Annotated in this window: 84 protein-coding genes and 2 rRNA genes (1 of these 86 only partly in view); 59 read left to right on the top strand and 27 right to left on the bottom strand. The window is 54.0% G+C overall.

Annotated elements, in window-relative coordinates; all coding sequences use genetic code 11:
- From J4614_RS18515 to J4614_RS18500, 4 genes are all read left to right on the top strand, one after another.
- Positions 1 to 103 (top strand): 23S ribosomal RNA (locus J4614_RS18515); the annotation flags it as partial.
- Between the two features lie 201 nt (positions 104 to 304).
- A 5S ribosomal RNA gene (gene rrf / locus J4614_RS18510) occupies positions 305 to 420 on the top strand.
- 423 nt (positions 421 to 843) lie between these two features.
- Positions 844 to 1299 (top strand): DUF4385 domain-containing protein, encoded by a 456-nt coding sequence (locus J4614_RS18505; RefSeq protein ID WP_000985653.1) that lies wholly within the window; start codon positions 844 to 846, stop codon positions 1297 to 1299.
- Between the two features lie 103 nt (positions 1300 to 1402).
- The gene (locus tag J4614_RS18500; RefSeq protein WP_000807818.1) at positions 1403 to 2704 is read left to right on the top strand and encodes an MFS transporter; all 1302 of its coding nucleotides are present in this window, start codon (positions 1403 to 1405) and stop codon (positions 2702 to 2704) included.
- Here J4614_RS18500 and J4614_RS18495 read toward each other — a convergent pair.
- The 5 genes from J4614_RS18495 to trxC all read right to left on the bottom strand — a co-directional run bounded on the left by J4614_RS18495 (position 2701) and on the right by trxC (position 8425).
- Positions 2701 to 3024: a YfiM family lipoprotein gene (locus J4614_RS18495; protein WP_208293281.1), complete on the bottom strand. Its 324-nt coding sequence runs from the start codon at positions 3022 to 3024 to the stop codon at positions 2701 to 2703. The two genes, J4614_RS18500 and J4614_RS18495, sit on opposite strands and share 4 nt — an antisense overlap.
- A 44-nt stretch (positions 3025 to 3068) precedes the next feature.
- Positions 3069 to 4424 (bottom strand): CDP-diacylglycerol--serine O-phosphatidyltransferase, encoded by a 1356-nt coding sequence (pssA, locus tag J4614_RS18490; RefSeq protein ID WP_000949286.1) that lies wholly within the window; start codon positions 4422 to 4424, stop codon positions 3069 to 3071.
- 114 nt (positions 4425 to 4538) lie between these two features.
- The gene (pat, locus tag J4614_RS18485) at positions 4539 to 7199 is read right to left on the bottom strand and encodes a protein lysine acetyltransferase (protein WP_024155020.1); all 2661 of its coding nucleotides are present in this window, start codon (positions 7197 to 7199) and stop codon (positions 4539 to 4541) included.
- A gap of 53 nt (positions 7200 to 7252) precedes the next feature.
- Positions 7253 to 7933 (bottom strand): tRNA-uridine aminocarboxypropyltransferase, encoded by a 681-nt coding sequence (gene tapT / locus J4614_RS18480; protein WP_208293280.1) that lies wholly within the window; start codon positions 7931 to 7933, stop codon positions 7253 to 7255.
- A gap of 72 nt (positions 7934 to 8005) precedes the next feature.
- Positions 8006 to 8425 carry a thioredoxin TrxC gene (gene trxC, locus J4614_RS18475; RefSeq protein WP_001098732.1) on the bottom strand — a complete coding sequence of 140 codons (420 nt, stop codon included), beginning with the start codon at positions 8423 to 8425 and terminating at the stop codon, positions 8006 to 8008.
- 203 nt (positions 8426 to 8628) lie between these two features.
- Between trxC and J4614_RS18470 the strand changes: the two genes are divergently transcribed.
- On the top strand, positions 8629 to 9666 hold the full coding sequence (locus tag J4614_RS18470; protein ID WP_000997366.1) for a tRNA/rRNA methyltransferase: 1038 nt from the start codon (positions 8629 to 8631) through the stop codon (positions 9664 to 9666).
- A 115-nt stretch (positions 9667 to 9781) separates the two neighbouring features.
- Here J4614_RS18470 and ung read toward each other — a convergent pair whose 3' ends face one another.
- A complete protein-coding gene (ung, locus tag J4614_RS18465) occupies positions 9782 to 10471 on the bottom strand; it encodes a uracil-DNA glycosylase (RefSeq protein WP_000179978.1) in 690 nt (229 codons plus the stop codon).
- Between the two features lie 318 nt (positions 10472 to 10789).
- Here ung and grcA point away from each other — a divergent pair, with 318 nt between their 5' ends.
- Positions 10790 to 11173 (top strand): autonomous glycyl radical cofactor GrcA, encoded by a 384-nt coding sequence (gene grcA / locus J4614_RS18460; protein WP_000627811.1) that lies wholly within the window; start codon positions 10790 to 10792, stop codon positions 11171 to 11173.
- Positions 11174 to 11234: 61 nt separating this feature from the next.
- Here the strand turns inward: grcA and eamB are convergent, their stop codons facing one another.
- Entirely contained in the window at positions 11235 to 11822 is a 588-nt protein-coding gene (gene eamB, locus J4614_RS18455) for a cysteine/O-acetylserine transporter (protein ID WP_000188414.1), read from the bottom strand.
- Positions 11823 to 11924: 102 nt separating this feature from the next.
- Here eamB and J4614_RS18450 point away from each other — a divergent pair, with 102 nt between their 5' ends.
- Positions 11925 to 12824: a LysR family transcriptional regulator gene (locus J4614_RS18450; RefSeq protein WP_208293279.1), complete on the top strand. Its 900-nt coding sequence runs from the start codon at positions 11925 to 11927 to the stop codon at positions 12822 to 12824.
- Positions 12825 to 12841: 17 nt separating this feature from the next.
- On the opposite strand, the gene srmB is transcribed toward J4614_RS18450, so the two are convergent.
- Positions 12842 to 14176, bottom strand: a complete 1335-nt coding sequence (gene srmB / locus J4614_RS18445) for an ATP-dependent RNA helicase SrmB (protein ID WP_208293278.1) — start codon at positions 14174 to 14176, stop codon at positions 12842 to 12844.
- Positions 14177 to 14305: 129 nt separating this feature from the next.
- Between srmB and trmN the strand changes: the two genes are divergently transcribed.
- The gene (trmN, locus tag J4614_RS18440; RefSeq protein ID WP_000083343.1) at positions 14306 to 15043 is read left to right on the top strand and encodes a tRNA(1)(Val) (adenine(37)-N(6))-methyltransferase TrmN; all 738 of its coding nucleotides are present in this window, start codon (positions 14306 to 14308) and stop codon (positions 15041 to 15043) included.
- On the opposite strand, the gene nadB is transcribed toward trmN, so the two are convergent.
- A complete protein-coding gene (gene nadB, locus J4614_RS18435; RefSeq protein WP_000989186.1) occupies positions 15028 to 16650 on the bottom strand; it encodes an L-aspartate oxidase in 1623 nt (540 codons plus the stop codon). The genes trmN and nadB overlap by 16 nt on opposite strands.
- Positions 16651 to 16913: 263 nt before the next feature.
- Here nadB and rseD point away from each other — a divergent pair, with 263 nt between their 5' ends.
- The 12 genes from rseD to acpS all read left to right on the top strand — a co-directional run bounded on the left by rseD (position 16914) and on the right by acpS (position 26524).
- Complete coding sequence (gene rseD, locus J4614_RS18430; protein WP_014344135.1) at positions 16914 to 17078, top strand: rpoE leader peptide RseD; 165 nt, start codon at positions 16914 to 16916, stop codon at positions 17076 to 17078.
- The gene (rpoE, locus tag J4614_RS18425; RefSeq protein ID WP_000003307.1) at positions 17075 to 17650 is read left to right on the top strand and encodes an RNA polymerase sigma factor RpoE; all 576 of its coding nucleotides are present in this window, start codon (positions 17075 to 17077) and stop codon (positions 17648 to 17650) included. Before rseD ends, rpoE begins: the two co-directional genes overlap by 4 nt.
- A gap of 31 nt (positions 17651 to 17681) precedes the next feature.
- Positions 17682 to 18332: an anti-sigma-E factor RseA gene (rseA, locus tag J4614_RS18420; protein WP_001168374.1), complete on the top strand. Its 651-nt coding sequence runs from the start codon at positions 17682 to 17684 to the stop codon at positions 18330 to 18332.
- Positions 18332 to 19288: a sigma-E factor regulatory protein RseB gene (rseB, locus tag J4614_RS18415; protein WP_000812019.1), complete on the top strand. Its 957-nt coding sequence runs from the start codon at positions 18332 to 18334 to the stop codon at positions 19286 to 19288. Before rseA ends, rseB begins: the two co-directional genes overlap by 1 nt.
- The gene (gene rseC, locus J4614_RS18410; protein ID WP_000589087.1) at positions 19285 to 19764 is read left to right on the top strand and encodes a SoxR-reducing system protein RseC; all 480 of its coding nucleotides are present in this window, start codon (positions 19285 to 19287) and stop codon (positions 19762 to 19764) included. Before rseB ends, rseC begins: the two co-directional genes overlap by 4 nt.
- A gap of 250 nt (positions 19765 to 20014) precedes the next feature.
- Positions 20015 to 21814, top strand: coding sequence for a translation elongation factor 4 (gene lepA, locus J4614_RS18405; RefSeq protein WP_000790154.1), 1800 nt, complete (start codon positions 20015 to 20017; stop codon positions 21812 to 21814).
- Positions 21815 to 21830: 16 nt separating this feature from the next.
- On the top strand, positions 21831 to 22805 hold the full coding sequence (lepB, locus tag J4614_RS18400; RefSeq protein WP_000002559.1) for a signal peptidase I: 975 nt from the start codon (positions 21831 to 21833) through the stop codon (positions 22803 to 22805).
- Between the two features lie 273 nt (positions 22806 to 23078).
- A complete protein-coding gene (gene rnc, locus J4614_RS18395; protein ID WP_001068341.1) occupies positions 23079 to 23759 on the top strand; it encodes a ribonuclease III in 681 nt (226 codons plus the stop codon).
- Positions 23756 to 24661 carry a GTPase Era gene (era, locus tag J4614_RS18390; protein ID WP_000102230.1) on the top strand — a complete coding sequence of 302 codons (906 nt, stop codon included), beginning with the start codon at positions 23756 to 23758 and terminating at the stop codon, positions 24659 to 24661. Before rnc ends, era begins: the two co-directional genes overlap by 4 nt.
- Positions 24662 to 24672: 11 nt before the next feature.
- A complete protein-coding gene (gene recO, locus J4614_RS18385) occupies positions 24673 to 25401 on the top strand; it encodes a DNA repair protein RecO (RefSeq protein ID WP_000399380.1) in 729 nt (242 codons plus the stop codon).
- A gap of 11 nt (positions 25402 to 25412) precedes the next feature.
- On the top strand, positions 25413 to 26144 hold the full coding sequence (gene pdxJ, locus J4614_RS18380; protein ID WP_000818972.1) for a pyridoxine 5'-phosphate synthase: 732 nt from the start codon (positions 25413 to 25415) through the stop codon (positions 26142 to 26144).
- A complete protein-coding gene (acpS, locus tag J4614_RS18375; protein WP_000986043.1) occupies positions 26144 to 26524 on the top strand; it encodes a holo-ACP synthase in 381 nt (126 codons plus the stop codon). Before pdxJ ends, acpS begins: the two co-directional genes overlap by 1 nt.
- A gap of 111 nt (positions 26525 to 26635) precedes the next feature.
- On the opposite strand, the gene J4614_RS18370 is transcribed toward acpS, so the two are convergent.
- Positions 26636 to 26896, bottom strand: a complete 261-nt coding sequence (locus J4614_RS18370; protein WP_001196290.1) for a YfhL family 4Fe-4S dicluster ferredoxin — start codon at positions 26894 to 26896, stop codon at positions 26636 to 26638.
- Positions 26897 to 26933: 37 nt separating this feature from the next.
- Complete coding sequence (locus tag J4614_RS18365) at positions 26934 to 27860, bottom strand: LysR family transcriptional regulator (protein WP_001022476.1); 927 nt, start codon at positions 27858 to 27860, stop codon at positions 26934 to 26936.
- A gap of 115 nt (positions 27861 to 27975) precedes the next feature.
- Between J4614_RS18365 and J4614_RS18360 the strand changes: the two genes are divergently transcribed.
- Positions 27976 to 29172, top strand: a complete 1197-nt coding sequence (locus tag J4614_RS18360) for an OFA family MFS transporter (RefSeq protein ID WP_208293277.1) — start codon at positions 27976 to 27978, stop codon at positions 29170 to 29172.
- A gap of 21 nt (positions 29173 to 29193) precedes the next feature.
- On the top strand, positions 29194 to 30111 hold the full coding sequence (locus J4614_RS18355; protein WP_058331988.1) for an oxidoreductase: 918 nt from the start codon (positions 29194 to 29196) through the stop codon (positions 30109 to 30111).
- Positions 30112 to 30149: 38 nt separating this feature from the next.
- Here the strand turns inward: J4614_RS18355 and J4614_RS18350 are convergent, their stop codons facing one another.
- A complete protein-coding gene (locus J4614_RS18350; RefSeq protein WP_000995694.1) occupies positions 30150 to 30998 on the bottom strand; it encodes a MurR/RpiR family transcriptional regulator in 849 nt (282 codons plus the stop codon).
- Positions 30999 to 31113: 115 nt separating this feature from the next.
- Here J4614_RS18350 and murQ point away from each other — a divergent pair, with 115 nt between their 5' ends.
- Genes murQ through tadA form a run of 4 tightly spaced genes read left to right on the top strand, consistent with a single transcriptional unit; the run spans position 31114 to position 34594 of the window.
- Positions 31114 to 32007: an N-acetylmuramic acid 6-phosphate etherase gene (murQ, locus tag J4614_RS18345; protein ID WP_131046807.1), complete on the top strand. Its 894-nt coding sequence runs from the start codon at positions 31114 to 31116 to the stop codon at positions 32005 to 32007.
- A gap of 10 nt (positions 32008 to 32017) precedes the next feature.
- Entirely contained in the window at positions 32018 to 33379 is a 1362-nt protein-coding gene (locus J4614_RS18340) for a PTS transporter subunit EIIC (RefSeq protein WP_208293276.1), read from the top strand.
- A gap of 3 nt (positions 33380 to 33382) precedes the next feature.
- Positions 33383 to 34018, top strand: a complete 636-nt coding sequence (yfhb, locus tag J4614_RS18335) for a phosphatidylglycerophosphatase C (RefSeq protein WP_000253554.1) — start codon at positions 33383 to 33385, stop codon at positions 34016 to 34018.
- 24 nt (positions 34019 to 34042) lie between these two features.
- Positions 34043 to 34594 carry a tRNA adenosine(34) deaminase TadA gene (gene tadA, locus J4614_RS18330; RefSeq protein ID WP_001134556.1) on the top strand — a complete coding sequence of 184 codons (552 nt, stop codon included), beginning with the start codon at positions 34043 to 34045 and terminating at the stop codon, positions 34592 to 34594.
- Between the two features lie 50 nt (positions 34595 to 34644).
- Here the strand turns inward: tadA and mltF are convergent, their stop codons facing one another.
- Together mltF and J4614_RS18320 are read right to left on the bottom strand one after the other, a co-directional pair.
- Positions 34645 to 36189 carry a membrane-bound lytic murein transglycosylase MltF gene (gene mltF / locus J4614_RS18325; RefSeq protein ID WP_000734249.1) on the bottom strand — a complete coding sequence of 515 codons (1545 nt, stop codon included), beginning with the start codon at positions 36187 to 36189 and terminating at the stop codon, positions 34645 to 34647.
- Complete coding sequence (locus tag J4614_RS18320; RefSeq protein ID WP_001543559.1) at positions 36190 to 36423, bottom strand: hypothetical protein; 234 nt, start codon at positions 36421 to 36423, stop codon at positions 36190 to 36192.
- 21 nt (positions 36424 to 36444) lie between these two features.
- On the opposite strand from J4614_RS18320, the gene purL reads away from it, so the two are divergent.
- The 5 genes from purL to glnB all read left to right on the top strand — a co-directional run bounded on the left by purL (position 36445) and on the right by glnB (position 44925).
- Positions 36445 to 40332 carry a phosphoribosylformylglycinamidine synthase gene (gene purL, locus J4614_RS18315; RefSeq protein ID WP_208293275.1) on the top strand — a complete coding sequence of 1296 codons (3888 nt, stop codon included), beginning with the start codon at positions 36445 to 36447 and terminating at the stop codon, positions 40330 to 40332.
- Positions 40333 to 40979: 647 nt separating this feature from the next.
- The gene (gene qseE / locus J4614_RS18310; protein ID WP_023136414.1) at positions 40980 to 42410 is read left to right on the top strand and encodes a two component system sensor histidine kinase QseE/GlrK; all 1431 of its coding nucleotides are present in this window, start codon (positions 40980 to 40982) and stop codon (positions 42408 to 42410) included.
- A 1-nt stretch (position 42411) separates the two neighbouring features.
- Positions 42412 to 43176, top strand: coding sequence for a two-component system QseEF-associated lipoprotein QseG (gene qseG / locus J4614_RS18305; RefSeq protein ID WP_001054246.1), 765 nt, complete (start codon positions 42412 to 42414; stop codon positions 43174 to 43176).
- The gene (gene glrR, locus J4614_RS18300; RefSeq protein WP_024131115.1) at positions 43176 to 44510 is read left to right on the top strand and encodes a two-component system response regulator GlrR; all 1335 of its coding nucleotides are present in this window, start codon (positions 43176 to 43178) and stop codon (positions 44508 to 44510) included. Before qseG ends, glrR begins: the two co-directional genes overlap by 1 nt.
- A 76-nt stretch (positions 44511 to 44586) precedes the next feature.
- On the top strand, positions 44587 to 44925 hold the full coding sequence (gene glnB, locus J4614_RS18295) for a nitrogen regulatory protein P-II (protein WP_000717694.1): 339 nt from the start codon (positions 44587 to 44589) through the stop codon (positions 44923 to 44925).
- 48 nt (positions 44926 to 44973) lie between these two features.
- On the opposite strand, the gene dtpD is transcribed toward glnB, so the two are convergent.
- From dtpD to hmpA, 5 genes are all read right to left on the bottom strand, one after another.
- Positions 44974 to 46434, bottom strand: coding sequence for a dipeptide permease DtpD (gene dtpD, locus J4614_RS18290; protein WP_023136413.1), 1461 nt, complete (start codon positions 46432 to 46434; stop codon positions 44974 to 44976).
- Between the two features lie 55 nt (positions 46435 to 46489).
- Positions 46490 to 48634 (bottom strand): lysine decarboxylase CadA, encoded by a 2145-nt coding sequence (gene cadA / locus J4614_RS18285; protein WP_001100652.1) that lies wholly within the window; start codon positions 48632 to 48634, stop codon positions 46490 to 46492.
- 82 nt (positions 48635 to 48716) lie between these two features.
- The gene (gene cadB / locus J4614_RS18280) at positions 48717 to 50048 is read right to left on the bottom strand and encodes a cadaverine/lysine antiporter (RefSeq protein WP_000100008.1); all 1332 of its coding nucleotides are present in this window, start codon (positions 50046 to 50048) and stop codon (positions 48717 to 48719) included.
- A gap of 360 nt (positions 50049 to 50408) precedes the next feature.
- Positions 50409 to 51956 carry a lysine decarboxylation/transport transcriptional activator CadC gene (gene cadC / locus J4614_RS18275; RefSeq protein ID WP_001187155.1) on the bottom strand — a complete coding sequence of 516 codons (1548 nt, stop codon included), beginning with the start codon at positions 51954 to 51956 and terminating at the stop codon, positions 50409 to 50411.
- 180 nt (positions 51957 to 52136) lie between these two features.
- Positions 52137 to 53327: an NO-inducible flavohemoprotein gene (hmpA, locus tag J4614_RS18270; RefSeq protein ID WP_079974718.1), complete on the bottom strand. Its 1191-nt coding sequence runs from the start codon at positions 53325 to 53327 to the stop codon at positions 52137 to 52139.
- Between the two features lie 324 nt (positions 53328 to 53651).
- Here hmpA and glyA point away from each other — a divergent pair, with 324 nt between their 5' ends.
- Both glyA and J4614_RS18260 read left to right on the top strand, forming a co-directional pair.
- Positions 53652 to 54905: a serine hydroxymethyltransferase gene (gene glyA, locus J4614_RS18265; RefSeq protein WP_000919173.1), complete on the top strand. Its 1254-nt coding sequence runs from the start codon at positions 53652 to 53654 to the stop codon at positions 54903 to 54905.
- 195 nt (positions 54906 to 55100) lie between these two features.
- Positions 55101 to 56240, top strand: coding sequence for a 3-phenylpropionate MFS transporter (locus tag J4614_RS18260; RefSeq protein WP_001173729.1), 1140 nt, complete (start codon positions 55101 to 55103; stop codon positions 56238 to 56240).
- On the opposite strand, the gene csiE is transcribed toward J4614_RS18260, so the two are convergent.
- Positions 56235 to 57512 (bottom strand): stationary phase inducible protein CsiE, encoded by a 1278-nt coding sequence (csiE, locus tag J4614_RS18255; RefSeq protein ID WP_000982966.1) that lies wholly within the window; start codon positions 57510 to 57512, stop codon positions 56235 to 56237. The genes J4614_RS18260 and csiE overlap by 6 nt on opposite strands.
- A gap of 125 nt (positions 57513 to 57637) precedes the next feature.
- Here csiE and J4614_RS18250 point away from each other — a divergent pair, with 125 nt between their 5' ends.
- Both J4614_RS18250 and J4614_RS18245 read left to right on the top strand, forming a co-directional pair.
- Positions 57638 to 58276: a DUF1007 family protein gene (locus J4614_RS18250; protein WP_000843761.1), complete on the top strand. Its 639-nt coding sequence runs from the start codon at positions 57638 to 57640 to the stop codon at positions 58274 to 58276.
- The gene (locus tag J4614_RS18245; RefSeq protein ID WP_024155026.1) at positions 58267 to 59253 is read left to right on the top strand and encodes a nickel/cobalt transporter; all 987 of its coding nucleotides are present in this window, start codon (positions 58267 to 58269) and stop codon (positions 59251 to 59253) included. Before J4614_RS18250 ends, J4614_RS18245 begins: the two co-directional genes overlap by 10 nt.
- Here J4614_RS18245 and asrC read toward each other — a convergent pair whose 3' ends face one another.
- The 5 genes from asrC to suhB all read right to left on the bottom strand — a co-directional run bounded on the left by asrC (position 59254) and on the right by suhB (position 64151).
- Positions 59254 to 60267 (bottom strand): sulfite reductase subunit C, encoded by a 1014-nt coding sequence (gene asrC / locus J4614_RS18240; RefSeq protein ID WP_000020685.1) that lies wholly within the window; start codon positions 60265 to 60267, stop codon positions 59254 to 59256.
- Positions 60268 to 60277: 10 nt separating this feature from the next.
- Positions 60278 to 61096, bottom strand: a complete 819-nt coding sequence (gene asrB, locus J4614_RS18235; protein ID WP_000017587.1) for an anaerobic sulfite reductase subunit AsrB — start codon at positions 61094 to 61096, stop codon at positions 60278 to 60280.
- Positions 61097 to 61099: 3 nt separating this feature from the next.
- Positions 61100 to 62143: an anaerobic sulfite reductase subunit AsrA gene (gene asrA, locus J4614_RS18230; RefSeq protein ID WP_000985214.1), complete on the bottom strand. Its 1044-nt coding sequence runs from the start codon at positions 62141 to 62143 to the stop codon at positions 61100 to 61102.
- 181 nt (positions 62144 to 62324) lie between these two features.
- Entirely contained in the window at positions 62325 to 63203 is an 879-nt protein-coding gene (locus J4614_RS18225; protein WP_024155027.1) for an alpha/beta hydrolase, read from the bottom strand.
- Positions 63204 to 63347: 144 nt separating this feature from the next.
- Positions 63348 to 64151, bottom strand: a complete 804-nt coding sequence (gene suhB, locus J4614_RS18220) for an inositol-1-monophosphatase (protein WP_000553473.1) — start codon at positions 64149 to 64151, stop codon at positions 63348 to 63350.
- A gap of 118 nt (positions 64152 to 64269) precedes the next feature.
- Between suhB and trmJ the strand changes: the two genes are divergently transcribed.
- The 11 genes from trmJ to sseB all read left to right on the top strand — a co-directional run bounded on the left by trmJ (position 64270) and on the right by sseB (position 73162).
- Positions 64270 to 65001 carry a tRNA (cytosine(32)/uridine(32)-2'-O)-methyltransferase TrmJ gene (gene trmJ, locus J4614_RS18215; protein WP_000940033.1) on the top strand — a complete coding sequence of 244 codons (732 nt, stop codon included), beginning with the start codon at positions 64270 to 64272 and terminating at the stop codon, positions 64999 to 65001.
- Between the two features lie 159 nt (positions 65002 to 65160).
- A complete protein-coding gene (gene iscR / locus J4614_RS18210) occupies positions 65161 to 65655 on the top strand; it encodes a Fe-S cluster assembly transcriptional regulator IscR (RefSeq protein ID WP_001241346.1) in 495 nt (164 codons plus the stop codon).
- 180 nt (positions 65656 to 65835) lie between these two features.
- Positions 65836 to 67050: a cysteine desulfurase gene (gene iscS, locus J4614_RS18205; RefSeq protein WP_000775263.1), complete on the top strand. Its 1215-nt coding sequence runs from the start codon at positions 65836 to 65838 to the stop codon at positions 67048 to 67050.
- Positions 67051 to 67077: 27 nt separating this feature from the next.
- Entirely contained in the window at positions 67078 to 67464 is a 387-nt protein-coding gene (gene iscU, locus J4614_RS18200; RefSeq protein WP_000331704.1) for a Fe-S cluster assembly scaffold IscU, read from the top strand.
- Between the two features lie 28 nt (positions 67465 to 67492).
- Complete coding sequence (gene iscA / locus J4614_RS18195) at positions 67493 to 67816, top strand: iron-sulfur cluster assembly protein IscA (protein WP_000028952.1); 324 nt, start codon at positions 67493 to 67495, stop codon at positions 67814 to 67816.
- Positions 67817 to 68011: 195 nt separating this feature from the next.
- Positions 68012 to 68527, top strand: a complete 516-nt coding sequence (gene hscB / locus J4614_RS18190) for a co-chaperone HscB (protein ID WP_000384398.1) — start codon at positions 68012 to 68014, stop codon at positions 68525 to 68527.
- A gap of 12 nt (positions 68528 to 68539) precedes the next feature.
- Positions 68540 to 70390: a Fe-S protein assembly chaperone HscA gene (hscA, locus tag J4614_RS18185; protein ID WP_001196651.1), complete on the top strand. Its 1851-nt coding sequence runs from the start codon at positions 68540 to 68542 to the stop codon at positions 70388 to 70390.
- Between the two features lies 1 nt (position 70391).
- Positions 70392 to 70727, top strand: a complete 336-nt coding sequence (gene fdx, locus J4614_RS18180; protein ID WP_001124466.1) for an ISC system 2Fe-2S type ferredoxin — start codon at positions 70392 to 70394, stop codon at positions 70725 to 70727.
- 11 nt (positions 70728 to 70738) lie between these two features.
- Entirely contained in the window at positions 70739 to 70939 is a 201-nt protein-coding gene (gene iscX / locus J4614_RS18175) for a Fe-S cluster assembly protein IscX (RefSeq protein ID WP_000523621.1), read from the top strand.
- Positions 70940 to 70992: 53 nt separating this feature from the next.
- Positions 70993 to 72276, top strand: a complete 1284-nt coding sequence (gene pepB, locus J4614_RS18170) for an aminopeptidase PepB (protein ID WP_000133546.1) — start codon at positions 70993 to 70995, stop codon at positions 72274 to 72276.
- A 109-nt stretch (positions 72277 to 72385) separates the two neighbouring features.
- A complete protein-coding gene (sseB, locus tag J4614_RS18165; RefSeq protein WP_001522413.1) occupies positions 72386 to 73162 on the top strand; it encodes an enhanced serine sensitivity protein SseB in 777 nt (258 codons plus the stop codon).
- 36 nt (positions 73163 to 73198) lie between these two features.
- On the opposite strand, the gene timP is transcribed toward sseB, so the two are convergent.
- Together timP and sseA are read right to left on the bottom strand one after the other, a co-directional pair.
- Complete coding sequence (gene timP, locus J4614_RS22190) at positions 73199 to 73315, bottom strand: small toxic inner membrane protein TimP (RefSeq protein ID WP_242617172.1); 117 nt, start codon at positions 73313 to 73315, stop codon at positions 73199 to 73201.
- A gap of 415 nt (positions 73316 to 73730) precedes the next feature.
- Entirely contained in the window at positions 73731 to 74573 is an 843-nt protein-coding gene (gene sseA / locus J4614_RS18160; RefSeq protein WP_000205242.1) for a 3-mercaptopyruvate sulfurtransferase, read from the bottom strand.
- Between the two features lie 208 nt (positions 74574 to 74781).
- Here sseA and J4614_RS18155 point away from each other — a divergent pair, with 208 nt between their 5' ends.
- The 13 genes from J4614_RS18155 to bamB all read left to right on the top strand — a co-directional run.
- Positions 74782 to 79716: an alpha-2-macroglobulin gene (locus J4614_RS18155; RefSeq protein WP_208293274.1), complete on the top strand. Its 4935-nt coding sequence runs from the start codon at positions 74782 to 74784 to the stop codon at positions 79714 to 79716.
- The gene (pbpC, locus tag J4614_RS18150; protein ID WP_023201541.1) at positions 79717 to 82032 is read left to right on the top strand and encodes a peptidoglycan glycosyltransferase PbpC; all 2316 of its coding nucleotides are present in this window, start codon (positions 79717 to 79719) and stop codon (positions 82030 to 82032) included.
- 154 nt (positions 82033 to 82186) lie between these two features.
- Positions 82187 to 84565: a DMSO/selenate family reductase complex A subunit gene (locus J4614_RS18145; RefSeq protein WP_023214301.1), complete on the top strand. Its 2379-nt coding sequence runs from the start codon at positions 82187 to 82189 to the stop codon at positions 84563 to 84565.
- Positions 84562 to 85191 carry a DMSO/selenate family reductase complex B subunit gene (locus J4614_RS18140; RefSeq protein ID WP_023207703.1) on the top strand — a complete coding sequence of 210 codons (630 nt, stop codon included), beginning with the start codon at positions 84562 to 84564 and terminating at the stop codon, positions 85189 to 85191. Before J4614_RS18145 ends, J4614_RS18140 begins: the two co-directional genes overlap by 4 nt.
- Complete coding sequence (locus J4614_RS18135) at positions 85184 to 85993, top strand: dimethyl sulfoxide reductase anchor subunit family protein (RefSeq protein ID WP_208293273.1); 810 nt, start codon at positions 85184 to 85186, stop codon at positions 85991 to 85993. The genes J4614_RS18140 and J4614_RS18135 overlap by 8 nt, the downstream gene beginning before the upstream one ends.
- Positions 85993 to 86856: a 4Fe-4S binding protein gene (locus J4614_RS18130; protein ID WP_000247781.1), complete on the top strand. Its 864-nt coding sequence runs from the start codon at positions 85993 to 85995 to the stop codon at positions 86854 to 86856. Before J4614_RS18135 ends, J4614_RS18130 begins: the two co-directional genes overlap by 1 nt.
- A gap of 120 nt (positions 86857 to 86976) precedes the next feature.
- A complete protein-coding gene (gene ndk, locus J4614_RS18125; protein WP_000963846.1) occupies positions 86977 to 87408 on the top strand; it encodes a nucleoside-diphosphate kinase in 432 nt (143 codons plus the stop codon).
- Positions 87409 to 87614: 206 nt separating this feature from the next.
- Positions 87615 to 88781 carry a bifunctional tRNA (adenosine(37)-C2)-methyltransferase TrmG/ribosomal RNA large subunit methyltransferase RlmN gene (locus tag J4614_RS18120; RefSeq protein ID WP_000003206.1) on the top strand — a complete coding sequence of 389 codons (1167 nt, stop codon included), beginning with the start codon at positions 87615 to 87617 and terminating at the stop codon, positions 88779 to 88781.
- A 292-nt stretch (positions 88782 to 89073) separates the two neighbouring features.
- Entirely contained in the window at positions 89074 to 90078 is a 1005-nt protein-coding gene (gene rodZ / locus J4614_RS18115) for a cytoskeleton protein RodZ (protein WP_001090885.1), read from the top strand.
- 26 nt (positions 90079 to 90104) lie between these two features.
- Complete coding sequence (gene ispG, locus J4614_RS18110; RefSeq protein ID WP_000551832.1) at positions 90105 to 91223, top strand: flavodoxin-dependent (E)-4-hydroxy-3-methylbut-2-enyl-diphosphate synthase; 1119 nt, start codon at positions 90105 to 90107, stop codon at positions 91221 to 91223.
- 110 nt (positions 91224 to 91333) lie between these two features.
- The gene (gene hisS / locus J4614_RS18105) at positions 91334 to 92608 is read left to right on the top strand and encodes a histidine--tRNA ligase (protein WP_001107141.1); all 1275 of its coding nucleotides are present in this window, start codon (positions 91334 to 91336) and stop codon (positions 92606 to 92608) included.
- 13 nt (positions 92609 to 92621) lie between these two features.
- Entirely contained in the window at positions 92622 to 93242 is a 621-nt protein-coding gene (locus tag J4614_RS18100) for a YfgM family protein (RefSeq protein WP_000409190.1), read from the top strand.
- Positions 93243 to 93252: 10 nt separating this feature from the next.
- Positions 93253 to 93650, top strand: the start of a protein-coding gene (gene bamB, locus J4614_RS18095; RefSeq protein WP_001177071.1) for an outer membrane protein assembly factor BamB. Its footprint extends 781 nt past the window's final position; only the first 398 of its 1179 coding nucleotides appear in the window; the start codon lies at positions 93253 to 93255; the stop codon falls past the right edge of the window.

The following is a 93650-nucleotide window of genomic DNA, read 5'->3' as shown; positions in this document are numbered from 1 at the left end:
TCTCCTGAAGGAACGTTGAAGACGACGACGTTGATAGGCCGGGTGTGTAAGCGCAGCGATGCGTTGAGCTAACCGGTACTAATGAACCGTGAGGCTTAACCTTACAACGCCGAAGATGTTTTGGCGGATGAGAAGACGAACAATTTTCAGCACTGATTCCGGATTTTCGGGAACGAAAGATTTTACGCTGAGGCAAGGCGGCAAATGAAGGAAAGGAAGGAGCATACTGAAGTATGTGACTGACTTTGCGAATGCAGCCAACGCAGCATCGGTGTAAAAGATTCGTTTCTGGCAACAGAATTTGCCTGGCGGCCGTAGCGCGGTGGTCCCACCTGACCCCATGCCGAACTCAGAAGTGAAACGCCGTAGCGCCGATGGTAGTGTGGGGTCTCCCCATGCGAGAGTAGGGAACTGCCAGGCATCAAATAGAATGAAAGGCTCAGTCGAAAGACTGGGCCTTTTGTTTTATCTGTGGTCTGTCGGTGAGCACTCTCCTGAGGAGGACAAATCCGCCGGGAGCGGATTTGAACGTTGCGCAGCAACGGCCCGGAGGGTGGCGGGCAGGACGCCCGCCATAAACTGCCAGGCATCAGACAAGTGAAGAAGCCCGTTCTGACGGACGGGCTTTTTTGCGTGTGCGGTAACTGTAAAATCGTAGGCCTGATAAGCGCAGCGCCATCAGGCAACCTGCACCGCCGGATGGCGGCTTCGCCTATTCGGCCTACAGGAGTTATCCCGCCTACGAATCTGGTGCTATTGTAGAACCGATAAGAGCACAACCCACCCAATCGTTAACGATGAACTATCCTTTACACGTGCTTATATAAGCAGTGAGGATTTTCATTGGCTATCAAACCTTTTAACTACCAGCAAGACTTTTCCAGCATCGACTTCCGCCAGCAGCCTGAATTGTATCAGGTTGGACGAGGCGAGCAGGGGGTGCTACTGGTTGAACCCTACAAAAGCGAAATTCTTCCTTTCTGGCGCTATAAAGATGAAGCATCGGCGATGAAATCCGCAGAGCAGATCTACCAGTTGTTCGAAGCTTACCGGCAGCAGGATGATTTCGTTGGTATGGACATGGCGCGTAAATTTATTCAGATGGGATACACCCGCGCCAGGCGATACGCTAACTATAAAGGCGGTAAAAAGTATGCAGAAGACGGCAGCCTGAATACACGGGGTAATGATCCTATTAAGGCCGCGGCGGCAACGGTTTTCAAAGGTTGGTGGGATAAAATTCGTCAGGACGAAGACTATCTGAAACGGAAACGCCAGCATCAGGCACGGTGGGGATAAAAATTAGCAAACAAATAATTAACACTTTATTTACTTTTTGGTCTCGCGTAATCTGAATCTCCAAAATAAAAGGCCGATTAAGCCTGGCAACAAGGAGAACAGTATGGCAGAAATTATTCAGCGTATAGATAAAAACAACGCTGAGGCTCCGGAGATGCGGCGACGCATATGGGCTATCGTGGGGGCATCTTCCGGAAACTTAGTGGAATGGTTTGATTTCTACGTCTACTCTTTCTGCTCGCTCTATTTTGCACATATCTTCTTTCCTTCTGGTAATACCACCACTCAGCTTTTGCAAACGGCAGGCGTCTTTGCCGCCGGTTTTTTAATGCGACCTATCGGTGGTTGGCTGTTTGGACGCATTGCCGATCGACGCGGGCGCAAAGCCTCAATGTTGATTTCGGTGTGCATGATGTGCATGGGGTCGCTGGTGATTGCCTGCTTACCTGGTTACGATACCATCGGCACCTGGGCACCGGCGCTGCTACTTATTGCAAGGTTATTTCAGGGGCTCTCGGTAGGGGGAGAGTATGGGACCAGCGCGACATATATGAGTGAAGTTGCGCTTGAAGGTCGTAAGGGATTTTTCGCCTCGTTTCAGTACGTTACGCTTATCGGTGGCCAACTACTGGCATTGCTGGTCGTTGTGATTTTGCAGCAGGTTCTGGAGGATGCTGAGCTTCGTGCCTGGGGATGGCGTATTCCCTTTGCGCTGGGCGCCGTGCTGGCAGTTGTGGCGTTATGGCTACGTCGCCAGCTGGATGAAACCTCGAAGCATGAGACTCGCGCGTTAAAAGAAGCCGGTTCATTGAAAGGTTTGTGGCGTAATCGCAAAGCCTTTTTGATGGTGCTTGGTTTCACCGCGGCAGGCTCGCTGTGCTTTTATACCTTCACCACCTATATGCAGAAATATCTGGTAAATACAGCAGGTATGCATGCCAATGTCGCCAGCGGCATTATGACGGTCGCGCTGTGTGTTTTCATGTTGGTGCAGCCGTTATTCGGCGCGTTATCCGATAAGATTGGCAGGCGCACTTCTATGCTATGTTTTGGCGCGCTCGCGACGCTTTTCACCGTTCCAATTCTCTCCGCGTTGCAGAATGTGACGTCGCCTTATGCCGCATTTGCTTTAGTGATGTGCGCGCTATTGATTGTGAGTTTCTATACCTCGATTAGCGGGATCCTGAAAGCGGAGATGTTTCCGGCGCAGGTTCGCGCCCTGGGCGTCGGTTTATCCTATGCGGTAGCAAACGCGTTATTTGGCGGCTCTGCGGAATATGTCGCGCTGTCGCTAAAATCTGTCGGTATGGAGAGTTCGTTCTTCTGGTATGTTACCGCGATGGCCGTTCTGGCTTTCCTGGTTTCGCTGATGTTGCACCGTAAAGGAAAGGGCTTGCGCCTTTAGTATCGCGCCATTTGCCAGATAGCGTAACCGGTTGTCGCGCCAGCGACATCCCAGACAAAATCTTTCCAGCTCCAGCCGCTGCCTTCCGGGCGGCTGTCCCAGAGTTCTTTTGAGGCTCCGAGACTCAAAGAAAACATCAGCCCTATCGCTGCGCTGCGGTCAGGGCTTACTCCCTGGCGACGCGCATACTCATTACCGGCTGCCGATAGCATCGCTGATGCCATAAAATGCTGGGCTTTATCCTGACCGCTCCAGCGGTCGTTAGCCAGATGGCTGCACCCGGAGAGAAACAACACCGTAAAAGGAATCAACACGCGCACCAGTTCACTCCTAAGAGAAAACCCCGTACAGGACGGGGCTTCGATTACAGGATACGGCTAATTAATCTGTCGATGCGGATCCGGCGCAGACGGCGAATCAATTTACGCACTTTTATCGGATAGTCGGCAATGCTCTGCAGGTCACGATAATGTTTTACGATGGTTGTGTGCGTTCGGATAAGTTCCAGCTCTTTTTCCCGCTGAGGGGCAAGCTCTTGCTTAGGATCGTGGATCAGAATGGCGTTTTCCAGATCCAGACGCCAGGCGCGAGGATTCAGATTGTTGCCGGTGAGTAGCATCCATTTATCATCTACCCACATCCCTTTCAAATGATAGGTATTGTCGTCATCTTTCCACAGACGCACCACAAGCTGATCGGTATTGACGTAATACTGTAAACGGCTCAGGAAGCGGCGCAGGTTAATCTCATAGAGATAGGGTAACGCGCCAATGATCTTGAACGGTTCATCTTCCGGAATGTAAAAATCATTCGCGGTTTTATCGCCAACAATGATTTCGACTTTCTTTCCGTCGCGCAGTAGCTGAATAATATTCCGCACCAGTACCGCTGGTAGATTGAAATAAGGGGTACAAATGGTGAGCTTATGCTCCGCACAGGGCATGAGATGGAAAATGGTTTTGTTCAGCAGACTGGATTTTCCAAGCCCGACCAGCGGCGTAACGGAGAGTTGCTCGTCATTAGCGTCACCCTGAAAATGATATGACGCATCCCGCAGCTCCTGACGGTATAAGCGGATATCGTTTTTAATCTCCGGGCTTTTCGGACGCTGCGTATTATCCAGACGATTCACACCACGGCCATTCATCAGATTTTGCGTCACCCAGTCAAACATGATGTCTGCCATTTGCCGATTGCGAATCAGCTGGTAGCGATCGTAGCGATATTTGTCATGCTGATGGAGATAGACATCGTTCAGGCTGGCGCCGCTGTACAGGACGCTATCATCAATGATAAAGCCTTTAAAATGCAGTACGCCAAGCGCTTCTCGCGTATTAATCGGTACGCCGTAAACCGGGACATCAATGCCGGGGTTTTCCTGCGCCAGTCGGCAATACCAGTCTGCATTGGTATTCGAGGCTGCTGCGCCAATGCGCCCGCGTTGCGCGCGATGCCAGTCGACCAGCACCCTCACGTCCAGTTCAGGACGCTGCCGTTTAGCCGCATAGAGCGCGTCGAGTATACCTTTACCCCCATCGTCCTGTTCCAGATACAGGGCAACGATACAAATACGCTGCGTCGCGCTGGCGATTTTCTCCAGCAGTGTCTCCCGAAAAGTAGCAGGAGTATAAAAGAAATCTACATCATCAACTGACTGAGAAATCTTAGGGAGTTGGGCAAGGTGTTGTTGATGTTTATTACGCTTAAATTTTGACAACATCACAGTGCATTTCTTCTCTGTTCATTGAAGGGTCCTCTGTGCTATGCAGACGACATAAGCGAGCAATAATAACATCAGTACCCGTTAAAGTGGTCAACATTTCCAGTACATTACTCATGATTCATCACATTTGGCCAGATTCAGCGTCAATCCCACGATGCCCTCTTCGAGCTGGATATCGACCTGAAATCCCAGTTTTCTGGCCAACGCGACCATGCCGCGATTGTTCGGCATCGTAATACCGTTCAGCCGCTTCAATCCGTGATCGCGAGTATAGGCAATCAATTTCTCCATTAAACGGCGTCCTAAACCCAACCCTTTGAGATCTGAACGCACCAATACGGCAAATTCGGCATCTACGTTGTCAGGATCGGAGATCGCGCGCGTTACGCCGAGGATCTCTTCAGCGTTGTCCATCCGCCTCACGGCCACAAAGGCCATTTCTCGATCGTAGTCGATCTGCGTCATGTTGGCTAAATCTTCATGGGTGAATTCGTTGATCTCGCTGAAATAACGGTAGTAAAGATCCTCTTTGGTGACCTGGGCGATGAATTGTCGCAGTTGGGGCTCATCTTCCGGCAGGATCGGACGGAACAGGCAGCGATCGCCGTTTTTCATCTCCACCCACTCTTCGAGCTGGTGGGGATAGGGGCGTACCGCAAGTCGACTTTCGTTATCGCCATCAAACCGGGCAATATCCAGCGTCACATCCAGCGCGGTAAACTCACTGGCGGAAGCCAGCAGCGGATGGATATCCAGACGCTGAATTTCCGGGCAGTCGACAATCAGGTTTGAAACCTGGACCAGCAGCTGGCTTAAACCGACAATATCCAGCGGACGCAGCGCGCTACGGGCGCGAATTTTCCGCTGTTTAATGCCCTGAATCACCAGATAGCGCGCCAGATTCATGTTGAGCGGCGGCAGCGCGACGACCGCCTGCTCTTCCGGACGCCACTCTACACCGCCTTCACCCAACATAATCAAAGGACCAAACACCGGATCGTGCTCGACCACCACACGCAGCTCCTGCGCGCCGGCGCGGTTAGCCATACTTTGTACCAGCAAACCGTGAATCCGCGCCTGCGGCCAGGCCATCTTTACACGATCGAAAATGGCGTTTGCGGCCTGTTGTACCTCGCTTGCGGTCCGCAGGTAAAGCATGACCCCCTGAACTTCAGATTTATGCGGAATGTCGGGCGAGCGCAGCTTGAGAGCTACCGGATAACCTATCTGTTCGGCAATATGCACCGCTTCAGCGCTGTCGCTGGCAATCCAGGTTGGGAGCGTATGCAGCCCATAGGCGTGTAAAATCGGCTGTACTTCATGGGTATCCAGTGAGGTGGCGCCTTCCGCAATCGCCCGCTGTAACAGATTATGCGCCTCAGCGGTATTGGACGTCAGGTTACTCGGCAACGCTGGCGTTTCCCGCAGTTGCTTCTGGTTACGCCGGTATTCCACCATATGCATAAACGCGGTAATCGTGCCTTCCGGCGTGCGGTAGGTTGGTAATCCGGCTTCGCTGAATAGCCGTCTTGCTTCCTGAGACGAAAACTCGCCGCACCAGTTTGTCAGCAGCGTAACAAACTTGCCTCTGGGGTGGCGCTTAATCGTCTCGATCAGGGCATGGGCGCTTTCCGTACCCGGCGCGGCAGCGCTGGGAGAGTGGATAACCATAAGCGCGTCAAAATCCTGACTGGCGAGCAGGATATCCAGCGTTTTGACGTAATGTTCGCTGCTGGCGTCATCACACAGATCCAGCGGATTGGCAATATCAATGTGCGCGGGAAGCGCCTGCCGTAATTGCAGGCAGGTCTCTTCGCTCAACGTCGCCAGTTTGCCGTTACGCGACCACAACTCATCTAACGCCAGCGCGGCAGGCGCGGCGCCATTGCTGATGATCATCAGTCTGTCGCCGCGTAGCGGACGCATATGGCTTAGTGTTTCGACGGCGGAAAAAAGCTCGTGCGTATCCTGGACTCGCAGCAGGCCTGCGCGCTGGATGGCCGCATCCCACGCAGGGTCCATTCCCGCGCTGGTATTAAGTAAACGCTGGGCTGCCGGGCTTCGGCCGCTTTTAATCACCAGAATCGGTTTGTTACGTGAAGCGCTACGGGCGGCGGAAACAAAACGGCGGGCGTCGCTTAACTGTTCCAGATAGAGCAAAATTGCGCTGGTCTTGCTATCGCGCGCCAGATAGTCCAGTAGTTCATCGACATCAATATCCAGGCTATCGCCCAGCGCGATAAAGTAGGAAAAGCCCATTTCACGCTGTTGCGCCCAGTCAAGAATAGTATTGGAAACGGCGGCAGACTGGGAAATAAAAGCGAGCTTGCCCTGTTTAATCGGGACGGGAGAAAAGCTGGCATTCAGCCCTTGCCACGGCGCGAGGAGTCCAAGACTGTTTGGACCCAGCAGACGCATTTTATAATGCCGGGCACAGGCAAGAAGTTCTTCATGTTGCGACGTGGGAGCAGAAAGGATAATGCACGTTTTACACCCTTTCGCGCCAAGCGCGTCCAGTAACGCCAGGTTACGGCTGGCGTTAGTGCATAAAATAGCCAGATCGGGGGTGAAAGGAAGACTGGCGATATCCGGCCAGGCCATGACGCCTAAAACGGCTTTCCAGGCGGGCGTCACGGGAAGGACGGGGCCATTGAATCCGCCCGCCAACAAGTTACGCATCATCAGGTAACCCGCGCGGTGGGGCTTCATTGATGCGCCAATCACCGCGATCGATTTTGGTCGCAGTAGCGCTTCCAGTCCTTGCTGGCTCATACCGGTTTCCCTTACACAGAAGTGACCGGATAATTTTAAACGCTTTCGCTATTTTATGCTGTGACGTTTCCCGAATGTTGCGTTTTTCCTGCCAGATAGCGCGTTTTAAAACGGGTAAAATGTTCACCTAAACTGGTTGCCGCCTCGGTATCTCCCGCCAGATCTAACAACGCTATGGCGACTTCGGCGGTACAATATTGCCCTTCGGCATGGATTTCACGCAGACGATAAGCTGAAAGACGCGATAAATCGACGGAAATGATCGGCAGATGATCCAGATAAGGGCTTTTACGAAACATTTTACGTGCTTCGGGCCAGGTGCCGTCCAGCATAATAAACAGCGGCGGTTTCCCGGCGGGCGGGGTGGAAATGACCTCGCGCGCTTCGCCGGCGTAGGACGCAGGAAAGACCACTATCGGTTGATAATCCGGATGCTGTACCAGCTCCAGCAACGCCTGCGGCGGCTCGGTACGCGACCACTGAAACGCCGCGGTATCCGGCAAAATATCGGCTATCAGCCGGCCGGTATTGCTGGGTTTCATCGGTTCAGTGTCAAACATGACCAGACAAAAACGGCTTTTCGCCTGAGAAGGCGTTAACGTATCACACAGGCAAGATTTTAGCGGCAGCAGGCAGCGTTGACAGCGGCGAACCCGATTTCCTCTGGCAAGAAAAGGGCGTGTAGCGCGCGCAAGCCGTTCGGCGCGTAACTGAAGGACAGCGTTATTGGTCATAGAAAGCGTTTGCGGAGAAAAACGCTATTGTGGCAGAGGTGAAAACGGGGCACAAGATGCGCCCCGTGGCGTTTACAGCGCTTCGTTCAGCCAGCTGTCGAAAGGCGCTTTAGGCACTGCGCCATTAAGCATATCGACCACCTGTCCATGTTTAAAAATCATAATCGTCGGGATGCTGCGAATACCGAAACGGGCGCTGAGTTCCCGTTCCGCCTCGGTATTTACTTTGACGAAACGGACTTTACCGCTGCGCTCTTCTGCGACATCCTCGAAGATTGGCGCAAAGTTACGGCAAGGGCCGCACCAGGGTGCCCAAAAGTCGATCACCACTGGAAGATCGTCCTTCAACAGTTTGTCCAGCGTTTCGCCGGTCGCATTAATGACTTCTCCGTCAAACAACTCATGACCGCAGCGTCCACATTTTGCCGCGTCCTGAAGCCGATCGTCGGGGATGCGGTTAATGGCCTGACAATGGGTACAAACGGTGTTCATAGCTAACCTCTGAATACGTCGGAAGACGTCCCGCTACGCGCGGGATGTTTCTATAATGTTACATATTATCGAGGAGTCTGTGCTAAACAACAATGTGTTTTATTCAATGAGTACAATAGTCGCAAGCTTTTAAACGAAATCATGGCTAACCGGATGCACATCGGGTAATCTTCGCGCTTCGCGCAGCGCTGGTGGAGAAAAGCATGAACGATGAATTAAAAAACAAAAGCGGCAAAGTCAAAGTGATGTATGTCCGTAGTGATGATGACTCTGATAAACGCACCCATAACCCGCGTACCGGGAAAGGGGGAGGCCGCCCAGCAAAGTCTCGCACTGACGGTGGACGTCGCCCCGCCCGTGATGAGCGAAATAATCAGAGCCGTGACCGTAAACATGAAACTTCGCCGTGGCGCACCGTGTCCCGCGCGCCAGGCGATGAAACGCCTGAAAAAGTCGATCATGGTGGTATTAGCGGTAAAAGTTTTATCGACCCTGAAGTTTTGCGTCGCCAGCGTGCGGAAGAGACACGCGTCTACGGTGAAAACGCCTGCCAGGCGTTATTTCAGAGCCGCCCGGATGCTATCGTTCGCGCATGGTTTATCCAAAGCGTGACCCCGCGCTTTAAAGAAGCCCTGCGCTGGATGGCGGCGAATCGTAAAGCCTACCATGTGGTGGATGAAGCCGAACTGGCAAAAGCTTCCGGGACTGAGCACCACGGTGGCGTGTGTTTCCTGATTAAAAAGCGTAACGGTACGACCGTTAAGCAATGGGTAAAGCAGGCGGCGGATCAAGACTGCGTGCTGGCGTTGGAAGATGTCGCTAACCCGCATAATCTGGGCGGCATGATGCGTAGCTGCGCGCACTTCGGCGTGAAGGGCGTGGTGGTACAGGATGCGGCGTTGCTGGAGTCCGGCGCGGCGATTCGTACTGCGGAAGGCGGGGCGGAGCATGTCCAGCCGATCACTGGTGAAAGCATTGTTGACGTACTGGATGATTTTCGTCAGGCGGGGTACACCGTGGTGACGACGTCCAGCGATCGCGGTCAGGCGCTCTTTAGTACGACCCTGCCGGAAAAGATGGTGCTGGTCTTAGGCCGTGAATATGACTTCCTGCCGGAAGCGGCGCGCGAACCCGGCGATCTGTGCGTGAAAATTAACGGCACCGGGAACGTGGAAAGCCTGAATGTGTCGGTTGCGACAGGCGTACTCCTCGCCGAGTGGTGGCGACAGAATAAAGCGTAAGGGCTGCAGCCCGGTGACGCAACGCGCGCCGGGCCAATGATGTACTTCCTACCGCCCGGTCAGACAAGGCGCTTTCGCGCCGTTATCCGGGCGATAAAACGGCGAGTCGCCAACGTTATTCACTCTCAGCCGGTAATACTGGCGTCCAGTCGATAGTTTTCTCGCCGTGTTGTTCCAGCCATTGGTTCGTTAGCGCAAAATGGTTACAGCCAAAAAATCCGCGGTGCGCAGAGAGTGGCGAGGGATGCGGAGCTTTCAGAATATGGTGGCGCTGTGGATCAATAATCGCGCCTTTCTTCTGGGCGTGCGAGCCCCACAGCAAGAAGACGACCCCTTCGCGGTGTTGGTTAATCAGGCTTATCACTTTATCCGTAAAAGTTTCCCACCCCAGGCTGGCATGAGAATGCGCCTGGCCTGCCCGTACCGTGAGCACCGTATTCAGTAACAGTACGCCCTGGCGCGCCCAGCTTTCCAGATAACCGTGCGCGGGGCGAACAAAGCCGGGAATGGAGGCTTCCAGCTCTTTGTACATATTCACTAATGACGGCGGGGGAGCGATCCCAGGACGCACGGAAAACGCCAGACCATGTGCCTGGCCGGGGCCGTGGTAAGGATCTTGTCCCAGGATCACCACCTTAACGTCGCCCAGTTCCGTGAAGCGAAAGGCGTTAAACACATCTTTTTGCGGCGGGTAGACCGTGATACCCGACTGACGCTCGCCAGCAACAGTGTGAAGCGTATTGATAAAGTAAGGTTGCTGTTTCTCATCAGCCAGCACATCGTGCCAGGTTAACTCAGTCGCCATCTCGCTCTCCTGCGAATTTCCAGTTCCCTTAGCTTAACTGCTTCTTTCTGCAGTGCAAAATCCTGCGTGCTACAAAAACGGTTACCTACAAAAGATAGTTGAAAATTTATGTAAAAAGTTTATAGGTCTGAATGGTGTAAGTTGATGTAAAACAATAAATTCCCTTCATCACCCTTTTTATGGTGTGGTTTTTATTGATTTAAATCAAAGAATGAAGGGTGATCGAAGGGTATATATACACTCAAGCAACAATGGTTTTACCAATTGGCCGGGATTAGGCCGACCGAAATCAAATAATTTTGCCTGGGGAGGCATCACATGATTACAGGTATCCAGATTACTAAAGCCGCTAACGACGACCTGCTGAATTCCTTCTGGCTGCTGGACAGCGAAAAAGGCGAAGCGCGCTGCATCGTTGCAAAATCCGGCTTTGCTGAAGATGAAGTTGTGGCTGTCAGCAAACTGGGCGAGATTGAATACCGTGAAATTCCGATGGAAGTTAAACCGGAAGTACGCGTTGAAGGCGGTCAGCATCTGAACGTTAACGTTCTGCGTCGTGAAACTCTGGAAGACGCGGTTAAGCATCCGGAAAAATACCCGCAGCTGACTATTCGTGTTTCTGGTTATGCGGTGCGTTTTAACTCCCTGACGCCGGAACAGCAGCGCGACGTTATCGCTCGTACCTTTACCGAAAGCCTGTAAGGCTTATCCGGTAATAACAAGCGGAAGAGGCCGGGCCTTTTCCGCTTTTATTTTATTTGGGTCAGTAAAAAATCCGCACCGCGCAGTACACCAGCAGTAACGCCAGAATGATATTTAACTGGCGACCATAATGGCGAAACGCCCGCTGAAACAGATGTCCCGCCAGCGCCCAACACACATTACCGAACGTGCCGATCAATGCCAGCAATATACTGACGCCGATGACCCAATTCAGCGCCTGTGTTTGCGGTAAAACAAATGTAGACAGAGCGGTAATGCCGTACAGAATAATTTTGACGTTCACAAACTGCAGGCCAAAGCTTACCCAAAAGCCAACCGGTTTTGGTCTGGCGTTTTCATCCGCCGCTGGACTGGTGGCAATTTTCCACGCCAGCCACAGGATATACGCAGCCCCCACCCAACTGAGTAAATGAATGATTGCCGGATCGATAACCGCAAGGGAAAACGCGATCCCGGCGCACAGCAGCATGACGACCAAAAATCCCAGACTCATACCTGCCAGTACACGAATACTCTGCCGAAAACCATGTGCAGTTGCTGCGCTAAGCGCGAGAATATTGTTTGGGCCGGGGGTAAGGGCGGTGATTAATGTATAAGTCCAGAAAGCGCTTAAAAGCATCGGTGTCACTTGTCATCTCCTCTGTTTTAGCAGACAGTACCCGATATGAAATATTTAAAAAAATGAATGTTTTTTAATTCTGAATTCGAGATTTTCGATAGGTTGGTGGTTATGGATCTGCGTCGGTTTATTACGCTGAAAACGGTAGTGGAAGAGGGCTCGTTTCTGCGGGCTTCGCAAAAGCTGTGCTGTACTCAGTCGACGGTAACTTTTCATATTCAACAGCTTGAACGTGAGTTTTCCCTGCAACTGTTCGAGAAAATAGGGCGCCGAATGTGCCTGACCAATGAGGGGAAAAAGCTGATGCCGCATATCCATGAACTGACGCGTGTGATGGAGTCGATTCGTGAAGCCGCAAGACAGGATGCGGAACCCGGCGGAGAGCTGCGCGTGGCGACAGGTGAAACCTTACTGGCGTACAAAATGCCGCAGGTTTTACAACGTTTTAAGCTGCGAGCGCCGAATGTCAGATTGTCGCTACAGTCGCTGAATTGCTATGTAATACGTGATGCGTTGCTGAATGACGAGGTCGATCTGGGCGTTTTTTATCGCGTAGGTAATGATGATGCGCTCACGATGCAGCAACTGGAGGAGCAGTCGCTGGCGCTGGTGGCCTCTCCACTGCTACAGGATGCTGATTTTACGCAGCCAGATCAGCATATTCCCTGTAGCTTCATCATCAATGAACCGCAATGTGTCTTCCGCCAGCTGTTTGAAAGTACGCTACGGCAGAGGCGGATTACGCTGGAAAACACCATTGAACTGTGGAGTATTGAAAGCATTAAACAGTGTGTGGCTGCTAACCTGGGCATCAGCTTTTTACCACGTTTTACCGTTGAACGAGAACTTAGTACCGGTCAGTTGAAAGAGCTGCCGTTTGGCGCGCCGTCGCTATCGATCATGGCGCTGTGCGCCCATCATGCCGGGAAAGCGGTCAGCCCGGCAATGCAGATATTTATGCAGTGTATGGAGGCGTGTTTTACCGTGGAAGATAAAAAAATGCCGGGTTAACGAACCCGGCATTATCATCACTCTTCGCTGGATTGCTCCTGCATCTTCGTACCGCTTGGCTTGCGGCGCTTACCGATATTTTTTGTATCGCGGTGACGTTTCTTCACGCGCGGCTTCTCTTTTTCTCTCTCTTTTTTCTTCTCGGCGCGTTTCGCCAGCACTTTTTTCGACGGTTTGCCGGTCAGCTTTTCGCTGGGCGCACGCGTGGTCGGGCGAAGCTCATCAATGACGCGCGCTTTTAGCGGCTCTTCGATGTAGCGACCGATTTTCAGCAGCAACAGATGGTCGTGGGCTTCTACCAGCGAGATTGCAGTGCCTTTGCGGCCAGCACGGCCTGTACGACCAATGCGATGCAGATAGGTATCGCCACTGCGCGGCATGTCGAAGTTAATGACGTGGCTGACGTCAGGAATATCAATCCCGCGTGCCGCGACGTCGGTCGCGACCAGCACGTTAACGCGACCGTCGGTGAGACGCTTAATACCTTCGTTACGTTTGATCTGCGCCATCTCGCCTTCAAGATAGCAATTGTTGATCCCTGCCAGACGCAGCGTTTCAGCCAGTTCATGGACGCGTTCACGTTTACGTACAAACACGATAGAACGGGTTGCATCGTCTTGTTTTAGCAGGTGCTTCAACAGCGCAACTTTATGTTCGAAATTGTCGGCACGGTAGTACCACTGGTGAATTTTCTTACGCTCGCGGGTTGACGGATTGGCGGAAACCTCAACCGGGTCTTCCAGCAGGCGCTCGGCAAAATCTTTAATCGCATCGCCTTCCAGCGTGGCGGAGAACAGCATCGTCTGTTTACGCCAGCGGGTCTCACCAGCGATATGTTCAATGTCCTGAGCGAAGCCCATGTCGAGCATCCGGTCAGCTTCGTCAAGGATCAGTGTTTCAACCGCCCGGCAGTCAAAATTCTCTTCTTTTATATATTGCAGCAGACGGCCCGTCGTGGCGACCACGATATCCTGGTTTTCGCTAAACACTTCAGCATGGTTCATATAGGCCACGCCGCCGGTAATCGTGGCGATATCCAGATGAGTATGCTTAGCCAGTTCACGAGCGTGATCGGCAACCTGCATTGCCAGTTCGCGGGTTGGCGTCAGGATTAGAATACGCGGCGGCCCCGATTTTTTACGCGGAAAGTCGAGCAGGTGCTGCAACGCCGGCAGCAGATATGCCGCCGTTTTACCGGTGCCTGTCGGCGCAGAACCGAGTACATCACGGCCATCGAGCGCAGGCGGAATGGCGGCAGCCTGAATGGCGGTCGGGCGAGTGAAACCTTTATCCTGGAGGGCATCCAGCAGGCTTTCGTCGAGTTCAAGTTCGGAAAAAGTCGTTACAGTCATGTTCTACCTCTGTGTGGGGCGCTGATTATAGACGTTACGGCCACAATCTTCATCTGTTTGTATGGATATCCCTTCTCAGGTATTGTTTTCACCCGGCGCTGTCGCCGTTTTTTGCAAGGTTGTTTTTACATGTCTCAGTCTGGCTCCGTTCTTCGTCGTAACGGATTTACGTTTAAACAGTTTTTTGTCGCGCACGATCGGTGTGCGATGAAAGTGGGAACTGACGGTATTTTACTCGGGGCGTGGGCACCGGTCGCGGATGTAAAGCGAATTCTGGATATCGGTACTGGAAGCGGTCTACTGGCGTTAATGCTGGCGCAGCGGACGGATGACAATGTGCCTATTGACGCCGTGGAACTGGATGCCGGGGCTGCCATGCAAGCGCAGGAAAACGTTGCTCACTCTCCCTGGCCGCATCGAATAACGGTGCATACTGACGATATTCAGCGTTGGGCGCCTCGCCAGACGGTACGCTTTGATCTTATTATCAGCAACCCGCCTTATTACGAACCCGGTGTGGAATGCGCCACGCCGCAGCGGGAGCAGGCGCGTTACACCGCTACGCTGGATCACCAGACGTTATTGGCTATTGCGGCGGATTGTATTACCGAAGACGGCTTTTTTTGCGTAGTCTTGCCGGAACAAATAGGTAACGCTTTTACACAGCAAGCGCTCAACATGGGATGGCATTTGCGATTACGTACTGACGTTGCGGAAAACGAAGCGCGCTTGCCGCACCGGGTTTTGCTCGCATTCTCCCCGCAAGCCGGAGAGTGCTTTAGCGACAGATTAGTAATTCGCGGGTCAGACCAGCATTATTCTGAAAGTTATACGGCGCTGACCCAGGCATTTTATCTGTTTATGTGAGGCGTTAACGGCGAAAGGATCGATGGGCCTGATTCAGCCAGTTGTTGCGGATAATCCAGCGTAAAGTGCAGCCCCCGGCTCTCTTTACGCATCATCGCGCAACGCACAATCAGTTCGGCCACTTGCACCAGATTGCGCAGCTCCAGTAAATTATTCGAGACGCGAAAGTTGGCGTAATATTCGTCAATCTCTTGTTGCAACATAGTAATACGCCGTAGGGCGCGCTCCAGCCGTTTCGTCGTGCGCACAATGCCCACATAGTCCCACATCAGCAGGCGCAGTTCATGCCAGTTATGCTGAATCACCACCCGCTCATCGGCGTTCTCCACGCGACTTTCATCCCAGGCGGGAAGGGCGTCAACGCTGTGGACAGAAGGCATTCGCCTGTCGATATCCATTGCTGCGGACCAGCCGTACACTAAGCATTCCAGCAACGAGTTGGACGCCATACGGTTAGCGCCGTGCAGACCGGTGTAACTGACTTCGCCAATGGCATATAAGCCGTCTACATCGGTACGACCATAATCATCGACGACCACGCCGCCGCAGGTATAGTGCGCGGCAGGAACAACGGGAATCGGTTCTTTGGTTAAATCCATCCCCAAATCGAGCAGTTTCGCATAGATCATCGGGAAGTGCTGGCGGACAAAATCGTCAGGCTTGTGGCTGATATCGAGAAACATACAGTCTGCGCCGAGTCGTTTCATCTCATGATCAATAGCGCGGGCGACAATATCGCGCGGCGCCAGTTCGCCGCGTTCGTCAACGTCCGGCATAAACCGTGAACCGTCCGGACGTTTAAGGTATGCGCCTTCGCCGCGCAGCGCTTCGGTAAGGAGAAAATTACGCGCCTGCGGGTGATAAAGGGCGGTGGGATGAAACTGGTTAAATTCCAGATTAGCGACCCGACAGCCTGCGCGCCAGGCCATCGCGATACCGTCGCCGGAGGAAATATCCGGGTTAGTGGTGTATTGATAAACCTTTGAGGCGCCGCCGGTCGCCAGCACCACCGACTTCGCATGACAGGTTTCAACCCACTCTTTATTGCGATTCCAGATCCAGGCGCCGACGACCCGGCGAGGCCCCGGCAGACCCATTTTATCGGAGATAATTAAATCAACGGCGTTGCTGCGTTCCAGCACCTGAATATTAGGATGATTTTGCGCCCGACTGACCAACGTGGTTTCGACTTCCTTTCCGGTAGCGTCAGCGGCATGAAGGATACGGCGATGGCTATGGCCGCCTTCACGCGTGAGATGATAGCTCTCCTTGCCGTTTGGCTGGACATGCGTATCAAACAGCACGCCCTGATCGATAAGCCACTGCACGCAGGTACGAGCGTTGCTGGCGACAAACTCCACCGCGTGGCGATCGCAAATTCCGGCGCCGGCAATCAGCGTATCTTCGACATGCGACGCAATACTGTCGGTTTCATCAAACACGGCGGCAATACCGCCCTGCGCATAAAACGTGGAGCCCTCGCTCACCGGCCCTTTACTCAGGACGATAACCTTATGTTTTTCAGCCAGACGCAGCGCCAGCGAGAGTCCGGCCGCGCCGCTGCCGATAATTAACACATCACAGGACAGTTCAGGAGTTGTCATCATGGTTTTTGTTTAATTTACTAAACACGGTTGCGGCAGATTAGCACTATATGGCGCTAAAAAGCACGTGATGATTTCGCTGGTGTTGTGCTTATTAAACATAAAATAAAAATACGGCGAGAGATAAACGGCAAAAAATATTTTATAGGGCAGGGTGTTAGCGTCGGATTTTGTAGTGAAATAAAGATGCTGTTAGGTTACTCTGCAAACGACGAAATGGGCATTTCTGTACAGATAGTGCGTTGTTCAGCATCTGTAGACTTATAATGGAAGATAAGACCTGTCTACAACATGACAAACAAAAACAAATGCGTAACGGAACTTTACGAAACATAGACACTCTAACCTGTTGCTTGCTCATAGTGCGGCTTATGGAGTGGCGTTTCGAAAGCGCGTGGAAATTTGGTTTGGGGAGACATTACCTCGGATGAGCGAGCAGTTAACGGACCAGGTCCTGGTTGAACGGGTCCAGAAGGGAGATCAGAAAGCCTTTAACTTACTGGTAGTGCGCTACCAGCATAAAGTGGCGAGTCTGGTTTCCCGCTATGTGCCATCGGGCGACGTTCCCGATGTCGTACAGGAATCATTTATTAAGGCCTATCGCGCGCTGGATTCTTTCCGGGGGGATAGCGCTTTTTATACCTGGTTGTATCGCATTGCGGTCAATACCGCGAAGAACTACCTGGTTGCGCAGGGGCGTCGTCCGCCTTCCAGTGATGTAGACGCGATTGAAGCAGAAAACTTTGAAAGCGGCGGCGCGCTGAAAGAAATTTCGAACCCTGAGAACTTAATGTTGTCAGAAGAACTGAGACAGATAGTTTTCCGAACTATTGAGTCCCTCCCGGAAGATTTACGTATGGCAATCACCTTACGGGAGCTGGATGGCCTGAGCTATGAAGAGATAGCGGCTATCATGGATTGTCCGGTGGGAACGGTGCGTTCACGTATCTTCCGGGCGCGGGAAGCTATTGATAATAAAGTTCAACCGCTTATCAGGCGTTGACGATAGCGGGATACTGGAAAAGGTATTAGGCATGCAGAAAGAAAAACTTTCCGCTTTGATGGATGGCGAAACGTTGGATAGTGAGCTGCTCAAAGCGCTTACGCACGACCCGGAAATGCAGAAAACCTGGGAGAGTTATCACCTGATCCGCGATTCAATGCGGGGGGATACGCCTGACGTTCTCCATTTCGATATATCCGCTCGCGTGATGGCCGCTATTGAAAACGAGCCAGTACGTCAGGTGTCGCCATTAATCCCTGAGGCCCAACCCGCTCCGCAGCAATGGCAGAAAATGCCGTTCTGGAAAAAAGTGCGTCCGTGGGCGGCGCAGCTTACCCAAATGGGCGTGGCGGCGTGCGTTTCACTTGCAGTTATCGTCGGTGTCCAGCACTATAATGGGCAATCTGAAACATCCCAACAACCTGAAACGCCGGTTTTCAATACCCTGCCTATGATGGGGAAAGCCAGCCCGGTAAGTCTGGGAGTGCCTTCTGAAGCAGCGCCTGTCGGCAGTCAGCAACAGCAGGTACAGGAGCAGCGTCGTCGCATTAATGCCATGTTGCAGGACTATGAACTGCAGCGCCGACTGCACTCCGAACAGCTTCAGTTTGAGCAGGCGCAAACCCAGCAAGCCGCGGTACAGGTGCCAGGAATCCAAACTTTAGGAACGCAATCGCAGTAATGAAGCAACTTTGGTTTGCCATGTCCCTTGTGGCGGCTAGCCTGTTCTTCTCAGCAAACGCCTCGGCCGACCCTGCGTCCGGGGCGTTATTGCAGCAGATGAACATCGCCAGTCAGTCACTGAATTACGAGCTGTCATTCGTCAGCATCACGAAACAAGGCGTTGAATCTCTACGTTATCGACACGCACGCCTGGATAGTCGCCCGCTTGCGCAATTGCTACAGTTGGACGGTCCCCGCCGGGAGGTCGTACAGCGTGGTAATGAAATCAGTTATTTTGAACCGGGCCTTGAGCCGTTCACCCTGAACGGTGATTATATTGTCGATTCTCTGCCTTCCCTGATTTACACCGACTTCAAGCGCCTGGCGCCTTACTACGACTTTATTTCTGTCGGACGCACCCGTATCGCAGACCGATTGTGCGAAGTTATCCGCGTTGTGGCGCGCGATGGTACGCGTTACAGCTATATCGTCTGGATGGACATGGACACCAAACTACCGATGCGCGTTGATCTTCTGGATCGCGATGGCGAGACGCTGGAGCAGTTCCGCGTTATTGCGTTCACGGTGAGTCAGGATATCGGCAGCAACATGCAGGCGCTGGCGAAGGCGAATCTGCCGCCGCTGCTTTCTGTTCCCGGTGGCGAAAAAACGAAATTTAACTGGAGTCCATCCTGGGTGCCGCAAGGCTTTAGCGAAGTTTCCAGCAGCCGTCGTCCGTTGCCGACGATGGATAACCTGCCTATCGAATCGCGGCTTTATTCTGACGGTCTGTTTAGCTTTTCCGTCAATGTGAACCGGGCGACGCAAAACAGCAGCGATCAGATGCTGCGCACCGGGCGCCGAACGGTTTATAGCAGCGTTCGCGACAACGCGGAAATCACCATTGTCGGCGAGCTTCCGCCGCAAACGGCGAAGCGCATTGCCGACAGTATCAAATTCAGGGCAGTACAATGATTAAAGAGTGGGCAACCGTTGTCTCCTGGCAGAATGGTCAGGCGGTGGTGAGCTGCGACGTTAAAGCGTCATGCAGCAGCTGCGCCTCCCGTGCGGGATGCGGCAGTCGCGTGCTGAATAAATTAGGGCCGCAAACCACGCATACCATTGTTGTGCCAAGCGCGGAGCCGCTGGCGCCGGGGCAGAAAGTCGAGTTGGGCATCGCCGAAAAAAGCCTTTTAGGTTCGGCGTTGCTGGTCTATATGTCGCCTTTAGCGGGGCTATTTCTTTGTGCGGCGCTTTTTCAGATGCTGTTTGGATCTGACCTTGCCGCATTAAGCGGGGCCGTGTTGGGCGGCGTGGGCGGTTTTCTGGTGGCCCGCGGCTATTCCCGAAAACTGGCGGAGCGCGACGCCTGGCAGCCGGTGATTTTAAACGTTGCCCTCCCGCCGGACCTTGTTCGCGTCGAAACTACCTCAATCGAAACGCGCCAGTAAACGTTTTGCCCAACGGTACACCTGCCGCGTTGGGTTGTTGTCCCGATAAGCATGCGCTTTTCCTGCGTTGCGGTGTTTTACAGGAAAAAAGCGAGGCGTTTTCCAGTTCCCGTTCTCCTTACACTATGAACATTTCCTCGCCTTAGCGTTGTAGTGTAGAATGCGGCGTTTCAGTTAAAACAGACGTTAAGCTCAGAACAGCGACCTCTAAAGTCTGGTCAACCAGGCGTAAGGCATAATATTTATCTCTATGAAGAACATACGTAACTTTTCGATCATTGCTCACATTGACCACGGTAAATCGACGCTGTCTGACCGTATTATCCAAATCTGCGGTGGCCTGTCTGACCGTGAAATGGAAGCTCAGGTACTTGATTCGATGGATCTTGAGCGTGAGCGCGGTATTACTATTAAAGCCCAGAGTGTGACGCTGGATTTTAAAGCGTCTGATGGTGAAACTTATCAACTGAACTTTATCGACACGCCGGGACACGTTGACTTTTCCTATGAAGTTTCCCGTTCGTTAGCCGCCTGCGAGGGCGCGCTGCTGGTGGTGGATGCCGGCCAGGGCGTAGAAGCGCAAACGTTGGCGAACTGCTACACCGCGATGGAAATGGATCTTGAAGTGGTGCCGGTGCTTAACAAGATTGACCTGCCGGCCGCCGATCCGGAGCGTGTGGCGGAAGAAATCGAAGACATTGTCGGTATCGATGCGACGGACGCGGTACGCTGCTCCGCCAAAACGGGTGTCGGCGTGACGGATGTTCTGGAACGCCTGGTGCGCGATATCCCGCCGCCGCAAGGCGATCCGGACGGCCCGCTGCAGGCGCTGATTATTGACTCCTGGTTCGATAACTACCTGGGCGTGGTATCGCTGGTGCGTATTAAAAACGGCACCATGCGTAAAGGCGACAAAATTAAAGTGATGAGCACCGGGCAGACCTACAACGCTGACCGCCTGGGGATCTTCACGCCGAAACAGGTTGATCGTACCGAGCTGAAGTGCGGCGAAGTAGGCTGGCTGGTCTGCGCCATTAAAGATATCCTCGGCGCGCCGGTTGGCGATACCTTAACCTCAGCGCGTAACCCAGCGGAAAAAGCGTTGCCGGGCTTTAAGAAGGTGAAACCGCAGGTCTATGCAGGTCTGTTCCCGGTCAGCTCCGACGATTATGAAAGTTTCCGCGATGCGCTCGGCAAGCTAAGCCTGAACGACGCCTCACTGTTTTATGAACCGGAAAGCTCCTCGGCGCTGGGCTTTGGTTTCCGCTGCGGCTTCCTCGGCCTGTTGCACATGGAGATCATTCAGGAGCGTCTGGAACGCGAATACGATCTGGATCTGATCACCACTGCGCCGACCGTGGTTTATGAAGTAGAAACAACGGCGAAAGAGACTATCTATGTTGATAGCCCCTCCAAGCTGCCGCCGTTGAATAACATTTATGAACTGCGCGAGCCTATCGCCGAATGTCATATGCTGTTACCACAAGCCTATTTAGGTAACGTTATTACGCTGTGTATTGAGAAACGCGGCGTACAAACTAACATGGTGTATCACGGTAACCAGGTCGCGTTGACCTATGAAATCCCGATGGCGGAAGTGGTGCTCGACTTCTTTGACCGTCTGAAATCGACGTCGCGCGGCTATGCGTCTCTGGATTATAACTTCAAGCGCTTCCAGGCTTCCGATATGGTGCGTGTTGATGTGTTAATCAACAACGAGCGTGTCGATGCGCTGGCGCTGATCACGCACCGCGATAACTCGCAAAGCCGTGGTCGCGAGCTGGTGGAGAAGATGAAAGATTTGATCCCACGCCAGCAGTTTGATATCGCGATTCAGGCGGCGATTGGTACGCATATTATTGCCCGTTCGACGGTAAAACAGTTACGTAAAAACGTGCTGGCGAAGTGCTACGGCGGTGATATCAGTCGTAAGAAAAAACTGCTGCAGAAACAGAAAGAAGGTAAGAAACGCATGAAGCAGATCGGTAACGTCGAGCTGCCTCAGGAGGCGTTCCTCGCCATTCTGCATGTCGGTAAAGACAATAAATAATCCCTAAGGAGTTGGCATGGCGAACATGTTTGCCCTGATTCTGGTGATAGCCACACTGGTGACGGGCATTTTATGGTGCGTTGATAAGTTTGTTTTCGCGCCAAAACGTCGGGCGCGCCAGGCTGCCGCGCAAACGGCGTCGGGAGATGCGCTGGATAACGCTACGCTCAATAAAGTGGCGCCTAAGCCGGGCTGGCTGGAGACCGGGGCGTCGGTTTTCCCGGTTCTGGCGATCGTTCTGATCGTTCGTTCATTTCTTTATGAACCCTTTCAGATCCCGTCAGGCTCAATGATGCCGACACTGCTTATCGGCGATTTTATTCTGGTGGAAAAGTTTGCCTACGGCATTAAAGATCCGATCTACCAGAAAACCCTGATTGAAACCGGTCATCCAAAGCGCGGGGATATTGTGGTATTTAAATATCCGGAAGATCCTAAGTTAGATTACATCAAACGCGCCGTCGGTTTGCCGGGCGATAAAATCACTTATGATCCGGTTGCAAAAGAGGTGACGATTCAGCCTGGCTGTAGCTCCGGTCAGGCGTGCGAAAATGCGCTGCCGGTTACCTACTCTAACGTTGAGCCGAGCGATTTTGTACAGACCTTTGCCCGCCGTAACGGCGGAGAAGCGACCAGCGGTTTCTTTGAGGTTCCGCTAAACGAGACAAAAGAAAACGGCATTCGCCTGACCGAACGTAAAGAGACGTTAGGCGATGTAACCCACCGCATCCTGATGGTGCCGATAGCCCAGGATCAGTTGGGCATGTATTACCAACAGCCAGGACAACCGCTGGCGACCTGGGTTGTACCACCGGGACAATATTTCATGATGGGCGACAACCGCGATAACAGCGCGGATAGCCGTTACTGGGGATTTGTTCCGGAAGCGAATCTGGTCGGTAAAGCGGTCGCTATCTGGATGAGCTTTGACAAGCAGGAAGGGGAGTGGCCGACAGGCGTACGCCTGAGTCGTATCGGCGGTATTCACTAACTGTGACGAAATGATCGTTCACGCTGCCGTCTTTTTAGCGGCAGCGTGAATTATTTCCTGGATAAATTCCCTCAGACTAACGACATCCCCTGTCGTTGTGTATAGAATATTCCCCCGAAGTTTTAGGTTGGCGCCGTTTGGTCGCCACGGCACACGAAACAGCGTTGGTTATAGACAACCTTCTTTCCGCTGCAGCGATGCGGCAGGACAGATGACGTGTATCAGGTCTGTTTCGTGTGCTGGATTGTTGACGCATTCATTTATTGGTATCGCATGAACCCCATCGTAATTAATCGGCTTCAACGGAAGCTGGGCTACACTTTTAATCATCAGGAGCTGTTGCAGCAGGCATTAACTCACCGCAGCGCCAGCAGTAAACATAACGAACGCCTGGAGTTTTTAGGCGATTCAATCCTGAGCTTCGTTATCGCTAACGCGCTTTATCACCGTTTTCCACGGGTGGATGAGGGAGATATGAGCCGTATGCGCGCCACGTTGGTACGTGGTAATACGCTGGCGGAATTAGCCCGTGAGTTTGATTTAGGCGAGTGCCTGCGTTTAGGGCCGGGCGAATTAAAAAGCGGCGGATTCCGTCGGGAGTCCATTCTGGCGGACACCGTGGAAGCGTTAATCGGCGGAGTATTTCTCGATAGCAATATCCAGACCGTCGAGCAGTTAATCCTTAACTGGTATAAAACCCGTCTGGATGAGATAAGTCCGGGCGATAAACAAAAAGATCCTAAAACGCGCTTGCAGGAGTATTTGCAGGGCCGCCATCTGCCGCTGCCATCTTACCTGGTTGTGCAGGTACGCGGCGAGGCGCACGATCAGGAATTTACTATCCACTGCCAGGTCAGCGGCCTGAGCGAACCGGTGGTTGGCACGGGTTCCAGCCGTCGTAAGGCGGAGCAGGCTGCCGCCGAACAGGCGCTGAAAAAACTGGAGTTGGAATGAGCACTGACAAAACTTACTGCGGATTTATTGCCATCGTCGGGCGTCCGAACGTTGGCAAATCCACCTTGCTGAACAAACTGCTTGGGCAGAAGATTTCGATCACTTCCCGTAAAGCGCAGACCACGCGCCACCGCATTGTCGGTATTCATACCGAAGGCCCGTATCAGGCAATCTATGTAGATACCCCGGGTCTGCATATGGAAGAAAAGCGCGCCATTAACCGTTTGATGAATAAGGCGGCGAGCAGTTCGATTGGCGACGTTGAGCTGGTGATTTTCGTTGTGGAAGGCACCCGTTGGACGCCGGACGACGAAATGGTCCTGAACAAACTGCGCGATGGCAAAGCGCCGGTTATTCTCGCCGTTAACAAGGTGGATAACGTGCAAGAAAAAGCCGATTTGCTGCCGCACCTCCAGTTCCTGGCAAGCCAGATGAACTTTCTTGATATCGTACCCATCTCTGCTGAAACGGGTATGAACGTCGATACCATTGCCGGTATCGTGCGTAAACATTTACCGGAAGCGATTCACCACTTCCCGGAAGATTACATCACCGATCGCTCTCAGCGCTTTATGGCGTCTGAAATCATTCGTGAAAAGCTGATGCGTTTTCTCGGCGCCGAGCTGCCGTATTCCGTTACCGTTGAGATTGAACGTTTTGTTACCAACGAACGCGGCGGCTATGATATCAACGGGCTGATCCTCGTCGAGCGCGAAGGGCAGAAGAAGATGGTGATTGGCAACAAAGGCGCCAAAATCAAAACCATTGGTATTGAAGCGCGTAAAGACATGCAGGAGATGTTCGAAGCGCCGGTACACCTGGAACTGTGGGTGAAAGTGAAATCCGGCTGGGCCGATGACGAACGCGCTCTGCGCAGTCTCGGTTACGTAGACGATCTGTGAGTTAACACAGCGTGGAAGGGTGGCAGCGCGCATTTGTCCTGCACAGTCGCCCCTGGAGCGAAACCAGCCTGATGCTGGACGTCTTCACGGAAGAATCGGGGCGCGTGCGCCTTGTCGCCAAAGGCGCGCGATCTAAACGTTCCAATCTGAAAGGCGCGTTACAGCCTTTTACGCCGTTATTGCTACGCTACAGCGGACGCGGCGAGGTGAAAACCCTGCGCAGCGCCGAGGCAGTTTCTCTGGCGCTGCCGTTAAGCGGTATTACGCTCTATAGCGGCCTGTATATCAACGAACTCCTCTCTCGCGTACTGGAATATGAAACGCGCTTCTCCGAACTCTTTTTTGATTATCTGAACTGTATTCAGGCGCTGGCGGGAACCACCGGCTCGCCTGAACCGGCGTTGCGACGTTTCGAACTGGCGTTGCTGGGTCATCTGGGGTATGGCGTCAATTTCACCCACTGTGCAGGCAGCGGCGAACGGGTGGATGACACCATGACCTACCGTTACCGCGAAGAAAAAGGCTTTTTCGCCAGCGTCGTCATCGATAACAACACCTTTACCGGACGGCACCTGAAAGCGCTGGAGGCGCGGGAATTTCCGGATGTAGATACCCTGCGTGCCGCTAAACGCTTTACCCGTATGGCATTAAAGCCGTATCTTGGGGGAAAACCGTTAAAAAGCCGGGAGCTGTTCCGGCAATTTATGCCCAAACGCACAGTAAAAACGAAGAAAGATTAACGAGGATTGTCATGGCTGAATTACTGTTAGGCGTCAATATTGACCACATTGCCACGTTACGTAATGCGCGCGGCACCGACTATCCGGATCCGGTACAGGCGGCGTTTATTGCTGAACAGGCAGGCGCGGACGGCATTACCGTACACCTGCGCGAAGATCGTCGCCACATTACCGATCGCGATGTGCGCATTCTGCGTCAGACGCTGCATACGCGTATGAATCTGGAGATGGCGGTGACCGAAGAGATGCTGGCGATCGCCGTAGAAACCAGGCCGCATTTCTGTTGTCTGGTGCCGGAAAAACGCCAGGAAGTCACCACCGAAGGCGGCCTGGATGTGGCCGGACAGCGCGATAAAATGCGTGATGCCTGTGCGCGCCTGGCGGCGGCTGGCATCCAGGTTTCGCTCTTTATCGATGCCGATGAAACGCAAATCAACGCGGCGGCGGAAGTCGGCGCGCCGTTTATCGAAATCCATACCGGCTGCTACGCCAACGCAGAAACCGATGCGGAACAGGCAAAAGAGCTGGCGCGTATTGCCAGCGCCGCGACCCTGGCGGCCCGTCTGGGGCTAAAAGTAAATGCGGGTCATGGCCTGACCTACCATAACGTCAAAGCTATTGCCGCGCTGCCGGAAATGCACGAGCTCAATATCGGTCATGCCATTATTGGTCGGGCGGTGATGACGGGCCTGAAAGAGGCGGTGGCTGAAATGAAACGTTTGATGCTGGAAGCGCGCGGCTAATGGCGATTCTCGGCCTGGGAACGGATATTGTAGAGATTGCCCGCATTGAGGCAGTGATCTCCCGTTCCGGCGAACGTCTGGCAAGGCGTGTGCTCAGTGACAACGAGTGGGCTATCTGGGAGACGCATCAGCAGCCGGTGCGTTTTCTCGCCAAGCGTTTTGCGGTCAAAGAGGCGGCAGCGAAAGCTTTTGGCACCGGCATCCGCAACGGTCTGGCGTTTAATCAGTTCGAAGTGTTTAACGATGAGCTGGGAAAACCACGTTTGCGGCTGTGGGGCGAGGCGTTAACGCTGGCGGAAAAACTCGGTGTGGCGCACATGCATGTCACGTTGGCCGATGAACGCCATTACGCCTGCGCTACGGTCATTCTGGAAAGCTAGATTTGCCAGATGACGGCGTAAACACGTTATCTGACCTACAGGCCGATATATTGTCGGCCTGATAAGCATAGCGCCATCAGGCATTGTTGCGTTGGAAGTGCGTTAACCCGCTTACAGTTTATCTGCGTGATGCATCAGAACAAACTTATCCCACAACTGTTCTTCGCTTTCGACATGGGCGGGATCCTGCAAAATCGTATTGGGGATTGGGCAGACTTTCTGACAGGTCGGCGTTTCGTAATGGCCTACACACTCGGTGCATTTGTCGCTGTTAATCTCATAAATGCTGTCGCCCATTGAAATCGCCTCATTCGGGCACTCCGGCTCGCACATATCGCAATTGATACATTTTTTGGTGATTAACAGCGCCATCAGGAAATTCTCAGAAACAACACAAATCGGGCGGGCATTATACGCCTATTTTCTGCTCGGGCCAGCTCTTTTCTGGCGCTGATTTGTTATCTACAGTGTAAAAATTTTTGATCTGCTTGAGCAGGCAGATGGTTGCGTTATCCAGTGAAAGGTCATTACTGTGCACCAGCATGACAGGAATAAAGAATGCGGGGATGCCCAGTGAAACCAGGCGAACATTTTTGGGTGTCGATAAATGGGTTAGCGAGCGGGTAATAAATGCGATGCCAATCTGCGCTTCGGCATACTCAAGGCATGAGTAGTGGTTATCCAGTTCGCAGATGACGTTAGGAACGACTTTGCGGTTATTAAATTCAGTGGTGATGATCCCTCTTAATAGCAGAGAGTCATTAAGCACGATAATGGGCTGGTCGTTTAAATCTTTTAGCTGCAGACGTTCGCGTGTCGCCAGAGGATGAGAAAGTGGGATTGCAGCGATAATTTCATCTTCAAACAGCATGGTCGAGCTTAGCTGGGCAGGGAGCGCTGTTCGATAAACAATGCCAATATCAACGGCGCTATCCGTCAGCTTTTTAATGGTTTGCTCAGTTGAGAACTCTTTAACATTTAAAGATATTTCCGGATGGTGTGCCATAAAGTTGCGAAAAGCGGGCAGGACCAGGTAGCTGCCTGACACCCCGATTGAAATAGTATCGCGCTGTTGATCCTGGTAGGGAAGAAGTTCATTTTCGGCATTTTTTAAATCCAGCATTATTTTGTTAGCATGTCGTTGCAAAATAATGCCTGCTTTTGTTAATTTAATTCCTCTACCTTTTCGCTTAAATAATATTGTTTTAAGTGATGACTCAAGTTGTTTGATTTGCTGACTTAATGATGGCTGAGTGATAAACAGGCGACTGGCTGCCCGACTATAATGTAATTCATCACACAATATCAGGAAGGAATGTAGTTGTTTGATATTCATTAAAATTTAATGCCAATCGATTGGGTTTTGTTATAACGATTATAAAAAATACCAAATTGTTTGCCTATTTTGCTTTTTTTAAACTGTGATCAGTGCATTTTAAAAAGGGAAAATTATGTCGGCATCAATCAACCGCTGGGGAATGCTTGCCGCTCACGTGTGCATCAATTTTGTGCTCGGGGGCGTCTACGCATTTAGCTATTTCAAAACACCACTCATGGCGCAATATCACTGGGATCCGGCTACGCTGGCGTTAGCATTCTCTATCAACATGGGGATCATTCCTTTACCGATGATTTGGGGCGGGAGAATGATCGACAATGGTAAAGGAAAGCAGGCGATAGTTATCGGCGGTATCCTGTTTTCTTTAGGTTTTATCTTGTCCGGGTTTGTGGATAATTTGCCCATGCTGTTTTTAACCTACGGCGTCATTGCCGGGTTGGGATCGGGCCTGGCTTTTACGGGTAATCTGAATAATATTCTGAAATTTTTCCCTGACCGTCGCGGTCTTGCCAGCGGTATCGTACTGGCGGGTGTTGGCGTCGGGACGCTACTTTGCACCCGCCTGGCCGAATATTTTATGGCGCAAACTCACGATGTTAGTCGGGCGTTGTTATATCTGGGCATTGTTTATCTGGTGGTTATTTTTATCGTCCAGTTCTTTATTCGTAGCGCGCCAGCAAAAGATAGCGGAGGAATTAAAGCATCGCCAATGGATAAAGACTATCGGCACATGCTGAAAGATCTGCGCTTCTGGCTGCTGTTTATGATTCTGGCGCTGGGCGTGTTCTCTGGGATGGTAATTAGCTCAAGCTCTGCGCAAATTGGTATGACGCAGTACGGTTTACTGTCCGGTGCATTAGTCGTTAGCCTGGTATCGATATTTAACTCAATTGGTCGCCTGTTCTGGGGAGGGTTAACCGATAAATTAGGCGTCTACAATACTCTGGTTATCGTTTATCTTTTTACCTGCGTCTGTATGCTGCTATTGTTGTTCTTCAACGGCAATACTTCGGTATTCTATTTCAGCGCTCTGGGCGTGGGCTTTGCTTATGCCGGTATATTAGTTATCTTCCCTGGCTTGACCAGCCAGAATTTTGGTATGCGTAACCAGGGACTAAACTACGGCTTTATGTATTTTGGTTTTGCCGTCGGTGCGGTTATTGCTCCTTACGTCACGTCCGCTATTGCAAAATATACCGGAAGCTACAATACGGTATTTATTTTGACCACGGTGCTATTGCTTATTGGAGTCGTGTTGACCCTGATAACGAAAAAATATGTCGCAACGGTTTTAGCCAAAATTTATTAATCAGATAATAAGGAAATAAAAATGAAAATTGCAATCGCAGGTGCAGGCGCTATGGGATGTCGTTTTGGCTATATGCTGCTGGAGGCCGGGCACGACGTGACGCTTATCGATAGCTGGCAGGAGCATGTTGACGCTATTCGTAGCAAGGGGTTGTTTGTCGAAACGGAAACGACTCAGAAGTATTACCCCATCCCTGCTATGTTGGCTGATGAATCCCAGGGGGAGTTTGAGCTGGTTATTCTGTTTACCAAAGCCATGCAGCTGGATAGCATGTTACAGCGTATCAAGCCATTACTGCCAGCCGCGAAAGTGGTGATGATTTTATCTAACGGCCTGGGAAATATCGAAACCCTGGAGAAATATGTCGATCGGCAGAAAATCTATGCGGGTGTGACGTTATGGTCCAGCGAACTGGAGGGGGCTGGGCATATTATGGCCACCGGTACCGGAACGATTGAACTGCAGCCGATTGCCAGCCAGGATTCGGCTCAAGAGACTAAGGTCATTGCCACCCTTAATAGCGCTGGATTGAATGCTGAAATAAGCCCTGACGTATTATTATCGATCTGGAAGAAAGCAGCCTTTAATAGCGTAATGAACACCTATTGCGCGCTACTGGATTGTAATGTCGGCGGATTTGGTCAGCGGCCTGGTGCTTTAGATTTAGCGCAAGCGGTAGTTGATGAGTTTGTATTGGTTGCTGCCAGCCAGAATATTCCGTTGACTGAGCAAATGGTGATGAATACGGTGAAGAAAGTGTTCGATCCGCGTGAGAGCGGCCACCACTATCCTTCTATGCATCAGGATTTACATAAAGGCCGACTGACTGAAATCGACTATTTAAATGGTGCGATTGCGCGAATCGGCGCTCAGAACAATATTGCCGTACCGGTTAACACACTCCTGACGCAATTGATTCACGCTAAAGAAGCGCAATAAACTTGATGGCTCTTCTGCATGAGGCGGAAGAGCCATTTTCAAACCAGTTTTTTTACCAGCGCCTCGCTATGGCGAATACGCTCCGGCGCCCGCTCTAAATCCTGTTGTACCAGCGCCATAAACAGTAAGTCGGTCAACATCATTTGCGCATGTGTCGAGGAGATAGCGGCGCTACGCGTCGCTTGCTCTTCGGCAATCGTATACAGACAGCGGGTGGCGCGCTGCTGCAAGGCGTTGGGAGAAAAACCGGTAATGGCCAGGATCTTCGCGCCTGCGCGTAATGTTTCGTCCGCCGCCAGGTTCAGCTCGCGCCGCTCCCCGGAATAAGAGATCGCCAGCAGCAGATCCTCCGGCGCCAGCGCCTGCACCGTCGCCAGCAGGGCGTGCATATCGCGCTCAACCACCGCGTTAATGCCAATCTTCAGTAGCTTCCAGGCAAAATTTTGCGCCACCAGCCCAGAGGCGCCAATCCCGGTGATCACAATACGTCGGGCGTGGCGCAGCATCGTGACGCTTTCTAACAGCTTTTCTTCACTGTTAACGTCCAGCGTGGCGTGCATCGCCGCCACATTCTCTTTAATTAATTTTTCCCCGACCAGGCGCATCGGATCGTCGCCGCGAATCTGGTTATGAACGGGAACGGAATGCGGATTAGGATTGCTGGCCAACGCTTCGCTGATAGCCAGTTTCAATGCAGGAAACCCTTTAAACCCCAGTTTTTGCGCGAATTTGACTACGCTGGATTGGCTGACGCCCGCTTCGGCCGCCAGTTGCTGCGAGCTCAGATGCCGCGCCGTATCCGGTTGCGCGAGCAGATAATCCGCCAGTTTCCTGTCGCTTTGCGCGAGATCCGGATAACGCTGGCGAATACGAATCAAACAGTTCATGAGCAGCTCCTGCGAAACGTGATGGCGACGACAAAACGAAATTTCACTCGCCTGGGGGAATATTCTATTCCATCATGGACGCTTATTATGAATTAAAAATTCCAGAGGGACAAAAATGAATCTTGGTACCTTAGTGTCTGAAACCCGTAACCTGCAAACGATGGATCTGGATGCGTTGCCTACCCCTGAATTAGTTAAGCGTTTTAATGAACAGGATACGCTGGTAGCGGAAGCAGTAAAAGCCACTCTGCCTGACGTTGCGCGTGCGGTGGATGCCGCTGCGGCGGCGCTGAAGTCTGGCGGACGTATCATCTATATGGGCGCGGGCACCAGTGGTCGGCTTGGCGTACTGGATGCCTCAGAATGCCCCCCGACGTTTGGCGTTCCGCACGGTCTGGTCGTCGGGCTGATTGCCGGCGGGCCGGGCGCGTTGCTGAAAGCGGTCGAAGGCGCGGAAGACAGCCAACAGGCAGGCGAAGACGATCTTGTCGCGCTAAATCTGCAAGAACAGGATCTGGTCGTGGGGCTCGCGGCGTCGGGTCGTACACCCTATGTGATTGGCGGCCTGCGCTATGCGCGACAGTCCGGTTGTACCACTGTTGCCGTCTCCTGTAATCCAGATTCGCCTATTGCGCGGGAGGCTAATATCGCTATTTCGCCCGTTGTCGGGCCGGAAGCGCTTACCGGCTCCACGCGGCTGAAATCCGGCACCGCGCAGAAAATGGTGCTCAATATGATTTCTACCGGCGCGATGGTGAAGTTCGGCAAGGTCTATCAAAACCTGATGGTGGATATGAAAGCCACCAACGTCAAACTGGTCGATCGCGCGTGTCGGATGGTCGTTGAAGCGACCGGGATAGGTCGTGAAGAGGCGGAAACGTTGCTGAAACAGACCGATTTTGAGGTTAAGCCCGCTATTTTGATGGCGCTTACGGGGCTGGATGCTGCAGCCGCCAGGGAAAAACTCGCCGCTCATCAGGGCTTTTTAAGGGCGGCGTTAGAACACTAAAGAGGTGTGTATGGATAAGACGGCAGCGCTCGCCAGCGACATTTTACGTGGTATCGGCGGAGAGCAAAATATTCTGCGCCTGGAAAACTGTATGACGCGAGTCAGGGTGGAGGTACAGGACGACAGCCAACTGGATATTCCGCGCTTAAAAGCGTTGCCTGCCGTCAGTGGATACGTAAAGCAAGGGGAGCAACATCAGCTGATCGTTGGGCCGGGGAAGGCTGCACAGGTGGTTGATGCGATGCGCGTGCAGATTGCCGCAGGTGGTGTAAAGCCGGATGACGCTATGGCGCGTACCAAATCCGAGGCGAAAGCGAAGTATAAAGCGCCGATGAGCGATGCGTTGCGTAAGCTGGCGAATGTTTTTATTCCGCTTATCCCTGCCTTTATCGCATCCGGCTTGATTACCGGCATTATCAATATTCTTAAACGTCCGGATATCGTTGGCGATGTTGCCGTCCACTATCCTAACCTGCTGGGCCTGATGGGGATATTTGGTAGCGCGGTGTTCGCTATCATGAACATTCTGGTTGGCGTCAATACCGCGAAAGTCTTTGGCGGATCGCAGGCGTTAGGCGGCGTGATGGCGGGGATCCTTTCCAGCCCGCAACTGGCGCAGATTACGCTCTTTGGCGAGGCGCTTCAGCCGGGACGGGGCGGCGTCATCGCCGTCCTGCTGGTGGTGGCGTTAATGTGCTGGATTGAGCGCCAGTTCCGTAAGCTGCTGCCGGGGTCGCTGGAGTTAATTCTTAACCCTTTATTGACGACTGTTATCACCGGCGCGGTAGCGATTGTCGCTCTGCAACCGCTTGGCGGCTGGATTTCAGACGCTATCGCTCACGGCGCGTCCTGGGCTATCGATCGCGGCGGTTTTCTGGTGGGCGCGGTGTTAGCCGGAACCTTCCTGCCGTTGGTACTGACCGGGCTACATCAGGGGCTGGTGCCTATTCATGTGGAGCTGGTGCAAGCGCACGGCTATAACGCGTTGTTTCCCATCCTGGCGATGGCGGGCGTTGGTCAGATAGGCGCGGCCATTGCCGTACTGATGAAAACCCGCAATGCGCGACTCAAAAAGGTGATTAAAGGCGCGCTTCCGGTCGGACTGCTGGGAATTGGCGAGCCGCTGATTTTTGGCGTCACGCTGCCATTGGGTAAGCCATTTATTGGCGCTTGCCTTGGCGGCGCGGTAGGCGGGGCGTTGATCAGCTACTGGAAAGTGGCGACGGTAATTACCTTTGGTATTTCCGGTTTGCCGCTGGCATTAACAATTGTTGCCGGAAAAGTCCTGTTCTATCTGTTAGGCTATTTAATAGCGGTAATTGCCGGGTTTATTTTTACCTGGCTGCTGGGGTTCAATGATCCAGAGGAGTAAGATTTGGTCAGCCACGAGCGTCGTGTCGTCTTTTTTGATTTGGATGGAACGTTACATCAACAGGATATGTTCGGCAGTTTTCTGCGTTATTTGCTGTGCCGTCAGCCGCTAAATGCGCTGCTCGTACTGCCGCTGTTGCCCATTATCGGTATCGGTTTACTGGTAAAAGGGCGTGCGGCCCGCTGGCCGATGAGTCTGTTATTGTGGGGCTGTACTTTTGGCCATAGCGAAACGCGTTTGCAGGCGCATCAGGCGGATTTTGTCCGTTGGTTTCGCGCTAACGTCACGGCGTTTCCGGTTGTACAGGAGCGTCTGACCACCTATCTATTGAGCTCTGACGCGGATATCTGGCTTATTACCGGTTCTCCGCAATCATTGGTAGAGCAAGTCTATTTTGATACGCCGTGGTTGCCGCGCGTTAACCTCATCGCCAGCCAGATGGCGCGACGGTATGGCGGCTGGGTATTAACCGTGCGCTGTCTGGGCCATGAAAAAGTCGCGCAACTGGAACGTAAAATCGGTACGCCGCTGCGTCTTTATAGCGGCTACAGCGACAGCAAACAGGATAACCCGCTGCTTTATTTTTGCCAGCATCGCTGGCGGGTGACGCCGCACGGCGAGTTGCAGCAGCTCGAATAGTGAAACGCATAGCGTCTGTGTATAATGCCGCCCGCTTTCATTACCGGAGTTATCTCTTTGTCTGATGTCGAATTAGATCACGAATACTGGATGCGCCACGCGCTGACGCTGGCGAAACGCGCCTGGGACGAACGCGAGGTTCCGGTTGGCGCGGTATTGGTGCATAACCATCGTGTCATTGGCGAAGGCTGGAACCGACCCATTGGCCGCCACGATCCTACTGCGCATGCTGAAATAATGGCGCTGCGTCAGGGAGGTCTGGTATTGCAGAATTACCGGTTACTGGATACCACGCTGTATGTCACGCTGGAACCCTGTGTGATGTGCGCAGGCGCTATAGTGCATAGCCGCATTGGACGCGTTGTCTTTGGCGCGCGCGATGCAAAAACCGGCGCGGCCGGATCGCTAATTGATGTGCTGCACCATCCGGGAATGAATCACCGGGTCGACATTATTGAAGGGGTGCTGCGCGATGAATGTGCGACGCTGCTCAGTGATTTTTTCCGTATGCGTCGTCAGGAAATTAAAGCCCTGAAGAAAGCCGACCGTGCGGAAGGCGCGGGGCCGGCAGTATAGCGCAATGCCGGATAAGACGTTGCGCGTCGCCATCCGATAAGACCATCGCACTATTTTTCTTCTTTCTTCTGCGGCGTAAACAGTAAAGACGGCGAATGCGTCAGGTAGCCTGATGACTGCGATAAAAACGACAGGAGGGGGAAGGGCGCTTTATTCAGCTCCTCCGGCGACACCGCCGGGTAATCCTGCGCCAGTTTCATGGCTTCCGCTTCCTGCTTTTCTTTTTCCTGCAAATACCCCACTAAACTTATCTGGTATTTACGGATATTTTCCACATAAGCATAAGCCTCATGTCCACGCGCGTAACCGTAGGTTAGCTTACTGTAATACGGTTTTTGGCTTAACAGAGGCAAACGCTGCTTCACATCGGTCCAGCTATCCGGATTGCCTTTGGTTTTTACCGTCAGCGATCTGGCATCGAGCATGTGCGCATAACCCATATTGTAGGCGGCTAAGGCAAACCAGATACGCTCGTCTTCCGGAACGGTTTCGGGAACTTTAGCCATCATATCTTCAAGATAGCGAGCGCCGCCGCTGATGCTTTGCTCCGCATCGGTACGGTCGGTCAGCCCCAGACTTTGGGCGGTATTTTTAGTCAGCATCATCAGGCCGCGCACGCCGGTTGGCGAGGTCGCCAGCGGATCCCAGTGCGATTCCTGATAAGAAATCGCCGCCAGCAGGCGCCAGTCTATCTCTTTGGCATATTTTTTAAATAACGGTTCCAGCTCCGGCAGGACGTTATCCACCGCTCGCAGGAAAGAGCGGGTATCAACGTAGTCGAAATCATCGCCATGTCCCAGATATTTCTCTTCGATCCGCGCCAGAGAACCGTCTTCATTGATCGAATTGAAAAAATCGAGCAGCGCGGCGGAGAGCGTATTATCGTCGTCCAGTCGGCTAAACCAGGTCACGGGCTGTTCATCCGTGACATCCAGCGCCACGGCCAGCTCGGGATGAACGCGCTGAAACAGACTGATCGCCACTGAATCGGCAATGGTGTAATCCAGTTTGCCGCTGATGACCTCTTCCAGCAGCGTCGTCGAGCCTTTTTTATCATCCACTTTCCAGCTCAGGTCGGGAAACTTTGTCTCTTTTAAACGCTGTAAATCATTGACCACGACGTGCCCTGGCGCAATGGTAAGCTGATTCTCGTTAACGGTCGCCAGCGAGCGTGGGCGATATTGTCCGACCCGGTAGACGAGCTGTTGCGAAACTGAATAATACATGGGGCCGGGCTGATAGTTTTTAACGCGTGCGCTGTCGTAGACCAGCCCAGCCGCGAGCAGGTCGGCATTGCCGTTATCCAGATCGTCAAACAACTGGCTGATATTCTGGCGCACCGTCACTTTCAGCTTCACGCCGAGATAGTTGGCGAACTGCTGCGCCAGTTCATAGTCCAGACCATATTTTTTACCGTTGATAACGGAATAGGTTAATGGCGAGTCGATCGTACTGACGCGCAGTACCCCCCGGGCTTGAATCGCGGCGATATGGTTTTCGGTTTTACCGAACCAGGGGATTGAGGGCCAAAGGGCTGCTGCCAGCAGCAGCGTCAATATGCCGATGAACAGATAATTAATCTTTAATTTTTTCAATTAGTTAATTCTCTGGATCGTGCGTTGCCTCGGGCTGAAAAAGATGTTTTGCTGCAATAGATAAGTCATTAATGAGCGGCATTTTGCGTAACAATGCGCCAGTTGGCAACTTATTCGCAACGATAGCCGCACCGTATGACAAGAAAAAGCGGTGATTTTATTTATACGCAAACGGTTTCGTCGGCGCGTCAGATTCTTTATAATGACGGCCGTTTCCCCCCTTGCGCACACCAAAGCTTAGAAGACGAGAGACTTATGATGGAAATTCTGCGTGGTTCGCCTGCACTGTCTGCATTCCGTATCAATAAACTGCTGGCGCGCTTTCAGGCTGCCAACCTCCAGGTCCACAATATATACGCTGAGTATGTCCATTTTGCTGACCTGAACGCCCCGTTAAATGATAGCGAGCAGGCGCAGCTTACCCGTCTGCTGCAATACGGCCCGGCGCTTAGCAGCCATACGCCGGCGGGTAAACTCCTGTTGGTCACACCGCGTCCTGGTACCATCTCCCCCTGGTCTTCAAAAGCAACGGATATCGCCCACAACTGCGGCCTGCAACAGGTTGATCGGCTGGAGCGCGGCGTAGCGTACTATATCGAGGCTTCGACGTTGACGGCGGAACAGTGGCGACAAGTGGCCGCAGAGCTGCACGACCGTATGATGGAGACGGTGTTCTCTTCTTTAACCGATGCGGAAAAACTGTTTATCCACCATCAGCCTGCGCCGGTTTCCAGTGTCGATCTGCTGGGAGAAGGCCGTCAGGCGTTAATTGACGCCAACCTGCGTCTCGGTCTGGCGCTGGCGGAAGATGAAATCGACTATTTGCAGGAGGCGTTTACCAAACTGGGGCGCAACCCGAACGATATCGAATTGTACATGTTCGCCCAGGCGAACTCCGAGCACTGCCGCCACAAGATTTTTAACGCCGACTGGATTATCGACGGTAAACCGCAGCCGAAGTCGCTGTTTAAAATGATTAAAAACACCTTCGAAACCACGCCGGACTATGTGCTCTCTGCCTATAAAGACAATGCCGCGGTGATGGAAGGATCTGCGGTGGGGCGCTACTTCGCCGACCACAATACCGGCCGTTACGATTTTCATCAGGAGCCCGCGCACATTTTGATGAAGGTCGAAACGCATAACCACCCAACCGCCATCTCTCCGTGGCCGGGGGCGGCGACCGGTTCCGGCGGCGAAATTCGTGATGAAGGCGCCACCGGGCGTGGCGCGAAACCAAAAGCCGGGCTGGTGGGCTTCTCCGTTTCCAACCTGCGTATTCCGGGCTTTGAACAGCCGTGGGAAGAGGATTTTGGCAAGCCGGAACGTATTGTCACCGCGCTGGATATCATGACCGAAGGTCCGCTGGGCGGCGCGGCGTTTAACAACGAATTTGGTCGCCCGGCGCTGACCGGTTACTTCCGTACTTATGAAGAGAAAGTGAACAGCCACAACGGCGAAGAGCTGCGCGGCTACCATAAGCCGATCATGCTGGCGGGCGGGATCGGTAATATCCGCGCCGATCACGTGCAGAAAGGCGAGATCGTCGTCGGCGCGAAGCTGATCGTCCTTGGCGGCCCGGCGATGAATATCGGCCTCGGCGGCGGCGCGGCATCGTCAATGGCTTCCGGCCAATCTGACGCTGACCTCGACTTTGCTTCCGTACAGCGCGACAACCCGGAAATGGAACGCCGCTGCCAGGAGGTGATCGACCGCTGCTGGCAGTTGGGCGACGCCAACCCAATCCTGTTTATCCATGATGTGGGCGCGGGCGGTCTCTCCAATGCGATGCCGGAGCTGGTGAGCGACGGCGGGCGCGGCGGGAAGTTCGAACTGCGCGACATTCTTAGCGACGAGCCGGGCATGAGCCCGCTTGAAATCTGGTGTAACGAATCCCAGGAGCGCTATGTGCTGGCGGTCGCGGCTGACCAGTTGCCGCTGTTCGACGAACTGTGTAAGCGCGAACGCGCGCCGTATGCGGTCATTGGCGACGCTACCGAAGAACAGCATCTCTCGTTGCATGATAACCATTTCGACAATCAGCCGATCGACCTACCGCTGGATGTCCTGCTGGGCAAAACGCCGAAAATGACCCGCGATGTGCAAACATTGAAGGCGAAAGGCGATGCGCTGAACCGCGCGGATATCACGATTACCGACGCGGTAAAGCGTGTTCTGCATCTGCCGACCGTGGCGGAAAAAACCTTCCTTGTCACTATTGGCGACCGTACCGTCACCGGTATGGTGGCGCGTGACCAGATGGTTGGCCCGTGGCAGGTCCCGGTGGCTGACTGCGCGGTCACTACCGCCAGCCTCGACAGCTACTACGGCGAAGCGATGTCGATTGGCGAGCGCGCGCCGGTGGCGCTGCTGGACTTTGCCGCCTCCGCCCGTCTGGCCGTCGGTGAAGCGTTGACTAACATTGCCGCGACGCAGATTGGCGATATCAAGCGCATCAAACTTTCCGCTAACTGGATGGCGGCAGCCGGTCATCCTGGCGAAGATGCCGGTTTGTATGACGCGGTTAAAGCGGTGGGAGAGGAACTCTGTCCGCAGCTTGGCCTGACGATTCCGGTGGGCAAAGATTCGATGTCGATGAAAACCCGCTGGCAGGAAGGCAACGAACAGCGCGAAATGACCTCGCCGCTGTCGCTGGTGATTTCCGCGTTTGCCCGCGTGGAAGACGTGCGTCACACCCTTACGCCGCAGCTGTCAACGGAATATAACGCCTTGTTGCTGATCGATCTTGGCAAGGGCCACAACGCGCTGGGTGCAACGGCGCTGGCGCAGGTCTATCGTCAGCTTGGCGACAAACCCGCGGACGTGCGTGACGTCGCGCAACTGAAAGGCTTCTATGACGCCATGCAGGCGCTGGTCGCTGCGCGTAAATTACTGGCCTGGCACGACCGTTCCGACGGCGGTCTGCTGGTGACGCTGGCCGAGATGGCCTTTGCCGGCCACTGCGGCGTGCAGGTCGATATCGCCGCGCTGGGCGATGACCATCTGGCCGCACTGTTCAACGAGGAGCTGGGCGGCGTGATTCAGGTACGCGCTGAAGACAGAGACGCGGTCGAAGCGCTGTTGGCGCAGTACGGCCTTGCTGACTGCGTCCACTACCTTGGTCAGGCTCTGGCTGGCGATCGCTTTGTAATTACCGCTAATGATCGGACGGTATTCAGCGAAAGCCGTACTACGCTGCGTGTCTGGTGGGCGGAAACCACCTGGCAGATGCAGCGTCTGCGCGACAATCCGCAATGTGCCGACCAGGAACACGAGGCGAAAGCGAATGATGCCGATCCGGGCCTCAACGTGAAGCTGTCGTTTGATATTAATGAAGATATCGCCGCGCCGTACATTGCGACAGGCGCACGACCGAAAGTCGCTGTCCTGCGCGAGCAGGGGGTGAACTCTCACGTGGAGATGGCGGCGGCGTTCCATCGTGCGGGCTTTGACGCGATTGACGTCCATATGAGCGACCTGCTGGGCGGTCGTATCGGTCTGGGTAACTTCCACGCTCTGGTGGCTTGCGGCGGCTTTTCCTACGGCGACGTGCTGGGGGCGGGCGAAGGCTGGGCGAAATCCATTCTGTTTAACCATCGGGTGCGCGACGAATTCGAAACCTTCTTCCATCGTCCGCAGACGCTGGCGCTTGGGGTGTGCAACGGTTGTCAGATGATGTCGAATCTGCGCGAGCTGATCCCGGGCAGCGAACTGTGGCCGCGTTTTGTACGTAACCATTCTGACCGCTTCGAAGCCCGCTTCAGCCTGGTGGAAGTGACGCAAAGCCCATCGCTGCTGCTGCAAGGAATGGTAGGCTCACAGATGCCGATTGCGGTTTCCCATGGGGAAGGGCGCGTTGAGGTGTGTGACGATGCGCATCTTGCCGCGCTTGAGAGCAAAGGCCTGGTCGCCCTGCGCTATGTAGACAATTTCGGCCACGTGACCGAAACCTATCCGGCTAACCCGAACGGTTCGCCGAACGGCATCACGGCGGTGACGACCGAAAACGGTCGGGTGACGATTATGATGCCGCATCCGGAACGCGTATTCCGCACCGTCGCCAACTCCTGGCACCCGGAAAACTGGGGCGAGGATAGCCCGTGGATGCGTATCTTCCGTAATGCGCGTAAGCAGCTTGGTTAATTAGCCCGATAGCCATTAAGCCCCTCTTCACGAGGGGCTTTTTGTAGACGACGCTTATCAGGCCCACGGAGAAGCGCGGTTGTAGCTACCGTCTTGAACGTCAAGCGGTAGGCCGGATAAGGCGTTTACGCCGCCATCCGGCAATAAACTAGTGCTTATGCCGCAAGATTAAAGTGTCGGGAAATCCCGACATGAGTGGAGGTAGGTTGTCGCCAAAAAGAGACACTTAACCATTTGATTTAAAATGATTTTGTTTTTAGGTGTTGCGAGTGTTGCTGATTGGCGACAGAAAGGGCAAAAAACAGGCAGAGCCATTTTTAGCATGAATAACGATATTTTTCATATCTATCATTGTGTTAACAAAGTCTTTTGAATGTTGGCACAATTACTGCATAATAGTAACCAGTGGCTCATTCACCTTCTTATGTCAGCCCCTTAGGGACGCGCTACATAAACTTCGAATGACGCACAACAAGGTGCCTGCCGTCCAACTTCTGATAATAGCGTAGCTTTATCAACCTCCGGGCGAAACGTCGAGTTAGGCACCGCCTTATTCCATAACAAAGCCGGGTTTAGCCCGGCTTTGTTGTATCTGGCGCTCCCCTCGGTTAGCATCTTTTTTATTCTTCTTTTATGTGAGCGACACGTTGAAGCGCTGGTCTGTTTTCCCCCGTTCTTTACGACAATTGGTCATGCTGGCCTTTTTGCTGATCCTGCTGCCGTTGCTGGTTCTGGCCTGGCAGGCGTGGCAAAGCCTTAACGCGTTAAGCGATCAGGCTGCGGTGACTAACCGCAGCACGCTTATTGACGCCCGGCGCAGCGAGGCGATGACCAACGTCGCGCTGGAGATGGAGCGAAGCTACCGACAGTATTGCGTGCTTGACGATCCGACGCTGGCAAAAGTGTATCAAAGCCAGCGTAAGCGCTATAGCGATATGCTGGACGCCCATGCCGGCGTCTTGCCGGATGATAAGTTGTATCAGGCGTTACGCCAGGATTTAAACGCGCTGGCGCAATTGCAGTGTAAAGATAGCGGCCCGGAAGCGGCAGCGGCCGCGCGTCTGGAGGCCTTTGCCAACGCTAATACGGAAATGGTGCAGGCGACGCGTACTGTGGTTTACTCGCGCGGGCAGCAGTTACAACAAGAAATCGCCGAGCGCGGACAATTTTTCGGCTGGCAGGCGCTGGTGCTATTTCTGGTGAGCCTGGCGATGGTGCTACTTTTTACCCGCATGATTATCGGGCCGGTGAAAGGAATTGAACGGATGATTAATCGCCTGGGCGAAGGCCGTTCTTTGGGGAATACCGTCACCTTTACCGGTCCGCGTGAATTACGATCGGTGGGGCAGCGCATTATCTGGCTGAGTGAGCGTCTGGCGTGGCTGGAATCCCAGCGCCATCAGTTTCTACGTCACTTGTCCCATGAGCTGAAAACTCCGCTGGCTAGTATGCGCGAGGGGACAGAGCTGCTGGCCGATCAGGTGGTTGGGCCGCTGACGCCGGAGCAAAAAGAGGTGGTCGATATTCTGGATGACAGCAGTCGTAATTTACAAAAATTGATTGAGCAATTGCTTGATTACAACCGGAAACTGGTAGACAGTGCCACAGAGCTGGAAGCGGTCGATATCGCGCCGCTTGTGGATATGGTGGTTTCCGCCCACAGTTTGCCTGCCCGCGCTAAAATGATGCATACCGATGTCGACCTGAAGGCCGAACGCTGCATAGCAGAGCCCATGTTGCTGATGAGCGTGCTGGATAATCTCTATTCCAACGCGGTGCACTATGGCGCTGAATCCGGTAACATTTGCATCCGTAGTCGTTCTCAGGGCTCCACGGTTTATATCGATGTGGTTAATAGCGGCGAGCCGATTCCGCAAACCGAAAGAGAAATGATTTTTGAGCCTTTTTTCCAGGGAAGCCACCAGCGAAAAGGGGCGGTAAAAGGCAGTGGGTTAGGGCTGAGTATCGCCAGAGATTGTATTCGTCGAATGCAGGGAGAGATCCAACTGGTGGATGACAAAGCGCAGGAAGTCTGTTTTCGCATCTCGCTGCCATTGCCTGCATCTGACAAACACTAATATGAATTTAAGCCTGGTGCGTATGTCACACGTTTTAGTCCAAACTATTAAACGATGCCTTTTGCGGTGGGGAATACCGGTGGGCATATCGTGTCTGGCGCTGACCGCATGTGTTCCCCATGCTTCACAGCAACTGCCCGATAGCGCAGCGCAGGACACGCTCCCCCATTATCAACTGGCGGATTATCTCCCGACGGCGTGCGCGGATATCTGGTCGCTACGCGGGCAGGCGGTAGAGACGAATCCGCTGTACTGGCTACGCACGATTGACTGCGCCGATCGTCTGATGCCGGTTCAGTCGCGCGCAGAGGCGCGCGCGTTGACGGATGATAACTGGCAGAATGCCTTCAGGCGCGGGATCTTACTGGCGGATGCAAAAATTACGCCGCCGGAGCGGCGCGCCATAGTGACCCGTCTGGAGGCGTTAAGCGCGCAAATACCGGCTCAGGTACGGCCCGTCTACCAAATCTGGCATGACGGTCAGGCGCTGCAATTAGCGCTTTCTGCCGAACGTCAGCGTTATAGCAAACTCCAGCAAACGTCAGATAGTGAGCTGGATGCGCTGCGCCAGCAGCAACAGGCCTTGCAAACGCAGCTCGATCTTACCACCCGTAAGCTGGAGAGTTTAACCGATATTGAGCGCCAGCTTTCGACACGAAAACCGGCAGGTAATTACAACGCCGATACGCCGCATACCAATGACAAACCCGCGACGTCTGAAGATGGCGCGGCGCCGTCGCCGTCACAAGATGAGGTAACGCCATGATAAGCCGTAAACCGGCGCACCTGTTGCTGGTCGATGACGATCCCGGATTACTGAAATTGCTCGGTATGCGCCTGACCAGTGAAGGATACAGTGTCGTGACCGCAGAGAGCGGTCAGGAAGGACTGCGGGTACTGCATCGGGAAAAAGTGGATCTGGTAATAAGCGACCTGCGCATGGATGAAATGGATGGTATGCAACTGTTCACAGAAATTCAGAAAGTACAGCCGGGAATGCCGGTTATCATTCTGACGGCGCATGGTTCCATTCCGGATGCGGTGGCCGCTACCCAGAAGGGCGTATTCAGCTTTTTGACAAAGCCGATCGACAGAGACGCGTTATATAAAGCGATAGATGAAGCGCTGGAGCAGTCCGCTCCCGCGACGGACGATAGCTGGCGCAACGCTATCGTTACCCGTAGCCCGCTGATGCTGCGACTGCTTGAACAGGCGCGCATGGTCGCGCAGTCGGATGTCAGCGTATTGATTAACGGACAAAGCGGCACCGGGAAAGAGATTTTCGCACAGGCGATTCATAATGCCAGCCCGCGCAGTAACAAGCCGTTTGTCGCCATCAACTGCGGCGCGTTGCCGGAACAGTTGCTGGAGTCCGAATTATTCGGCCATGCGCGCGGCGCCTTTACCGGCGCAGTGAGCAATCGTGAAGGGTTGTTCCAGGCGGCGGAAGGCGGCACGCTGTTTCTGGATGAAATTGGCGATATGCCCGCGCCGTTACAGGTGAAGCTGCTGCGGGTGTTACAGGAGCGCAAAGTCAGACCGCTGGGCAGCAATCGCGATATTGATATCGACGTGCGAATTATTTCCGCGACGCACCGCGATCTGCCGAAGGCGATGGCGCGGGGCGAATTTCGTGAAGATTTGTACTACCGGCTGAATGTCGTGAGCCTGAAAATTCCGGCGCTGGCGGAGCGTACCGAAGATATTCCGCTGCTGGCTAATCATCTGCTCAGACAGTCGGCACAGCGGCATAAACCGTTTGTTCGCGCCTTTTCTACTGATGCAATGAAACGGCTGATGACGGCAAGCTGGCCGGGCAACGTGCGCCAACTGGTCAACGTCATTGAACAATGCGTGGCGTTAACCTCTTCGCCGGTGATCAGCGATGCGTTGGTCGAGCAGGCGCTGGAAGGCGAAAACACCGCGCTGCCCACCTTTGCCGAAGCGCGAAACCAATTTGAACTGAACTATCTGCGCAAGTTACTGCAAATTACCAAAGGTAACGTGACGCACGCGGCAAGGATGGCGGGGCGCAACCGCACGGAATTCTATAAGCTACTCTCCCGCCACGAACTGGATGCGAATGATTTCAAAGAGTAGTTTTCATGCCGTAAAGTAGCGCGAAATATGTTACGTTTAACCGATCAAAACACAGGCGACCTTTTCAAGGAATAGCATGAAAAAGATTGATGCGATTATTAAACCCTTCAAGCTGGACGATGTCCGTGAAGCGCTGGCCGAGGTAGGTATTACCGGCATGACGGTCACCGAAGTCAAAGGCTTTGGCCGTCAAAAAGGCCACACCGAGCTGTATCGCGGCGCGGAATATATGGTGGATTTTCTGCCGAAGGTAAAAATTGAAATCGTTGTGCCTGACGATATCGTGGATACCTGTGTTGACACCATCATTCGTACCGCGCAGACGGGGAAAATCGGCGACGGTAAGATCTTTGTCTTTGATGTCGCCCGCGTTATTCGTATCCGTACTGGCGAAGAAGACGACGCGGCTATCTGATGTGCCGATTCGCTGCCCGTCTCCTCCTTGTGGGCAGCGAACCACCGTTTAATCGCCCTGCGGTAGCGCCGATGTAGTCCGGGTGCAAACCCATCTCAGGCCGACAATGGCGACGATCAGCGCCACGCAACTTAGCGTCCACTCGCCCATTTGCGAGAAAAAGTGTCCGTAGGCGGCTACCGCCGTATCACTAATTTGCGATTCCGTGGTTTGTTGCGCGACGACGCCAGCCAGCCAGTTAGCGACCGCGCCGGTCGCCAGCATATAAATACCGGTCAGTACGCCCGTGACGCCAGGCAGGTTGAGGCGGGTAATTTGCGCCATCGCGACTGGATCAATAAACAGCTCCGCAAAGCCCATCAGCGCCAGCCCTGCGATCATCATTCCCATTGATGCCTGCCCGTCTAACCGGGCCTGATGCGCGTTTAGCGCCAGCAGCATAAAACCGCCGCCCATTAATACCAGCCCCACGGCAAATTTAAGCCAGACGCGCAGCACCGAGCGGGCGCTCTCTTTCGGGCGGCTCAGCCACGCCAGCACCACGCCCGCCGCCATCACCGCAATCGCATTGACCGACTGGAACAATGCGGTGGGGACGGTCATATTCAGCCAGTGGCGGTTGACAAAACGGTCGATGAATAAACTGATCGAACTTCCGCCCTGCTGCGCCAGAACCCAGAAGAGAGTGCCGGTGATCATTAACAGAACGATTTGCCACAAGGCGCGACGGTGTTCGGGAAATTTAACCATAATACGGGCGATAAGTTGCGCCGCGAAGACGCAGACAATGGCCAGCACATAGCCAGACCAGTTATTTTCCAGCAGGAGGGTGAAGAATACCGGCGCGATACACAGCATTAATACCAGCCAACCCCAGGTTGGAAGGGCGAATTTAACCGCCCGCAACGCGGGGCGATTAACACCGCGCGTCTGCTGAAAGTGGCGATGACCGCTTAAAAAGATGAGCAGGCCGATGAACATTCCCACGCCCGCCAGCGCAAAGCCGACATGCCAGCCATACCACTGCGCCGCCAGACCACAGGCGATCGGCGCGGCTATCGATCCAATATTCCCGGCGGCGTAGAGCAGCGAGAATCCCCCGTCGCGGCGGTTGTCATCAGGGGCGTAAAGTTCGCCCAGCAGACAGCTAATATTGGATTTAAACAAGCCGTAGCCGCAGATAATAATGGCCAGCGCCGCATATAAACTCAGCGTTGAATCAGATTCTAAGCCCAATACCACATGACCCAGCGTCATCAATAAGGCGCCGGTGATAACCGCCACGCGGTTGCCAAGCAGGCGGTCGGCAAGCCAGCCGCCAAGAATAGGGGTAACGTAAACTAAAGAGGCGTAGGCGCTGAAGAGGTTGATCGCGTGGCTGTCATTAAAACCAAGCTGGTGGGTAAGATAAAGGATGAGTAAGGCACGCATGCCGTAAAAGCTGAAGTATTCCCAAATTTGAATCGCCACGATGTAAAAAATCGCGCGCGGTTGTGAGGGTGTTTTCATAAAGTCTCCTTGCTGCGTGAAAAAAGGGAAGTGGCAAGCCACTTCCCTTTGGTACTTATTTCGTATTTTCTTTCAGCACCTTAACGGTGTAACGTCCGTCTGCCTGACGATAGGCGCCGTGGATATCGGTTTCGAAGCCCGGATAGTGGGCGCCGATTTCGCACAGCATTTGCAGGAATTCCAGTACCGGACGGCTTTCCTCGGTGATCATTTCACCAGGCATCACCAGCGGCACTCCCGGAGGGTAAGGAAGGATCATGTTGGCGTTGACGCGACCAACCATCTCTTCAAGATACACCTCTTCCGTTTCGCCATGCAGCTCTTTCTGGAACGCAGTATACGGCGTCATCACCATTTTCGGCAGCACTTCAAACGCACGGTACATTAAGTCCGGCAGATTATGGTGTTCGACCAGTTTATGAATATTCTGCGCCAGTTCCTGGATGCGCATATTTTCATAAAACTCAGGCGCTTCGCGGTACAGTGCTGGCAGAATGTTTTTGACGCGCAGGTTCAGGTCAAAGGCGCGTTTAAATTCAGTGAGCGCGCGCAGCAGGCTCAGAGCTTTGGTTTTGTCGATACCAATGCTGAACAGGAACAGCAGGTTGTATGGACCGGTTTTTTCTACGATGATGCCACGTTCATCGAGATATTTGGCGACCAGACTTGCCGGAATACCGAACTCATCCATCGTACCGTCTTTCTTCATCCCCGGCGTCAGGATAGTGACTTTGATCGGGTCGAGGTACATGTGTTCGTTATCGATATTTTTGAAGCCATGCCATGCGCTATCTGAACGCAGCGGCCAGCACTCAGCCCCATCGATATGTTCCGGCTGCCATACGTCAAAGAACCAGCCGTCGGATTCGCTTTTCAGGCGTTTAATTTCTTTACGGAATTTAATCGCACGTTCAATAGAGCCGTTAATCAGGCGCTTACCCGCATTACCTTTCATCATCGCCGCTGCGGTTTCAGTAGACGCTACGATACCGTAGTGCGGAGAAGTGGTGGTATGCATCATGTAGGCTTCGTTAAAGGTTTCTTCGTTAATGTCGCCTTTAACATGAATCATGGATGCCTGTGAAAACGCCGCCAGCAGTTTATGCGTGGACTGGGTTTCATAAATGATTTTGCCTTCTACACGGTCGCCGCTCATACCGCATTTACCCTGATAAATAGGGGAGAAATTGGTATAAGGCACCCAGGCGGAGTCAAAATGAATGGACTTCACATCCAGAGTTTTCTTGATGTAGTCAGTGTTATACAACAAACCGTCATAGGTTGAGTTAGTAATAACAGCATGGACCGGCCAGGTTGCGTTAGGCGTCTCTTTTACCCGTTTAGCGATAGTGGCGTGCTGGAACTCGCTTTGCGGAATACCGCCAAGAATACCGTAGGCGTTACGGGTTGGGCGGAAATAAATCGGCGTAATGTCGCTCATCATCATCAGATGGGTCAGCGATTTATGGCAGTTACGGTCAATCAGTACCGTGCTGCCTGCCGGCGCGGAGTACATACCGACGATTTTGTTCGCCGTAGAGGTGCCGTTCGTCACCATGTAGCTACGTTCGGCGTTAAAGACGCGGGCGATATACTCTTCCGCTTCTTTATGCGGGCCGGAGTGGTCCAGCAGCGAACCCAGTTCGGAAACGGAAATCGAAATATCGGATTTCATCGTGTTCGGGCCGAAGAAATCATAAAAGATGCTGCCGACGGGGCTTTTCTGGAAAGCGGTCCCGCCCATGTGGCCAGGCGTACAGAAAGTATATTTCCCTTCGCGCACATATTTGAACAACGCTTTTGTCAGCGGCGGCAGAATATTGTCGATGTATTCATCGGTATTCTGGCGAATTTTCGCCGCGATATCGGCTGCGGCGCCTAAAGCATATTCAAAGAAGCGAACCTGCATTCTCAGATCGTTGAGGCTGACGTCCAGCGTAGAGTAGCTGTTGGCGAAGGCGTACAGCGGCATATACTCGTTCAGCTTGCTAATCTCTTCGCAAAGCTCAAGGTTATATTTATCCCAGTCGAAAATGACGCCGCAAAGGCGGGAGTTATTTTCAATCAGCTTCAGCAGGTCTTCTCGGTCGTTTGGATAGACGATACGGAAATTTAAACCTTCCAGTGCACGATGCAGTTCACGAATAGGCTCTTCTTTAAAGTAGACGCCCATGTGGTTCATGATAGCAATAACGTTCATAGTCTTGTTCCTGGTAAAGTGGGCCCCTCCCGCTACGCTATAGCAGGTGACGAAAGGGGCTTTGAGAAAAAGGAGTTAGCGGTTAAAGCGCTTCAGCCGTATTGTTGTCGCTGTCGTTGTTCTGGCGCTGGTGCATTTTGCGACCGTAGAACATCAGGATGATCAGACTGACGATAAAGGTGCCGGAGAGTTCGAAGGAGCTGGCGCCCATCAGTGCGATGAAGCAAAATGCGCAGCCCAGTACAGAACAAATCAGGCTTACCGAGTTACGGATGTTGAACCCTTCGAAGCGAATCAGGTCAACACAGGAGTAGAAGTACGGCAGCATGGTAAGCAGTACGGCAATCCCGGTCAGTTCGCCGAACAGGTCGGACGCTTTACCGCCGCTGGAGTTCATGATGGTGATCAGAATCATCAGCGCCGTCATTTTCACAGCAGCCAACAGCAGACCTTTTTTCGGAATACCGTTTTTATCCATTTCACCGTAAATTTTCGGGAAGTTGCCGTCGTTGGCGGCGCGAACCCCAGCCTGGCCGACCAGCATCATCCAGGAGCCCAGAGACGTCAGGCAGGCGAAAGCGGTAAAGGCGGAAACCAGCGGCGCAGCCCAGCCACCCAGAATCGTGGAGGTACTGATAGCGAACGGCGCGCCGGAAGAGGCCATAACGGAAGCTGGGAACATCCCGGCGATAACCTGAGTCGCAGCGATATAGATGATGCCTGCCAGCGCGGTACCCAGCATGGTTGCCAGAGGTACGGTGCGTTTCGGGTTTTTCACCATGCCGGTGCTGACGGCGGCAGACTCAACGCCAACGAACGCCCACAGGCAGAGCAGAATACTTTTAACAATGGCGTGAGAGTCGGTCGTCGTAGACGTGTTCCAGTTCGCGTGATAGGTCGCGATATCGAACCAATGCCAGCCGGCGACTGCGGTCAAGACTACCGGGATCAGCACCAGGAATAGGCCAATCGTTGTTAAGCGGCTGACCCAGGCCCCGCCCAGCATATTAATAAAGGTGAACAGCCAGACGATAGCAATACAGGCAATACCTGCCGGTATTGGATTATTTAATGCCGGGAAGAATGTAGAAAGATAAGAAACAGCGGTAATACCGATGGCTAAGTTACCAATCCAGTTTGCGTGATAATAAAGAACGCCGGTCTGGAAACCAAACGCCGGAGATATTTCCCCAGCATAAGCGATAGGGCCACCCTGTTGAGGGTTTTTGGTTGCCAGCCTCGCATAAACATAAGCCAGCGACATTGCCCCAATAATAGAAATTACCCAGCCCCAGATGGCAATGCCACCAATACTGGCAAGGTTGGCGGGTAATAATGCAATCCCGCTCCCCATCATATTACCGGCAACGACGCCAGTACAGGCAAATAGCCCGATCTTTTTGACAGAACTCATGTTCATTTCTCCTGAGCTGTATTTTTAAGAACCGGGCTTATGCTTCATATATGCTGCGTGCCCGTTCAACTGTCGACAAGATTAACGAATGGGTTGAGATAAGTCCTAAAGAAAAAGTGAAATAAACACAAACATGAAAAAACTGATAGATTGATTTTTTTGAATTAACATATAAATATCATGAAAAATATCATGAAAGGATAAACATCGTTTAATTACAAAGAGTTATATTTACATATCTTTGCGATGAATATGTTGCCAAAATTAACATAAGCTATTTTTGGCAACATGTTTTTCACAAAATAAAAGCGAAAAATTTAATATCTTTTCGCTTTTATTTGTCATGGTTCAGCGTTAAATTTAATCTTCTGCCAGAAAACTATTCAGATAAGGGACAATTTTCTGAACGGATGTCTGAAATACGCCGTTCTCGATCCAGTACAGAGTGTTTTCACCTGGACGTAAATTAAAGGCGGTCAGATAGGCATCAGCGGCCAGACGATTCTCACCTTTCATTTCGTAAACTTTCCCCAACAGGACATAGTTAAACCACGACATTTCAAGCTCGATGCTTTTATTGATTTCCTCATACGCTGCATCGATATCACCTTTGCCTAACAGATCGACGGTCTTGATTTTATAATAAACAGACGTTTTCTCAACGCCCGGAATTTGATCTATTTTTTTAAACTCTTCGTTCAGTGCGGCCACTTGTTCTTTATCAAACGGCTGTTGTGATTGCCGTAATACATCTACCAGCACTTTATATTCATAGGCATAGTTGAAATCAGGCGTTTCCTTAATAATGCCATTCAGAATATCGCTGGCTTTACCTAGCGCCTGCGCATCGCCGCTCAGAATAAGCTGGCGCGCCTCATAAAAACGCATCAGCGCGGTATTTTGCGGCGTTCTGAACAGGGCCAGTTGTTCTCGCATACGATTAGGCCAGGGCTGTGTTAAAACGAAAGACAGGCTATTAAACAGATCATCCTGGATGGACAACTGGTTAGTATTGGTGACGAAATAACGCTTATCCAGCATGGTTGAACCATCGGCGTTATCAATGAGCACCACAGACATAAAGCACTGCTGCGCCCGATAGTGGCGCTGATTGACAAACTGAATGGTTAACGTCTTACCGGAGCTGCTTGGCTCATTGACCCGGTAATTGGTTTTATCGTGCACCATAAAGGTCGAGTAGGTGTTCAGCAAGTCGGTGATTAAGCCGCCCAGACCGATGGCGTAGGACTCCTGCGAGACCCAGTTATTACAGGAATTGCCGCCTTCAAAACGAACATCTATATCTCGTGGGTTAAGTAATAACCGCGTTTTTGTTACCGCGGCATTATGATCTACCACCGACATCACGATAAACACCACCAGCGTCGCCAGCGAGAGTAGGAACATTACCCACGTCCAGAAAGCGGCGATACGCGGCTTTTTCGCCTTTTTAGTCGGCGTTTGCAAAGAGGCGGGCGGCACAGGCGTAGCGGCAGTAGCCCCCTCTGCCGGTTCTGCATTCGTTGCTGCGATCGGCGGCGGCGGCGGCGACGTTGATGAATTATCGATCTCATCGCTATTTTCTTCGCACCAGATAACCGGCGCCGTCAGCTTATAGCCGCGTTTAGGTACGGTAACAATGTATTCAGCATTGCTGTCTCCGCCATCTCTTAATGATTTGCGTAGTTCAGAAATGCTTTGGGTGACAACATGGTTGGTCACGATGGTGCGCATCCAGACATGATCAATAATGTTATCCCGGCTTAACACTTCATCCGGGTGATGCGCAAAATACATCAGAAGATCGATCAGCCGTGGTTCAAGAGTAATCTGGCGTCCCTGACGACTGATCTGATTAACAGAAGGTGTAACCAGCCACTCTCCAATGCGTACAACAGGTTGCTGCATAAAAAGATGCCCTAACGAGCTAAGTCAAACGTTAATAATAACACGATTTGCACAGACTTTTTTTATTCCCCTTTTTTGTAAAAGAAAGGCATAAAAAGCAGCGCAATAAGCAGGGGGCGGGAAGGAAAACGGGCGTTCGCCTTAACGATAACGCCCGTTTTTTCAGCGGATTTCTTGCAATTACAGCACTTTATGCGGGCCGAAGCATTCGTAATGAATGTTTTCGTTATTCACGCCAAGGGAAACCAGTTGTTTTGCGGCAAACTGCATAAAGCCTACCGGGCCGCAAAGATAGAACTGCATTGCCGGATCGCTGATTGCGGCTTCCAGTTTGCTTAAATCCATCAGCCCTTCGCTGTCAAAGACGCGTTGGGCGCGATCGGCCTCGGTCGGTTCGCGGTACCAGGTATGGGCAGTGAAACGCGGCAGTGTACGGCCCAGCTCGCTCACTTCGTCGGCAAACGCATGAACGTCGCCGTTCTCCGCCGCGTGGAACCAGTTCACCTGCGCGGTATGCTGTCCTTTCGCCAGCGTATCGAGCATCGCCAACATCGGCGTCTGGCCGACGCCAGCGGAAATCAGCGAAACGGGGGTATCAGCGGCGACATTCATAAAGAAGTCACCTGCCGGCGCAGCCAGATGTACCACATCGCCCACGCTGGCGTGGTGGTGTAACCAGTTTGATACCTGGCCGCCGTCTTCACGCTTCACGGCAATACGGTACCCTTTGCCATCGGGTTTACGGGTCAGTGAATATTGGCGGATCTCCTGATGCGCAAAACCTTCCGGCTTCAGCCAGACACCCAGATACTGCCCGGGACGGTATTCCGCCACCGTACCGCCGTCGACCGGTTCAAACTCAAAGCTGGTGATCAGTGCGCTACGTGGGATTTTCGCAACGATGCGGAAGGGGCGCGTGCCTTCCCAGCCGCCGTCTTTGCTGGCGTTCTCGTGATAAATCTCGGCTTCCCGATGAATAAAGACGTTAGCCAGTACGCCATAGGCTTTGCCCCACGCGTCCAGCACCTCCTGGCCCGGGTTGAACATTTCGTCCAGCGTCGCCAGCAGATGCGTCCCGACGATGTTGTACTGCTCCGGCTTAATCTGGAAGCTGGTGTGCTTCTGCGCGATTTTTTCTACCGCCGGCAGCAACGCCGGTAAATTTTCGATATTGCTGGCGTAGGCCGCGATAGCATTAAACAGGGCTTCGCGCTGATCGCCGTTACGCTGGTTGCTCATATTGAAGATTTCTTTGAGCTCCGGATTATGCGTAAACATACGGTCGTAGAAGTGGGCGGTCAGTTTCGGTCCTGTTTCAACCAGCAGGGGAATGGTGGCCTTTACTGTAGCGATGGTTTGTGCGTCAAGCATACGTGCTTCCTTTATGTGAAAATCTAATGATGTATATCAAATGCATCTTATAAAAATACCCTTGCATTGTAAATGGTTCTTCTCTGCTTTACGTTATGGAGGTAACAACGTGAAAAATCTGCATCACAAAGCTGAAAAGAAATCCGTTGAAATTCGTCAGGCTCTCGTTCAGGAAACCCTTATCTGACGCATAGGTAATCGTTTGCGTAAAAACCTTTGTCAAGACCTGTTATCGAAGAATGATTCGGTTATACTGTTGGCCGAAGTCCCACGGACTGCCTTTTCAGGCACAAATTTTATTGTTAGCTGAGTCAGGAGATGCGGATGTTAAAGCGTGAAATGAACATTGCCGATTATGATGCCGAGTTGTGGCAGGCTATGGAGCAGGAAAAAGTACGTCAGGAAGAGCACATCGAACTGATCGCCTCCGAAAACTACACCAGCCCGCGCGTGATGCAGGCGCAGGGGTCTCAGCTGACCAACAAATACGCTGAAGGTTATCCGGGCAAGCGCTACTACGGCGGTTGCGAATACGTTGATATTGTAGAGCAACTGGCTATCGACCGCGCGAAAGAACTGTTCGGCGCCGACTACGCTAACGTGCAGCCGCACTCCGGTTCTCAGGCTAACTTCGCTGTTTACACCGCGCTGCTGCAGCCGGGCGATACCGTTCTGGGTATGAACCTGGCGCAGGGCGGCCACCTGACTCACGGCTCCCCGGTTAACTTCTCCGGTAAACTGTACAACATCGTACCTTACGGTATCGATGAGTCCGGTAAAATTGACTATGACGAGATGGCGAAGCTGGCCAAAGAGCACAAGCCGAAGATGATTATCGGTGGCTTCTCTGCCTACTCTGGCGTGGTTGACTGGGCAAAAATGCGTGAAATCGCTGACAGCATCGGCGCATACCTGTTTGTCGACATGGCGCACGTGGCGGGCCTGATTGCCGCAGGCGTTTACCCGAACCCGGTTCCGCACGCTCATGTTGTCACCACCACCACCCACAAAACCCTGGCGGGTCCGCGCGGCGGCCTGATCCTGGCGAAGGGCGGCGACGAAGAGCTGTACAAAAAACTGAACTCTGCCGTCTTCCCAAGCGCGCAGGGCGGCCCGCTGATGCACGTGATCGCCGGTAAAGCGGTAGCGCTGAAAGAAGCGATGGAGCCGGAGTTCAAAGTCTACCAGCAGCAGGTGGCGAAAAACGCCAAAGCGATGGTGGAAGTGTTCCTGAACCGCGGCTACAAAGTGGTGTCTGGCGGCACTGAGAACCACCTGTTCCTGCTGGACCTGGTGGATAAAAACCTGACCGGTAAAGAAGCTGACGCCGCGCTGGGCCGTGCTAACATCACCGTGAACAAAAACAGCGTGCCGAACGATCCGAAGAGCCCGTTCGTGACCTCCGGTATCCGTATCGGTTCCCCGGCGGTTACTCGTCGCGGCTTCAAAGAAGCGGAAGTGAAAGAGCTGGCTGGCTGGATGTGCGACGTGCTGGACAACATCAATGATGAAGCCACCATTGAACGCGTGAAAGCGAAAGTACTGGATATCTGCGCCCGCTTCCCGGTTTACGCGTAAGCGCTTATGTTGTGAAAATGGCCCGATGGCGCTGCGTCTGTCGGGCATTACTTATGCGCCATAACGTGACGCCGCCGGAAGTCATTATCCGGCGGCGTTGCCGTTTGAACTTCTCCCTCCGCTTGTTAATCTTATGTTACCCTTGCCAGCGCAACCGTTTACCGCCAGACTATCGCCTCCAAACGGGAGGGAATCATGGCATTGCATTCCACGCGCTGGCTGGCGCTCAGTTATTTCACCTACTTCTTTAGTTACGGTATTTTTCTGCCCTTCTGGAGCGTCTGGCTCAAAGGTCTTGGGCTAACGCCGGAAACCATCGGTCTTCTGCTGGGCGTGGGTCTGGTCGCGCGTTTTCTCGGTAGCCTGCTCATTGCGCCTCGCGTAAGCGATCCTTCGCGGTTGATCTCCGCGCTGCGCGTACTGGCATTGCTGACGCTGGTATTTGCGCTGGCATTTTGGGCAGGAACGCATGTCGCGTGGCTAATGGTGGTGATGGTTGGGTTTAACCTCTTCTTTTCACCACTGGTGCCGCTGACCGATGCGCTGGCCAATACCTGGCAAAAGCAAATTACCCTGGACTATGGTCGGGTGCGGCTGTGGGGGTCTATCGCCTTCGTGATAGGGTCGGCGCTGACCGGTAAGCTGGTGAGTTTATACGATTACCAGGCGATTCTGGCGCTACTGACGCTCGGCGTCGCCTCGATGTTGCTGGGTATGTTGTTACGTCCCAGCGTGCCGCCGCAAGGGGAAAGCCGTCAGCAGGAGAGCGCAGGCTGGCCCGCCTGGCGTACGCTGGTGGCACAAAGTTGGCGTTTTCTCGCCTGCGTCTGTTTGCTGCAAGGGGCGCACGCCGCCTACTATGGTTTTAGCGCCATCTACTGGCAGGGGGCTGGCTATTCAGCATCGGCGGTCGGCTATTTATGGTCGTTGGGCGTGGTGGCGGAAGTGATCATTTTCGCCCTGAGTAAAAAGCTATTCCGCCGGTTTAGCGCCCGCGACTTGCTATTGCTTTCTGCTGTGTGCGGGGTGGTACGCTGGGGGCTGATGGGCTGGAGTACGGCGCTGCCGTGGCTGATTGTGATACAAATCCTGCACTGTGGCACGTTTACCGTTTGCCATCTGGCCGCCATGCGTTATATCGCTGCGCGTCAGGGAAGCGAGGTGATTCGTTTGCAGGCCGTCTATTCCGCTGTGGCGATGGGCGGCAGCATCGCGATTATGACAGTATTTGCCGGTTTTCTGTATCAACATCTGGGCGGCGGCGTATTCTGGATTATGGCGCTGGTGGCATTGCCCGCTATCTTTCTTCGGCCCAAAGTGGTTGCCGCGTCATGATTCCAGGATCTTGCGGATCTGCTGCTGTTGGTGCTCTGTGAGGGCGCGATCCGCATGAATTAACGGCGGTGAGAAGAGCGGTAGCGGCGTGGCGTAAGGGGTAACAATCAGCGCTACGCCGCGCGGGCATCCCTCTTTTTGAAACGCCTGGAGCGATATCCGTCTGATATTCAGCGGCAACAGGGTCAGTTCACGCAGTTGCTGCTCAATATGCGTCTCCAGCGCATCATTTTTATCCGCTAACAATACGATCTGTCTCTCATGCAAATCGTTATCCTGCATCAGCCAGGCGCCGAAAATCACTGCCACCAGCCCCGTCTCTTCCTCGGAAAAGTGGACACCATATTCGGCTTCAAATCCGGCTAGCGCCTCACGTGTGGTACGAACCAGACGCGGATAAAGACGGTTGAACTCTTCCGGAAGCGTATTATCGATGCCAATCGTGAATAAACTTCGGTTCAGCGCCTGGGCGAGATGGACATACAGCTGATCGTTAAGCCCTTGTTCGTCGCTGAAGCGTACGTTCCCTTTTTCTCGAAAGCGCAGCACCAGCCGCGCCACCTCCAGTCGCAGTTGCTGCGCCCGTTGATGCGTGTCGCGAATCGGGTCGGGGAGGCGAATCATTGAAAACAGTAACGCCATAAACAGCGCTTCATTGAGCGGTGCGGCCTGCATCACGTGGCGCTGCCAGTGACGACCAATTTCCTGGGCGAGTGGATATTCCGCGCACGACTGCGCCCAAATCTGCTGTACAGGGTTGAATTCCGGGGTGATGCCAGCATGGTGTTGTAGCAGACAATACTGTAAAAAGAGACGCAGGAACTGCACGTCGCGATGTTCAAATGGTTTTTGCAACCGGCGGGCGCACAGATTGATGAGCGCGTGAAGATTAATATCATCATACAGCGGACGCGCGATACCGCGCTGTTTTAGCGCGTTTTTTAAGGCCGGGGTAAACTGTTGCGTGACGAAGGTCGGGCATAAACGCAGGCCGCGCCTGAGCCAGTGTAAAAGGCAAAGGCGCTGATCGAGTGCTGTACCTTCGATCCGATAGCAACCGTTCTGGCATGTTGTGATGGCAAGGCGATGATAGCGCTGGATCTCCAGGCTTGTCTCAGTGATATCCTCACGGGCAGTATCATCATCAACGCCATTAAGCGCGCTGAAGATTTCCACCGTGGCAATTGGCTCCGGCTGGAAAAGCGTCAGCAATACCTGACAGCGGCGCTGGGGAGCGGAAAGTACAGATGGTGGGGCAATTGTCGGCATCATCTGTCAGGTCTCCCGTTAGTTTGTCTGGTAAGGATAGCTAAAGTTTGCGTGTGAAAAATGTGATAAGCGTGCTTTTAGGCCAGGAATGCTGAGGAGCGTCACAGAATTTTTATCGCGAGGAACAGATGAAGTCAGTGAAACGCAGCGCCTTAACACTATTTCTTGCCGTTTTATCTTTCGTGGCGGCGGCGCATCCGCACAGCTTCATCCGTCTGCAAACGCAGGTGGTCAGTGAAAATGAGCAATTTGTGGCGTTAAAAATGCGCTGGACAATGGACGCGCTGACGTCCGCAGATCTGCTGTATGACGCCGGAAACGCGGCGCCGGGGTCAGAAATATGGAAAAAGTTGGCGGCGGAAGTGATGGCTAACGTACTTGGGCAGCACTACTTTACAGAAGTGTGGCGCAATGGCGCGAAAGTGAAGTTTAAAAACAGGCCGACAGAATACGATATGACGCGTGACGCGCATCAGGCGGTATTGACCTTTACGCTGCCGCTGGCTGAACCGCAGCCGTTAAGCGGTCAGACTTATACCTTTTCAACGTTTGATCCCTCTTATTATGTCGATATGCATTATGACCAGGACAGCGATATCACGATGCCGGAACCGCTGCGCGAAAAGTGTCGGATTCAGGTTTATACTCCTGCGCCCGGCGAAGAGACACTACGTTTCGCCCAGTCGCTGGATAAAGAGGACGCGCCGCCGGAGGATATGGATTTAGGTAAACAGTTTGCCCAAACGGTGACCTTGCAATGTCAGTAATTTTTTCTCAACGCGCTCCGGGGCGGCGCTGGCTCTCGCTGTGGCCATTGGCGTTATTCCTGCTACTGATGCTGGTTGGCGGTCTGTGGGTGTGGCAGGCCTGGCCGCAGGTGATGTTGAAAAGCGCTCTTTGGCAGCGGGACGTAAATCAGCAGTTGAGCGCGCTGCTTAACGCGGTGGCGACGCATCCCGAGCGGGCGGGCGGATCGTTGCTTCTGCTGAGTTTTATGTATGGCGTGCTTCATGCGCTGGGGCCGGGACACGGCAAAGTGGTGATCGCGACATGGCTGGCGACGCATCCTTCGAAGCTGAAATCGAGTATCGTGTTAACCCTCGCCGCCGCGTTATTGCAGGGGCTCGTGGCTATCGGGTTGGTGGTGGGCGTGCTGACCGTATTGCAACTTCCGGCCAGACAGCTCCATCTGAGCGGTTTCTGGCTGGAAAAGGGGAGCTATGCGTTAGTTGGCGGGCTGGGCATCTTGCTGTGCTGGCGGGCCATAAAAAGGTTACGCGCGCTGCTACGTAAACCTGTCTTTATCGCTTTTACGCCGCGCCATGTTCACCATGAAAAATGCGGCTGCGGACATCAGCATTTACCGACGCAGGAACAATTGCATAGCGGCGATGACTGGCGCGCGCGACTCATGATCGTACTGTCTATGGGGATGCGGCCCTGTTCCGGCGCGATAATGGTGCTGTTATTCAGTAAAGTGATTGGCGTTTTTAGCTGGGGAATGGCGTCGGTACTGGCGATGGCGGCGGGAACCTCGCTAACGATTACCTCGCTGGCGCTGCTGGTACACACTTTTCGTGCTCTGGCGGTGAAGCTCAGTGGAAACAAAGCGCCGGCGTTATGGCGGCAGGTAGGCTGGTCAACGCTGGCGCTGGCCGGAGGGGTCATACTGCTTGTCGCGGCGCTGGTCATGTGGTTTAGCGTGCCGCAGCCTGTGGGCGGGCTGCGGCCATGGCGTGGTTGATTAGTGCCCGGCGGGTTTGAGATGCATCCGCGCGACGGATTCGTCTTCGGCCCAGTAAATGCGTTCGGCGACCATCGCTTCCGGATTGAGCTGAACGCCGCGCAGTACCCGTTCTTTAAAACGCAGGTAGCCGCCTTTGTCGATCAGATGGCCCATATGGAGATAGATCGGTTTTCCGCCGAGCATCTCTTTTTCAAATTCATACAGGTTAACGATCACCTGCTTTATCACATCTTCAGTCACCCAGTTGAGGAAGAGCTTGCCGACGCGCGGCGTCTTTTTACTGGTGCGTCCGCCCAGACGGACTTGCCAGAGCTGATCCGGCTTACGTTGCCAGGCCAGCGTCGGACAGGCCAGCACGCACTCGCCGCAGCCGATACAGGCGGACTCTTCTTTGACCGCTTTGCCGTTCTTCAGCGCCAGGCAGCCTACCGCGTGGTGACTACAGGCCTTCACGCAGGCGCCGCAACCGATACAGCGATCGGCAGTGAAGCGCATTTTCGCCACGCCAATAATCCCCAGATCGGCCATTGACGCCTTCGCGCAGTCATTCGGGCAGCCGACGATGACCGTTTTGAGATGATAAGGGCTGGGATAGACCAGTTTTTCAAGACGACGGGACAGACCGGTCGTGTCAGTGTTGGCTTTCTGGCAAATGCGGTTCCCCTGACAGGCGACAATATTTCGCCCGCCAATAGCGAGATAGCCCGCTTTGGTATCCTCAACCTGGACGTCGCACAGTTCTATTTCAATCTCGCGAAGAAACGGCTCCAGCGCGGCGTTCACGTTGTCGATATCTTCGTAACGGATACCCGGCATCGCCAGCTTCTGGCGGGTAGTGAGGTGAATTTGTCCGTTGCCCCAGGTTTCGGCGATGTCACGCGCCACCGTTAGCAAATGCGCGGGCAAAATACCGCCGGGAATGCGGACGCTGATCATGGCTTCGCCGCGCACTTTTGACAGGCGATATTCGTTTTTCGCACGGGCTTTAATGATATCAATATCAATGCTCATGATGTTCTCCTTAATCGGCAAAACGTTGCGCGACGGCGTAGTTAAATATCGGGCCGTCGGTGCAGACATACACTTCGCCCATACGGCAGTGGCCGCACTTCCCGACGGAGCAGGCCATCCGGCGTTCGTAGTCCACCCAGATTTGCTCCGGCTTGAGCCCTTTTTGCAGCAGCATTTTTACGGTAAAGGTAATCATTATTGGCGGCCCAACGACGATGGCCTGCATGGTGTCGATATCGCTAAGCGTCATGTCGGCAAGCCGATCGGTCACCCGACCAATCTGGTAACGGTCATCAGCCTCGCCTTCATCCAGCGTGAGCACCAGATTATGTTTGCCGCGCCACGTTGCCATTTCTTCTTTGTACAGCACGCAATCGCGATTTTTATAGCCGAGAATCATATCCAGTTGACCAATTTCCTGCGGATTCTCAACGAAATAGCGCATTAAGCCTTTCACCGGCGCGACGCCCGTGCCGCCTGCGACAACCAGTAAGGGTTTATGGCGCAGCGTATCGACCGGATAGCCATTGCCATAGCAGCCGCGTAGCCACACGTTGTCGCCTTCTTTCAGCGTAAAGAGGGCGCTGGTCACTTTTCCGACATTACGAATCAGCAGATCTATCCAGCCGTCGCCGTAGTCGGAAACGGAGATGGGCGCTTCGCCGACGCGCGGCAGCGACACCTCAACAAATTGCCCCCAGTGCGCGGGAAAATCGACGGCCACGCGGAAATTCCACTCCAGCGGCGTGTGGCGAGTAATACTGAGGATGCGGTACGCCGCAGGCAGCAAACTGTGCTGCGGTTTATCATGACAGGAACAATGTGACATGCGTTATGCCTCCTCTGCCAGCGCCTGCCGAACGGCAGCAGTCATTTTATTGATAATCAAAGAAAATTTGATGTATTGTGGGCAGCGATCGTCGCAGCGGCCGCAGCCGACGCACATATGTTCAATGCCGTTGCGCGCTTTGTAGTCATTGACCTTATGCAGGGCGCGGTAGCGCAGACGCTCGCCGGGTTTTTCGCGAAAACCATGACCGCCGGCCATGTCGCTAAAGCCTGGCACCATGCAGCTTGCCCACTGGCGGCGGCGTTCGCCGCGCTGCGGATTTTCATCATAGGCGACGTCAAAGACGCTATAGCAGGTACAGGTTGGGCACCCGGTAGTGCAGCGGCCACAACTGATGCAGCGGCTGTCGTAAGCGTCCCATAGCGGATGGCGGGTGAGAATGTCGCGAATTTTTTGCGGATCGCGGCAAACGCTGTCCGGCGTGACGACGGTTTCCCGGTTTTCGCTGACGAAAGAGGGGGTATAGTCAGCCTCCTGCCCCAGCCCTTGTATCGCCGCCTCGATAAAGGGATCGCGGATGCTGACAAGCGCGCCTTCATCGCTAAAACGCATAGCGGCGCTATAACAGTCAGTTTTATTAGTACCCATTGAGACGCAGAAACAATTTTCGAAGCTTTCTTCACACTCAATAAGGACGAAACGAATATGCTCCCGTAGCAGTTGATAACTGTAATCGGAATTATTCCCATTTGATAAATACATATAATCCAGCCGCGACATGGCGTTAATGTCGCAGGCGCGGGCAAAGACGATTATCGGGGAGGTGTCTGTCTCGGCAATTTGAATGGTGTCTTTATCGAAATAAAAGAGCGTTTCGGTGATAGGGGCAATAATGGTATTCGGCGACATGTGCGATTTCTCGTGCCAGATGAGATCGCGCCAGCCGCTAATTCGTTGATAAATAATGTTGTCAGTGTCGGAAAAACGTCCGCCGCGAAACTCTGCGGACGGGGCAAACACGCGCCATTTTTTGTTTAATCGCTGGATAAGCAAACTAAACTCGTCAGGCGTAATTTTGATAGCCATCACATACTCCACAGTAATATTCAGGAAAAACAAATGAAAATAAATTGTTATAAAAATAAGTTGAATATTACTGTTACGCTAGCGCTAATCCACCGCCTTCGCTAACGGGAAAAAATGGTTTTTACTATCGGTATAATAAATATATTCTTAGTCATAAAATATGCATATATACAGCGTCGCGCTATTTAGCGGATAGCGCGGTCTGAATAAAATTAATCATTGCATCGCGGTAAAGGTTTTCATAACGCCCGGAAAGAGCATCAATGTGATCGCCGCCAGGAATGAAGATTTTTTGTTTGGGCTCTTGGGCGAGGGCATACAATTTCTCACTGTCCTGCCAGGGAATAACATGGTCTGCCGTGCCATGAAGAATCAATACCGGAATGGGGCTGACGCTGGCGATATTGCGATCCGCGCTATAGCGGTCATCAAGCAAATAGCCGCTGCCCGGGATCATCTGGTTGGCGATGGAGGAATAGGATAAAAACGTTGAGTCGAGGATAATCGCACGTATGCCCGCCTGGTCGGCGTAGCGCATATTTGCGCAGCCTACGCAGTGGCCTACGGCGGCCAGTACATTATTGCCGCCCAGGCTCTGCCCCAGCAGTACCAGGCGCTCGGGATTAACGTCGTCGCGATGCCGCACATAATCTATCGCGCTTTTCGTATCGTCCTGTAACCCCTCTTGTGATGGGGTGCCCTCAGATTCGCCAAAACCACGGTAATCAAACATAAACAGGTTTACGTTGCGTTCTGGCAGCCAACTGACTAACGGCCAGTGCGCCGACATATTTCCGGCGTTGCCATGGACATGAATCACCGTCGCGACGGCGTTTTCCGGCCTGCCGAAAGCAGTGGGAATAAACCAGCCGTGCAGATGCGTGCCATCTTTGGCGGTAAAGGTAATGGATTCAGCTTCGGCAGGGGTTGGCCCATAGACTTTATTGACCGGGTAATAAAAGGCCTTGATTGCTACGCGGGGTAGCAGGTAAATACAGACCACAATGATAAACAGAATAAAAAGGGATTTGACGATGCGTCGGGTATGTTGAAGGGTCATGTTCGCTTCCTTGCCGCTTTATGCCAATAGCGGAGCAGGGAGCGATCGTACAAAAACATGCAGGCAAGTAAAGCGATGAGGCTGTGTTTAGGAAAAACGCCTGAAAAGGCACGGCGGATGAGTAGCCCCATCCGCCGAAGAGACTTAGCGCTTCAGCGCATCGCTCAGTTCGTCGCGCATATTCGCCAGCATGGCTTTAACGACGCGCGGATTCCCCGCCACGATATTACCGGTCATCATGTAGTTATGACCGCCGGTGAAATCGCTGACGATACCGCCCGCTTCACGAACCAGCAGTTCGCCCGCGGCGAAATCCCACGGACGAAGGCCAATTTCAAAGAAACCATCGACACGACCTGCAGCCACATAGGCCAGATCCAGCGCGGCGGAACCGGTGCGGCGGAAATCGGCGCATTCGGTGAACAGCTTGCCGATAATATTAATGTAGGTGGTCGCGTATTGTTTGGCTTTGAACGGGAAGCCGGTAGCGAGGATAGTGCCGTCCAGATCGCGAGCGGTACTGCCGCGCAGACGGTAGCCGTTCAGTTGCGCGCCCTGACCGCGGGTGGCGGTGAACAGTTCGTTACGCATCGGATCGTAAACGACAGCCACTTCAGTACGGCCTTTAATGCGTACAGCAATGGAAACAGAGAAGTGTGGCAGACGTTTGATGAAGTTGGTGGTGCCATCCAGCGGATCGATAACCCATTGAACATCCTGATCTGTGCCAACGTGCTCACCGCTTTCTTCGGTGATAATAGTGTGTTGCGGGTAAGATTTGCGAATGGTGTCGATAATTACCGCTTCAGCGGCCTTATCCACATTGGTCACAAAATCGTTACTGCCTTTTTGGCTCGCTTCTACAGCGTCCGGAGTTTCATAGTTTTTGGCAATTACATTACCCGCCTTGCGCGCTGCGCGCACGGCGATGGTCAGCATCGGATGCATCGGTCTCTCTCACTGGATGTTAAAGAACGGGAAAACGGCGCAGAGTATAGCAGCGAGATCGGAATCTGTCTTGGTTTTATGGTAAGATGTCAGAATAATCTTTAGCTGAAGAAAGACAATGCTGCAAAACATTCGAATTGTGCTGGTGGAAACCTCCCACACCGGCAATATGGGCTCTGTGGCTCGCGCTATGAAAACCATGGGCTTAACTAACCTGTGGCTGGTAAACCCGCTGGTGAAACCGGACTCCCAGGCCATCGCCCTGGCGGCAGGCGCCAGCGATGTGATCGGTAATGCGCAGATCGTCGATACGCTGGATGAAGCGTTAGCTGGCTGTAGCCTGGTGGTCGGCACCAGCGCCCGTTCCCGCACTCTGCCGTGGCCGATGCTTGATCCGCGCGAGTGCGGCTTAAAAAGCGTGGCGGAAGCAGCAAATACGCCGGTTGCGCTGGTTTTTGGTCGTGAGCGTGTCGGGCTGACTAACGATGAGTTGCAAAAATGCCATTATCACGTCGCGATTGCCGCTAACCCGGAGTACAGCTCGTTGAATCTGGCGATGGCGGTACAGGTCATCGCGTATGAAGTCCGTATGGCCTGGCTGGCGACGCAGGAAAACGGCGACGCGGCAGATCATGAAGAGACGCCGTATCCGCTGGTGGACGATCTTGAACGTTTCTACGGCCATCTGGAGCAGACGTTGCTCTCCACTGGCTTTATTCGCGAAAGCCATCCGGGGCAGGTGATGAATAAATTGCGCCGTCTGTTTACCCGCGCCCGCCCGGAAAGCCAGGAGTTGAATATTCTGCGTGGGATTCTGGCGTCTATTGAGCAGCAGAATAAAGGCAAGTAACCGCGTCAATACCGCACGGAACGCTAAATACCTGACTAATTTACTCAAGTAAATAGTTGACCAAATTACTCGGGAATGTCAGACTTGTCCCTGCTATGCAATACCCCCATTTTACAATAAAAAACCCCGGGCAGGGGCGAGTTTGAGGTTAAGTAAGACATGAGACTGACATCTAAAGGGCGTTATGCCGTGACCGCAATGTTAGACGTTGCGCTCAACTCCGAAGCGGGCCCGGTACCGTTGGCTGATATTTCTGAACGTCAGGGGATTTCCCTTTCTTATCTGGAACAGCTATTTTCCCGTTTACGTAAAAACGGTCTGGTTTCCAGCGTACGCGGGCCGGGCGGCGGCTATCTGCTGGGTAAAGATGCTGGCAGTATCGCGGTCGGCGAAGTGATCAGCGCGGTTGATGAATCCGTTGACGCGACCCGTTGCCAGGGCAAAGGCGGCTGCCAGGGCGGCGATAAATGCCTGACCCATGCGCTGTGGCGTGATTTAAGCGATCGCCTGACCGGTTTTCTCAACAATATTACCTTAGGCGAGCTGGTGAATAACCAGGAAGTTCTGGATGTGTCTGGTCGCCAGCACACGCATGACGCGCCGCGCGCCAGTGGTCGTGCGCAGGACGCTATCGACGTTAAATTACGTGCTTAATTAAAATATTACGCCATCTCTTCTGGCGGCCTCATGCGGTGAATGCCGCGGTCGTCTGAAGGATGAAGCGTAAAAAAGAATTCAGAATCAGGCCGGGACGCGGACGTCCCGTCAACACGGTCGTACATCCAGCCGGTTGCCTGATTCCTTGCATTGAGTGATGTACGGAGTTTAAGAGCAATGAAATTACCGATTTATCTCGACTACTCCGCAACCACGCCGGTGGACCCGCGTGTTGCCGAGAAAATGATGCAGTTTCTGACCCTGGACGGAACCTTTGGGAACCCGGCGTCTCGTTCACACCGTTTCGGCTGGCAGGCTGAAGAAGCCGTCGATATCGCCCGCAACCAGATTGCTGAACTGGTCGGCGCCGACCCGCGTGAAATCGTCTTTACCTCAGGGGCGACGGAGTCTGATAACCTGGCGATTAAAGGCGCTGCCAACTTTTATCAGAAAAAAGGCAAGCACATCATCACCAGCAAGACCGAGCACAAAGCGGTGCTGGACACCTGCCGTCAGCTTGAGCGCGAAGGGTTTGAAGTGACCTACCTGGCGCCGCAGCGCAACGGCATCATCGATCTCAACGAGCTCGAAGCAGCGATGCGTGACGACACCATTCTGGTTTCCATCATGCACGTGAACAACGAAATCGGCGTGGTGCAGGATATCGCAACCATCGGCGAAATGTGCCGCGCGCGCGGTATCATCTACCACGTTGATGCCACCCAGAGCGTGGGCAAACTGCCTATCGACCTGAGCCAACTGAAAGTGGATCTGATGTCCTTCTCCGGTCATAAAATTTATGGTCCGAAAGGCATTGGCGCGCTGTATGTGCGTCGTAAGCCGCGTATTCGCATTGAAGCGCAGATGCATGGCGGCGGGCACGAGCGCGGTATGCGCTCTGGTACTCTGCCTGTTCACCAGATCGTCGGCATGGGCGAAGCTTACCGTATCGCGAAAGAAGAGATGGAGACCGAAATGGCCCGTCTGCGCGGTCTGCGTAACCGTCTTTGGAACGGCATCAAAGATATTGAAGAAGTTTACCTGAACGGCGACCTTGAGCAGGGCGCGCCAAACATTCTCAACGTGAGCTTTAACTACGTTGAAGGCGAGTCGCTGATCATGGCGCTGAAAGACCTGGCGGTCTCTTCCGGTTCCGCCTGCACCTCCGCCAGTCTGGAACCGTCCTACGTGCTGCGCGCGTTGGGCATGAATGACGAACTGGCGCATAGCTCTATCCGTTTCTCTTTAGGTCGTTTTACCACTGAAGAAGAGATCGACTACACCATTGATCTGGTTCGTAAATCCATTGGCCGTCTGCGTGACCTTTCTCCACTGTGGGAAATGTACAAGCAGGGTGTGGATCTGAACAGCATCGAATGGGCACATCATTAATCGGTATCGGAATCAGGAGAATTTATAATGGCTTACAGCGAAAAAGTAATCGATCACTATGAGAACCCGCGTAACGTAGGGTCGTTTGACAACAACGACGATAACGTGGGAAGCGGCATGGTTGGCGCTCCGGCCTGCGGCGACGTCATGAAGTTGCAGATTAAAGTTAACGATGAAGGTATCATTGAAGACGCGCGCTTCAAGACTTATGGCTGCGGTTCCGCTATCGCCTCCAGTTCTCTGGTAACGGAGTGGGTGAAAGGGAAATCCCTGGACGAAGCGCAGGCGATTAAAAACACCGACATTGCAGACGAACTGGAACTGCCGCCGGTGAAAATTCACTGCTCTATTCTGGCGGAAGACGCGATTAAAGCCGCTATTGCGGATTACAAAAGCAAACGCGAAGCGAAATAAAATAGAACGTTAACATTGAGGTTTTGTTATGTCGATTACACTTAGCGACAGTGCAGCAGCGCGAGTTAATACCTTCCTGGCCAACCGTGGTAAAGGGTTTGGTCTGCGTCTGGGCGTGAGAACCTCCGGCTGCTCAGGTATGGCTTATGTACTGGAATTTGTTGACGAGCCAACGGCGGAAGACACCGTGTTTGAAGACAAAGGCGTTAAGGTAGTGGTTGACGGCAAGAGCCTGCAATTTCTGGACGGTACACAGCTGGACTTCGTAAAAGAAGGTTTGAACGAAGGGTTTAAATTCTCCAACCCGAATGTGAAAGATGAGTGTGGTTGCGGCGAAAGCTTCCACGTGTAACCGTGTTCCGCTGTTATACCGAGCATTCGTGCTGCAGAAAAGCGGCAAGCGAGTGAATCCCCAGGCGCTTACTTGAGTAAATGACTGGGGGAACCCGCGCAGACAACGCATCTGCGGCGCGAAGTAAGAAGGTATAACCCCACCGTGGTCGCCTGCGTGTGGGGTTTGTTCTGACAGGCTATCCCTGAGAATGTTATGGATTACTTCACCCTCTTTGGCTTACCAGCCCGTTATCAGATTGACACCCAGGCGCTGAGCCTTCGTTTTCAGGATCTGCAACGCCAGTATCACCCTGACAAATTTGCCAACGGCACTCAGGCGCAGCAGCTTGCCGCCGTCCAGCAATCCGCCACGATCAACCAGGCCTGGCAAACGCTGCGTCACCCTTTGACGCGCGCGGAGTATCTGCTTTCCTTACACGGGTTCGATCTGGCCAGCGAGCAGCATACGGTACGCGACACCGCGTTTCTGATGGAACAACTCACGCTTCGCGAAGAGCTGGACGATATCGAACAATCAAAAGACGACGTGCGGCTGGAAAGCTTCATCAAACGCGTACAAAAGATGTTTGATGCTCGTCTTCAGCAAATGGTGGAACAGTTGGACAACGCCGCGTGGGACGCGGCGGCGGATACGGTGCGCAAACTGCGGTTTCTCGATAAACTGCGAAGCAGCGCAGAACAACTCGAAGAAAAGCTGCTCGATTTTTAACTGGAATCTAACATGGCCTTATTACAAATTAGTGAGCCTGGTCTGAGCGCCGCGCCGCATCAGCGTCGTCTGGCGGCGGGCATCGACTTAGGCACTACCAACTCTCTGGTTGCGACGGTTCGCAGCGGCCAGGCGGAAACTCTGCCTGATCACGAAGGGCGCCACCTGTTGCCTTCAGTGGTTCACTATCAGCAGCAGGGCCATACGGTCGGTTACGCTGCGCGCGACAATGCCGCGCAGGATACGGCCAACACTATCAGCTCTGTGAAACGCATGATGGGACGCTCGCTGGCGGATATCCAGGCGCGCTATCCGCATCTGCCTTACCGGTTTAAGGCAAGCGTTAATGGGCTGCCGATGATTGACACGGCGGCTGGATTGCTCAATCCGGTACGCGTATCGGCTGATATTCTCAAAGCGCTGGCCGCGCGGGCTAGCGAATCGCTCTCCGGCGAGCTGGATGGTGTGGTGATTACCGTTCCCGCCTATTTCGATGATGCCCAACGTCAGGGAACGAAAGACGCCGCGCGGCTGGCAGGCCTGCATGTGTTGCGCCTGCTCAACGAACCGACGGCGGCGGCGATTGCCTACGGTCTGGACTCAGGCAAAGAAGGCGTTATTGCTGTTTACGATCTCGGCGGCGGTACCTTCGATATCTCTATTTTACGCCTGAGCCGCGGGGTGTTTGAAGTGCTGGCGACGGGCGGTGATTCTGCGCTCGGCGGCGACGACTTTGACCATCTGCTGGCGGACTATATTCGTGAGCAGGCGGGAATTGCCGATCGTAGCGACAATCGCGTTCAGCGCGAACTGCTGGATGCCGCGATTGCGGCGAAAATCGCCTTAAGCGATGCCGATACCGTTCGCGTTAACGTTGCGGGCTGGCAGGGGGAAATCACTCGCGAGCAGTTTAACGATCTCATTTCCGCGCTGGTTAAGCGCACGCTATTGGCCTGCCGTCGCGCATTGAAAGATGCCGGCGTTGATCCCCAGGACGTTCTGGAAGTGGTCATGGTTGGTGGTTCGACCCGTGTACCGCTGGTGCGTGAGCGAGTAGGCGAATTTTTTGGCCGCACGCCGTTAACCGCTATCGACCCGGATAAAGTGGTCGCTATCGGCGCAGCGATTCAGGCCGATATTCTGGTCGGCAACAAGCCGGACAGCGAAATGCTGCTGTTGGACGTGATTCCACTCTCTCTTGGGCTGGAAACGATGGGCGGCCTGGTGGAAAAAGTCATTCCGCGCAACACCACTATCCCGGTGGCGCGCGCGCAGGATTTCACCACCTTCAAAGACGGTCAGACCGCGATGTCTATCCATGTGATGCAGGGCGAACGCGAACTGGTGCAGGACTGCCGCTCGCTGGCGCGCTTTGCGCTGCGCGGGATTCCGCCGCTGCCGGCGGGCGGGGCGCATATTCGCGTAACCTTCCAGGTAGACGCCGATGGCCTGTTGAGCGTCACCGCAATGGAAAAATCCACTGGCGTCGAGGCCTCCATTCAGGTCAAACCCTCCTATGGCCTGACCGATGGTGAAATCGCCTCGATGATCAAGGATTCCATGAGTTTTGCCGAGCAGGACGTGAAAGCGCGTATGCTGGCGGAGCAAAAAGTCGAAGCCGCGCGCGTGCTGGAAAGTTTGACCGGCGCGCTAACTGCCGACGCCGCGCTGTTAAGCGCCGCAGAACGTCAATGCATTGATGATGCCGCCGCACATTTAAGCGCGGTCGCACAAGGCGATGATGTTGACGCCATAGAACAAGCCATTAAAAACGTAGATAAACAAACCCAGGAATTTGCCGCTCGCCGCATGGACCAGTCGGTTCGTCGCGCGTTGAAAGGCCATTCCGTAGACGAGGTTTAACATGCCGAAGATTGTTATTCTGCCTCATCAGGATCTTTGTCCGGATGGCGCAGTTCTGGAAGCTGAGACCGGTGAAACCATTCTTGACGTTGCGCTGCGCAACGGCATCGAGATTGAACACGCCTGTGAGAAATCGTGCGCCTGCACCACCTGTCACTGTATTGTACGTGAAGGCTTCGACTCCTTGCCGGAAAGTTCGGAAGAAGAAGACGATATGCTGGATAAAGCGTGGGGGCTGGAGCCGGAAAGTCGACTGAGCTGCCAGGCCCGCGTTACCGACGACGATCTGGTTATCGAAATTCCACGTTACACAATCAACCATGCGCGTGAGCATTAACAGAGGGTAGTATGGGACTCAAGTGGACCGATAGCCGCGAGATCGGCGAAGCGTTATACGACGCATATCCTGATGTCGATCCTAAAACCGTTCGTTTCACCGATCTGCATCAGTGGATCTGCGAACTGGACGATTTTGACGACGACCCTAACGCATCCAATGAAAAAATTCTGGAGGCGATTCTGCTAGTCTGGTTGGATGAAGCAGAGTAAGTCAAATAACGGGCTGCCCTACGGCGGCCCGTTTGCTAATAAGGAAAATAACAATGACAGAAGCCATGAAAATTACGCTTTCCACGCAGCCTGCCGATGCGCGCTGGGGCGATAAAGCCACTTACAGTATTAATAACGACGGTATTACCTTGCATCTTAACGGTAAAGACGATCTGGGGTTGATCCAGCGTGCGGCGCGTAAAATCGACGGCCTGGGAATAAAACAGGTCGCGCTGACAGGCGAAGGATGGGATACCGAGCGTTGTTGGGCATTCTGGGCGGGTTACAAAGGACCAAAAGGCGTCCGTACCGTAATGTGGCCGGATTTAGACGATGCCCAACGTCAGGAGCTGGATAACCGCCTGACTATTATTGACTGGGTGCGCGACACCATTAATGCTCCGGCGGAAGAGCTTGGGCCGGAGCAACTGGCGCAGCGCTCGGTGGATCTGCTGTGTAGCGTCGCGTGCGATAGCGTCACTTACCGTATCACCAAAGGCGAAGATCTGCGCGAGCAGAACTATATGGGGTTGCATACCGTAGGCCGTGGTTCTGAGCGTCCGCCGGTGCTGCTGGCGTTGGATTACAACCCGACGGGAGACAAAGATGCGCCGGTTTATGCCTGCCTGGTCGGTAAAGGTATTACCTTTGACTCCGGCGGCTACAGTATCAAACAAAGCGCTTTTATGGACTCAATGAAATCCGATATGGGCGGCGCGGCGACAGTAACAGGCGCGCTGGCGTTCGCCATTACCCGTGGGCTGAATAAACGCGTAAAACTGTTCCTGTGCTGCGCCGATAATCTGATCAGCGGCAATGCGTTTAAACTGGGCGACATTATTCGCTACCGTAATGGTAAGAATGTCGAAGTCATGAATACCGATGCGGAAGGGCGACTGGTGCTGGCGGATGGCCTGATTGACGCCAGCGCACAACACCCGCAGCTAATCATTGATATGGCGACGTTAACCGGCGCGGCGAAAACGGCGCTGGGTAACGACTACCATGCGCTATTCAGTTTTGACGATACGCTGGCGGGGCGCTTGCTGACCAGCGCGGCGCAAGAGAATGAACCGTTCTGGCGTCTGCCGCTGGCAGAGTTCCACCGTAACCAACTGCCGTCTAACTTTGCGGAACTGAACAACACCGGCAGCGCGGCGTATCCCGCTGGGGCAAGCACCGCCGCGGGTTTTCTGTCGCACTTTGTTGAAAATTACCGCGAAGGCTGGCTGCACATTGACTGTTCCGCCACTTATCGCAAAGCGCCGGTTGAGCAGTGGGCTGCCGGGGCAACCGGTCTGGGTGTGCGCACCATCGCGAATTTGCTGACCGCCTGAACGGTGTTTTTGTAGGCCGGGTAAGCGAAGCGCCACCCGGCATTTTGCCTGATGGCGACGCCGTGCGTCTTATCAGGCCTACAACCCATATACATAATTTGTGATTCCTATGTCCGAAACTAAAAATGAATTAGAAATCTTGCTGGAGAAAGCGGCGACTGAGCCCGCGCATCGTCCGGCATTTTTCCGTACTTTACTGGAGTCCACCGTCTGGGTGCCGGGCAGCGCTGCCGAAGGCGAGGCGATTGTGGAAGACAGCGCTCTGGATTTGCAGCACTGGGAAAAAGAAGACGGCACGACCGTCATTCCCTTCTTTACTTCTCTGGAGGCGCTGCAGCAGGCCGTGGAAGACGAACAGGCATTTGTGGTGATGCCGGCGCGCACGCTGTTTGAAATGACGCTTGGCGAAACGTTATTCCTCAACGCTAAATTGCCGACCGGCAAAGAGTTTATGCCGCGTGAAATCAGCCTGCTTCTCGCTGAGGAAGGCAGTCCGTTAAGTACGCAGGAAGTGCTGGAAGGCGGCGAGTCGCTTATTTTATCCGAAGTGGCCGAGCCGCCGTCGCAGATGATTGATTCCCTCACTACGCTGTTTAAAACCATCAAACCGGTGAAACGCGCATTTCTCTGCGCGATTAAAGAACATGCGGACGCCCAACCTAATCTGCTGATTGGCATTGAGGCTGACGGCGATATTGAAGAGATCATTCACGCAGCGGGCAATGTGGCGACCGACACGTTACCGGGTGACGAACCGATCGATATTTGTCAGGTGAGGAAGGGCGAGCAGGGTATCAGCCACTTTATCACCGAGCATATCGCACCGTTCTACGAGCGCCGCTGGGGCGGGTTCCTGCGCGATTTTAAACAGAATCGCATCATCTGAAGAAAAGAAAGCCGCCCAACAGGGCGGCCTCCTGGCTTACCTGCTCTGGACGTTGAGCGTTACGGGAACAGAATTACCTGGGTAGCTTCTGTCTGCGTGAAGACACAACGTGCCAGAAACAAGAAGCACGACACAAAAGCATCGTACCTTCATGTTGCGGTCCTTGCGAAGACCGCATCACGGCAGTACCGCTGGCGATAATGCCGTGATAGCAGGCACTACGGTGTGCCTGCGCTTACGGCCATGGGTTATCCTCTCCTGAAGCCAGCGCCCGTTTGCGAGACGGCGGAAAGGGCCGGGAAAGATAATACCTTAAATGTTGAATAGTTTCCCGGTAAATTATATTGACATTTGCTCCCTTAAAAGGGAGTATTAATCCCCTACGGTGTGCCTGCGTTGCTATGGCAACAAAGCCTGCTGGAAAGGCCGCGAACCGGACCAGCACAAAAAAACCGCTCAATTGAGCGGTTTTTTTGTGGCCTGCTTAAACAGTATTTATGTAGATTCGTTTTAAATCAGCCTGAACGGTAGGCCGGATAAGCGTGAGCGCCATCCGGCATGGCAGATATTAAGTGGGTTCAACCGGTAAATCGGTACGCGCGCCCCATTCGCTCCACGCGCCGTCGTAAAGCGTGACGTCAGGCACATCCAGCGTGGCGAGCGCCAGCACCACGACCGCGGCCGTCACGCCGGAACCGCAACTGGCGATAATCGGTCTGTCGAAACTCACGCCGTGGCTGAAAAAAACCTCATTCAGTTCGTCAGTGGTTTTTAATTCGCCCTCATACACCAGTTCCGTCCACGGGACGTTTAGCGCGCCAGGAATGTGTCCGCGCCTCAGCCCCGGACGCGGTTCATCAGCCTGAGCGTTAAAACGCGCCGCCGGACGCGCATCAACGATTTGCGCGGTTTTTTCATGACTTGCCAGCAATACGTCGGTGAGACGCACCACGGCTTGCGGCGCGAATTTCGCCTCAAACTCGCCTCCTTCATGCGCTTCTTCGCCTTCGCGCAATAGCCATTCGTCACGCTGCCAGCCCGCCAGTCCGCCCGCCAGAATGGACACTTTCTCGGCACCGAACGTGCGTAGCATCCACCATGCCCGCGGAGCGGAGAACAGATTGCCTTCATCGTATATGACCAGGTGTTTATCCTGGCGAACACCCAGTTCACGCATGGCCACCGCAAACGCTTCCGGGCGCGGCATCATATGCGGCAGCGGCGATGCGCGATCGGAAAGAGCTTCAATATCAAAAAACAGCGCGCCGGGAATATGTCCGGCGCGATATTCGCCCGCCATATCACGATGTTCCTGTCCTGGCGGCGCCATACGGGCGTCAAGAATCTGTATTTCCGGATCATCAATATGTTCGGCAAGCCAGTCGGCGGCGACAAAAAAGGCGGTGGTCATGGGCATCTCCATTGTTACCTGATTATGATCAAATTGTCGGACGTTTCCCGAAAAGGGACAAGTAGAAGAGGCTGTTTTGGCTGGCGAAACCACATTTCTGCGTAAAATTTTCGCATCATCACAGTAATACGGACTTACACAATAAAATTTCTCGCGCATAATATCTCATCAACCGTTGCTGACAGGCCGTTAAGGCCAGGGATGAAAGATGAAACATTTACGCGTGGTGGCCTGCATGATCATGCTGGCGCTGGCGGGATGCGATAACAACGATAAAACCGCCCCGACGACTAAAAGCGAAGCGCCAGCCGTAGCGCAGCCCTCGCCCGCAAAAGACCCGGCACAACTACAAAAGCTGGCGCAGCAAAGCCAGGGCAAAGCGCTCACGCTATTAGACGCCTCCGAAGCGCAGCTCGACGGCGCGGCGACGCTGGTGCTGACGTTTTCAATTCCTTTAGATCCTGAACAGGATTTCTCCCGTGTGGTTCACGTGGTTGATAAGAAAAGCGGCAGCGTTGACGGCGCATGGGAGCTGGCGCCAAATTTAAAAGAGCTAAGGTTACGTCATCTGGAACCTGAACGCGTGCTGGTGGTCACGGTTGATCCCGCCGTTAAAGCGCTGAATAACGCCACCTTCGGCAAGTCTTATGAAAAAACGATTACCACGCGTGATGTCCAGCCCAGCGTCGGCTTTGCCAGCCGGGGATCGCTGCTACCGGGGAAAATCGCGGAAGGACTGCCGGTCATGGCGCTTAACGTCAACCACGTTGATGTGAACTTTTTCCGCGTTAAGCCCGGATCGCTGGCGTCATTTGTCAGCCAGTGGGAGTACCGTAGTTCTCTCTCTAACTGGGAGTCCGACAATCTGCTGAAAATGGCGGATTTGGTTTATACCGGTCGTTTTGATCTTAATCCGGCGCGCAATACGCGTGAGAAACTGCTGCTGCCATTAAGCGATATTAAGCCGCTGCAACAGGCGGGCGTATATGTGGCGGTAATGAATCAGGCTGGACACTACAACTATAGTAATGCCGCTACGTTGTTTACCCTTAGCGATATCGGCGTGTCCGCGCACCGTTACCATAATCGGCTGGATATCTTTACGCAAAGCCTGGAAAACGGCGCGGCGCAGTCGGGAATTGAGATCGTTCTTCTGAATGATAAAGGGCAGACGCTGGCGCAGGCGACGAGCGACGCGCAGGGACATGTGCAACTGGAAGCTGATAAAGCGGCGGCGCTATTACTGGCGCGTAAAGAGGAGCAGACCACGCTGCTCGATCTCACGCTTCCGGCTCTGGATCTGTCGGAATTTAATGTCGCTGGCGCGCCCGGCTACAGCAAGCAGTTCTTTATGTTCGGCCCGCGCGATCTCTACCGACCGGGCGAAACGGTTATCCTCAACGGATTGCTGCGCGATAGCGACGGTAAAACGCTGCCCGATCAACCCGTTAAGCTGGAAGTGGTAAAACCAGACGGACAGGTGATGCGTACCATCGTCAGCCAGCCGGAAAACGGGCTATACCGTTTGAATTATCCGCTGGATATCAACGCGCCGACCGGCTTGTGGCATGTCCGCGCCAACACCGGCGATAATTTGCTGCGGAGTTGGGATTTCCATGTGGAAGACTTTATGCCGGAGCGGATGACGCTCAACCTGACGGCGCAAAAAACACCGCTGGCGCCTGCGGATGAGGTGAAATTCTCCGTTGTCGGCTATTACTTGTATGGCGCGCCTGCTATCGGCAATACCCTGCAAGGGCAACTTTTCCTGCGTCCGCTGCGCGACGCTGTCGCGGCGTTGCCTGGCTTCCAGTTCGGCAATATTGCCGAAGAGAATCTTTCGCGCAGCCTGGACGAAGTTCAACTGACGTTGGATAAAGGCGGACGTGGTGAAGTGAGTGCTGCCAGCCAGTGGCAAGAAGCGCATTCGCCGCTGCAGGTAATTCTACAGGCCAGCCTGCTGGAGTCTGGCGGTCGTCCGGTCACTCGTCGCGTAGAGCAGGCGATTTGGCCTGCCGATACGTTACCGGGAATTCGTCCACAGTTCGCCGCCAAAGCGGTATACGACTACCGTACGGATACCACCGTTAATCAACCGATTGTCGATGAAGACAGCAACGCCGCATTCGATATTGTTTACGCCAACGCGCAGGGCGAGAAAAAAGCGGTGTCCGGTTTACAGGTGCGGCTCATCCGCGAGCGTCGCGACTATTACTGGAACTGGTCGGAAAGCGAAGGCTGGCAGTCGCAGTTTGATCAAAAAGATCTGGTGGAGGGCGAGCAGACGCTGGATCTGAACGCGGATGAAACCGGAAAAGTCAGCTTCCCGGTGGAATGGGGCGCGTACCGTCTGGAGGTCAAAGCGCCGAATGAGACGGTCAGCAGCGTTCGTTTCTGGGCCGGCTATAGCTGGCAGGATAACAGCGACGGTAGCGGCGCGGCGCGTCCGGATCGCGTCACCCTCAAACTGGATAAAGCGAATTATCGTCCAGGCGACACCATGAAATTGCATATCGCCGCGCCGGTCGCCGGTAAAGGTTATGCGATGGTGGAGTCCAGCGATGGTCCGCTGTGGTGGCAGGCGATCGATGTGCCGGCACAAGGTCTGGAGCTCACGATTCCGGTGGATAAAACCTGGAATCGCCACGATCTCTATCTCAGTACGCTGGTGGTGCGTCCCGGCGATAAATCTCGTTCCGCGACGCCAAAACGCGCCGTAGGGTTACTACACCTACCGCTGGGGGATGAAAACCGCCGCCTCGATCTGGCGCTCGAAAGCCCGGCTAAAATGCGCCCGAATCAGCCGCTCACCGTCAGGGTGAAAGCCAGTGTTAAACACGGCGAAATGCCAAAACAGATCAACGTGCTGGTCTCCGCAGTCGATAGCGGCGTATTGAATATCACCGATTACGCGACGCCGGACCCGTGGCAGGCGTTCTTCGGTCAAAAACGCTACGGTGCGGATATCTACGATATTTACGGCCAGGTCATTGAAGGGCAGGGGCGGCTGGCGGCGTTGCGTTTTGGCGGCGATGGCGACGACCTTAAGCGCGGCGGAAAACCGCCGGTAAACCATGTCAATATCATCGCGCAGCAGGCGCAGCCGATCACGCTCAATGAGCAGGGCGAAGGGGTCGTAACGCTGCCGATTGGCGACTTTAACGGCGAACTGCGGGTTATGGCGCAGGCATGGACAGCGGACGATTTTGGTCGCGGCGAAAGCAAAGTTGTTGTCGCCGCGCCAGTGATTGCCGAGCTGAATATGCCGCGTTTTCTGGCGGGAGGGGATGTTTCGCGACTGGTGCTGGACGTCACCAATCTGACCGACCGCCCGCAGACGCTGAATATTGCGCTCGCCGCCAGTGGGTTACTGGAACTGCTTAGCCAGCAGCCGCAACCGGTCAACCTGGCGCCGGGCGTGCGCACCACCTTATTCGTTCCGGTACGCGCGCTGGAAGGTTTTGGCGAAGGCGAAATCCAGGCGACCATTAGCGGTCTGAATCTGCCGGGAGAAACCCTCGGCGCGCAGCATAAGCAGTGGCAAATCGGCGTGCGTCCGGCCTGGCCTGCCCAAACGGTAAATAGCGGCATTGCGCTGGCGCCGGGAGAGAGCTGGCATGTACCAGAGCAGCATCTGGCAAACGTCTCGCCAGCCACGTTACAGGGACAACTGCTGTTAAGCGGAAAACCGCCGCTCAATCTGGCGCGCTACATTCGCGAGCTGAAAGCATATCCGTACGGGTGCCTGGAACAAACCACCAGCGGGTTATTCCCGGCGCTGTATACCAATGCCGCTCAATTGCAGTCGCTCGGTATTACCGGCGATAGCGATGAAAAACGGCGCGCCGCAGTGGATATCGGCATCTCACGGGTACTACAGATGCAGCGTGATAACGGCGGTTTTGCGCTATGGGATGAAGATGGGGCGGAAGAGCCCTGGCTAACGGCCTACGCGATGGATTTCCTCATTCGCGCGGGCGAGCAGGGATATAGCGTCCCGCCGGAAGCCATTAACCGGGGCAATGAGCGACTGCTGCGTTATCTGCAGGATCCCGGCACGATGCTGATTCGTTATAGCGATAATACCCAGGCCAGTACTTTTGCCGCTCAGGCTTACGCCGCGCTGGTACTGGCGCGTCAGCAGAAAGCGCCGCTCGGCGCGCTGCGCGAAATCTGGGAGCGCCGTAGTCAGGCGGCTTCAGGACTGCCGCTGATGCAATTGGGCATCGCGTTAAACACGATGGGTGATGCCAGACGCGGCGAAGAGGCCATTACGCTGGCGCTGAATACGCCGCGTCAGGACGAACGGCAATGGATAGCGGATTACGGCAGTTCTCTGCGCGATAACGCTCTGATGTTGTCGCTACTGGAAGAGAACAACCTCAGACCGGACGCGCAAAACGCGCTATTAAGCTCGCTTTCTGAGCAGGCCTTCGGTCAGCGCTGGCTCTCTACCCAGGAGAACAATGCCTTGTTCCTCGCCGCGCATTCGCGACAGGCCAGCGCGGGCGCCTGGCAGGCGCAGACCTCGTTAGAGGCGCAGCCGCTGTCGGGCGACAAGGCGCTGACCCGTAATCTGGATGCTGACCAGCTGGCCGCCCTTGAGGTGACGAACACCGGTAGCCAGCCGCTATGGTTGCGTCTGGATAGCAGCGGTTATCCCTCATCTGCGCCTGAGCCTGCCAGCAACGTTTTGCAGATTGAACGACAAATACTGGGGACCGATGGTCAGCGCAAATCGCTGTCCTCGTTGCGTAGCGGCGAACTGGTGCTGGTCTGGTTAACGGTAGTGGCCGATCGCAATGTGCCGGATGCGCTGGTGGTGGACCTGCTCCCGGCCGGACTGGAGCTGGAAAACCAGAATCTGGCTGACAGCAGCGCCAGCCTGCCGGAGAGCGGTAGCGAAGTGCAAAATCTGCTTAATCAGATGCAGCAGGCGGATATTCAGTATATGGAATTCCGCGACGATCGGTTTGTGGCTGCCGTCGTTGTCAATGAGGGCCAGCCCGTGACGCTGGTCTACCTGGCGCGCGCGGTAACGCCGGGGACGTACCAGCTTGCGCAACCGCAGGTGGAATCGATGTACGTGCCTCAGTGGCGGGCAACCGGCGCGAGCGAGGGGCTGCTGATTGTGACGCCTTAAATGAACGGTTGGCGTGGTAAACGTGGCCGCTGGCTGTGGCTGGCGGGCGCGCCGCTTTTTATTTTCCTGGCGTTATGGGCGGCGGATAAACTCTGGCCGCTGCCGCTCAATGAGGTCCATCCTGCGCGGGTCGTGGTAGCCCATGACGGTACGCCGCTGTGGCGCTTTGCCGACGCCGGGGGGATCTGGCGTTATCCGGTGACGATTGAAGAGGTCTCTCCCCGTTACCTGGAGGCCTTAATCAATTACGAAGATCGCTGGTTCTGGCGGCACCCTGGCGTTAACCCTTTCTCCGTCGCGCGCGCGGCGTGGCAGGATCTTACCGCCGGGCGCGTTATTTCCGGCGGCAGTACGCTGACTATGCAGGTGGCGAGACTGCTGGACCCGCATTCGCGCACGTTCGGCGGTAAAATCCGCCAGCTTTGGCGCGCCCTCCAGCTTGAATGGCATTTGTCCAAGCGCGATATCCTGACGCTGTACCTGAACCGCGCGCCGTTCGGCGGCACGCTACAGGGTATTGGCGCTGCAAGCTGGGCCTACTTCGGCAAGCCGCCCGCGCGCCTGAGTTACGCTGACGCGGCGCTGCTGGCCGTATTGCCGCAGGCGCCGAGCCGGTTACGCCCCGACCGCTGGCCTGCGAGAGCCGAAGCGGCACGAAATAAAGTGCTGGATCGGATGGCGGCTCAGGGCGTCTGGCCTGCCGAAACGGTACGCGAGTCGCGTGAAGAACCGGTCTGGCTGGCGCCGCGTCAAATGCCGCAACTGGCGCCGCTTTTTGCCCGAATGATGTTGAGTAAAAGCCAGAACGACAAAATTGTGACCACGCTGGACGCCGGATTGCAGCGGCAACTGGAAGATCTGGCGCGGGCATGGAAAGGGCGGCTGCCGGCACGCAGTTCGTTGGCGATGATCGTCGTCGATCATACCGATATGAGCGTGCGCGGCTGGGTAGGATCGGTAGACCTTAATGACGACAGCCGTTTTGGTCATGTCGACATGGTAACGGCGATCCGATCGCCGGGATCGGTACTCAAACCCTTTGTGTACGGTCTGGCGCTGGATGACGGCTTGATCCATCCCGCATCATTATTACAGGACGTTCCGCGCCGCACCGGAGATTACCGCCCGGGAAACTTCGACAGCGGATTTCACGGCCCGGTCAGCATGAGCGACGCGCTGGTACGCTCGCTGAATCTGCCTGCCGTTCAGGTGCTTGAAGCCTATGGGCCGAAACGATTTGCGGCAAAACTGCGTAACGTCGGCCTGCCGCTATATTTGCCTGCTGGCGCGGCGCCCAATCTTTCGCTGATTCTGGGCGGCGCGGGCGCGCGGCTTGACGAGATGGCGGCGGCATACAGCGCGTTCGCTCGTCATGGGAAAGCGGCGAAATTACGGTTACAGCCGGACGATCCGCTGTCGGAAAGACCATTAATGTCGCCGGGAGCGGCGTGGATCATTCGACGGATTATGGCGGATGAAGCGCAACCCTTGCCGGATAACGCGCTGCCGCGCATTGTGCCGTTGGCGTGGAAAACCGGCACCAGTTACGGCTATCGCGATGCGTGGGCTATTGGCGTTAACGCGCGCTATATCATCGGCATCTGGACAGGCAGACCCGACGGCACGCCTGTGGTGGGGCAATTTGGTTTTGCCAGCGCGGTGCCATTGCTTAACCAGGTCAATAATCTGTTACTGGCGCATACGGGACGCCTGCCGGAAGATCCGCGTCCGCAGACGGTAAGCCGCGGCGTCATTTGCTGGCCGGGCGGACAGACTCTGCCTGCCGGAGACAGCAACTGTCGCCGCCGACTGGCGACATGGCTGCTCGATGACAGCCAGCCGCCCACGCTGCTGTTACCTGAGCAGGAAGACATCAACGGTATTCGTTTCCCGGTCTGGCTGGATGATACGGGGCGGCGTGTCGCTGCCGACTGTCCGCAGGCGCGTGCGCATACGTTTATCGTCTGGCCGCGGCCGCTGGAGCCGTGGCTGCCGCCTGCGGAAAGACGTAGCGCCCGCTTGCCAGCGGCGTCCGACCACTGTCCGCCGCTGCAGGGCAATGATGCCGCGCCGTTAATGCTGTCAGGAGTGAGGGATGGCGCGGTGATCAGGCAATTGCCAGGCCAGGAAAACGTCACGCTGCCCGTCTCGACTACCGGCGGTAAAGGGCGTCGCTGGTGGTTTTTAAATGGCGAACCTGTTAATGGCGAAAATAATCGTCTTTCTTTATTACTCAATATCGCTGGACGTTATCAACTTGTCGTAATGGATGAGTCCGGTCAGGTTGCAGCGGTTAATTTTGAATTAATACGTTAACAACTCTTCAGAATAAATTATGAATTTCATTTAATTTAAAGTTAATGAGAATTATTAATTTTCCGGAATTACCCTTAATGAGGGAGCTTGATAAATATCAAGAGATCTAACACTTAAAAACGTGAGAATGGGTTTTTATTTGACGAGTCGGATCATGAAAAATATAAAAAGCCAGGGAAATGGCGAACAGCCCGCTATTTCTCGCCGCCATTTTATCCAGGCCAGCTCCGCGCTTATTGCGTTACCGTTTGTCTCCTCGCCAGCTACCGCTCAGGCGCGCGCTGTGACGGCAACTGAAAACAGGCCTGCGGAAAAAGTCGTCCAGACATGCAGTACTTTTGACTGCGGGGGCAAATGCGATATTCGGGCGCATGTCAGTGAAGGTATCGTGACGCGAATTTCAACGCGACCGGATAATGCGCTGGATGCGCAAATGCCGGTGATGCGTGCCTGTGTTCGTGGACGCGCATACCGTAAATTTGTTTATCATCCTGACAGACTTAAATATCCCATGAAGCGCGTAGGAAAACGCGGTGAAGGAAAATTCGAGCGAATTTCCTGGGATGAAGCGACAACCTTAATCGCCGATAATTTAAAATCGATTACTGAAAAATATGGCCCGGCTTCGCGCTATGTTCATGTTGGCACTGCCGTTTCCGGCGGCACCTTTTCCGGCGATAAAATGGCGCGTCGCCTGCTGAATCTGACCGGCGGCTATCTCGAAAGCTACCATTCTGTGAGTATGGGCAACACGGCGGCCGCAACGCCTTATACTTACGGCATTGCCGCCAGCGGCAGTTCGCTGGATACGCTTTTGGAGACCAAACTGGTGATTCTGTGGGGCCATAACCCGACGGAGACCATTTTTGGTCATACCAACTATTTCTTGCAGAAGATGAAGCAGAACGGTACGCGGTTTATCGTGGTCGATCCGCGCTATTCCGACACCGTTTCGTCGCTGGCGGATCAGTGGATCCCGCTGCTGCCCACCACCGACAATGCGCTGATGGACGCGATGATGTACGTCATCATCAGCGAGAATCTGCACGATCGCGCATTTATTGCGCGCTACGCTATCGGTTTTGACGAAGACTCAATGCCGGAAGGCGTACCGGCTAACGAATCGCTGGTGGCGTATCTGACCGGCGCCAAAGACGGTGTCGTTAAGTCCCCCGAGTGGGCGGAAAAGATCACCCATGTGCCGGCGCAAACCATTCGCCAGTTAGCGCGTGATTACGCGAATACCAAACCCGCCGCGTTGATTCAGGGGTGGGGACCACAGCGCCACAACTGCGGCGAGCGCACCGCGCGCGGCTCGACTCTACTGGCGACCATTACCGGTAATGTCGGCATCAAAGGCGGTTGGGCTGCGGGTTACGGCGGCTGCGCTAACCGTAAATTTGCCGCGGGTCCGGAGATGCCGGATAACCCGGTAAAAGCCAAAATTTCGGTGATGAACTGGGTACAGGCCGCAGACGACGCCAGCAAAGTGACGCCGGATATGGGGCTGAAAGATGCCGATAAGCTGGACAGTAACATCCGTATTCTGTTCTCGCTGGCCGGGAACTATCTGGCGAATCAGAACCCCGATCTGCACCAGGCGGTACGCGTACTGGAGGATGAATCAAAGATCCAGTTTATTGTCGCCAGCGATCTGTTTATGACGCCGAGCGCGAAATACGCTGATCTACTGCTGCCGGAAACCAGCTTTATGGAACGCTGGAACATCGGTGAAACCTGGGGCACGGCAAGCTACCTGATACTCTCTGAAAAACTGATCGAGCCTGAATTTGAGCGGCGCTCCGACTACGACTGGCTACGTGAGGTGGCGGCGAAATTAGGCATTGAGAATGAATTTAGCCAGGGGCGCGATGAGAAAGCGTGGATTGAACACATCTGGGAACAGACGCGCCTGGCGATGCCGGACGAAAATCTGCCGGATTTCGCCACGCTGCAAAAGACCCGTCAGCATCTGTTCAAAAGCGCGCCATTTATCGCCTTTGAAGACAATATTCGCGATCCGGAAAATCATCCGTTCCCGACGCCGTCAGGGAAAATAGAGATCTTCTCGAAGCGCCTGTACGACATGCAGCATCCGGAAATCCCGGCGTTATCGCACTACGTTCCTGCACATGAAGGCCCGGAGGATGCGCTGGCAAAAGATTTTCCGCTCCAGTTAATTACGTGGAAAGGAAAAAACCGCGCCAACTCAACGCAATACGCTAACCCGTGGCTGATTGAAGTGCAGCAGCAGACATTGTGGATCAACCCGCAGGATGCGCAAAAGCGCGGCATTACGCATGGCGACATGGTGCGCATTCATAACTCACGCGGGATTTGCGAAATCCCGGCGGAAGTGACGCCGCGCATTATTCCTGGCGTTGTCGCGATGCAGGCCGGCGCCTGGTGGCAGCCGGATGAGAACGGTATTGATAAAGGCGGCTGTGCGAACGTCCTCAGCTCGGCCCGTATTACCGCGCTGGCGAAGGGAAATTCACATCAAACCATGCTGGTGGAGGTGGCTAAAGCATGAGTCAGTTTACACATTACCCGCCGGTGAGCGATAAACAACTGGGGTTTTTCATCGACTCCTCACGCTGCTCCGGTTGTAAAGCCTGCCAGGTGGCCTGCAAAGACAAAAACAATCTGGAAGTAGGCCGTCGTTTCCGCCGCGTCTATGAAGTCAAGGGCGGAAGTTTCATCCCGACCGGGCAGGGCGGGGTCAGCAATAATGTATTTGTTTATACGCTTTCCATTTCCTGCAACCACTGTGCGGACCCTGTCTGCACCAAAAATTGCCCGACTACCGCTATGCATAAACGTCCGGGCGACGGCATCGTGCGCGTTGATACCGACAAATGCGTCGGCTGTGGCTATTGCGCCTGGTCCTGCCCTTACGGCGCGCCGCAGCTTAACGAGCAGACCGGCCAAATGTCCAAGTGCGACATGTGCGTTGATTTACTGGCGAAAGGTGAACCGCCCGTCTGTGTCGCGACCTGTCCGCTGGAGGCCATCAAGTTTGGCCCGATTGATGAACTGCGCGCGAAGTACGGTAGCGTATGCGACGTTTACGGGCTGCCAGATTCATCCATAACCAAACCTAATCTGGTTGTCAAAGCGCATCAGGGCGCAGAAAAAGAGGGTAAACGCCATGCATGAATTACCGCTGCTGATTTTTACGCTCTGTTTGCAAGGGTCTGTGGGTGTGACAGTGTGGCTGGCGTTGGGCCGCCAGTACGCCGAAGAGGGACGCGTGCCTGCACGCGGCGCGCTTCCCGCGATGGCGGGGGCGTTTGTACTGGCCTGCGTGGGGCTGCTTGCTTCAGCGCTGCACATGGGCTATCCCCTGAATGCGCTAAATGCGTTACGTCATGTCGCCAGTTCGTGGCTGAGTCGCGAAATCGTCTTTGCCAGCCTTTATCTGGCGGCGCTGGGACTGGGGGTTGTGCTGCTGTTTTTCCGAAAGCCAGGCTGGCAGCCGCTGCTGGCGCTGGCGGCAGCGTTCGGGCTGGTGGATGTATTCTGCATGGCGCAGGTTTATATCCATGCCTCGGTGGCGACCTGGCAGCATAGCAACACGCTGGCGCTGTTTTTTGGCACGTCAGGCATTATCGGTTCGGTAGTCATTGCGCTGGCTTATCTGCGCAACGCTGGCGCCGCAATGCGCTGCGCTGTGGTGGTGGTCGCACTGATGGTGCTGATTCGCCTGATCATGCAGCCGCTATGGCTGGCGGATATTAATGCGGTGGATACGACGGTCGTCACTTTCCCGCATCATCCGCTACAGGCGCTGGCGCAGTTGCGTGACGTCTATCTTCTCGGCTGGTGTGTCTCAGCGGCGGGAATGCTCTGCTTTGCCGCAGGCGGTCTGCGAAACGCCAGAGGGACGCTGGTGGCGGGCAGCGTATTGCTGCTTATCGGCGAGATTATGCTGCGCTACGTCTTCTTTAGTATTGGCTGATGGTTAACCTGACGATCGATCCGGCGGTAGACGTGACGCAGGCCTGCGTCCGTCGTCGCTTTCGTTTTTCTTCCTGCCGCGCTTGCGCCGATGTTTGTCCGGCGCAGGCGTTTTCGCTGGCGCAGGGGCAGGTCAGCATAGATACGACGCGCTGCATAGCCTGTGGCGACTGTCTGTTTGTCTGTCCTGTTGACGCCATTACCGGTATCAAACCGGTTAAACGCTTTGTGCAGGGGGATACGTTGGTGGGGCCGTTTTCGCTACAGGCACCAACGGTCGATGAACTGCTTCTCTGGCACAGCCAGTACGGTATTCGCTTTATTGATATTGCGGTGGAGCGATCGGCGCAGTGGCTGATGGCGCTGGCGGGGCTAAATTTAGCGCTGCGCCGCTATGGCGAGCCGGGCTGGTCTTTCAAACACGTTGTCGGCGCGGAGATTAACGCCTCGCGGCGCACTCTGTTTCATGTCCCGCGCGACGCCATTACCCCGTGCGCCGTCGAGCCGGGGAAACGGCGTCTCAGACAGGCGTTTTCCGCGTTCAGCGAATGCGTACCCGAAATCAGTCCGCAAGAGTGCAGGATGTGCGGTGCCTGCTGGCGAAGCTGCCCGGAGAACGTTATCCAGTTTGACGACAATACCTTGACGATAGCAGCGGCGCGTTGTACGGGATGCGGCGGCTGTGCGGCGGTATGTCCGCATCAGGCGCTGCGGCTGCGGTTTGACGTGGAACCCGCCTCAACGCGGCATAGTGCGGCGTATACGCTCACCTGCGAAAGCTGCAAACGTACTTTCCATGCTCTCACGCCTGAACACACGCACTGCGTGCTGTGCCAGTCTCCTGAGTTTGCTGTGCGCCTTTAACTTTTGTTGCTAATGCTCATTTTATTTTAAAAAAATGTTACCTGCATCCATAGGCAATTGATGGGATGCTCTTTATAATCCGCGCCTGACATAACAACAGAACATATTTTAGAGGTAAACATGGCTATTGAACGGACTTTTTCCATCATTAAACCCAACGCGGTGGCAAAAAACGTTATTGGCAGCATCTTTGCGCGCTTTGAAGCTGCAGGGTTCAAAATTGTTGGCACTAAAATGCTGCACCTGACTGTTGAGCAGGCGCGCGGCTTCTATGCTGAGCACGACGGCAAGCCGTTCTTTGACGGTCTGGTGGAGTTCATGACCTCTGGCCCTATCGTGGTATCCGTGCTGGAAAGTGAAAATGCGGTACAGCGTCACCGCGATCTGCTTGGCGCCACCAATCCGGCGAACGCGTTGGCGGGTACGCTGCGCGCCGACTACGCTGATAGCTTAACTGAAAACGGCACCCATGGTTCGGATTCGCTGGAATCCGCGCAGCGCGAAATCGCCTTTTTCTTCGGTGAAGGCGAAGTGTGCCCGCGCACCCGTTAATCTCCTTCGTCTTTCACGCTGTAAATGCGTTGGCGATAAATTATCGGTTCAAATATTATTTTCGCTAATGCCGCGTGCAGACGTGGCATCCTTACGCCAGAATTTGTACAATGCAGCGCCCCCGGACGAGCAGTAAGCTTACCGGGGCGTTTCTTTTTTCAACCCTCCAGGGGCCATAACGTGTAATAACGAGGCCGGAATAGCATATGTCTGAACAAATTGTCACACCTGAAAGCAGTACCCCGGTAGTTCTTAACAACGAAACAAAAATCAACCTGCTGGATCTAAACCGTCAGCAGATGCGCGAGTTTTTTAAAAACTTAGGTGAAAAGCCTTTCCGCGCCGATCAGGTGATGAAATGGATGTATCACTATTGCTGCGATAATTTTGATGAGATGACTGACATCAACAAAGTGTTGCGCGGCAAATTAAAAGAGGTCGCGGAAATCCGCGCGCCGGAGGTCGTTGAAGAGCAGCGTTCCTCAGACGGCACCATCAAGTGGGCGATTGCTGTCGGCGATCAGCGCGTTGAAACGGTCTACATCCCGGAGGACGACCGCGCTACGCTGTGTGTCTCTTCACAGGTAGGGTGCGCGCTGGAGTGCAAGTTTTGTTCAACTGCGCAGCAGGGCTTTAACCGCAACCTGCGCGTATCGGAAATTATCGGTCAGGTCTGGCGTGCGGCGAAAATCGTCGGCGCGGCCAAAGTCACCGGCCAGCGTCCGATCACCAACGTGGTCATGATGGGGATGGGCGAGCCATTGCTTAACCTGACCAATGTCGTACCGGCGATGGAAATTATGCTCGATGACTTTGGTTTCGGCCTGTCCAAACGTCGTGTCACGCTCTCAACGTCCGGCGTGGTGCCTGCGCTGGATAAGCTGGGCGATATGATAGATGTCGCGCTGGCTATCTCCTTACATGCGCCGAATGACACTATTCGCGACGAAATCGTCCCGATCAACAAAAAATACAATATCGAAACGTTCCTGGGTGCGGTTCGCCGCTATCTGGAGAAATCCAACGCCAATCAGGGGCGCGTGACGATTGAATACGTGATGCTTGACCACGTCAACGACGGCACTGAACACGCGCATCAACTGGCGGAGCTACTAAAAGAGACGCCTTGTAAGATTAATCTGATTCCGTGGAACCCGTTCCCTGGCGCGCCGTATGGCCGCAGCTCTAACAGCCGTATCGATCGCTTTTCTAAAGTTTTGATGAGTTATGGTTTCACGACCATCGTACGCAAGACGCGTGGCGATGACATTGATGCGGCATGCGGACAGTTGGCAGGCGATGTGATTGACCGTACTAAACGTACCCTGCGTAAGCGTATGCAGGGAGAGGTGATTGACATCAAGGCTATTTGATAGCAGTTGCGCCACGGTGCATTCATTATACCGTGGCGCAATGTCAGTTGAATAATGTCTGGCGTTGTACTTGTCTGGTCAATAATAACGGTGCGTTTTTGTCGACTTTAAGGCAGTATGTAACGGTGCAACAAGAGTTTAGCCTTGTGTCTTACGCGGTTTTGTCATCTGCGGCCTGACAGGCTTATACTGTCTGACTAAGGTTAACTAACCTGATGTTTCGCGGTGTGGGCGGGCATTACGGCTCGTCGGCGCCTGAATCCTAATTTACACGTACCTGTAGCTGTAGCGAATGAATACTGAAGCCACGCACGACCAAAATGAAGCACAAACCACCGGCGTTCGTCTGCGCAATGCCCGTGAACAACTCGGACTCAGCCAGCAGGCTGTCGCTGAGCGACTTTGCCTGAAGGTTTCTACGGTACGCGATATTGAAGAAGATAAGGCGCCGTCCGATCTTGCTTCAACCTTCCTGCGCGGATATATCCGCTCATATGCGCGTCTGGTGCATGTTCCAGAAGAGGAACTGCTGCCGGGGCTGGAAAAACAGGCCCCGCTGCGCGCCGCCAAAGTCGCTCCGATGCAGAGTTTCTCATTAGGAAAGCGTCGCAAAAAACGCGACGGCTGGTTAATGTCTTTTACCTGGCTGGTACTGTTTGTGGTCGTAGGGCTGACCGGCGCCTGGTGGTGGCAGAACCATAAGGCGCAGCAGGAAGAGATCACGACAATGGCCGATCAAAGCACGGCTGAACTGAACGCAGATAAAGACAGCGGCCAAAATGTACCGCTGGACACCCGTGACGCGACAAGCCAGGATACGACGCCAGCGCAAACGGCTCCGGCTCCTGCGACGCCGGTTGATTCGACAGCGGCGACGCAAACGCCAGCGCCAACGGCAACGGCAACGCAAAATACGGTAGTCGCGCCTTCGCAGGCGAATGTCGATACGGCTGCGACATCTGCCGCGCCAGCGGCAACGGAAACGCCGTCCGCGCTGCCGACCAGTCAGGCTGGCGTAGCGGCGCCTGCTGCCGATCCGAACGCGCTGGTGATGAATTTTACCGCTGACTGCTGGCTCGAAGTCACTGACGCCACGGGTAAGAAGCTGTTTAGCGGTATGCAGCGTAAAGATGGTAATTTAAACCTAACAGGTCAGGCGCCTTATAAACTTAAAATTGGCGCACCGGCCGCGGTGCAGATCCAGTATCAAGGAAAACCTGTCGATCTGAGCCGCTTTATCAGAACTAATCAGGTTGCGCGTCTGACCCTTAATGCCGAACCGACACCGGCGCAGTAACAGACGGGTAACGCGGGAGATTTTTCATGCATAACCAGGCTCCGATTCAACGTAGAAAATCGACACGTATTTACGTTGGTAATGTGCCGATTGGCGATGGCGCCCCCATCACCGTCCAGTCGATGACTAACACGCGTACCACTGACGTGGAAGCGACGGTTAATCAGATCAAAGCGCTGGAACGCGTTGGCGCAGATATTGTTCGTGTTTCTGTACCGACCATGGACGCCGCCGAAGCGTTCAAGCTTATCAAACAGCAGGTTAACGTCCCGCTGGTTGCCGATATTCACTTCGACTACCGCATTGCGCTGAAAGTAGCGGAATACGGCGTTGACTGCTTGCGTATCAACCCCGGCAATATCGGTAACGAAGAGCGCATTCGTATGGTGGTGGACTGCGCGCGCGACAAAAACATCCCTATTCGTATCGGCGTAAATGCCGGATCGCTGGAAAAAGATCTGCAGGAAAAATACGGTGAGCCGACGCCGCAGGCGCTGCTGGAATCAGCCATGCGCCATGTCGATCATCTCGATCGTCTCAACTTTGATCAGTTCAAAGTGAGCGTAAAAGCGTCCGATGTATTCCTTGCCGTTGAGTCTTATCGTTTGTTGGCTAAACAGATCGATCAGCCGCTGCATCTGGGGATCACCGAAGCGGGCGGCGCGCGTAGCGGGGCAGTCAAGTCGGCGATCGGTTTAGGTCTGCTGTTATCGGAAGGCATCGGCGACACGCTGCGCGTATCGTTGGCGGCCGACCCGGTGGAAGAGATCAAAGTCGGTTTCGATATTTTGAAGTCGCTGCGCATTCGCGCGCGCGGCATCAATTTCATCGCCTGCCCGACCTGTTCTCGCCAGGAGTTCGACGTTATCGGCACGGTGAACGCGCTGGAGCAGCGTCTGGAAGATATCATCACCCCGATGGACGTCTCGATCATCGGTTGCGTAGTGAACGGGCCTGGCGAAGCGCTGGTATCGACGCTGGGCGTGACGGGCGGCAATAAAAAAAGCGGCCTGTATGAAGACGGCGTGCGTAAAGACAGACTCGACAACGACGATATGATCGCGCAGCTTGAATCCCGTATTCGCGCGAAAGCAAGTCAACTTGATGAAGCGCGTCGGATTGACGTGCTGCAGGTTGAAAAATAAGAACGTGATGGGAAGCGGCGCGCTTCCCGTGTATGATTGAACCCGCATGGCTCCCGGTTCGTTCGGGGAAGCGCTGAGGGTTCATTTTTATATTCAGAAAGAGAATAAACGTGGCAAAAAACATTCAAGCCATTCGCGGCATGAACGATTATCTGCCTGGCGAAACCGCCATCTGGCAGCGCATTGAAGGCACACTCAAAAACGTGCTCGGCAGCTACGGTTACAGTGAAATCCGCTTGCCGATTGTAGAGCAGACCCCGTTATTCAAACGCGCGATCGGTGAAGTTACTGACGTGGTTGAAAAAGAGATGTACACCTTTGAGGATCGCAACGGCGATAGCCTGACATTGCGCCCTGAAGGTACGGCGGGCTGTGTACGCGCCGGCATCGAACATGGTCTCCTGTACAATCAGGAACAGCGTTTGTGGTATATCGGCCCGATGTTCCGTCATGAGCGTCCGCAAAAAGGTCGCTACCGTCAGTTCCATCAGCTAGGCGCCGAAGTCTTCGGCTTACAAGGCCCGGATATTGACGCGGAGCTGATTATGCTGACCGCCCGCTGGTGGCGCGCGCTGGGCATCGCTGAACACGTTAGCCTGGAGCTGAACTCTATTGGTTCGTTAGAGGCGCGTGCGAACTATCGCGATGCGCTGGTCGCGTTCCTCGAACAGCATCAAGAGACGCTGGACGAAGACTGCAAACGCCGCATGTATACCAATCCGCTGCGCGTGCTGGATTCAAAAAATCCGGACGTGCAGGCGCTGCTCAACGACGCGCCCGCTCTCGGCGACTATCTCGATGACGATTCACGCGAGCACTTTGCCGGCCTGTGTAAATTGCTGGACGCGGCGGGGATTGCCTACACCGTCAACCAGCGTCTGGTACGCGGTCTGGATTACTACAACCGCACCGTATTTGAATGGGTAACAAACAGTCTGGGGTCACAAGGCACCGTCTGTGCGGGTGGTCGTTATGACGGTCTGGTGGAACAACTGGGCGGTCGCGCTACCCCGGCAGTGGGCTTTGCGATGGGCCTGGAACGACTTGTTTTGTTAGTTCAGGCAGTTAATCCGGAATTTATTGCCTCTCCTGTTGTCGATATATACCTGGTGGCTGCCGGCGCACAAACGCAGTCTGCGGCAATGACGCTGGCGGAGCGGCTGCGCGATGAAATGCCAGGCGTGAAGCTAATGACAAACCACGGCGGCGGCAACTTTAAGAAACAGTTTGCCCGCGCCGATAAGTGGGGCGCCCGTATTGCACTGGTTCTTGGCGAATCTGAAGTCGCCGATGGGACTGTTGTAGTGAAGGATTTGCGCTCCGGTGAGCAAACGGCAGTGGCGCAGGACAGCGTCGCCGCGCATTTGCGCACTTTATTGGGCTAAGGAGAAGGACAGCGTGGAAATTTACGAGAACGAACACGACCAGGTGGATGCGATTAAACGCTTCTTTGCCGAAAACGGCAAAGCGCTGGCTGTCGGAGTGATTTTAGGGGTTGGCGCGCTGGTTGGCTGGCGTTACTGGAGCAGCCATCAGACGGAGTCCGCGCGTGCTGCTTCTCTGGCGTATCAAAATGCGGTGACGGCGGTAAGCGCCGATAAGCCGGATAGCATTCCGGCCGCTGAAAAATTCGCGGCTGAGAATAAAAATACCTATGGTGCGCTGGCGTCTATGGAACTGGCGCAGCAGTTTGTGGATAAGAATGAACTTAAAAAAGCCGAAGCCCAGTTGCAGCAGGGGTTGGCGGCCACCAGCGATGAAAATCTCAAAGCGGTGATTAATCTGCGTCTCGCTCGCGTTCAGTTACAGCTTAAGCAAGCTGATGCCGCGCTGAAAACTCTGGATGCCGTTAAAGGCGAAGGATGGACGGCCATTGTCGCGGATTTGCGCGGCGAAGCGTTGCTGAGTAAGGGTGATAAAAAAGGCGCGCGCAGCGCATGGGAAGCGGGCGTCAATAGCGATGCTTCTCCGGCGTTGAGCGAAATGATGCAGATGAAAATCAATAATTTGTCCATCTGAGAGGGACCCGATGCAATTGCGTAAATTACTTCTGCCAGGGTTGCTTTCCGTTACCCTGCTCAGCGGCTGTTCACTGTTTAGCGGCGAAGAAGATGTCGTCAAGATGTCTCCATTACCGCAAGTTGAAAACCAGTTTACCCCGACCACTGTCTGGAGCACCTCTGTCGGTAACGGAATTGGCGAATTTTATTCTAACCTTCATCCGGTAATGGCAGATAACGTGGTCTATGCAGCCGATCGCGCGGGCGTGGTAAAAGCGCTCAATGCGGATGATGGCAAAGAGATCTGGTCTGTGAATCTGGGCGAGAAAGACGGCTGGTTCTCTCGTTCGTCCGCGCTGTTGTCCGGCGGCGTCACGGTCGCGGGCGGTCACGTCTATATCGGCAGTGAAAAGGCCGAGGTTTATGC

Origin of the sequence: Salmonella sp. 32031103-2018-00083-FB-01-SM-01, assembly GCF_017571995.1 — a bacterium.
GTDB classification, from domain to species: domain Bacteria; phylum Pseudomonadota; class Gammaproteobacteria; order Enterobacterales; family Enterobacteriaceae; genus Salmonella; species Salmonella enterica.
This window is presented reverse-complemented; position numbering and strand designations above follow the sequence as displayed.

Coding starts and splice junctions, on each gene's coding strand:
- J4614_RS18500 (WP_000807818.1), top strand. CDS start 1,403: ATGGCAGAAATTATTCAGCGTATAGATAAAAACAACGCTGAGGCTCCG.
- pssA (WP_000949286.1), bottom strand. CDS start 4,424: ATGTTGTCAAAATTTAAGCGTAATAAACATCAACAACACCTTGCCCAA.
- pat (WP_024155020.1), bottom strand. CDS start 7,199: ATGAGCCAGCAAGGACTGGAAGCGCTACTGCGACCAAAATCGATCGCG.
- tapT (WP_208293280.1), bottom strand. CDS start 7,933: ATGACCAATAACGCTGTCCTTCAGTTACGCGCCGAACGGCTTGCGCGC.
- trxC (WP_001098732.1), bottom strand. CDS start 8,425: ATGAACACCGTTTGTACCCATTGTCAGGCCATTAACCGCATCCCCGAC.
- J4614_RS18470 (WP_000997366.1), top strand. CDS start 8,629: ATGAACGATGAATTAAAAAACAAAAGCGGCAAAGTCAAAGTGATGTAT.
- ung (WP_000179978.1), bottom strand. CDS start 10,471: ATGGCGACTGAGTTAACCTGGCACGATGTGCTGGCTGATGAGAAACAG.
- grcA (WP_000627811.1), top strand. CDS start 10,790: ATGATTACAGGTATCCAGATTACTAAAGCCGCTAACGACGACCTGCTG.
- J4614_RS18450 (WP_208293279.1), top strand. CDS start 11,925: ATGGATCTGCGTCGGTTTATTACGCTGAAAACGGTAGTGGAAGAGGGC.
- srmB (WP_208293278.1), bottom strand. CDS start 14,176: ATGACTGTAACGACTTTTTCCGAACTTGAACTCGACGAAAGCCTGCTG.
- trmN (WP_000083343.1), top strand. CDS start 14,306: ATGTCTCAGTCTGGCTCCGTTCTTCGTCGTAACGGATTTACGTTTAAA.
- nadB (WP_000989186.1), bottom strand. CDS start 16,650: ATGATGACAACTCCTGAACTGTCCTGTGATGTGTTAATTATCGGCAGC.
- rseD (WP_014344135.1), top strand. CDS start 16,914: ATGGAAGATAAGACCTGTCTACAACATGACAAACAAAAACAAATGCGT.
- rpoE (WP_000003307.1), top strand. CDS start 17,075: ATGAGCGAGCAGTTAACGGACCAGGTCCTGGTTGAACGGGTCCAGAAG.
- rseA (WP_001168374.1), top strand. CDS start 17,682: ATGCAGAAAGAAAAACTTTCCGCTTTGATGGATGGCGAAACGTTGGAT.
- rseB (WP_000812019.1), top strand. CDS start 18,332: ATGAAGCAACTTTGGTTTGCCATGTCCCTTGTGGCGGCTAGCCTGTTC.
- rseC (WP_000589087.1), top strand. CDS start 19,285: ATGATTAAAGAGTGGGCAACCGTTGTCTCCTGGCAGAATGGTCAGGCG.
- lepA (WP_000790154.1), top strand. CDS start 20,015: ATGAAGAACATACGTAACTTTTCGATCATTGCTCACATTGACCACGGT.
- lepB (WP_000002559.1), top strand. CDS start 21,831: ATGGCGAACATGTTTGCCCTGATTCTGGTGATAGCCACACTGGTGACG.
- rnc (WP_001068341.1), top strand. CDS start 23,079: ATGAACCCCATCGTAATTAATCGGCTTCAACGGAAGCTGGGCTACACT.
- era (WP_000102230.1), top strand. CDS start 23,756: ATGAGCACTGACAAAACTTACTGCGGATTTATTGCCATCGTCGGGCGT.
- pdxJ (WP_000818972.1), top strand. CDS start 25,413: ATGGCTGAATTACTGTTAGGCGTCAATATTGACCACATTGCCACGTTA.
- acpS (WP_000986043.1), top strand. CDS start 26,144: ATGGCGATTCTCGGCCTGGGAACGGATATTGTAGAGATTGCCCGCATT.
- J4614_RS18370 (WP_001196290.1), bottom strand. CDS start 26,896: ATGGCGCTGTTAATCACCAAAAAATGTATCAATTGCGATATGTGCGAG.
- J4614_RS18365 (WP_001022476.1), bottom strand. CDS start 27,860: ATGAATATCAAACAACTACATTCCTTCCTGATATTGTGTGATGAATTA.
- J4614_RS18360 (WP_208293277.1), top strand. CDS start 27,976: ATGTCGGCATCAATCAACCGCTGGGGAATGCTTGCCGCTCACGTGTGC.
- J4614_RS18355 (WP_058331988.1), top strand. CDS start 29,194: ATGAAAATTGCAATCGCAGGTGCAGGCGCTATGGGATGTCGTTTTGGC.
- J4614_RS18350 (WP_000995694.1), bottom strand. CDS start 30,998: ATGAACTGTTTGATTCGTATTCGCCAGCGTTATCCGGATCTCGCGCAA.
- murQ (WP_131046807.1), top strand. CDS start 31,114: ATGAATCTTGGTACCTTAGTGTCTGAAACCCGTAACCTGCAAACGATG.
- J4614_RS18340 (WP_208293276.1), top strand. CDS start 32,018: ATGGATAAGACGGCAGCGCTCGCCAGCGACATTTTACGTGGTATCGGC.
- tadA (WP_001134556.1), top strand. CDS start 34,043: ATGCCGCCCGCTTTCATTACCGGAGTTATCTCTTTGTCTGATGTCGAA.
- purL (WP_208293275.1), top strand. CDS start 36,445: ATGATGGAAATTCTGCGTGGTTCGCCTGCACTGTCTGCATTCCGTATC.
- qseG (WP_001054246.1), top strand. CDS start 42,412: ATGAATTTAAGCCTGGTGCGTATGTCACACGTTTTAGTCCAAACTATT.
- glnB (WP_000717694.1), top strand. CDS start 44,587: ATGAAAAAGATTGATGCGATTATTAAACCCTTCAAGCTGGACGATGTC.
- dtpD (WP_023136413.1), bottom strand. CDS start 46,434: ATGAAAACACCCTCACAACCGCGCGCGATTTTTTACATCGTGGCGATT.
- cadA (WP_001100652.1), bottom strand. CDS start 48,634: ATGAACGTTATTGCTATCATGAACCACATGGGCGTCTACTTTAAAGAA.
- cadB (WP_000100008.1), bottom strand. CDS start 50,048: ATGAGTTCTGTCAAAAAGATCGGGCTATTTGCCTGTACTGGCGTCGTT.
- cadC (WP_001187155.1), bottom strand. CDS start 51,956: ATGCAGCAACCTGTTGTACGCATTGGAGAGTGGCTGGTTACACCTTCT.
- hmpA (WP_079974718.1), bottom strand. CDS start 53,327: ATGCTTGACGCACAAACCATCGCTACAGTAAAGGCCACCATTCCCCTG.
- glyA (WP_000919173.1), top strand. CDS start 53,652: ATGTTAAAGCGTGAAATGAACATTGCCGATTATGATGCCGAGTTGTGG.
- J4614_RS18260 (WP_001173729.1), top strand. CDS start 55,101: ATGGCATTGCATTCCACGCGCTGGCTGGCGCTCAGTTATTTCACCTAC.
- csiE (WP_000982966.1), bottom strand. CDS start 57,512: ATGATGCCGACAATTGCCCCACCATCTGTACTTTCCGCTCCCCAGCGC.
- J4614_RS18250 (WP_000843761.1), top strand. CDS start 57,638: ATGAAGTCAGTGAAACGCAGCGCCTTAACACTATTTCTTGCCGTTTTA.
- J4614_RS18245 (WP_024155026.1), top strand. CDS start 58,267: ATGTCAGTAATTTTTTCTCAACGCGCTCCGGGGCGGCGCTGGCTCTCG.
- asrC (WP_000020685.1), bottom strand. CDS start 60,267: ATGAGCATTGATATTGATATCATTAAAGCCCGTGCGAAAAACGAATAT.
- asrB (WP_000017587.1), bottom strand. CDS start 61,096: ATGTCACATTGTTCCTGTCATGATAAACCGCAGCACAGTTTGCTGCCT.
- asrA (WP_000985214.1), bottom strand. CDS start 62,143: ATGGCTATCAAAATTACGCCTGACGAGTTTAGTTTGCTTATCCAGCGA.
- J4614_RS18225 (WP_024155027.1), bottom strand. CDS start 63,203: ATGACCCTTCAACATACCCGACGCATCGTCAAATCCCTTTTTATTCTG.
- suhB (WP_000553473.1), bottom strand. CDS start 64,151: ATGCATCCGATGCTGACCATCGCCGTGCGCGCAGCGCGCAAGGCGGGT.
- trmJ (WP_000940033.1), top strand. CDS start 64,270: ATGCTGCAAAACATTCGAATTGTGCTGGTGGAAACCTCCCACACCGGC.
- iscR (WP_001241346.1), top strand. CDS start 65,161: ATGAGACTGACATCTAAAGGGCGTTATGCCGTGACCGCAATGTTAGAC.
- iscS (WP_000775263.1), top strand. CDS start 65,836: ATGAAATTACCGATTTATCTCGACTACTCCGCAACCACGCCGGTGGAC.
- iscU (WP_000331704.1), top strand. CDS start 67,078: ATGGCTTACAGCGAAAAAGTAATCGATCACTATGAGAACCCGCGTAAC.
- iscA (WP_000028952.1), top strand. CDS start 67,493: ATGTCGATTACACTTAGCGACAGTGCAGCAGCGCGAGTTAATACCTTC.
- hscB (WP_000384398.1), top strand. CDS start 68,012: ATGGATTACTTCACCCTCTTTGGCTTACCAGCCCGTTATCAGATTGAC.
- hscA (WP_001196651.1), top strand. CDS start 68,540: ATGGCCTTATTACAAATTAGTGAGCCTGGTCTGAGCGCCGCGCCGCAT.
- fdx (WP_001124466.1), top strand. CDS start 70,392: ATGCCGAAGATTGTTATTCTGCCTCATCAGGATCTTTGTCCGGATGGC.
- iscX (WP_000523621.1), top strand. CDS start 70,739: ATGGGACTCAAGTGGACCGATAGCCGCGAGATCGGCGAAGCGTTATAC.
- pepB (WP_000133546.1), top strand. CDS start 70,993: ATGACAGAAGCCATGAAAATTACGCTTTCCACGCAGCCTGCCGATGCG.
- sseB (WP_001522413.1), top strand. CDS start 72,386: ATGTCCGAAACTAAAAATGAATTAGAAATCTTGCTGGAGAAAGCGGCG.
- timP (WP_242617172.1), bottom strand. CDS start 73,315: ATGAAGGTACGATGCTTTTGTGTCGTGCTTCTTGTTTCTGGCACGTTG.
- sseA (WP_000205242.1), bottom strand. CDS start 74,573: ATGACCACCGCCTTTTTTGTCGCCGCCGACTGGCTTGCCGAACATATT.
- J4614_RS18155 (WP_208293274.1), top strand. CDS start 74,782: ATGAAACATTTACGCGTGGTGGCCTGCATGATCATGCTGGCGCTGGCG.
- pbpC (WP_023201541.1), top strand. CDS start 79,717: ATGAACGGTTGGCGTGGTAAACGTGGCCGCTGGCTGTGGCTGGCGGGC.
- J4614_RS18145 (WP_023214301.1), top strand. CDS start 82,187: ATGAAAAATATAAAAAGCCAGGGAAATGGCGAACAGCCCGCTATTTCT.
- J4614_RS18140 (WP_023207703.1), top strand. CDS start 84,562: ATGAGTCAGTTTACACATTACCCGCCGGTGAGCGATAAACAACTGGGG.
- J4614_RS18135 (WP_208293273.1), top strand. CDS start 85,184: ATGCATGAATTACCGCTGCTGATTTTTACGCTCTGTTTGCAAGGGTCT.
- J4614_RS18130 (WP_000247781.1), top strand. CDS start 85,993: ATGGTTAACCTGACGATCGATCCGGCGGTAGACGTGACGCAGGCCTGC.
- ndk (WP_000963846.1), top strand. CDS start 86,977: ATGGCTATTGAACGGACTTTTTCCATCATTAAACCCAACGCGGTGGCA.
- J4614_RS18120 (WP_000003206.1), top strand. CDS start 87,615: ATGTCTGAACAAATTGTCACACCTGAAAGCAGTACCCCGGTAGTTCTT.
- rodZ (WP_001090885.1), top strand. CDS start 89,074: ATGAATACTGAAGCCACGCACGACCAAAATGAAGCACAAACCACCGGC.
- ispG (WP_000551832.1), top strand. CDS start 90,105: ATGCATAACCAGGCTCCGATTCAACGTAGAAAATCGACACGTATTTAC.